The organism is Nocardia sp. NPDC055165 (assembly GCF_053606985.1).
The window spans coordinates 57672-173014 of sequence record NZ_JBSGSS010000013.1 but is presented as its reverse complement, the minus strand read 5'-3'; the positions used below and the strand labels follow the sequence as shown (position 1 = coordinate 173014).

The 115343-nt window shown below is 66.4% G+C and carries 104 protein-coding genes (2 of these 104 cut by a window edge); 51 read left to right on the top strand and 53 right to left on the bottom strand.

The window, feature by feature from the left end; all coding sequences use genetic code 11:
* The 4 genes from ACWFRF_RS25240 to ACWFRF_RS25225 form a co-directional block, all read left to right on the top strand.
* Positions 1-577, top strand: partial view of a hypothetical protein gene (locus ACWFRF_RS25240; RefSeq protein ID WP_379315513.1) — the 3' portion only. It extends 554 nt beyond the left edge of the window; only the last 577 of its 1131 coding nucleotides appear in the window; its start codon lies off the left edge, out of view; the stop codon is at positions 575-577.
* The gene (locus tag ACWFRF_RS25235) at positions 561-1199 is read left to right on the top strand and encodes a hypothetical protein (protein ID WP_379315515.1); all 639 of its coding nucleotides are present in this window, start codon (positions 561-563) and stop codon (positions 1197-1199) included. The genes ACWFRF_RS25240 and ACWFRF_RS25235 overlap by 17 nt, the downstream gene beginning before the upstream one ends.
* A complete protein-coding gene (locus ACWFRF_RS25230; protein ID WP_364582456.1) occupies positions 1196-1633 on the top strand; it encodes a hypothetical protein in 438 nt (145 codons plus the stop codon). Before ACWFRF_RS25235 ends, ACWFRF_RS25230 begins: the two co-directional genes overlap by 4 nt.
* Positions 1634-1820: 187 nt before the next feature.
* The gene (locus tag ACWFRF_RS25225; RefSeq protein WP_452452557.1) at positions 1821-2165 is read left to right on the top strand and encodes a histone-like nucleoid-structuring protein Lsr2; all 345 of its coding nucleotides are present in this window, start codon (positions 1821-1823) and stop codon (positions 2163-2165) included.
* A 276-nt stretch (positions 2166-2441) separates the two neighbouring features.
* On the opposite strand, the gene ACWFRF_RS25220 is transcribed toward ACWFRF_RS25225, so the two are convergent.
* From ACWFRF_RS25220 to ACWFRF_RS25210, 3 genes are all read right to left on the bottom strand, one after another.
* On the bottom strand, positions 2442-3332 hold the full coding sequence (locus tag ACWFRF_RS25220) for a hypothetical protein (protein WP_452452555.1): 891 nt from the start codon (positions 3330-3332) through the stop codon (positions 2442-2444).
* On the bottom strand, positions 3329-3793 hold the full coding sequence (locus ACWFRF_RS25215; RefSeq protein WP_452452553.1) for a hypothetical protein: 465 nt from the start codon (positions 3791-3793) through the stop codon (positions 3329-3331). The genes ACWFRF_RS25220 and ACWFRF_RS25215 overlap by 4 nt, the downstream gene beginning before the upstream one ends.
* Before the next feature lie 202 nt (positions 3794-3995).
* Positions 3996-4745: a GntR family transcriptional regulator gene (locus ACWFRF_RS25210; protein ID WP_452452551.1), complete on the bottom strand. Its 750-nt coding sequence runs from the start codon at positions 4743-4745 to the stop codon at positions 3996-3998.
* Between the two features lie 71 nt (positions 4746-4816).
* On the opposite strand from ACWFRF_RS25210, the gene ACWFRF_RS25205 reads away from it, so the two are divergent.
* Positions 4817-5908: a DUF1152 domain-containing protein gene (locus tag ACWFRF_RS25205; protein WP_452452549.1), complete on the top strand. Its 1092-nt coding sequence runs from the start codon at positions 4817-4819 to the stop codon at positions 5906-5908.
* Between the two features lie 181 nt (positions 5909-6089).
* Here the strand turns inward: ACWFRF_RS25205 and ACWFRF_RS25200 are convergent.
* Together ACWFRF_RS25200 and ACWFRF_RS25195 are read right to left on the bottom strand one after the other, a co-directional pair.
* Positions 6090-7267, bottom strand: a protein-coding gene (locus ACWFRF_RS25200; RefSeq protein WP_452452547.1) for an IS3 family transposase whose coding sequence is annotated in 2 segments (ribosomal slippage) — positions 6090-6980 and positions 6983-7267 — 1176 coding nt in all. Because the reading frame shifts where the segments join, the coding sequence is not laid out codon by codon here.
* Positions 7268-8575: 1308 nt separating this feature from the next.
* Positions 8576-9481, bottom strand: coding sequence for a tyrosine-type recombinase/integrase (locus tag ACWFRF_RS25195; protein WP_452452545.1), 906 nt, complete (start codon positions 9479-9481; stop codon positions 8576-8578).
* 578 nt (positions 9482-10059) lie between these two features.
* Between ACWFRF_RS25195 and ACWFRF_RS25190 the strand changes: the two genes are divergently transcribed.
* The 11 genes from ACWFRF_RS25190 to ACWFRF_RS25140 all read left to right on the top strand — a co-directional run bounded on the left by ACWFRF_RS25190 (position 10060) and on the right by ACWFRF_RS25140 (position 28958).
* Positions 10060-10500 (top strand): hypothetical protein, encoded by a 441-nt coding sequence (locus ACWFRF_RS25190; protein ID WP_452452543.1) that lies wholly within the window; start codon positions 10060-10062, stop codon positions 10498-10500.
* Positions 10501-11078: 578 nt separating this feature from the next.
* Complete coding sequence (locus ACWFRF_RS25185; protein ID WP_452452541.1) at positions 11079-11450, top strand: hypothetical protein; 372 nt, start codon at positions 11079-11081, stop codon at positions 11448-11450.
* Positions 11447-13789: a hypothetical protein gene (locus ACWFRF_RS25180; protein ID WP_452452540.1), complete on the top strand. Its 2343-nt coding sequence runs from the start codon at positions 11447-11449 to the stop codon at positions 13787-13789. The genes ACWFRF_RS25185 and ACWFRF_RS25180 overlap by 4 nt, the downstream gene beginning before the upstream one ends.
* A 152-nt stretch (positions 13790-13941) precedes the next feature.
* Complete coding sequence (locus ACWFRF_RS25175; protein WP_452452538.1) at positions 13942-14763, top strand: HNH endonuclease; 822 nt, start codon at positions 13942-13944, stop codon at positions 14761-14763.
* Between the two features lie 726 nt (positions 14764-15489).
* Complete coding sequence (locus ACWFRF_RS25170) at positions 15490-16854, top strand: DNA cytosine methyltransferase (protein WP_452452536.1); 1365 nt, start codon at positions 15490-15492, stop codon at positions 16852-16854.
* Positions 16855-16934: 80 nt separating this feature from the next.
* Positions 16935-17684: a very short patch repair endonuclease gene (locus ACWFRF_RS25165; protein WP_452452535.1), complete on the top strand. Its 750-nt coding sequence runs from the start codon at positions 16935-16937 to the stop codon at positions 17682-17684.
* Positions 17685-18042: 358 nt separating this feature from the next.
* On the top strand, positions 18043-19854 hold the full coding sequence (locus ACWFRF_RS25160; protein ID WP_452452533.1) for a hypothetical protein: 1812 nt from the start codon (positions 18043-18045) through the stop codon (positions 19852-19854).
* A gap of 47 nt (positions 19855-19901) precedes the next feature.
* Positions 19902-21299, top strand: coding sequence for a hypothetical protein (locus ACWFRF_RS25155; protein ID WP_452452532.1), 1398 nt, complete (start codon positions 19902-19904; stop codon positions 21297-21299).
* On the top strand, positions 21296-26332 hold the full coding sequence (locus tag ACWFRF_RS25150) for an FtsK/SpoIIIE domain-containing protein (RefSeq protein ID WP_452452530.1): 5037 nt from the start codon (positions 21296-21298) through the stop codon (positions 26330-26332). Before ACWFRF_RS25155 ends, ACWFRF_RS25150 begins: the two co-directional genes overlap by 4 nt.
* 1774 nt (positions 26333-28106) lie before the next feature.
* Complete coding sequence (locus tag ACWFRF_RS25145) at positions 28107-28442, top strand: hypothetical protein (protein WP_452452528.1); 336 nt, start codon at positions 28107-28109, stop codon at positions 28440-28442.
* Positions 28443-28559: 117 nt separating this feature from the next.
* Entirely contained in the window at positions 28560-28958 is a 399-nt protein-coding gene (locus ACWFRF_RS25140; RefSeq protein WP_452452526.1) for a DUF4870 domain-containing protein, read from the top strand.
* 142 nt (positions 28959-29100) lie between these two features.
* Here ACWFRF_RS25140 and ACWFRF_RS25135 read toward each other — a convergent pair whose 3' ends face one another.
* Positions 29101-29319, bottom strand: coding sequence for a hypothetical protein (locus tag ACWFRF_RS25135; protein ID WP_378993928.1), 219 nt, complete (start codon positions 29317-29319; stop codon positions 29101-29103).
* Positions 29320-29473: 154 nt separating this feature from the next.
* Positions 29474-30736 carry a PucR family transcriptional regulator gene (locus ACWFRF_RS25130; protein ID WP_452452524.1) on the bottom strand — a complete coding sequence of 421 codons (1263 nt, stop codon included), beginning with the start codon at positions 30734-30736 and terminating at the stop codon, positions 29474-29476.
* A gap of 454 nt (positions 30737-31190) precedes the next feature.
* On the opposite strand from ACWFRF_RS25130, the gene ACWFRF_RS25125 reads away from it, so the two are divergent.
* On the top strand, positions 31191-31991 hold the full coding sequence (locus ACWFRF_RS25125) for an adenylate/guanylate cyclase domain-containing protein (protein WP_452452523.1): 801 nt from the start codon (positions 31191-31193) through the stop codon (positions 31989-31991).
* 11 nt (positions 31992-32002) lie between these two features.
* Here ACWFRF_RS25125 and ACWFRF_RS25120 read toward each other — a convergent pair whose 3' ends face one another.
* Positions 32003-33256 (bottom strand): PucR family transcriptional regulator, encoded by a 1254-nt coding sequence (locus ACWFRF_RS25120; RefSeq protein WP_452452521.1) that lies wholly within the window; start codon positions 33254-33256, stop codon positions 32003-32005.
* A gap of 176 nt (positions 33257-33432) precedes the next feature.
* On the opposite strand from ACWFRF_RS25120, the gene ACWFRF_RS25115 reads away from it, so the two are divergent.
* On the top strand, positions 33433-34188 hold the full coding sequence (locus ACWFRF_RS25115) for a class I SAM-dependent methyltransferase (RefSeq protein ID WP_452452519.1): 756 nt from the start codon (positions 33433-33435) through the stop codon (positions 34186-34188).
* A 13-nt stretch (positions 34189-34201) separates the two neighbouring features.
* Here ACWFRF_RS25115 and dnaG read toward each other — a convergent pair whose 3' ends face one another.
* From dnaG to ACWFRF_RS25095, 4 genes are all read right to left on the bottom strand, one after another.
* Positions 34202-36124, bottom strand: coding sequence for a DNA primase (gene dnaG / locus ACWFRF_RS25110; protein WP_378637593.1), 1923 nt, complete (start codon positions 36122-36124; stop codon positions 34202-34204).
* A 25-nt stretch (positions 36125-36149) separates the two neighbouring features.
* Positions 36150-37403, bottom strand: coding sequence for a deoxyguanosinetriphosphate triphosphohydrolase (locus ACWFRF_RS25105; RefSeq protein ID WP_452452518.1), 1254 nt, complete (start codon positions 37401-37403; stop codon positions 36150-36152).
* A gap of 1 nt (position 37404) precedes the next feature.
* The gene (locus ACWFRF_RS25100) at positions 37405-37983 is read right to left on the bottom strand and encodes a YdcF family protein (protein WP_452452612.1); all 579 of its coding nucleotides are present in this window, start codon (positions 37981-37983) and stop codon (positions 37405-37407) included.
* Between the two features lie 119 nt (positions 37984-38102).
* A complete protein-coding gene (locus ACWFRF_RS25095; RefSeq protein ID WP_452452516.1) occupies positions 38103-39035 on the bottom strand; it encodes a LysR family transcriptional regulator in 933 nt (310 codons plus the stop codon).
* Between the two features lie 84 nt (positions 39036-39119).
* On the opposite strand from ACWFRF_RS25095, the gene ACWFRF_RS25090 reads away from it, so the two are divergent.
* Positions 39120-39536: a DoxX family protein gene (locus tag ACWFRF_RS25090; protein WP_452452515.1), complete on the top strand. Its 417-nt coding sequence runs from the start codon at positions 39120-39122 to the stop codon at positions 39534-39536.
* Between the two features lie 12 nt (positions 39537-39548).
* Here the strand turns inward: ACWFRF_RS25090 and ACWFRF_RS25085 are convergent, their stop codons facing one another.
* On the bottom strand, positions 39549-40226 hold the full coding sequence (locus ACWFRF_RS25085) for an MBL fold metallo-hydrolase (protein ID WP_452452513.1): 678 nt from the start codon (positions 40224-40226) through the stop codon (positions 39549-39551).
* Positions 40227-40295: 69 nt separating this feature from the next.
* Here ACWFRF_RS25085 and ACWFRF_RS25080 point away from each other — a divergent pair, with 69 nt between their 5' ends.
* Both ACWFRF_RS25080 and ACWFRF_RS25075 read left to right on the top strand, forming a co-directional pair.
* Positions 40296-42284, top strand: coding sequence for a TPM domain-containing protein (locus ACWFRF_RS25080; protein WP_452452512.1), 1989 nt, complete (start codon positions 40296-40298; stop codon positions 42282-42284).
* Between the two features lie 125 nt (positions 42285-42409).
* On the top strand, positions 42410-43228 hold the full coding sequence (locus ACWFRF_RS25075; RefSeq protein ID WP_452452511.1) for a MerR family transcriptional regulator: 819 nt from the start codon (positions 42410-42412) through the stop codon (positions 43226-43228).
* A gap of 135 nt (positions 43229-43363) precedes the next feature.
* On the opposite strand, the gene ACWFRF_RS25070 is transcribed toward ACWFRF_RS25075, so the two are convergent.
* Both ACWFRF_RS25070 and ACWFRF_RS25065 read right to left on the bottom strand, forming a co-directional pair.
* Positions 43364-44674: a phthiocerol/phthiodiolone dimycocerosyl transferase family protein gene (locus tag ACWFRF_RS25070; protein WP_452452510.1), complete on the bottom strand. Its 1311-nt coding sequence runs from the start codon at positions 44672-44674 to the stop codon at positions 43364-43366.
* Between the two features lie 129 nt (positions 44675-44803).
* Positions 44804-46204 (bottom strand): glycine--tRNA ligase, encoded by a 1401-nt coding sequence (locus tag ACWFRF_RS25065; RefSeq protein ID WP_378637754.1) that lies wholly within the window; start codon positions 46202-46204, stop codon positions 44804-44806.
* A gap of 189 nt (positions 46205-46393) precedes the next feature.
* Here ACWFRF_RS25065 and ACWFRF_RS25060 point away from each other — a divergent pair, with 189 nt between their 5' ends.
* The 10 genes from ACWFRF_RS25060 (at position 46394) to ACWFRF_RS25015 (ending at position 54329) form a co-directional block, all read left to right on the top strand.
* Positions 46394-46744 carry an ArsR/SmtB family transcription factor gene (locus ACWFRF_RS25060; RefSeq protein WP_067456316.1) on the top strand — a complete coding sequence of 117 codons (351 nt, stop codon included), beginning with the start codon at positions 46394-46396 and terminating at the stop codon, positions 46742-46744.
* Between the two features lie 4 nt (positions 46745-46748).
* On the top strand, positions 46749-47198 hold the full coding sequence (locus tag ACWFRF_RS25055) for a Fur family transcriptional regulator (protein ID WP_379314523.1): 450 nt from the start codon (positions 46749-46751) through the stop codon (positions 47196-47198).
* Positions 47199-47305: 107 nt separating this feature from the next.
* Positions 47306-47599, top strand: a complete 294-nt coding sequence (locus tag ACWFRF_RS25050; protein ID WP_452452508.1) for a hypothetical protein — start codon at positions 47306-47308, stop codon at positions 47597-47599.
* Positions 47599-49458 (top strand): alpha/beta hydrolase, encoded by a 1860-nt coding sequence (locus ACWFRF_RS25045; RefSeq protein WP_452452507.1) that lies wholly within the window; start codon positions 47599-47601, stop codon positions 49456-49458. Before ACWFRF_RS25050 ends, ACWFRF_RS25045 begins: the two co-directional genes overlap by 1 nt.
* Complete coding sequence (locus tag ACWFRF_RS25040; RefSeq protein ID WP_452452505.1) at positions 49455-49970, top strand: hypothetical protein; 516 nt, start codon at positions 49455-49457, stop codon at positions 49968-49970. The genes ACWFRF_RS25045 and ACWFRF_RS25040 overlap by 4 nt, the downstream gene beginning before the upstream one ends.
* 2 nt (positions 49971-49972) lie before the next feature.
* Complete coding sequence (locus ACWFRF_RS25035; RefSeq protein ID WP_452452503.1) at positions 49973-50641, top strand: DUF3558 domain-containing protein; 669 nt, start codon at positions 49973-49975, stop codon at positions 50639-50641.
* Between the two features lie 12 nt (positions 50642-50653).
* A complete protein-coding gene (locus ACWFRF_RS25030) occupies positions 50654-51034 on the top strand; it encodes a hypothetical protein (protein ID WP_378993894.1) in 381 nt (126 codons plus the stop codon).
* On the top strand, positions 51031-52365 hold the full coding sequence (locus ACWFRF_RS25025; protein ID WP_452452501.1) for a hypothetical protein: 1335 nt from the start codon (positions 51031-51033) through the stop codon (positions 52363-52365). Before ACWFRF_RS25030 ends, ACWFRF_RS25025 begins: the two co-directional genes overlap by 4 nt.
* Positions 52352-53122: an ESX secretion-associated protein EspG gene (locus ACWFRF_RS25020; RefSeq protein ID WP_452452499.1), complete on the top strand. Its 771-nt coding sequence runs from the start codon at positions 52352-52354 to the stop codon at positions 53120-53122. Before ACWFRF_RS25025 ends, ACWFRF_RS25020 begins: the two co-directional genes overlap by 14 nt.
* Before the next feature lie 76 nt (positions 53123-53198).
* Positions 53199-54329 (top strand): Fic family protein, encoded by a 1131-nt coding sequence (locus ACWFRF_RS25015; protein ID WP_452452497.1) that lies wholly within the window; start codon positions 53199-53201, stop codon positions 54327-54329.
* A 94-nt stretch (positions 54330-54423) separates the two neighbouring features.
* Here ACWFRF_RS25015 and ACWFRF_RS25010 read toward each other — a convergent pair whose 3' ends face one another.
* Complete coding sequence (locus ACWFRF_RS25010) at positions 54424-55398, bottom strand: hypothetical protein (protein WP_452452495.1); 975 nt, start codon at positions 55396-55398, stop codon at positions 54424-54426.
* Positions 55399-55501: 103 nt separating this feature from the next.
* Here ACWFRF_RS25010 and ACWFRF_RS25005 point away from each other — a divergent pair, with 103 nt between their 5' ends.
* Together ACWFRF_RS25005 and ACWFRF_RS25000 are read left to right on the top strand one after the other, a co-directional pair.
* Positions 55502-56110 (top strand): TetR/AcrR family transcriptional regulator, encoded by a 609-nt coding sequence (locus ACWFRF_RS25005; RefSeq protein ID WP_387447775.1) that lies wholly within the window; start codon positions 55502-55504, stop codon positions 56108-56110.
* 109 nt (positions 56111-56219) lie between these two features.
* Positions 56220-56972: an LGFP repeat-containing protein gene (locus ACWFRF_RS25000; RefSeq protein WP_387447773.1), complete on the top strand. Its 753-nt coding sequence runs from the start codon at positions 56220-56222 to the stop codon at positions 56970-56972.
* Between the two features lies 1 nt (position 56973).
* Here the strand turns inward: ACWFRF_RS25000 and ACWFRF_RS24995 are convergent, their stop codons facing one another.
* From ACWFRF_RS24995 to ACWFRF_RS24955, 9 genes are all read right to left on the bottom strand, one after another.
* Positions 56974-57579 (bottom strand): response regulator, encoded by a 606-nt coding sequence (locus ACWFRF_RS24995; RefSeq protein WP_378993880.1) that lies wholly within the window; start codon positions 57577-57579, stop codon positions 56974-56976.
* Positions 57576-58739 (bottom strand): sensor histidine kinase, encoded by a 1164-nt coding sequence (locus ACWFRF_RS24990; protein WP_452452493.1) that lies wholly within the window; start codon positions 58737-58739, stop codon positions 57576-57578. Before ACWFRF_RS24990 ends, ACWFRF_RS24995 begins: the two co-directional genes overlap by 4 nt.
* A gap of 92 nt (positions 58740-58831) precedes the next feature.
* Positions 58832-59617 carry an ABC transporter permease gene (locus ACWFRF_RS24985; RefSeq protein ID WP_452452492.1) on the bottom strand — a complete coding sequence of 262 codons (786 nt, stop codon included), beginning with the start codon at positions 59615-59617 and terminating at the stop codon, positions 58832-58834.
* 1 nt (position 59618) lies between these two features.
* The gene (locus ACWFRF_RS24980; protein ID WP_452452490.1) at positions 59619-60542 is read right to left on the bottom strand and encodes an ABC transporter ATP-binding protein; all 924 of its coding nucleotides are present in this window, start codon (positions 60540-60542) and stop codon (positions 59619-59621) included.
* A 75-nt stretch (positions 60543-60617) separates the two neighbouring features.
* A complete protein-coding gene (locus tag ACWFRF_RS24975) occupies positions 60618-60971 on the bottom strand; it encodes a YbjN domain-containing protein (protein WP_243655106.1) in 354 nt (117 codons plus the stop codon).
* Positions 60972-61048: 77 nt separating this feature from the next.
* Positions 61049-61864 carry an isoprenyl transferase gene (locus ACWFRF_RS24970; protein ID WP_452452488.1) on the bottom strand — a complete coding sequence of 272 codons (816 nt, stop codon included), beginning with the start codon at positions 61862-61864 and terminating at the stop codon, positions 61049-61051.
* Between the two features lie 53 nt (positions 61865-61917).
* Positions 61918-62700, bottom strand: a complete 783-nt coding sequence (recO, locus tag ACWFRF_RS24965) for a DNA repair protein RecO (protein WP_452452486.1) — start codon at positions 62698-62700, stop codon at positions 61918-61920.
* Positions 62701-62747: 47 nt separating this feature from the next.
* Positions 62748-63347 carry a TetR/AcrR family transcriptional regulator gene (locus tag ACWFRF_RS24960; RefSeq protein WP_378993872.1) on the bottom strand — a complete coding sequence of 200 codons (600 nt, stop codon included), beginning with the start codon at positions 63345-63347 and terminating at the stop codon, positions 62748-62750.
* Complete coding sequence (locus ACWFRF_RS24955; protein WP_452452484.1) at positions 63334-64200, bottom strand: alpha/beta fold hydrolase; 867 nt, start codon at positions 64198-64200, stop codon at positions 63334-63336. The genes ACWFRF_RS24960 and ACWFRF_RS24955 overlap by 14 nt, the downstream gene beginning before the upstream one ends.
* Positions 64201-64342: 142 nt before the next feature.
* Here ACWFRF_RS24955 and ACWFRF_RS24950 point away from each other — a divergent pair, with 142 nt between their 5' ends.
* Complete coding sequence (locus ACWFRF_RS24950; RefSeq protein ID WP_379315302.1) at positions 64343-65770, top strand: amidase; 1428 nt, start codon at positions 64343-64345, stop codon at positions 65768-65770.
* A 6-nt stretch (positions 65771-65776) separates the two neighbouring features.
* Here ACWFRF_RS24950 and ACWFRF_RS24945 read toward each other — a convergent pair whose 3' ends face one another.
* The 9 genes from ACWFRF_RS24945 to hrcA form a co-directional block, all read right to left on the bottom strand.
* Complete coding sequence (locus ACWFRF_RS24945; RefSeq protein WP_387447760.1) at positions 65777-68617, bottom strand: ABC transporter substrate-binding protein; 2841 nt, start codon at positions 68615-68617, stop codon at positions 65777-65779.
* Positions 68618-68707: 90 nt separating this feature from the next.
* The gene (gene era / locus ACWFRF_RS24940) at positions 68708-69619 is read right to left on the bottom strand and encodes a GTPase Era (protein ID WP_358112172.1); all 912 of its coding nucleotides are present in this window, start codon (positions 69617-69619) and stop codon (positions 68708-68710) included.
* Positions 69612-69947, bottom strand: coding sequence for a cytidine/deoxycytidylate deaminase family protein (locus tag ACWFRF_RS24935; RefSeq protein WP_378993864.1), 336 nt, complete (start codon positions 69945-69947; stop codon positions 69612-69614). The genes era and ACWFRF_RS24935 overlap by 8 nt, the downstream gene beginning before the upstream one ends.
* Positions 69940-71310: a hemolysin family protein gene (locus ACWFRF_RS24930; RefSeq protein ID WP_379313931.1), complete on the bottom strand. Its 1371-nt coding sequence runs from the start codon at positions 71308-71310 to the stop codon at positions 69940-69942. The genes ACWFRF_RS24935 and ACWFRF_RS24930 overlap by 8 nt, the downstream gene beginning before the upstream one ends.
* Positions 71307-71855 (bottom strand): rRNA maturation RNase YbeY, encoded by a 549-nt coding sequence (gene ybeY, locus ACWFRF_RS24925; RefSeq protein WP_364410399.1) that lies wholly within the window; start codon positions 71853-71855, stop codon positions 71307-71309. Before ybeY ends, ACWFRF_RS24930 begins: the two co-directional genes overlap by 4 nt.
* A 63-nt stretch (positions 71856-71918) precedes the next feature.
* On the bottom strand, positions 71919-72983 hold the full coding sequence (locus ACWFRF_RS24920; protein WP_378637749.1) for a PhoH family protein: 1065 nt from the start codon (positions 72981-72983) through the stop codon (positions 71919-71921).
* Between the two features lie 200 nt (positions 72984-73183).
* A complete protein-coding gene (locus ACWFRF_RS24915) occupies positions 73184-73924 on the bottom strand; it encodes a 16S rRNA (uracil(1498)-N(3))-methyltransferase (RefSeq protein WP_452452481.1) in 741 nt (246 codons plus the stop codon).
* A gap of 4 nt (positions 73925-73928) precedes the next feature.
* The gene (gene dnaJ / locus ACWFRF_RS24910) at positions 73929-75083 is read right to left on the bottom strand and encodes a molecular chaperone DnaJ (RefSeq protein ID WP_378993858.1); all 1155 of its coding nucleotides are present in this window, start codon (positions 75081-75083) and stop codon (positions 73929-73931) included.
* Positions 75084-75213: 130 nt separating this feature from the next.
* Positions 75214-76248 (bottom strand): heat-inducible transcriptional repressor HrcA, encoded by a 1035-nt coding sequence (hrcA, locus tag ACWFRF_RS24905; RefSeq protein ID WP_378637503.1) that lies wholly within the window; start codon positions 76246-76248, stop codon positions 75214-75216.
* Between the two features lie 356 nt (positions 76249-76604).
* On the opposite strand from hrcA, the gene ACWFRF_RS24900 reads away from it, so the two are divergent.
* Positions 76605-77018, top strand: coding sequence for a hypothetical protein (locus ACWFRF_RS24900; RefSeq protein ID WP_378993856.1), 414 nt, complete (start codon positions 76605-76607; stop codon positions 77016-77018).
* 146 nt (positions 77019-77164) lie between these two features.
* Complete coding sequence (locus ACWFRF_RS24895) at positions 77165-78463, top strand: hypothetical protein (protein WP_452452478.1); 1299 nt, start codon at positions 77165-77167, stop codon at positions 78461-78463.
* Between the two features lie 66 nt (positions 78464-78529).
* Here the strand turns inward: ACWFRF_RS24895 and ACWFRF_RS24890 are convergent, their stop codons facing one another.
* The 3 genes from ACWFRF_RS24890 to ACWFRF_RS24880 form a co-directional block, all read right to left on the bottom strand.
* Positions 78530-78772 (bottom strand): hypothetical protein, encoded by a 243-nt coding sequence (locus ACWFRF_RS24890; RefSeq protein WP_067456243.1) that lies wholly within the window; start codon positions 78770-78772, stop codon positions 78530-78532.
* Positions 78773-79049: 277 nt separating this feature from the next.
* Positions 79050-80270: a radical SAM family heme chaperone HemW gene (gene hemW / locus ACWFRF_RS24885; protein ID WP_452452477.1), complete on the bottom strand. Its 1221-nt coding sequence runs from the start codon at positions 80268-80270 to the stop codon at positions 79050-79052.
* A 51-nt stretch (positions 80271-80321) separates the two neighbouring features.
* A complete protein-coding gene (locus tag ACWFRF_RS24880; protein WP_452452475.1) occupies positions 80322-80750 on the bottom strand; it encodes an SgcJ/EcaC family oxidoreductase in 429 nt (142 codons plus the stop codon).
* A gap of 435 nt (positions 80751-81185) precedes the next feature.
* Here ACWFRF_RS24880 and ACWFRF_RS24875 point away from each other — a divergent pair, with 435 nt between their 5' ends.
* From ACWFRF_RS24875 to ACWFRF_RS24850, 6 genes are all read left to right on the top strand, one after another.
* Positions 81186-82970 carry a nitrite/sulfite reductase gene (locus ACWFRF_RS24875; protein ID WP_379311914.1) on the top strand — a complete coding sequence of 595 codons (1785 nt, stop codon included), beginning with the start codon at positions 81186-81188 and terminating at the stop codon, positions 82968-82970.
* Between the two features lie 20 nt (positions 82971-82990).
* Positions 82991-83710 (top strand): phosphoadenylyl-sulfate reductase, encoded by a 720-nt coding sequence (locus ACWFRF_RS24870; RefSeq protein WP_379311915.1) that lies wholly within the window; start codon positions 82991-82993, stop codon positions 83708-83710.
* Positions 83689-84666 carry a sulfate adenylyltransferase subunit CysD gene (gene cysD / locus ACWFRF_RS24865; RefSeq protein WP_452452471.1) on the top strand — a complete coding sequence of 326 codons (978 nt, stop codon included), beginning with the start codon at positions 83689-83691 and terminating at the stop codon, positions 84664-84666. Before ACWFRF_RS24870 ends, cysD begins: the two co-directional genes overlap by 22 nt.
* The gene (locus ACWFRF_RS24860) at positions 84666-85961 is read left to right on the top strand and encodes a sulfate adenylyltransferase subunit 1 (protein ID WP_378993844.1); all 1296 of its coding nucleotides are present in this window, start codon (positions 84666-84668) and stop codon (positions 85959-85961) included. Before cysD ends, ACWFRF_RS24860 begins: the two co-directional genes overlap by 1 nt.
* A complete protein-coding gene (locus ACWFRF_RS24855; protein ID WP_452452469.1) occupies positions 85961-86806 on the top strand; it encodes a sirohydrochlorin chelatase in 846 nt (281 codons plus the stop codon). Before ACWFRF_RS24860 ends, ACWFRF_RS24855 begins: the two co-directional genes overlap by 1 nt.
* Positions 86807-87145: 339 nt before the next feature.
* Positions 87146-88105: a hypothetical protein gene (locus ACWFRF_RS24850; protein WP_452452467.1), complete on the top strand. Its 960-nt coding sequence runs from the start codon at positions 87146-87148 to the stop codon at positions 88103-88105.
* Between the two features lie 50 nt (positions 88106-88155).
* On the opposite strand, the gene ACWFRF_RS24845 is transcribed toward ACWFRF_RS24850, so the two are convergent.
* Positions 88156-88779 carry a TetR/AcrR family transcriptional regulator gene (locus ACWFRF_RS24845; protein WP_378993838.1) on the bottom strand — a complete coding sequence of 208 codons (624 nt, stop codon included), beginning with the start codon at positions 88777-88779 and terminating at the stop codon, positions 88156-88158.
* A gap of 103 nt (positions 88780-88882) precedes the next feature.
* Here ACWFRF_RS24845 and ACWFRF_RS24840 point away from each other — a divergent pair, with 103 nt between their 5' ends.
* Positions 88883-90301, top strand: coding sequence for an MFS transporter (locus ACWFRF_RS24840; protein WP_452452465.1), 1419 nt, complete (start codon positions 88883-88885; stop codon positions 90299-90301).
* Positions 90302-90317: 16 nt separating this feature from the next.
* The gene (locus ACWFRF_RS24835) at positions 90318-91013 is read left to right on the top strand and encodes an SGNH/GDSL hydrolase family protein (protein ID WP_452452463.1); all 696 of its coding nucleotides are present in this window, start codon (positions 90318-90320) and stop codon (positions 91011-91013) included.
* 75 nt (positions 91014-91088) lie between these two features.
* Here the strand turns inward: ACWFRF_RS24835 and ACWFRF_RS24830 are convergent, their stop codons facing one another.
* Positions 91089-92027, bottom strand: a complete 939-nt coding sequence (locus ACWFRF_RS24830) for a helix-turn-helix transcriptional regulator (protein ID WP_452452462.1) — start codon at positions 92025-92027, stop codon at positions 91089-91091.
* Positions 92028-92121: 94 nt separating this feature from the next.
* Between ACWFRF_RS24830 and ACWFRF_RS24825 the strand changes: the two genes are divergently transcribed.
* The gene (locus ACWFRF_RS24825; protein WP_452452461.1) at positions 92122-92532 is read left to right on the top strand and encodes a VOC family protein; all 411 of its coding nucleotides are present in this window, start codon (positions 92122-92124) and stop codon (positions 92530-92532) included.
* 44 nt (positions 92533-92576) lie between these two features.
* On the opposite strand, the gene ACWFRF_RS24820 is transcribed toward ACWFRF_RS24825, so the two are convergent.
* From ACWFRF_RS24820 to ACWFRF_RS24810, 3 genes are all read right to left on the bottom strand, one after another.
* Positions 92577-93374, bottom strand: a complete 798-nt coding sequence (locus ACWFRF_RS24820; RefSeq protein ID WP_452452459.1) for an HAD family hydrolase — start codon at positions 93372-93374, stop codon at positions 92577-92579.
* 184 nt (positions 93375-93558) lie between these two features.
* Positions 93559-93705 (bottom strand): hypothetical protein, encoded by a 147-nt coding sequence (locus ACWFRF_RS24815; protein WP_452452458.1) that lies wholly within the window; start codon positions 93703-93705, stop codon positions 93559-93561.
* A 155-nt stretch (positions 93706-93860) separates the two neighbouring features.
* Positions 93861-96119, bottom strand: coding sequence for an Hsp70 family protein (locus ACWFRF_RS24810; RefSeq protein ID WP_452452456.1), 2259 nt, complete (start codon positions 96117-96119; stop codon positions 93861-93863).
* Between the two features lie 524 nt (positions 96120-96643).
* On the opposite strand from ACWFRF_RS24810, the gene ACWFRF_RS24805 reads away from it, so the two are divergent.
* The gene (locus ACWFRF_RS24805) at positions 96644-97405 is read left to right on the top strand and encodes a glucose 1-dehydrogenase (protein WP_452452455.1); all 762 of its coding nucleotides are present in this window, start codon (positions 96644-96646) and stop codon (positions 97403-97405) included.
* Positions 97406-97462: 57 nt separating this feature from the next.
* Here the strand turns inward: ACWFRF_RS24805 and ACWFRF_RS24800 are convergent, their stop codons facing one another.
* The 7 genes from ACWFRF_RS24800 to ACWFRF_RS24770 form a co-directional block, all read right to left on the bottom strand.
* Positions 97463-99049 carry an FAD-dependent oxidoreductase gene (locus tag ACWFRF_RS24800; protein WP_452452453.1) on the bottom strand — a complete coding sequence of 529 codons (1587 nt, stop codon included), beginning with the start codon at positions 99047-99049 and terminating at the stop codon, positions 97463-97465.
* A 12-nt stretch (positions 99050-99061) separates the two neighbouring features.
* Positions 99062-100075 carry an AurF N-oxygenase family protein gene (locus ACWFRF_RS24795; protein WP_378993818.1) on the bottom strand — a complete coding sequence of 338 codons (1014 nt, stop codon included), beginning with the start codon at positions 100073-100075 and terminating at the stop codon, positions 99062-99064.
* Between the two features lie 360 nt (positions 100076-100435).
* On the bottom strand, positions 100436-101431 hold the full coding sequence (locus ACWFRF_RS24790; protein WP_378993816.1) for a sulfate/molybdate ABC transporter ATP-binding protein: 996 nt from the start codon (positions 101429-101431) through the stop codon (positions 100436-100438).
* Positions 101428-102234, bottom strand: coding sequence for a sulfate ABC transporter permease subunit CysW (gene cysW, locus ACWFRF_RS24785; protein ID WP_378993813.1), 807 nt, complete (start codon positions 102232-102234; stop codon positions 101428-101430). Before cysW ends, ACWFRF_RS24790 begins: the two co-directional genes overlap by 4 nt.
* Positions 102231-103082: a sulfate ABC transporter permease subunit CysT gene (gene cysT / locus ACWFRF_RS24780; RefSeq protein ID WP_378637744.1), complete on the bottom strand. Its 852-nt coding sequence runs from the start codon at positions 103080-103082 to the stop codon at positions 102231-102233. The genes cysW and cysT overlap by 4 nt, the downstream gene beginning before the upstream one ends.
* Before the next feature lie 92 nt (positions 103083-103174).
* A complete protein-coding gene (locus ACWFRF_RS24775; protein WP_378993812.1) occupies positions 103175-104227 on the bottom strand; it encodes a sulfate ABC transporter substrate-binding protein in 1053 nt (350 codons plus the stop codon).
* 210 nt (positions 104228-104437) lie between these two features.
* Positions 104438-104527, bottom strand: coding sequence for an Ms4533A family Cys-rich leader peptide (locus ACWFRF_RS24770; protein ID WP_019045829.1), 90 nt, complete (start codon positions 104525-104527; stop codon positions 104438-104440).
* A gap of 74 nt (positions 104528-104601) precedes the next feature.
* Here ACWFRF_RS24770 and ACWFRF_RS24765 point away from each other — a divergent pair, with 74 nt between their 5' ends.
* A complete protein-coding gene (locus ACWFRF_RS24765; RefSeq protein WP_378993810.1) occupies positions 104602-105651 on the top strand; it encodes a M48 family metallopeptidase in 1050 nt (349 codons plus the stop codon).
* A 111-nt stretch (positions 105652-105762) separates the two neighbouring features.
* Here the strand turns inward: ACWFRF_RS24765 and ACWFRF_RS24760 are convergent, their stop codons facing one another.
* Positions 105763-105999: a hypothetical protein gene (locus tag ACWFRF_RS24760; protein ID WP_378993808.1), complete on the bottom strand. Its 237-nt coding sequence runs from the start codon at positions 105997-105999 to the stop codon at positions 105763-105765.
* Positions 106000-106139: 140 nt separating this feature from the next.
* Between ACWFRF_RS24760 and ACWFRF_RS24755 the strand changes: the two genes are divergently transcribed.
* Positions 106140-108107 (top strand): glycoside hydrolase family 15 protein, encoded by a 1968-nt coding sequence (locus ACWFRF_RS24755; protein WP_387447722.1) that lies wholly within the window; start codon positions 106140-106142, stop codon positions 108105-108107.
* A 64-nt stretch (positions 108108-108171) separates the two neighbouring features.
* Here ACWFRF_RS24755 and ACWFRF_RS24750 read toward each other — a convergent pair whose 3' ends face one another.
* Together ACWFRF_RS24750 and ACWFRF_RS24745 are read right to left on the bottom strand one after the other, a co-directional pair.
* Positions 108172-109974, bottom strand: a complete 1803-nt coding sequence (locus ACWFRF_RS24750; protein ID WP_378993804.1) for a P-loop NTPase family protein — start codon at positions 109972-109974, stop codon at positions 108172-108174.
* A gap of 44 nt (positions 109975-110018) precedes the next feature.
* Complete coding sequence (locus tag ACWFRF_RS24745) at positions 110019-112097, bottom strand: hypothetical protein (RefSeq protein ID WP_452452449.1); 2079 nt, start codon at positions 112095-112097, stop codon at positions 110019-110021.
* A 285-nt stretch (positions 112098-112382) separates the two neighbouring features.
* Here ACWFRF_RS24745 and ACWFRF_RS24740 point away from each other — a divergent pair, with 285 nt between their 5' ends.
* From ACWFRF_RS24740 to ACWFRF_RS24730, 3 genes are read left to right on the top strand one after another with little or no spacing between them, the layout of a single operon-like run.
* Positions 112383-112751 carry a hypothetical protein gene (locus ACWFRF_RS24740; RefSeq protein WP_380347195.1) on the top strand — a complete coding sequence of 123 codons (369 nt, stop codon included), beginning with the start codon at positions 112383-112385 and terminating at the stop codon, positions 112749-112751.
* 35 nt (positions 112752-112786) lie between these two features.
* Positions 112787-113479: a response regulator transcription factor gene (locus ACWFRF_RS24735; RefSeq protein WP_380347193.1), complete on the top strand. Its 693-nt coding sequence runs from the start codon at positions 112787-112789 to the stop codon at positions 113477-113479.
* On the top strand, positions 113476-114762 hold the full coding sequence (locus tag ACWFRF_RS24730) for a HAMP domain-containing sensor histidine kinase (protein WP_452452447.1): 1287 nt from the start codon (positions 113476-113478) through the stop codon (positions 114760-114762). Before ACWFRF_RS24735 ends, ACWFRF_RS24730 begins: the two co-directional genes overlap by 4 nt.
* A 21-nt stretch (positions 114763-114783) precedes the next feature.
* Here ACWFRF_RS24730 and lepA read toward each other — a convergent pair whose 3' ends face one another.
* On the bottom strand, positions 114784-115343 hold the 3' end of the coding sequence (lepA, locus tag ACWFRF_RS24725) for a translation elongation factor 4 (RefSeq protein ID WP_378993794.1). Its footprint extends 1315 nt past the window's final position; 560 of the gene's 1875 nt are visible here — the last part of the coding sequence; its start codon lies beyond the right edge, outside the window; its stop codon occupies positions 114784-114786.

The window sequence follows — 115343 nt, the reverse complement described above, 5'->3', positions numbered from 1 at the left end:
GAGCCGGATTCGACAGCTCGGCATCAACGACTTCGTGGCGTCGGAGAACCTATCGAGCGGCCTCCGGTGGCTGCAAGGCAGCTGGTCCGGAAACACTGCGGAGTCCTTCGCGACTAGCGCGAGTGCCCTCGGACAGGCCATCTCCATGCGAAGTTCCGACTTGGATGTCGTCGGACAGATCCTCACCAACGGTGGCGCTTGCCTGCAACGCTTGGTGTACAACCAGGCGATGGGCTGGAGCAGCGGGCTGTCCCAGTCGATGAGTTTCCTCGGCTTCACCCTGCCGCTCGGAGCGTGGGCCCAACTCATCGACCGACCGATGAGCGATTCCAACAAATCTCAGATCGTCTCGGCGGTCGATGCGTTGAGATCGGCGGCTGACGCGCGACGAGACGCGATCACGTCCATGATCGGAAAGTTGACCCAAGCGCTCGATTACACGCCGGGGCGCACACTTCCTACCTTCTCCGCGAATGAATACGAGGTGCCCGACAAAGTGGTCGTCGATTTTGGTGCGTCCCGGTACGGGTTCGGGAACAACGTGTGGTGGGAGAGCAGCATTGCATCGCCCGCCTGACCGCCCGCTGCCAGCCGACCGTGCCGTATTCGGCTCGAAGACCGGCGCTCTGGACAAGGCAGAAGCCGCTGCCAACAGCGTCGATGCGGCAGCGGTCCAGTCCTGGTTCGACGTTATGGGCTACGACTTCGCCGAAGACCTCATGAGCATATTTCTGGGCAACAATGATTCCGGCTTCGAAAATGAGATCAGCTCAGCGCAATTCGAGAGAACTATCGCCAGCAGCAGTGCAAGGCAGAAGATCGCCGAGGGCCTCGACGAGATCAGGGAGCAAGCCCGCCAGGACCCCCAGATCGGCGTCACCCTCGAGCTGACGTCGCAATGGCTGGGCGCGGAGGAGACAGAGGGCGACCTGTTCTACGCGCTCGGTCACTACGACGTGGCAGTCGGAAGCGACACCACCGTCACCGAGGTGGATGGCGGCCTGCAGGCAGAGATTATCTACAAGGTCTACGTCTACGACTTCTACAACTTCGACAAGCTGCAGAGAGAAGCGCTCAGCCTCAATATCGGGACCGATATCAACAACGAGATGCGCCAGCTCGAGGAGGCTGGATGGGCACGCAGCTTTCGTTCCCGAGGTGAAGCGACAAGGCTACTACGATGGATCGGAAAGCTGTGAGGCACGCCATCACCCGAGTCCTCGGGCTCTGCGTATCCGTCTGCGCCACCACGATCGCCTTGAGCGGGTGCTCACAGGAAGCAGAAGGCCTGCGCAATATGTCCGAGTGCTCAGGTGTCATCTTCCCGGAGGGATCGAACACAGTCTGGTTCGACCGCGACGGCGGCTTCAATACATGGACCTCTGTAGCGGTGGTTGACATACCCCGCAGCTCGGTCGACGAGTTCAAACAGCGCTCCGGCTTCGCCCCGTTCGCCCCGGGTGTTCCATCGTCGTGGAAGTCGTACTGGGACGCGACAGGCATGGTCGATGCGCTGGCGAACAACGCCGTCAACGAACATTCGGCGAAAGACGACAAGGAACCTCGGCGGTACGTAGTCATCCATGACAGCGGCGGCGAGACGCGAAGGCTCTTCGTCCGCGCGAACTGCTGAGCAGAATGCCAGTGCCAAGCGGTGTCGACACAAGCGCAGATCGAGGCGCTGACGGGCCCCGGGACTGCCCGGCGCACGCCGAACCTCTCGTCAAGCCGAACAGCATTACGATTGCCGACGACCGCGCTCAACCAGTTCGGGCGACGCGCACGCAATTCCTCGTACACAACGAACAGGACGTATAGCGATGGCGCGCAATGTTGTTGTCACCCTTATCGACGACTACGACGGCGCCTCCGTCGCCGAAGATACCGTCGCCTTCGAAATCGATGGTGCTGCTTACGAAATCGACCTGTCCGAGGCCAACGCAGCCAAGCTGCGTGAATCATTCGACCAGTGGCTGCCTTACGCCCGACGGATCGGTCGGGCGAAGATCTCCGGTCGCCGAACGGCCGTGACAGCGGGTCCGTCCGCTCGCCGTGACGATCTCGCCGCCATTCGCGCCTGGGCAAAAGAGAATGGACACACGGTTTCGAGCCGCGGCAGGATCTCCGCCGAGGTCGTCGCGGCCTACGACGCAGCAGCGGTGTAAGCGCAAGAGCGGTGACCAGGCCTTCCCGCCGCGATCGAGATGAGCTCGGTCTTGCGCACGATGGAAGTATCGTTTCGCGTCTACGCCAGAGCTCGCAAAATGTGGCGTTGACAGGCAAACTTCACCTGCGACCGATGTCGCTGACATGGTCATTCCCCCGCATCCGGCTTGTGTCCGATCCATGCGAGCGGGTGAACGCAGCGGTCCAATGCCCACCACGGAGACACCAAACGAGCACAGCCAGACAAGGCGCGACAGGGAAAGCCAACTCCCACATCAGCGCCTCACCAAACCAGGAATCGAGACCTCGAAACGCGTCAATGTCCCTCCACCGGAGAGAATTTGACGGTGCACTTTCACTCCCGAGGCGCGGACCGGACGTAGGGCGGCATCCAAGGTTGCGTCGCCGTGCTCGTGAGTTTCGACCACCTCGACGAGCAAGACACCCAAGTCCACAGGTCGAATCAGCCGCACCACCAACTGCTCGCCGAGCATGTCGACGTCACCACTCCACCTTTGCTCGGCCGGTCCGACGATCGCCACCATCAGCTCGTCGATCGCGTCCGCCAACCTCCCGAGCCCACATCGAGCCAGGCATTCCTCGCAGTACAAACGCGCCAGGTGCAGTGCAGCACAGAACGGACTGACCCGGAATTCACCTAGCAGTCCAGTCGGCGGCCCACTAGGAACACGTTGACCCCCCACCCACGGCTGCTCGGGGTTCCGGACCGCAGGATCCACCCAGACGATCCGTGCGTGCAAGTTCGCCGAAAGATGTTGCAGAATAGTTGTTTCTGGCACTTCGAGGCCGGCGAGGTGATGCAGCGAAGGGACCAGAACGATTCCGCCACCGGTCGCTTCGAGTGCTCTGATCAGTTGCCACAGCGCAGGAGCAGGCGTCGGATAGGTAGGCAATCGGTCGTAGTCGTAGCCGTGCTCCCGCGCAAGGTCACGCACCTGTTGGACAACGTTCGCGTCGATACGCTGATTCAGAAACTCGCCCAGCGACCACAGCAAGCGAATCGGTGACTCGAACTCGATGAATGTCCGCCCGGTGGGGTCATCGCAGCCGTAGAGCGACGCAACCTCGGCAAGCCAAGTTTCAACGGTTCGAATTCTGTTCCGCACCAACGGTCGTCGGTAATAGGCGAAGACGGGCGCGTTCACCGGCCGGCTCCGAGGATCGCTCCGAGCACCGTCAACATCGGGAGTAGGTCCCCGCTGGTGGGCGGCGATTGCCATCGTCGGTAACCAGACTGCTCGTCGCTAGGCGATGGCAAGACCACCCAGCCCGTATCGACCGCGATGTTGCAGAGCAGCAGCGTTTGGCTGAGAGGTTCGATGTCGGGATGAGGGCCGGGCTTTGTCAGGAAAGTCATTCTCGACGACCGAGGATGGACGATGACCAGACCAGCAGCCAGCTGCAGGGTTGCCGCCTTACACAGCACTGCTGGGGCGATGACCGCGCCGAGTCGACCGTCGAGGCAGTGAACGATAATTCGTTCGGTTCCAGGCACGATCACCGCCGGGAGCCCTAGCTCCTGCCTGTAGTGCAGGCAGCGGGCCTCTGTTGTTTCGATCGCCGGGATCCGCATCAATTGCGGACGTCGACGTGATGCGAGCTGCATCCTCATCACCTCTGGTGTCGTCTACTGGACGTTCCGTCGAGCCGTCCATCCGGTAGCCGGTTCGCGTCAGGCATGCGCGTTGCCACCTGACTCCTCCCACCGGCGTACGGAAGAACTACGCAACTGGACTATGCCACTAAATCATGTAGTGGCATAGTCCAGTTCGTCTACGCCGGAAAGATTCCGGCAGATTGGCCCAGAGTCAAACGGTGATCGGGTAGTCCTGGCGGAACGCCCAACGCTCTTGCGGATAGACAGCTTCATCGAACTCCACCGGTACGCCGTCGGAGTCGAAGACCACGAGCCAATAGACCAGCACGGCAGCCGGATTCGGCAGATCGAGCGCCAGCCGCTCTTCCTCATCAGCCAACCGCGCAGACACCTGGTCACGAGCAAAGGCGCCACTCAAGCCGAGCAGCTCAACGAGATAGGGAACGGTGCCACCGCGAAGCCGCTCGGCCAACAGCAATTTCGGTGCAGCGTCAGCCGTGGCGGCCGGGAACCAGCTCGTCGACAGCTCAGTTGGGCCGGACGTCTCGTTCCTGATCACGCGCTGTCGCTTCACAACAAGGTCACCTTCGGCGATGTCCAATTGAGTGGCGACGTAGGCGGGCGACTCCACGATGCCGACGAACGGGAACGCAACACGCTCGGCATCGGAGTACATCGTGCCCATCGTCGCGGCCCGCTCATACCGCTCACGCGCACGCGGCGCCGCAGGACTCACATCCCGAACGAACGTGCCAGAACCCCGGCGTGCCTCAACAAAACCCTGCTGTCGCAACGCCTGCAACGCTTTCGTCGCAGTCGGCCGAGCCACCCGCCATGCCGCCGCCAACTCACGCTCGGACGGAACTTCGGCACCGGGTGGGAGGTCGCCGCGTACGATCTGATCGCGCAGGTACCCAGCGATCTGCAGGTACTTGGGCAAGACCTCTTCGATTTCGGGCAACCCGCATCCTTCGTTGAGTACCATATGCCACTAGCCAGTGTACGGGTTACAGATAGGTCGACCACGCAACAATGACGGCAATCGCGATCGCCGCAGGCGGAGGCGGCGACGCGGTCACCGCGGCCGTGCTCGCCCAGAAGATGCCGCACCTGCAGATCGCGGCGATCATGAGTTACTCCTGGGACCGGCTGATCATCGATCCGACACCGGGTCCTCGAAACATTGCAGACTTCGACGGCCTGGTCGATCACGGCGGAGTCTACGAAGTCGTTCACACCGCAGGTCTACGCACGGGTGGGCAGTCCACGCTCCCTCGACTTACCCAACATATCGACCTGCCGATTCTGCTCATGGACATCGCCGCAGGCGCAACAGGACTCGCCCACCAAATCAGGAACGCTGCCGCCGCGTTCGATGCCGCGGAACTGATCGTTGTCGATGTCGGCGGCGATATCGTGGCGGCCGGCCACGAGCGGGGCCTACGGAGTCCGTTGGCAGACTCGGTTGCCCTGGCCGCAGCGGTGATGTCCGGCCTCCCATCCCAGGTCCTGGTCGCGGGAGTCGGACTTGACGGTGAGCTTTCCATCAGCGAGGTCTGCGCCCGACTAACACACCTCAGCGCACAAGACGTCGCGGTTCTGACGCCTACGGACGTCGTTGAGTTCGAACCCATCTGGTCCTGGCATCCTTCAGAAGCGAACGGACTGCTCACCTCAGCCGCCCACGGCTGGCGCGGCACAGTAGAAACTCAACGGAACAGCGTCGTTCAACTCGTAGACGCCGTCACACACATCTATCAGGTCAGCGCCGAAACTCTCGCGGAGAACTCGCTGGCAGCACTCGTCATGCCCGCTACCACGCTGGTGGAGGTCGAGGAGTTGCTACGAAACCACCGCGGCTACAGCGACATAGACATCGAACGCAACCGTCATACGAACCGCTTTGCCGCGCGGACGCACCGCCCAGAAGTGCTTGCCGAAATCGACCGATACGCAGTAGATGCGGCACATCGTGGCATCGATGCTCTGACTGTCCGCAGGGTCATCGAGCTCGCTGAAGCGACCGACTTACCCGCGTCCGAGTCGCTGCGCGAACTACTTTCGCGTGAGCGGCCTGACAGATTTCAGCCGCCTCTCTACACGGTCCGCCTCGATGGCGATTGAGCAATTTCGTCGTTGTCGCCCGCCGACCCCTCGGACGGTCAATACCAGGACAGTTATGGCATCAACCCGACCTACACATGCCGATCAGATCCGACCAACTGACGAAGACCGTCGACGAATTGCTGATCACCACACGGATCGATGTAGATGTCGGGACTGCTGCACGATCAGGTGACAGCGGTTAAGCAGCTCGAAGAGCTGGTGTGGTCATGATGGCTTCGTATTCGACCGGGGTCAATCTGCCGAGCCTGGCCTGACGCCGACGCCGGTGATAGGTCCGCTCGATCCAGGTCACTATCGCGATCCGCAACTCGTCGCGGGTCGCCCAAGACTGCCGGTCAAGGACGTTCTTCTGTAGCAACGCGAAAAACGATTCCATCGCCGCATTGTCACCGCAGGCGCCGACTCGTCCCATAGATCCGACCAACGCATGTAAACCCAAGGAGCGAACAAACTTTCGAGATCGAAACTGCGACCCTCGGTCGCTGTGAACTACGCAGCCGGCGACCTGATCACCGACCGCGGTTCGCCTGGCCGCGGCGGAAGCGAGGGCATCGACAGCGAGGCGGGCCTTCATCCGCGAGTCGATCGAATAGCCCACGATCCGGTTCGAGAACACGTCCTTGACCGCGCAAAGATATAGCTTGCCTTCACCGGTGTGGTGTTCGGTGATACCGGTGAGCCACAACATATTTCGTGCATCAGCTGCGAATCTCCGCTCGACGAGATCGTCATGAACCGGTGGGCCCGATCGACTGTTCTTGGTGCCGCGTTTCTTGCCGAAACTGCTCCACCATCTGTTGGTCGAGCAGATCCTCCACGCGGTCCGCGCCGCCATCAGCTGGCCCGCGTCGGCGGCCTCGTCGGCGAGGAATCGGTACCCGAATTCGGGGTCGTCGCGGTGCGCATCGAACAAGGCGTTGGCCCGATACGCCTGCTTGAGATCGGCAGCGGTGACCGGATCAGCGAGCCACCGGTAGTACGGTTGGCGCGCGATATCGAGGACCCGGCACGTCACCGCGACGGGAATCCCGTCGGCGGCCAGCTCACGAACGAGCGGGTAGATCATTTTCCCGGCAGGTTCGCCTGCGACAAATAGGCTGCGGCCCTGCGCAACACTTCGTTATCCTGCTCGAGTAACCGGATGCGTTTGCGCAGTTCAGCGTTGTCGGCGGACTGCTCGCTCGTGGTTCCGGTTTTTATGCCGTCTTCGACGTCGGCCTGCTTGAGCCAACCAGCCAGGCACGACTCGCTGATCCCGAAATCGGCGGCGATCTGCTTGAGCTTGTGACCTGGTTCTCGGTTACGAGCTACGCGGACGACGTCGTCGCGGAACTCTTTGGGGTAGGGCTTGGGCACGGCATACATCCTTCCAGCAGTGCCTGTCGGCACCACAGATCAGATGTCACCGATCCGTGCAGCAGTCCCGTGCCACCCTTCGTCTTATTCTGGACATGGTCGCCTAGCGGTCCGGTCGGCTGCGACCTCATCGAGCGGTCAGTGCGGGTATCCGACCCTGCGCTGCTGTTGGCTGGTCTTTGGAATGTGGAGCTGAGAAGATCAGTCTCTCTGTCCGGGTGGGAGGTTGGTGTGGCTACAAGTCAGACGTTGTCGCGGGTGGTAGCGCCTACGGCGGTGACAGCATTGATGTCGACAGGTCTGGCGGTGGCGATCAACTACGCGACCGGCGGGGATCATTCGGCGTGGATGTGGGTGGCAGTCGCAGGGCTGACCGTGGCTGCCTTCGCGGCATCTCTTTGGATGCAACATGGGCAGTCCGCCGCTGGCGGGGAGCCTTCGACCGGTGTCGAGCTGAGAGAAGTAAGAGCGGGAAAAGCGCTACGCGTCAAGAAGATTCGTGGAGGAGGTGTTCGCGCGCACAAGGTGCGTTCCGGGGGCGACATGTTGTTCGAGGACATCGACGCCAGGCGTGATGGGGCCTCACAACCGTGAACCGGGAGGATCACCGGTCTGTTGCGCCGGTTTACGACTTGGACCGCGTGAAAGCTGGCCGCGACCTGTCGATCTCTCACACCGAGCACCGTTACGAGCTCGGTGTGGTGTCGAGCGGTGCATTGCTGTCTGGTAAGTCGCTGTATGTTGGCCCACTGAACCCACGACGTCCAACGCTAGCTGTTCTGCGGCAAGCCACCGACCTAGTGGCCACAGTCGACGGTGCGCTACTGAACGCGCCTGGGTGACAAGCGAACCCCGCCCAATCCTGTGAGATCAGCCCCCTTCATTAGCGGACGGATCAGGCAGAGGCCCACGCCGAAAGTTGAGTCTTCTCGGCACTAGCTCTCGCATCCGACACTGCGCGGGATCGCAGCTCGCGAGTACACCGAGCGAAGCCTGATCCTCGACCTGGCGCTCGCGCTGACCGATAACCGGCGCCGCGACCTCACCCGCAAGACCGGCGACGGACTCGAAGCTGCAGCCCGTCGCGGCCGGAAGGGTTGGGCGGCCGCAGGTAGTCGACGCTGACGAGCGCCGTGCGATCCTGGCACGTCACGCGGAAGGACTGTCCTTGCGCGAGATCTCACGCGGTGTCTGCGTGAGATCGTCGGTGGTACACGGCGGGGTGAAAGCCGCCCGCAAGGAGGACCAGCCGACTGGCGCACCGGCAGCCGGCAGCTGAGGGTTTTCTCGGCTCGCACATAAAGTGCTCTACCTCCGCCAGCGGCTGACAGCTGGCCGTCGCCGAGCGGCCCGGATCTCGGTATCGGCGGCCTTTTCGGCGAGCTGGGCGAGGCCTGGGTTGCTGCGGGTGTAGGCGAGGCCGAGGCGCTGGCGCACGACCTCGATCGCGACTCCGGCGCGAACCAGTTCGGCGGCATGGGCATAGCGCAGCTGATGGAGGTGGATATCGACATCCGCTGCAGCAGCGTACTTCTGCCATCGGTGATGTGCTGCTGAATAGGTCAGGGCTCCACCCTTGCCGTTGATCGTCGCTCGAAAGAGCGGTCCCGACTGGTAGCCGGTGCGGGCAAGGTAGCGCTTCAGCAAGGCTATGAAGCCGCGGTCGTCGAGAAGTACTGATCGCGTTGCACCGTCTCTGCTGCGCAGCCGGATGTGCTCATCATTAGGGGTCAGGTCGAGATCTTCCACCTCAAGGCGGCACACTGCCTCAGTGGTGGCACCACACGCATAGATCGTCTCGAACAACACCCGGTCACGCAGCAGGCCGATCGACCAATGTTTGGCAGGCCTCCGCGAGCAGATCTCGTCGAGCACCCGCACAACGTCGCCGGCGGCCGCAGGCTGTGGTGGCCGGTTGGCGACGTTGATGGTGTCGAACTTGTCCATCGGGTTCGCTGCAAGAAGGTTGTGTCGAACCGCCCATCGGCAGAACGCGGCAACCGCTGCTCGTTTGCGCTTCCGGGTCGCTGGCGCCAGACCGGCAATCTCGGACAGGAACTCACCCACATGTTCAGGCTTGAGATCGCCCAAATCGCCGTCGACGTAGCAGGCAAAGCCCGCTAGGTCAGTGCGATAGGCCCGGACCGTATTGGCTGAACGGCCGGTAGAAGCCAGTGCCGAGAGAAAGGCCGCTACGTGCGCCTCGATGGTCACACCGGCCGTTGTGGCCCTTGTTGCCATGTCCTACTTCCATTCTCAGTTGGCTGATAACCAGAGTTATCGGGCAACCTAGTAGCCAGATTTGGGCTCAACGTTACGAAACTACCCGGCTGCCGGTGTGTGGTCGTGTAACAGCTAGGCAGAGCGACCAGGCTGCAGCGTTGTTTGCTTCAAAGCTGCTGCAACGGTAGCCTTCTCTGCATCGGGCACAGGTGTGCCTGCAAAAGGTCTCAGCCAATCGGCTGAGACCTTTTTCTGTGTCCATCAACAGGCCCCCGGCGCACGTGCGCCGGGGGCCTGTTGTCGTTTACGGAGGTTGAAGTGACCGCTGGGCTCGCAACATCGACAATGGGTGAGAGCGCCTGGACAGTGTTCTGGATACAACTGCCATTGCTGGTACTGGCATTGGCAGTTGTGATTCTCGGTAGCACTGCATTATGGCGGGCTCGGCGAGAGGATGTGCCGCAGGTGTTCGAGACGTTTGCGAGGGCCTTCGGTCGCCGGTCGCGATCGAACGGCCGCGCCATCCGGCGCAGACAAGGCAAGGATCGGTCTAGCAGGGAACTGAACTGATGGCGCGCAAACGAACCTGGAGCGACCCGATCGCCAACCATGTGGCTGACCACTCGGTCGAAGCCGAGCTCATACGGGCGACGAGTGCGACAATGAGTGCTAGCGAGCTGCGCTATGTGCTGCACCTGATCAGACACAACCCGGAGAACTACAACCTTCGGCGGTCCTACGGATTGCATCTTGCCCGGATCCGCGACGACCCGGACTTCGGGCCTTCGCTTGCGATCTACCACAGTGGCGACGCCGCTCTCCCGCCCAGGGCTGGCATCTGCAAGCAGTGTCCCAACCCTGTAAAACACCCGAGTGATCATCTCCCGCACGTCACAGGTCGACCACGAGAGTTCTGCAGCAACGCTTGTCGGCAGCAGGCCTACCGCAACCGCAAACGAGCCCAGGAGATCATCGCTCAACGCACCAAAGGTCGATCGAGCACCGTGTGAGGGAAGTCTTGTGGAGCGGAGTTGGCGGACCGACGCTTCGGTCATCGAGTCGCTGGCAGCCGCATTCCGCCTCGTCTGTCGGTTGCCCCGGTGTACGGTTCGGGCAACTGCGAAGGTCGCGGGTTCGAGTCCCGTCACCTCCACACATGGGGGTGTAGCTCAGTTGGTAGAGCATCGCTGTGACCTCAGGGCCTAGCTGCCCGGTCGGAAAGGCCCCGCCCGATCGGCGGGGCCTTTCGCGTAGCTCTCCTCATCCGCGCGAAACGGCTATGCGCCCCACCGGATGCGTCAACCCACCACCAACGACGTCTGTTGAGTCAGTTGGCGGCCGATGTTGACGACGGAGGCCAAGTTCGCGTTCAACCAGAAATCAGATGGGCCCGCAAAATGTCACCGTCAGCCCTCACGTTGTTGCAACATCCGCATGATTAGAGCGACCGCCCGGGATGTTAAAGGGTTGCGCTGCTTGGGTTTTGTAACGGACGGGCGCTGGTGGACGGCATTGGCTGTGTCGCCTGGTCTTTCGAGCATGGGACTGCGAGGATCAGTCTCACTATTTCGGGTGGGAGGTTGATGTGGTGTCAGGACAGACACTGTCGCGGGTGGTGGCGCTTACGGCGACGACCGCGTTGATGACTACCGGGCTGGCGGTAGCGGTGAACTACGCGACCGGCGGGGATCACTCGGTGTGGATGTGGGTGGCCGTCGTGGTGCTGACCATCGGCGTATTTGGGGCATCGTTGTGGGCGCAAAGTGGGCAGTCCACACCCGCGGCCGCTTCGGAGCCAGCGATCGGTGTGAATTTGCGAAATGTCAAAGCTGGGGGGGCGCTGCGGGTCAAAGGGATCCGTGCTCCGGGGGCTGGTGTCCGAGCACGCAAAGTTCGTTCCGAGGGCGACATGTCTTTCGAGAATATCGACGCCGGACATGATGGTGCCTCACAACCATGAGCGAGGAGCGTCGGCCTGCTACGCCGATCTATGACTTCGACCGGGTGAAGGCCGGCCGCGATCTGATGGTCTCTCACACCGAGCACCATTACGAGGTCGGCGTGGTGTCGAACGGGGCGCTGCTCACTGGTAGATCACTGTATGTGTCGCAAGTGCGCGAGTTCCTCGCCCCGGTCGACGGATTGCGAGGGCGAGAAACCGAACTCGATGATGTGGCCAAGTTCTGCCGCGGGGACCAGCCGTACATGTGGATCAAGGCGAAGCCGTGGGCGGGTAAGTCCGCGTTGCTGTCGTGGTTCACACTATTCCCGCCCAAAGACATGACGGTGATCGGGTTCTTCATCACCGATCGACTCGCCGATCAGAACGATCACAGCGCGTTCACCGCCGCCGTCCTGGATCAACTCGCGGTGCTGCTGCCGGATCAACGAGCCCTGATTGCGGCCGCGACGATCAACCGCGACGGGCTGCGCAACGAACTGCTCACTCTCGCGGCTCGCGGGGAAGCCAAGGCTGGGCGCCGACTGGTACTGGTGGTCGACGGCCTGGACGAGGACACCGGCAAACCGCCGATCGTGACCCTGCTGCCGTCGCGTCCGGACCCGAACCTGCGGGTCGTGGTCGCCAGCCGCCACGGCCCCACCCTACCGATCCCGCACGGCCACCGACTGGCCAAGACCAAGCCCAACCCGCTTACTTCCTCCCGGTTCGCCGCCGATGTTCAGGCCAAGGCACTCGCCGAACTCGGCGCCTTGCTGCGTGGCCCCGAAGCCCATCGTGACCTGCTGGCGCTGATCACCGCCGCCAACGGTCTGACAGCCTCCGAACTCACCGACCTCACCGGCACGGCGCCGTTCCGGATTCACGAACTGCTCCACGCGGTCGCCGGACGGAGTCTGCGCACCCGCTCGGTCCCTCATGGTCCTGACGGCGGCGGAGACCCCGTGTACGTGCTGGCCCACGAGACTCTGCAACGCACCGCCGAAGAACAACTCGGCACCATCTACATCAATACCTGCCTCAGTCAGTTGCACGCCTGGGCCGACCGTTACCGTGACCTCGGCTGGCCTGTGCAGACCCCAGACTTTCTGCTGCGCCGCCACTTCCCTGTCCTGGACAAACACGGCGACCTCTCACGGATGGCAGCACTGGCCCTCGACGCAGCCCGCCACGACCGCATCCGCGCCCGAACTGGGGGCGATACCACCGCACTCGCCGAAATCCGTACCGTGCAGCAAATTATCTGCGAGCAACCCGATCCCGACCTGCTCACCACCGCACGCCTGACCCGCTACCGCGACCGTCTCCACCAGGCCAACACTCACATCCCGATCCGGTACCTCGCAGGCCAGGCTATGCCCAGCCAACACGAGCGCGCTGATCTTTTCACCGATCCGCAGCGACAGGATGCCTATGCTCTGGTCGAGGTGGCCCATGTAGTGGCCGGGGTCGACCCGGACCAGGCCGAGAAGATTGTCGGTTTACTCTCCGACCCACGGCGGCAGATCTGCGTACTGGTCGAGATCGCCCGGGTGGCGGCTCAGCTCAATCCCGGCCGGGCGGGCGGGTTTGTTGACCGGGCCGAAGGCATCGCCTGCGCCTCCTCTGACCCGTGGCAGCAGGCGTGGATGTTGGTCGAGATCACCGGCGCGGTGGCACCATGGGATCCCAGCCGGGCGAAAGGACTCGTCGACCAGGCAGAGAAGCTTGCCCAAGCTCTTACCGACCCATGGCAGCAAGCGTGGATGTTGGTCGAGATCACCCGCGCGGTGGCACCATGGGATCCCAGCCGGGCGAAAGGACTCGTCGACCAGGCAGAGAAGCTTGCCCAAGCTCTTACCGACCCGCAGCAGCAGGCGTGGGTGATAGCCGAGTTCGCACGGGTGATGGTCCAGGTCGACCAAATGACGACCGGGGCCGAACCGAGCCGGGCCGAGGGTATCGCCTGCACCGTCCCCACCTCATGGCAACCACGCTGGGTGCAGGCAAAGGCCGATTGGGTGCTCGCCGAAGTCGACTTGGATTGGGCCAGAGGCGATGGTGACTCGGCCGAGAGTATTGCCCACGCGCTCACCGACCCACAGTCAGAGGACGAGATCGACCGGGTGATTGCCGAGGCCACCGCTGACCACGACCCGTGGCAGCAGGCTCAAGTGATGGCCGAGGTCGCCAGGACTATAGCTAAGGCCACCACCGACCGTAGGGGAATCTCTAAGGCCAAACAGCTACTCGCGTATGCCTGGTCGATCGCAGGCTGGGAGATTCCAGTCTTTGCACTGCCGGTCGTCGCTCCAGAGGTCCTAGACTCACTCGTGTCCGACATTCTAAGGACTGAATAGAGCCTGTCCGTCGATCCTGACCGTGGTTCAGTGTCCAATGTCAGCCCATGATCATAAGATCTTGCTCTGTGCGCTCGACTCCTCGGAACAGCCCGGAATGGTTCGTCCACCGCTGGCACCGAACCTTCGAAATCGCCGGACGGCTAGACCACATGGCAGAACAGGGCATCGCCATGGTTTCACGACTTCGTAACGAGGGCCGCGAGACCGAGGTCATAGCGAACTGGTCGAAAGACACCCTCGTCCACAAGTTCGCGCGATGGGCAGCCCACGGGATGTTCTACGACGAGACAGGCGGTCCTTACACGGAGATGTTTGTACCGAGCGATGAGATCGGGCAGTGGCGGCCGGTGCGCTATATGTCGGTCACGGTTGCGCTTCGGCACTATGGCATCGGAGACGACTCGTTCGAAGTCCCGCCAAGTCACGGCGAAATGATCCGAGTCGACCACAACGTGTCCGCATGGCAAGAATCGCACAGGGTTGCGGACGCGTGCTTCGAGCACTTCGCCGAAGAGCTGATGGTGAGCGGGCCGTACGAACAACTTCTCGACCAGCTAGCCGACGAAGTGTTCCACACTGTCTTCACCAACCGAGCACTCCTCTATGGACTCAACTGGATCGCGTCGTGCATCGTGTCCGAGCTCAGCGCCGAAGCGTGCGCTCAAACACCCGAGGTGGCGAGGCTGTTCCGAGTCCGTGGCGAAGGAAAGCTCAAGCGCACGAGTCCTCCTACTTGGGCGCAGAAAGCAGTCTTCTACCGTGACCGGGGGCGGTGCACCTATTGCCGGACAGACCTGAGCGGCGTATACGACTCACTCAGCACCCACAATTTCGACCACATGATCCCGCTCGCGGTCGGCGGGCTGAACGACATCACCAACCTTCAGCTGCTGTGCAGAGATTGCAACGCAGCAAAATCCGACAAATCCCTCGACACCGGCGAAACCTACTGCCGTTGGTTTCCTCAATAGCGGCATATCGCCAACGCAGCCAAAGGCACGCCCTTAACCACGTTAACTTGCAGATCGACTGCGAGCGCCTGGAGGACAAGCAAGGCTCCGCGCTGGCGCCCTGGGCGCGGCTGCAGGCTCTCCTACCTACATCGAACTAGCAGTTCTCGCGCCGTACCGAATACTGTGATGCTGGACCTGTGCCCGACGCAATCTCCCAGGTCATGGCTATCACTTAGGTGCGGACGCTATCACCAGGCCGAGAGGCTCCCACCGACGAGTACAGCTGTCGATGCGGTGTGTCCCTCATGGTTCTCAGGCTGCGTAGCGCGAAACCGACACAGACAACGTTTAGGGTGGATGTGCATCGCGATCCGGTTAGACGGTGGCAATCGCGTGTAGCGTACACGCCGCCGCGTACTCCTCAGGCGGGATCCGACCCGGCCGATGTATCGGCCGGGCGACATGTACCAATGGACCACGCCGAGGTCGCTTCCTCGACATCGGAGACCGTGACGAATCACGGCCCTGACCGGAACGGTGAGTCGAGTTCTGTTGCGTCCAATAGCCTGGCGTATGGGCCCGACCATCGGGCCAGGTCCGAGCGTGTCGTAGCCGGAAATAGGGAGGTCACCGCGTGACCCTCGAAGAGCTGCCAAAGCCGCTTGAAGGAGGAACCACCGCATAACCCGAAATCGCTCCATCGAACACACATTCGATACCACTGCTCCGCGGTATGGTTTCGCCATGCCGCAGCAGCCCAGCGAGGAAGTCCACGAGCGCACCAGCGTAGAGCTCTTCGCGGGCGGCGGCGGGTTGGCGATGGCCGTGGGCCGGGCTAATTTTCGGCCGCTCTTATTCAACGAGTTCGCGAAGCGCGCGTGTGAGACGCTTGCCAACAACGCGGCCAGACGTGTCGAAGATGGCGACACGCCGTGGATCCCCGCGGGCAAGCAGCGCCCGCCCCTCGTGGAGGGGGATGTGGCGAAGGTCGACTTCGAATATCTTCGCGACCAAGTCGACGTTCTCGCCGGCGGTCCACCGTGTCAGCCCTTCTCCCTCGGCGGTGTGGCGCGCGGCGACGAGGACGACCGTAACGGCTTCCCACACATGTTTCGCGCCATCCGCGAGATGCGCCCCAAAGCGGTGATCTGCGAGAATGTACGAGGCCTATTGCGCCCCTCGTTCAGGCCCTATTTCGACTACATCGAGCGGGAGCTGTCCCTCCCGTTCGAGCGACGGGCCGAGGGATCCGACTGGGAGGACCACGACGCGACCCTTCGCAGTCTGTCCAGCTCCTCGTCGATCCCGGACGACGAACGCTACGAGGTCGCTCACTTCCCGGTGAATGCCGCCGACTACGGCATACCACAGATCCGAAACCGGGTGATAATCATCGCCTTTCGCCGGGACCTCGGTGTCGACTTCGACAGGTACCGGCAACTCGTGCGCCCCACGCACTCCGACGCGTGTCTGTACGCGGACATGCACGACGGCACGTATTGGAGACGTCACCACATGGCGAAAATACCCGCAGCCGTGCGGAAATCGGTCATGGACCGGATCCCCCTTACACTCCAGAGTCCGCTGCTCGTGGACGAACCGCAGCTCCAGCCGTGGCGGACGCTACGCGACGCGCTACTCGGCGACGAGGCCAATGGGATCCCGCCCCTGCCGGATGTCCCTCCACACCATCTGGACCGCAAGGACCACTGGAAGGACCTTGCCAAGAAGCACTGGAGCCCCGTGACCAGGGCGGTCGTGGTCAAGGACCACATCGGTTGGCCGGACGCGCGAATCTATCCAGGCCACACACCGAACGAGCTGGACCGGCCAGCGAAGACGGTCAAGGCGGGCGTGCATGGCGTACCGGGCGGAGAGTCGGTGATGCGCCTTGACGACGGGTCCTACCGCTACATGACAGTCCGTGAGACGGCCAGGGTGATGACGTTCCCCGACGAATGGGCACTCTCCGGCCCCCGGGGGGAGAAGATGAGGCAGCTCGGGAACGCGGTGCCGGTCCGGCTCGGTGAGGTCTTCGCAACCGCCGTGGCCACGGTCCTCACCGAGGCGGAGGCCAGGCTCGCCGAAAGGGCCAAGGGCGAGAACTAGGTACAACGGTGGCTAGGTCAAACTCAAACCGGTGGCGCGACAGGATGCCACCGGACAGCGCGTGGAAGTGTCGACCCGGGTTGGACAGGGCCAAGCGGACGGCGGAGCAGGACCGATCCGCGGGCGGGAACCACAACCGGCTCGTCGGGCTCGACGACGGCCGGGTCGCCCACGCATCAGTCGTTTTGAAGGTGTTGCCGCGTACGCGCCGGATCCGCGCCTACGTTCGGTGGTACGACCGCGACAGGACGGTCACGCGCTACGTTGGGGAGGTCGACGCCAGCACGCGGAGGGGGAACCTCGAGCAGGCATGGAAGTCGGTTATCGCGATGGGCCTCCTGCCGACTCCGACCGACACGACGGGTTCCTGGGCGAGCACCCCTGCCGTCCGGGCGGTAATGCGAGGCAACCGGAGCCGCGATACCGGGCCGGAACTCGCGTTGCGCAAATACCTTTGGGCGCGAGGCCTCCGGTATCGAGTCGACGCGCGACCACTTCCGCAGCTTCGGCGACGAGCTGACGTCGTCTTCGTGGGTCCACGGGTCGCGGTCTTCGTGGACGGTTGCTTCTGGCACGGTTGCCCGGATCATCACAGGCGGTCGCGAAAGAACGCCAAGTTTTGGGAAGCCAAGATCGCGGACAATCGCGAGCGCGATGCCGAGACCGACGTTCGACTCGTCGAGTCGGGATGGACCGTCCTCCGGATCTGGGAGCACGAGGACCCTGCCGCCGCGGCCATACGCGTCGAGGACGCGGTGCTCCAGCACCGGCAAAACCCCTCCGCTAAGACGGGCGTTCACGCCACCACTTCGACTCATCGCTCGCCGTAACCGAGGCGCGGTTGCGGCCGGAGGGGACCTCGATCGTATGTCGCTCAGTCGCTCAGCAGAATTCGCTTTCTCAGCCAGTCCAGCTCGGCTGGGCGAACATGTGCCGTTCCAGCATCGATCCGGTTGACGTGGGCTTCGACCACCCCGATGTTCCAGGTTCGACCTGGTCACGGCTCCCTTTCGGAAGCTAGTCTCCGAGACCCACAATCGGGGCACGAAAGACCTGGGCGGACCACGCTACACCGTCGCGGACAACGAGGTACTCCAAACTCTCCGACAACGGATTTGAATTTCCGCCGCCAGCGCTTCCGGCTAGAATTTTGCAGCGCTTCGGGGTCGGTCGACGAGGGAAGGCAATATGTCGCTAGAGGTCAACAAACACGTCCAACGCATACGTCGATACCAGCCGTTCGACGCCGACGCCTCCGAGATGATCTACGAGCAGCAAGCAGACTCTACGCAGACGCTTTTCACTGTTGCCACGCTCGCCTATCTGCAGGCGGCTATCGAGAGGCCGACGACGAAAACCATCGTCCTGACCGGGGACGCCGGACACGGAAAGACGAGCCTGTGCGCCAGCCTTCTCGCTGAGCTGCGGTCCGATGCCGAGTCAGTCACGACCGAAGCCGCCCGAAAGGCCGTTTTCCGCGACCTCTTGGATGCCGGCGACGCGAGCCGCCCGATCGGCCAGACCTATGCAGGTCGCCCGCTGTACATCATCAGAGATCTCAGCGAGCTCAGCGTGCGGATAGGCGCCGAGACGCTCGTGAAGCTGCTCGATCCTCCGGACGAGGGTGTTGCGATCATCTGCGCCAACGAGGGCCAGCTACGCAAATGTGTCGCCGAAGACGACACCGGGCGCGCGAAGATTCTGGTGACTACCCTCGCGGCCGGCATCACGCGCGGACAGGTCAGCGACCCCGATGGCCTGGTAACGGTCATCAACCTCAACTACCAGTCCGTCGCGGCCGACAGCCGCAGCGGCGGACTGATCCAGTGGGTCCTGAAGCAATGGACAATGCAACAGCGGTGGAAGGCCTGCGAGACCTGTGATGCGCGAAACGTCTGCCCAATCCTGGCCAACCGCAACGAACTAAGCGATCCCACTCGTGGGCCACAGCGCCGGACTGCGATCCGGGACGTGTTCGCCGCGGCTGAGCGCACCGGGGCCGTTGTCACGACCCGCCAGGCGCTGTCGGTAACCAGCTACATGCTGACTGGCGGTCTGTCCTGTGCGGACGTCCATGCCAAGTACAAACGGTCGCACACGGATACGTCGTGGCAGGCTCCCCACATGTATCACCAGGCTCTCTTCGGAGACCGGCTGACCCAGCAACAACGTCATCGGGTTGCAACATTCCTGGCACTACGAAAGCTGGACCCGGGCAAGGTCTCTCGCCGCCAAGTCGACGACCGATTGGATCCAGACGCGGCCGGCGACTTCCCTCCCTCGGACGCCAGCAGCTACCTACAGAAGGTCCGTACGAATCGAGAAGTTCAGAGACAGGCCGAGCAGTTGAGGGGCTTGTACACGTTCCTTCGGCGGGCTGACTTCTTCAACTGCGACGACAACGAGGACCGGTTCGCACGTATGGGCCTGCTGGCCGGGGACGATTTCATCAGTATCGAGGATGGGAATCGGGACCCGGCAGACACTCGAGTGCGAGATGGGTTCCTCAAGGGCCTGGAGGCTGTCCAAGGTATCTACCGGGCGGGGCGCAACCCCGACTTCTTGATACTCGACCCAGCGTTCCTTACTCACCACGCCCGCGCTGCCGTGATCTCTCGGCGGGAGACGAGTAAGGACATCGAGGTCATCGACCAGGTCACCCAGTGGCAGCGGGAAAGCCAGACGAACGTGACTCCGGAGATGCAGGACGCTGTCGAATGGCTGAACCGGGCTATCTATATCCGAATCCCGGCCGTTTCCCCCGGCCATGACGCGGTCTCCGTGGAAGCAGATCTTTTGCGCTTCGAGATGCTGACACGGTGGGCCGCGGGCCTGCGGAGCGAGGTCCAGCATGAGGCGGAGATTCGGGGCCTGAGCGCATCCCTTGCGCGGCTGACCGATTCGTCGGACAACGTCAAAGAGATCCAGGTACTGGTTGGCAACGTCATGAGGAAGCTCATGATCGACATCGGCGACAAGATCAGATCGGTGCGTGCGTGATGGTGGCTGACTACTCCAGGTCGGAGGTCGTCCGTGGCCTTTTCGGGGTGAATCTCGAAGAGCACGGCCGGGGGTTCTATATACCGCTGGAGATGCTCGCTATCGCCCGCGGTGTCTACCTGGCGCATAAGGACGACCCGGATACGTTCGCAGGACTCCTGGCGGATGGAGCAGACATGGCTTATAAGCGCACCTCGCATGACTTGGCGCGGCGGATCGCCACCAAGACCGTCATCGTCGAAGGCGACGAGGAGCTCGGCAAGGCCATCGATCGGGACTCTACTGAGACGTTGGCGACGCTCCACGCCCTGTTCTCGTCCCTGTTGGTCGAGATCCCTGGGCGTCGTGTCCAACCCAGCTGGTTCGCCGCGCACTTCTATCCGTTCGTCGGTGAGCTCATCCACTATGACGCGGTCGACCGGAAGATCAGGCTGGTCGATGCCTCTAGAGGAGCAAGCGCCAAGAAGCGGGCACTGGCTAGTAGGGCCTCCGCTGGAACTACCACGAAAGCTCCGAATATCGAGCGCTACCTCTTTCGCGATGGTGGAACCTGGGCTTACAAAGTGCTGCGCACCGACCGTGACCTTGACCGCAAAAAATCGACCCGACAGGGTCTCACCGAGCTCGTTCGGGACAGTGGCACCCCCTTGGGTGATCTCGCCAAAGCCCTTAGCGCACACGACTTCGCCTCCGACGAAGCGCCCGTAAGAGGCTCGGATGCGGAGATTGAGCTGCACGAGAACCTCAGCCCGTGGCCCGATCTGCTGAGAGAAGGTACCCGCAACATCGTCACTCGGGCGAACGCTCCTCGGGCGAAACGCACGGAGAGTCTCATGCACTGGGTCCCATATTGCTTGGCACGCCATCAACTGCATTTGGCACACGCGAAGCTCGGTGCCACCGATCGCGGGTCGATCCTGTTGGACTTCGGCAACGAGGCGAGTCCACTTCGCAGAGAATCGCAGAAAAACCTAAATAACTGCCGAAATGACATCGTCAACGCGATCAATGTCCAGGCCACGGAAATGATCCGCGACGCCCAGGGTGACGATGTGAAGAAGCGCGGCTACGAGAGATTCACCAAGGCGGGCAAAGCGATCGCCTCGCCCCGATCATTCTTCAGTGAGACCCTCGCCGCTGTGGGAGCCCTCAACGCGACTAGCGGGCGCCGACACTTCACCATGAAGCCCGCGATGCTTGAGTGCCTGGTCTATGCCACCGTCCCGCAGGGCAGGGAGATGGAGTTCGATCAGTTCTGCTCATTGCTGTACGAGAGGTACGGGCTCGTGACGGGAAAGATTGCGGCCGTGGACCCCTTGGCCTACGAGGTCGACCGATCGGTCTTCGATCACAACCGGAGGGCGTTCAAGGATAAGCTGGCCGCTATCGGCCTGCTCACGCAGTATTCGGATGCGACCAGCATGGTTCGAGGAGGAGCTCAGTGACTGACAGCAGTATTCGAGCCCTCGGTTGCTTCGTCGCGGACGAAGCGCTCCGCAGGGTCACTGAGATCACCGAAGCCCGCGCCGGTCTGTGGGTCCGAGGGTTCGATCGACCAACGGTGAGCGAGGCCCTCCGTCATGTCGCACAGCGCCAGTTGCGGGCGCCGGACCGTCAGGTCGTCGTGAAAGTCGGCGCCTCTGAGCCGATCGAAGGCGTACCGACTGAGTACTTGCTGGAGCCGCAGACCCAGCTGACCAAGTGGCGAAATTCGGGACAGGGTAAGGCGGTGTTGCTCTTCGAGTGGGACGAGTCGCCGGACGCGCAGGGGTTGGCGGCCATGAACGCTCTTGATGACACAATGATCCTGGGCGATCACCACGACGCCGTCGGCCAGCGTGGGTTCGACAGGCTTATGGCAGCGGCGTGGCGGGAAGCGGGTGGCAGCGGAACCGTGCCGGGCGTGATGGCCAGTTCCCTGTCCGAGATCTGGCGCGCGACCACTGATGCGGAGGTCCGGTCTCTACACCGATGGGCGACCTTCCTGGTCGAGACCGCGCAGAAGGTTGCGGCGATTCCAGTTCGCACCCCTGACGCGGTCTATCCCGAGATCTCGGCAGCCCTGCCCACACTCGATCTTTTCCCGGACCGACAACTCTTCACAAGGCCCGCCGCACTGCCCACCCGGATCAAGAAGAATGTCTCGGTCAGTGCCTTCAAACAGCCCACCGGCAAGGAGATCACCGAAGACGACTTGAGCGACCGCATTAACGCGACCGAGTTCAGCGTAGAATCCCTGGACCACATCGGTACGGACTCCGATACTGCCAAGTTGCGCATGCGAAACCTTGTACTCAACCGTAATCAAGGTGGCTCCACCCCACAGGACCCTCATCAGCTGCGCGGCGAGCATGACCTGGCGCTGTGGCTGGAGGTCTTTGAGCAGAAATCCAAGAAGGTCGGTCTGGGCCAACAGATCCGGCAAGAGATTGAGAGGACCGCGCCAGCTCGGGTCGACGAGTTCGACGCCATGCTGATCGAAGACGCGCTCGACCGCGGAGACCAGGAGTCCGCGCAGCGATTCCTCGACGAGGCCCCGGCCAGTATGGTCGATTCGCTCGCTGACTTGTTGCCCAAGCGGTCTCGCCGCAGGGTCGAGAAGCTTGCCTTCCCGAACACTCAGTCCGTCCAGGACCCGCTCCGGGCCCTGCTGCGCGAGCTGACTTACTTCGCAGACGAAGAGGAAGGCTCTGTCGTCGTCGGGCTGGAAGGCATCCAGGCTGCCGGACAGTGGAGCCGTTGGTTGTTCGCTTTCCTTTACGCACGCACCCTGCGTGATATCCAAAACTCCACCGGACTTCGCTTGAGTCTTGATGTTCGGGACTGCTTGTTAGACCTGACTCGGCCGCCCCTGCCGGCGGAAGACGAGCCTTTCGAGTCGATCACTGAGTGGGCCCCGCTGCGCATCCTGGTCGAGATGGATGGCACTGCGCAGCGACGTTTCCGCTGGGACCCGCTGGGCATCCCAGGGCAAATCGCGCTGGCGGCCATCATCCACGGCTGGCGAAATCCACCTGGCGATGATAGCGATCTAACCTTCGACACCTTTCTCGGAAAATTCAGCGACCCCCGACAATGGCAGTCAGACGAATCTGAGCCCGTCTCCACGACACATTTCGCTAACCAGCTGGAACTACTCAAACTCAAGCACTTCAAGCGTTTCTCCACCGGACTCGATGCCGGGAAGATCACCGATTACATGGACGAGTGGGAACTCGTGATCCGTGAAGCTCGCGCTTGCTTGGTTCCCAACAACGCTCCGGACGCGGATCTGAGTGCGGTCGTCCTGACTGATGTCGTCAGACTTGCCGATCGCCGCATGATGATGCTGGCGACTCACCCGCTGAAGCTGCGCTGGTTGGCGAAGAACTACGCTGAGACCGCCCGCAACATTGGGACCGCCCTGAACAGCGAGGGAGGCCTACGCCTCAACCAGGAGAACGAGGACCTGTTCTTCGACGCCATCGACCGGATCTCACCCCACGGGACACCGGCGGTCCTCGTCGGGCCTGGCGATACTATTGCCATTCCTATGCGCGAATCGGCCGGGCACGAGGAGTACGCACCGGTCCGTTACGGTGGCAACGAGTCCAAGGACTGGCTCTCCAGCGTGGACGAGACCGCGATTGATGAGATGGTCCGTGTCATCACCGACTACCTGACGACCTACCCCCACAAACTCGACGGCCTACGCGTGCTGCTTCTGGACCGCAACGGCGACCCTGTCTTGCCGCCGCGCGTGGCGAGGCAAATGCGCGCGAAGAACCCTCGCCTAAAGGTCGATCTAGTCGTGTTGGCTCCCCAGGCCACCCATCACGAGATTATCCAGGGTTTCGACCTGCAGTTCGCGGGCGCGGAGATGTCCGAGGATAGCTTCCTGCCCGACGTCCAACTCATATTGCGAGCATGGGAGCCCGACCAGGGAGCGGACCTGTCGGGTTTGGAAGACTCCATCGACCTCGCTCTGGCTCCCGCGCTGTTCGGCGCCCAGACAAGTATCAACCAGAGCACCAAGAAGGAATCCCTGTCCGGCTCGTTCAACTCCTGGAAGCACCCGGCCTCACATAACTTGGCTCAGTCCAGCGAGAACGTCGTAAGGGCTCTATTGCCTGAGACCGCAGACGAGGCGCTCGAGTCCTGGTCGACGCTGTGCGTGCGCTACCACCGCGATTCCCCGGTCGCCAAAGAGAGCGTCGATGGCATCGACTACTTCGAGATGCAGGTGCGCTTCGACCAGCACCTGAACCTGTTCGCGAAATTGCACCATGTGGCCCACTGGGTCGTCACCCTCGACAGCTTCATCGGTCGTGAGCAGATCGATGCCCTGCGTAACCGTCCTGACGTGATCCTCGTTAAACCCAACGTCGGAAAGAATGAGTCGTACACCCTGATTGTCAGCTCCCAAACTGGTCAGCAGTTCGTCGTCCAGCGACTACGGCGCCGGCTGGAGCAGATCAATGTCGTCAGTTCGCAGGATTCCGAAAACACTGCCAGACGGATATACGAGGTCGCCCGCAATGTGGCCCCTGGCGCCGTCCTGCGTTCGCTCGGCATCGGCACTACAGTCAACGAGGTGGTCGGCTTAGTCGCCACCCGGTTTGTCATCGACCAGCAGTTCCCGGTCCCTCTCGGGGGCACGAGTCTGGTCACTTGGATCAGCTTCGACGAGCATCACCGCTGGTTCGGCCGCAGCCAAAAGACCCGCGCGGATCTAGGCCGGTTCGTCCTGACAGTTCAGGACGACGGCACGATTCAGCTGGATGTCCTGGTTGTCGAGTCCAAGTTCCGCCAGACATTCGATGTGGGCTCGGCCGAGGAGCAGCTCAATCGCACCACCGACCTGTGCGTGGATGCCTTCCGATCGGATGGTGAGGTCCACGATGACCGGCCCTTCTGGCTGGACGAGCTCGCGGCCGCGATCACTCAGACCAGTGGCAGTGTCCTACAACCCGCGGATCTTCCAGCCCGATTCATTATTGGAAGCGAAGACCCCCGCCAAGTTGAGGCGAAAGTCCTTGATGCCTTGCGCTCCGAGGACGTTCAGCTCGGTCAAGTCACCGGCGTTGCGGTGGCCATCTCCGCTGAGGACCAACGACCGGCCCCAGCGATTAGCGACTTCGGCAGGCACACCCTGGTGAGGTTGAATAAGCACGAGTTGCTGAGTTTTATCGACGCTCTGTGTGCCAAACAAGATCCCGCGAATGCCGCCCCTCTTGTCGACTTTGAGGATCGCATCACCAACGCGACTGTCTCCGCAGACGTCAGGTCCGTCTCCGCAGATATTTCCGCCGAGCTACCCGCGAAAGAAATGCCGACGGCATCTGCCGATATTTCCGGAGGGATACATTCGACAACCACGCTGCGAACCATAATGAGGCCTGATCCTGCTGCACATATAGGCGATGCTCCTCTCAATACCCAGCCCGGTGCGCTCTCCGAAGAAGAGTTGAGTGTCCGATACCACAAGGTTATCGACGTCTTCTCCCACCACAAGGTCACAGTAACGGCGCCGGATGTCAACATGTGGCAAGAAGGACCTGGCTTTTACATCTTCCGGTTTATCCCTAGTCCGGGGGTTACCGTGGACAAGTTGATCAATCGACGCGACGAAATCTTCCTGGCCCTGGAACTGCCTTCCGGATTCAGCATTCGTACCCGCACCGACCGCGGCTCCGTACTCTTCGAGATCCCCAAGACCGACGACGAGAAGTACGGTGTTGACGCCAAGGCGCTGTGGCAGCAGTGCCCGACAAATCCCGACAGCCTCATCGCCCCATTGGGCGCCGACATCGAAGGCAACCCAGTCACCGTTGACCTGTCCTCCGCGGACTCACCGCATTTGTTGGTGGCGGGCACGACCGGATCAGGAAAGTCTGTCGCCCTGGATACGATCCTGAAGGGCCTGGTTCGGTACGACACTGACACCCTGCGGCTTCGCCTCGTCGATCCCAAGGGCACCGAGCTTGTCGACTTCGAGGATGACCCTCACCTTGATGGAATGATCGGTATGGACGCCGCCGACGCCATAGAGATTCTTGAGGGAATGGTCGAAGAGATGGCTGTGCGCTACGCCGACATGAAGGCGATCCGCACGCGTAAACTAGCCGAGTACAACGCCAAGGTTGATGAAGCCGACCGAAAGCCATGGATTGTCATCGTCCTGGACGAGTACGCCGACCTCACGAGCGACCCTGACGAGAAGAAGCAAATCGAAGCGCTACTGAAGCGCCTGACACAAAAGGCCCGAGCTGCGGGCATTCATGTTATAGCTGCCACGCAGCGCCCGAGCGCCGATGTTATCTCGACGACTATCCGGTCCAACTTCCCTGCCCAACTCGCCCTGCGGGTCAAGACCGCGACTGACAGCCGCATCATTTTGGACGAGACCGGAGCCGAATCCTTGGCCGGACAGGGCGATGCATTCCTGCATACAGCCAAGGGCACCACACGACTGCAGGTTGCCTATGACGGGACCTGACCTGGCCCTATTTGTCTTAAGCCGCGAAATGTGAGTCAGTTTGATCGCGAACTCGTAGGCCAGCCTACGCATTGAGGGTTCGGTCCCTGACTTTCATCGGACGCGGATCAGCTCTTCGCTGCCGCGCGGGCCTCCGCGGCAGAAGCCCGTTATTGGGGTCCGAGTGAGGTGCACGCGCAGGTTGGTCGATCGAGTTGGCCATGCTGGTGACGCGGCGATGCTGTCGTGGAGCAGGCCGAGCCGGTCGCGGGTCGGATCGCGATGGTGAGCGGTCGAGTCGAATCGAGCGCTCGCACCTTGCCTAGGGCCGCGCCGAGGGCGGCCAGAATAGGTCGTGCCTCGTTGACCCGGGCCACGCCGACGACGGTGACAAAGCGGCTTGACGTGCGAAGGCTCAGGACATCCTTACGGGACTGCTGAACGATCCGGTGACAGCGTCACCTGTCCGTGCAGCAGTCCCGTCTGTATGGTCCACATCAGAGGAGGATGGATGATGTGTAGCGAGAGGCTAATACCGGAACGGACGATTGATTCGTTGCTTGCGGCGGAGATCGTTCGGCACGATCCGTTCGCTCTCATCTGGTCGCCGACGCAGTCCCGTGGCTCGGTTGACCATGTTGTGGGTTTCACCACGAACAATCTGGCGATATTCGAGTGCAAGGCAGTTGATTCGGCGTCCGGGGGACGTCGATGGACTGCGCCGATCGACCTTGAGCAACTACGCCAGTACGTAGCACTCGGCATCCCAGCTCTCTACGCATTCCTGGTCAAACCGCCCACGTCAAGACGGCCCGACCAACGCAACTGTGAAATTCAGCCGTGCCACCTGGTACCACTCTGCTCGGCCTGTTGCACAGACGCGCGGTCGTATGGCGGACTGAATCACCGCGTCATGTCAGCACCGGCAGTGCTTCGGCTACAACCTTGGTTCTGTCACTGGGTCTGGGTTATCCCGGCCAGTGGCCTAGAGCGGGACTTACTACCGAGTCATGCCCGCGGTCAGTTGACGACGACCATCCGGCTCGATGACAGCTGGTTCCACAAGCATTACAGCTACGGGATCAAGATGACGCGTTTGTGCCACTTCTTACACGAGGCAACATCGGGATACCTGGTCGAGACCCAGCAGCGTGAGCGACGTCGTCGGGCTGTTGGGCGAGGTATATTGGCCCACCGACCAAGGCGCCTCGACGCCACCTTTCATCGTCGGGTTTTCGGGTAGCGCTGACATGGCGGTTCGGGTGAGGACGCCCTTCGTCCAATAAGTATCAGGGTCCGACGTTCTATTGGTGCGCGCACTGGAACGTTACAGCCCGTTGGTGGTCGCGGAGGGCGTTATCCAACTCGACCCGCAACACGGAAACAACACGGATTCAACGGGAATCAACGGAACCGATCGGCATCCAGCGGAAGGCCTCGAACGTCAAATCTGCAGGTGACAGGTTGGTTTGAGAAGTATTGAAAACTGTTGGGAAACAGGGCATTTAGAACGGCGGGTTTCTGGTTCGAGTCCAGATGGGGGAGCATAAAAGGCCCTCTACCAGCGCAAGCAGGTGGAGGGATTTTCTGTTGTCCGGGCAATCCCCCGATCGACTACTTTCCGACTACAAAACGTTGGACCAGTCAGGCAGTCCCCTCATCGACACTCTGAGGCAGAACCTCCACATCAGACGGTAGCGGTCGCAGCTTGACGTCGATGTGGTTTCCGAATTTCGCTATATAGAGTCGAGAGCGGCGCCGCTCCGCCGCGAATCCCGTTGAAGGACAGCAAGAAATGCCTGACAACAACGAACCCGTTGTGCGCTACTTTGCGTTGATCGATGACGAGAGAGGCTGGCCCGACGGCTGGCGCGCCCGTCGAATCACCGGGCTTGTGCGCCGGACCGACACCCGGCCTCTACCGACCGACGAAGCGCTCGGCAGGGACTTCACCTGGGGTCCTACCGAGTACCTCCAGCACTATCGGCCGGGAGTGGACGAACCTCACGAAGAGATCTCCGCCGAGTCAGCCGAGCGATTCATCGCGAGTTGGCGCGCCTCGAGGGCGAGCAGCGAGGCCGAACGGACGCGCCCCACGTCGAACCCACCCGTCGACGACGCACAAACCTGATCGGTTCCGCGCGGCAAGCAGGTCGTCAGGTTCCGGTGCTTCGACCGGCTCGCCGACCTCTTGTTTCGTGCTGAAAGTTGGGATCGGTAGGCGGCGGGTGTGGCATGTACTTGCCGCATGACATCTTCTCAGCTTCCCTCGAACCAACCGCAGTCCGCCGGCCTGGACAAGAAGACCAGTGCGATCCTGTCCTACGCGCTGGGCTGGCTTACCGGAATCATCTTCCTCTTTGTGGGAAAGAACGATCCCGATGTGAAATTCCATGCTGCGCAATCGATCATCTTCTTCGCCGGGGTCTCGGTGCTCAATATTGTTCTGAGCATCATCGGCTCGCTCCTCGGCGCCCTGGGGATCATCTTCAGCCTCGCCGGACTCGCCCTCGGGATCTTCGCGGTCGTCGTCTGGATCATGGCCATGGTCCAGGCGAACAACAGCGGCGGCGTCCGCGCGGAGCTTCCCCTTGTCGGAAAGTTCGTTGCCCCGTTCGCCGATCAGCTGGCCGGTTCGGTCAAGTAGCGACGTACCCGAAATCCCCGCACGGCGACCACGCCCAATATTCCGAAGATCAACGGCCCAAGACTGTCTCGGGCCGTTGACGCACGCCCGGACCGTCGCGCCCCGCAGGCTTCCTAACCGATTTTGACGAATGGACTTCGGTTCACGCTGTGAACAGCGCTACTACGGGCAGTGCTGTCAGGACTACCAGCAGTGTCGCCACGATCTTGGCCAGTCGAATCCGGCTCGAGCCGGGTTCGACGACAAACGGCGCGGCGGCCGCGAGGACGGCCGCGGCGGCCAGGGCGAGCACGGTGCCGATGAGGAGTTCGTAGCCATGGGGATCTGTCAGCGGATCGGTTGACAGTCTGGAGTGGAGCACGATGTACACGCACCGTAGCCAGAAAAGTCCTGCTGTACAGGCGATGAGAAGGGCCGACGCGGCGACCGGTATGCGCCATCGGATGCCGGCCGCCTTGTTCGGTCTCACCACTGCCTCTCCACGACTTCGGTGGCAGACCTGGGGTCCGCCCCGATCAGCATGCCTGGGCGGTCTGGTCGGGGTCACCGCCGGCGGCTAACTCTTTCTCACCCGCGCCGGTCATGCGGGCTACGAGCGCGGAACGCAGGCGCCAGATACCGTCCGGCTGCGTCGGGTCGAGCCCGGTGATCTCGGCGATCTTGTTCAGTCGGTAGTCGACAGTGTTGGGGTGTACGTGCAGCACACGCGCGGTGCGCAGACGAGTGGAGTGGGTCGCGAGGTGCGCTGTCAACGTCTCCAGCAGGACTGGATGGTCCTCGAGCGGGTCCAGTAGCGCGGCCAGATGCCTTCCTGCTGTGCCCGGCCGGGACAGCTGGTACTCCAGCGACAGGTTGTCGAAGCGCTCGAGCCCGACTCGGCGCAGGCGGCGCATGATGTCGAGCACCGTGTGCGCGCGCTCGACCCCTTCGGAGATGCCGCCTGCCCCTGCCACCACGAACGCGGCGCGAACCTGCGTCTGCGCCGCACCGGCGATCTGCTCGACGAACCGTTCGGCGGCGCCGGGATCGAAATGGTCTTGCGGAATCAGCAGGGTAGCTGTGTCGGTGCCCATCTGCATCAGCGCGTTGTCATCGCAGTGGTGCAGCACCTCGGCCCTGATTCGCCGAATTGTCCGGTGCGCGAGGATATGACGATCCGGGCGCGGCTCGTCCGCTCCATGGCGTGGCACGAACCCGACCGCGAAGACGAAATAGCTCTCGGCCAACCGGACCCCGCAGGCGCGCGCCAGGGCCGGTGTCGCATTCCCGGCGATCAGCGCGGCGGCCACGGTATCCGCTGCGTCACTACCCGCCACCTGCCTTTCACGCAGGTACGCCTGTGAGATCGCGATGGCGAGCTCGCGGGAGAGGTGGCCGAACATGCGCGCTGTTTCGATCAGTGCCACGTGATCCTCGTCTACCCTCGCGCGTGCGGTGAGATGGTCGAACACCGCCTGCGTGCCTACCCGCACGGCCTTGTGCATCGTGTCGATCGTGACGCCCTCGCGTGCCCATTCCATGACGTCGGCGCGCACCTCGGCCAGCGGTTCGGCAGTGTCGCCGCCGGTCAACATTCTGGCGGTGAGCTCGAGGCACGCGTTCACCAGTGCGGCGACATCGCGACGTAGGGCCGCCATGGGCACTCGGGCGGGTAGTTCACTGCCGACGATGAACAGACTTATGATCTTGCCCGAAATCGTTGACGCTGCGGGGAGCCGGTCGAGAATCGGCCGACCTACCGTCGTCGCGGTCCGGGCCGACAGGATGCTGTCGGGCATGCGCACATTTCCTACTTTCCGCTGTTTGCGCTTTATCGTGCGGCCTCAGCACCCCGCGTTCCAATGGTGCTTCGCACCCAGATGAAACCATCGTTGTGCACTATGCACCACCGGGCATGCACCGGACGCTTCACCCGTACACCCAAACAGGTGTACGGAAGCAGGATTCGCGGCTGCGGCCGACGCGGTTCCGCCCGGCGAATGCACGGTCTCCGTGCTTGCCAAATGTCGAGTACGGACCTTCTCAGCTGTAGAAATGCTGCCCGTGCGCGCAATGACGGCGAGTGAGCCGACTCGGTGCGGAGCGCGATGGTCCCAGGATTCACCGTCGGTAGGCATCCGCTACGCCAGTCGAATTTGAGTGAACGCATGTGTACTATTTTGCCGTGAACAGCTCGGGCGCACAGCCGCTACAGGGTTCGACCAGCCACGCTACTCCGCCAGGGTTGCTCCGATGACCACAGTCGCGATCACCGTGCTCGCGATCGTCGCCGCCGGTGAAGCCGTCGGCATACTCATCCTGTCGATCTTGCTGGTCCGGAGTCGGCGCAAGCGCCGGGCACCGCGTCGGTCGACGACGGGGCAGCGGTTGGTGGTGAGCGGTCGCGAAGCGGTACGGACCGCCTGGCAGGCCGCTGATCTGGTGCGTGCCAAAGGTTTTCGTGCCGCCGTGCTCACCTCTATCGAAGACCTCGCGGGCTGGGCACGGGTCGAACGTCCCGACCTGGCCAAACTGGCGCCGGACGGCAACGTCGTCATCATGTTCTCCGACATCGAGCAATCGACCGCTCTCAACGAACAGCTGGGCGACCGTGCGTGGGTCAAGCTGCTCGACCGCCACCACCGCCTGGTGGATCGCTGCGTGCACAACCACGGCGGCCATGTGGTCAAGAACCAGGGCGACGGGTACATGATCGCCTTCGCCGCTGCCGACCGGGCGGTCCGATGCGGCCTGGCCATCCAGGCGGCACTGAGCAAGGACGCCGAAGCATCCCGGGGCGAGGCCGATTTCCGGGTCCGGATCGGTATCCACATGGGAAGTTCCGTCCGCCGGGGTGACGATTTGTTCGGACGCAATGTCGCCATGGCCGCGCGGGTCACCGCGCAGGCCGAGGGCGGTGAAGTCCTCCTCAGCGAGCCGGTGCTGGAGGCGATCGGAAGCAGTACCGATCTCACGATCGGAACCGGACGTGAAGCGACCCTCAAGGGTCTGCGGGGCACGCACCGCCTCACTCCGGTCTGCGCGCAGCGGTAATCAGAATTGGCTCAACTGGGCCGGGGAGTGTTCTGCCGCCAGTACAACGCGTCCAATGCGACCGCGACATGCACGCCGTTCTCCGCCAGAGGACGTGGCAGCAACTCGTCCGCGCGGGCGATCCTGCGCAAGATCGTGTTCCGGTGGGTGAACAGGCGCGCCGCAGCGCGCGTGGCATTGCATTGCTCGTTGATGTAGACGAGGACCGATTCGCGTAGTTCGCTGTCGGCGTGTTCCAGATCGCCGAGGGTGTACTTGATGAATCGGTCGGCCTGAGCGCCGTTTTCGGTGATCAGCGAGGTCAGTTGCACCTCGCCGAAGGTGACCAGGCGTCGGGTGCTGTACGGGCGAGCGAGGATTCGGTGCGCGGCCTGCGCGTCGAGGTGACTGGTCCGGAACCCGGCGAGGTCTCGGCCGGTGGAGCCGATAGCGATCCGCACGCCGGGGATATGGTCCAGCGCTTCGGTCAGTGCCGCGGTGTCGGGAGGGGTGGGGCCGGGCACCCACACCCACAGGGTGGCCGCGCTGGCGAGCACGCTCAACGCCGTGGCCGCCCCGGCGGCCTGTGTGAGGGCCCTGGTCACCCGATGCGGTTCGTCGAGTTCGGCACCGGGAATGTCACTCCAGGCGATGGCCGCGGTGTGGGTGGCGTCGAGCCGGTAGCCGAGGCGGGTCGACGCACGCTCGATGTTGGTCGGCTCCCCCTCGAGAATGAGCGAAATGACTTCGCGGCGTTCGGCATACGAGCCGCGGGCGAGTTCGTCGCGCTCCTGACCGATGACCTCGGTGATCGCCTCGATGGTGCCGTCCACGAATGTGGCGATCGAGGCGGCGGTGACCTCCAAGACCTCCTGCAGCTCGAACGGGTCCGGCGTGAGAATGAAGATGATGGTCATCCATCGTCGCCAGACGACATTTTGCCCGACGCGATAGGCCTGCAAAGCGGCCTCGTTCATGCCACGCCGGACCAGGTCGCGAACGGTGGCGATCTGGTCCGCACCGAGGTTGATCGGCACCGGCATTCCCGGATCGGCCACGTTGGCCGAGGCCCAGTGCAGCAGGTTGCCACGGTTGACGCGCCGGACCGCCTCGGCCAGCAGCGGATCCCCCGCGACAGCGCGCAGGCTGGTTGTCAGGAGAGTGGCGTCATAGAGTTCGTCGAGCCATTCCTCCGGCGCGTTCAGCGCGATCTCGGCACCTTGGCGGATTACTTCTCGCGCGCGGTCGGACAGGCGTCGATCGAACAGACCATCACCGGAGTGCACCGTGTCATTATGCAACCTCCGATCCGAATTCATCTGCGCCGAACTGCCCGTCGCCGACCCGCGTACTTCGTCAACGACACCCGCGACCAGGCCGCGGCGTTCGTCCGCGAACAGCTCAGCCGGTAGCCGCGAAACTGAGAGGTGTCGCCGGGCGGTCGCTGGCATAGTGATTTCGCATGGGACGGACGTTCGAGGATTTGATCGCCGAAGCGGCATCGGCGCCGGTGGAAGGATGGGACTTCTCCTGGCTCGACGGGCGGGCCAGTGAAGCGCGTCCTTCGTGGGGTTATCAGCGGCTGATGAGTGATCGGCTGAAGACCGCTTCCGCTGCTCTGGATATTCAGACCGGTGGTGGCGAGGTTCTGGCCGAGGCGCAGGTGTTCCCGCAGACCATGGTCGCCACCGAGTCGTGGCCGCCGAACATCGCCAAGGCGACCACGTTGCTGCATCCTCGCGGCGTCGTTGTCGTCGCCGCGCCCGACGAGCCGCCGTTGCCGTTCGCCGATGCGGCGTTCGATCTGGTCACCAGCCGACATCCGGCGACGATCTGGTGGGCGGAGATCTCACGCGTTCTGCGTTCGGGGGGAACGTATTTCGCACAGCACGTCGGACCGGCGAGTGTGTTCGAGCTGGTGGAGTATTTCCTCGGTCCGCAACCGGAAGCCCGTCGAGGGCGCCATCCCGACGACGAGGCCGCCGCCGCGCGGGCCGCTGGACTGACGATCACCGACCAGCGGACCGAGCGGCTACGCATCGAGTTCCACGACATCGGTGCCGTCGTGTACTTCCTGCGCAAGGTGATCTGGATGGTGCCCGGGTTCACCGTCGAGGCCTACCTCGACCAGTTGCGGCGGCTCCACGATCGAATCCGGCAGGAGGGGCCGTTCGTGGCGTACTCCAGCCGTACGCTCACCGAAGCCACCAAACCGTGACTCACGGGTGGTGTCAGGCGCCGGCCGCGTAGCCCTCGTTGCCCATCGCCTGGGCGGCGAGGCTCTTGCGGTACTGCTCCAGCGCCACCAGGTCGCCGAACAGCGTCATGTAGGTGTCGGGCTCCTCGCTGGCCGACAGCCGCTGCAGCCTCGACTTGAGCTCGGCGATCTGGCGGCCCACCCAGGCTTCCTGGACTCGCGCGAGGATGCCCGTGATGAAGCGGGGGGTGTCGTTCTGGGTGCGCACCGGGAGCTGCTCGTTGGCCAGTTCGGAGACCAGGGCGCGAATCATCAGGTCGTCGGTGTGGTCGGCGACGGCGGCAACCCATTCCGCACCGCTGAGCCCGGCAGCCGTGCCGCCGGCCTGGGCGATCATGATGCGCACGGCCACATAGGCGGGGTGGGTGAAGGCGGCGGCGTCGATGGCGTCGAAGGACACGCCCGCGATGCCCGGGTATTGCAGTGCGGCGCTGAGGGTTTGGCGCTGCGCGTACAGCACCGGGTCGTTCGGTGCGGGCCGCACCGAGGAGCTCTCCTCGACGCGAGGTGCGGGGATCGCCGCGGCGCCGGACTTCAGATCGGGCGTGGTGCCGCCCATCCGGTTCTTCTTCGCCTCTTCACCGACCCGGCGCACGACGAGCTGGATGTCGTCCCAGCCCACCCAGCCGGCCAGCTTGGTGGCATACCCCTTGCGGGTGGCGTTGTCCTTGATCTGGGCCACCACGGGCACCGTACGGCGCAGCGCCTCGACCCGACCCTCGACATCGTCGAGATTGTGTTCGGCCAGCAGTCCGCGAATCACGAACTCGTACAGCGGGGTCCGCCGCGCCACCAGATCACGCACGGCGCTGTCGCCGGAGTGCTGACGCAACTCGCACGGATCCTGCCCGTCGGGCGCCACCGCGATGTAGGTCTGTCCCGCCAGCCGCTGATCACCGCTGAACGCCTTCAGCGCCGCGGCCTGCCCGGCCGCGTCACCGTCGAAGGTGTAGATGATCTCGCCGCGCCAGAAGTTGTCGTCCATCAGCAGCCTGCGCAGTACCTGCAGGTGTTCTTCGCCGAACGCGGTGCCGCAGGACGCCACCGCGGTTTTCACCCCGGCCAGATGCATGGCCATGACGTCGGTGTAGCCCTCGACGACCACGGCCTGATGACCCTTGGAGATGTCGCGCTTGGCGTGGTCGAGACCGAACAGCACCTGAGACTTCTTGTACAGCAACGTTTCCGGCGTGTTCACGTACTTGCCGGGCATGGTGTCGTCATCGAACAGCTTGCGCGCGCCGAAACCGATCACCTCGCCGCCGAGATTGCGGATCGGCCACAGCAGGCGACGATGGAACCGGTCGATCGGACCGCGCTTGCCCTGCTTGGACAGTCCGGCAGCTTCCAGTTCCTTGAACTCGAAACCCAAGCGCTGCAGGTGCTTGGTCAGCCCGTCCCAGCCCGCGGGGGCGTAACCGCAGCCGAACTGCGCCCAGGATGCCTTGTCGAAGTTGCGGTCGGTCAGATACTTGCGCGCGGCCTCGGCTTCGGGTTCGTGCAGCAGGCCCATGTAGTACTCGTGCGCGGCGGCATTGGCGGCGACCAGGCGCGAGCGGGTGCCCCGGTCGCGCTGCACCGAGGTGCCGCCACCCTCGTAGTTGATCTGGTAGCCGATGCGATCGGCCATCTGCTCGACGGCCTCGACGAAACCGATGTGTTCCATCTGCTGCAGGAACTTGTAGACATCGCCGCCCTCACCACAGCCGAAGCAGTGGAACAGCCCGTGGTTGGGGCGCACATGGAACGACGGCGACTTCTCGTCGTGGAACGGGCACAGACCTTTGATCGAGTCGGCGCCCGCGCGCTTGAGCGCCACGTACTCACCGACTACATCTTCGATCCGGACACGTTCACGGATCGCCGCGATATCGCGATCTGGGATTCGTCCGGCCACGTTGAGGGAGTCTAGTCGGGTCCGCTCAGCGGCAGTCCAGCGAGGCGGCGACGCGTTCGAAGCGGCTCTCGGTGTAGGAGGCGATCTGGTCGATCACCACGCGCACGCGTGCGGCCTCGGTGGCGGCGGCGTTGAACCAGGGCAGCATCTGATCGTCGAGGTGGGCGGGCGCGGTGGTGAGCAGGCGGTCGGCGACGGCCTGTACGCGGTCGCGCTGGGTCTGCTGGCGGGCGAGGTGGCCGGGGTCGGAGCGCACGTACCGCAACGCCACGGTCTTGAGGACGGCGACCTCGGCGGCCACGATCGGGGGCACGATCAGATCGGCCTCGTAGCGGATGAGCGGGCCTTGGCCGTAACGCTCGTGGGTGGCCGAGATCGCGGCGGTGGCGAAGCGGCCGACCAGTTCGCTGGTGAGCCGCTTCAACGCCACCGAGGCGGCGAAGCTGCCGTCGTAGGTCGCCGCGTCGGCCACGATGTCGAGTTCGGAGAGCCGTTGGGCGGCGGCGGCGAGCGCTTCGATCGACTGGTCGGGGTGCTGCCCGTGGCCCTGTTCGGCGAGCGCGGCCTGTTCGGCCGGGTCGGCGAGGGCGCGCAGGTCGATGCGGCCGACGATCACGCCGTCCTCCACGTCGTGCACCGAGTAGGCGACGTCGTCGGACCAGTCCATGATCTGGCATTCCAGGCTTTGTTTGCGGTCGGGCGCGTCTTTGCGCACCCAGGCCAGGCGCTCGAGGTCGTCGTCGTAGGCGCCGAACTTGGTGCCGGAACCGCTTCTGCCCCACGGGTATTTGAGGGTCGCGTCCAGGGCCGCCCGAGTGAGGTTGAGCCCGAAGCTCTCTGCGTCGGCGTCGAGGACCTTGGGTTCGAGGCGGGTCAGGATGCGCAGGTTCTGCGCGTTGCCTTCGAAACCGCCGTAGCGGTCGGCGAATTCGTCGAGCGCGCGTTCACCGTTGTGACCGTAGGGCGGGTGGCCGATGTCGTGGGCCAGGCCGGCCAGGTCGACGAGGTCGGGGTCGGCGCCGACACCGTCGGCGATACTGCGCCCGATCTGGGCCACTTCGAGCGAGTGGGTCAGCCGGGTGCGCGGGGTGTCGCCCTCGCGCGGGCCCATGACCTGGGTCTTGTCGGCGAGGCGACGCAGCGCGGCGGAGTGCAGCACGCGGGCACGATCGCGGGAGAACTCACTGCGATGCCCCTTGCCCGCGGCACCGGGCCACGCGGTCTTACCGGGCTCGTGGACCATGCGTTCCTGGTCGTGCGGGGTATAGGTCCCGGTCATCTCACTGTCCCGCCTCGTAAGGAAAATCTGCCGAGAAATGAGTGAGCTGGTACCAGAGCAGCGCGCCGGTTTCGCGGGCGATGCCGTGGAATTGCGACTCCCTCGTGTAGACGGCGGGCCCGGTACGGGTGGGTGCGGTCCACGCTTCCAGTCCTGCGTCGCGAGCCATCGTCCTGGTTCGCAGTGAATGCCACGGATCGCTCACGAGTACGGCCGATGACATATCGCGCTCCCCCATCGCCGACGCCACCGCCTCGATGCTGCGCAGTGTGTCGGAACCGGTTTCGACGGCCACGATGTTCTCGCTGGGAATGCCCTTGTCCTCCAGATACCGTTTGCCCGAGGCGGCTTCGGTATACAGGTCGCCCTCCTGTTTGCCGCCGACAGTGATCACGGTGGGCGCCACCCCGGCCTCGTAGAGTCGCCACGCCTGATACAGCCGCGCCTCGAAAACCGACGACGGCGTTCCCGAATACTGGGCCGCGCCGAGCACCACGATCGCGTTCGCGGGGGTGTAGTCGTCGATCCGCGCGACCTGCCAGACCCGGACCGCTGTCCCGGCGACCAGCACCAACCCCATCAGCACCGCGCCGGCGATCAACCGGACGAACCACACCGAGACCGTCGACACCAGCCCGCGCGGATGCCTGACATCCGGGGCGGGCGTGACCGTTCGCGAGAAACCCGATTTCACCTTCGTCAGTCTGCCAGGTCGGTCCGACGCCCCGCGGGGTCAGCGGTCACCACCGGATTCCGTTCCGGTGAACGGCCGACCGCCGATCCCGCGGACTCCCAGGGGATCGTCGCGGCGATGTCGACGAACGAGCGGATCAGCGGGCTGTGTGCCGCGCTGGTCCAGGCCAGCACGAGGCTGCTCGGCGGCTTGTCGGCGAGCGGGACCACCACGAGACCCTCCGGGACCGGGTGGCCCAGCGGCGTGAGGCCGACGGTGCCGTTCCACAGGACGGTTTGCTGACATTCGTGGACGGTGCGCACCACCGGGCCGGTGTCCGGATCGGTCGGGTGCGACCAGTAGCTCCGCCAGATCGGATCGGTGTCGGCGGGCAGCTGGAACCACTGTCGATCGGCCAGTTCGCGCAGGTGCAGACTCGCGCGATCTGCCAGGGGATCGTCGACGCGAAGGACGACACCCACCGGGTCGGTGCGCAAAACCTTTGTGGTGATGCCGGTTTCGTCGAAGGGCGTGCGGGTAAGGGCGATGTCGACGCGTCCGGCGCGCAACCCGGCCGTCGGGTCGGCGAAGTCGCCTTCTCTGATGTGCACCTGGACGTCGGGATGCGCGGCCCGGTACGCCGCGGCCAGTCGGCTCCCTGCCGCTTCGGCGAAGGTGCCGATCGTGACGGCGGACGCCCCGGCGGCGACCGCGACCCTGGTGCGCACCCGATCGGCCTGGGCCAGCAGCTCGAGGGCCTCGTCGTAGAGGGCGGACCCGGCAGGCGTGAGAGTCACGCCCGTCGGTGAACGACGTAGGAGTTCGTAGCCGAGGTCGTCTTCGAGCTGTTTGATCGCCCTGCTCAGGGGCGGCTGGGTCATGTACAGCCGGGCGGCAGCGCGACCGAAGTGGAGTTCCTCGGCCACCGCCGTGAAGTATCGCAGCAGACGGAGGTCCATGAGCTGCGACGATACCCGCTCGGTATCGGGTCCGCAGAGATCGGTCTTGGACGCGACCGGCCTCGCGATGATCAGGTGGAAGTCATGAGCGTCATGGTCCTGATCGGACGAATCCTGTTCTCCGCGTTGTTCATCGGCGCGGCTATCGGCCATCTGAGCGCGGCGAAGGACACCGCGCGCTACGCCGCGAGCCGTGGGGTGCCGTCGCCGTTGTTCGCGGTGTACGCCTCGGGTGCCGCCGTGCTCGTCGCGGGAACGAGCGTGCTGCTCGGCGCCTGGGGCGACCTCGGATCGCTTGTCCTGGTGGCGTTCCTGGTGCCGACGGCCTTCCTGATGCATGCCTTCTGGACGGAGACCGACGCCGAGACCAAGCAACACGAGATGGTCCACTTCAACAAGGATCTCGCCCTGGCCGGTGCGGCACTGGTGTTCTTCGCGGTCTTCGCCTACACCGCCGACCTGGGGCTCACCCTCACCGCACCAGCCTTCACGCTGCGCTGACCGGACCGGCGATCACCAACCCCGCGCCCGCCATTCGGGCAGATTCGCGCGGTCGGCGCCGAGGGTGGTGTCGTCGCCGTGACCCGGGTAGACGACGGTGTCGTCGGGGTAGCGGTCGAAAAGTTTGGTGGTGACGTCGGTGAGGAGGGTGTCGAAGTCGGCGGGGCTGTGCGTTTTCCCCACTCCACCTGGGAATAGGGAGTCGCCGGTGAAGAGGTGGGTGTGGCCCGCGTTGTCGGTGAGGGCGAGGGCGACCGAGCCGGGGGTGTGGCCGCGCAGGTGGATGACATGGAGGACGAGATCGCCCACTTCGATGGTGTCGCCGTCTTCGAGCAGACGGTCGGGGCGGACCGGGAGGTGGTCGGCGTCGAGGGTGTGGGCGGCGGTGGGGACCTCGAAGGACTTGGTGACCTCGGTCAGGGCCTGCCAGTGATCGGGGTGGCGGTGGGTGGTGACGAGCAGTTCGATCTGGCCGGGTGTCTCGAGCGCGGTCAGTTCGATGATGCGCTCGGCATCGTTGGCGGCGTCGATCAGCACCGCGGCGCCGGTGGTGGCGCTCTGGATCAGGTAGGTGTTGTTGTCCATCGGACCGACGGACATCTTCACGATGCGGGCGCCGGGGACGTCGCGCTGCTGGGCGTCCCCGCCCGCGGTGACGTGACCTGTGTACTGGCGAGCGACTGTGACCATGCACCCGATCGTAGAAGCCACGCGCCGCGCTGTCGTGCCGGTGTCGGTGTCGACCGTTAGATTCGACACATGCCGCTGTCGAGTTCGGCCCCACGATCGGTTTCCGCACTCTGCGCGGTGTTCGCCGTGTTGAGTCTGCTGTGCGCGCCGAGTGCGGTCGGCGAACCGCCCGCGCGCATGGGTCCGCAGGTGGTCGATACCGCGAATGTGCTCAGTGCGGGCGACGAAGCACGCGTGCTCGACGCGGTCGACGCCCTCTACCGCGATCACCAGGTGAAGCTGTGGGTGAACTATGTGCGCACCTTCGGGTCGATGGCGCCCCGCGACTGGGCTGCCCGCACTTCCGACCTCTCCGGTTTCAGCGATCATGATCTGCTGCTGGCGGTGGCCGTCGACGACCGCGGCTACTGGCTCGACGGCACCCTTCCCGAGAGTGTGAGCGACTCCGAACTGGACTCGCTGCTCGCGGGCTCGGTGGAACCCGATCTGCGCGACCAGAAGTGGGCACAGGCCGCGGTCGACACCGCCGAGGGAATCGGTTCGGCGATGCGGGGCGGCGGGGTGCCGTGGGGTGTGCTGATCCTCATCGGGCTGGCCGTGATCGTGGTGGCCGGCGGTTTGATGTTGTTCGCGCGAAAGCGTCGAGGTGACCGCGATCGTGCCGAGCTGACCACCGCGCGCGAGGTGGATCCGACCGATTCCGCGGCGCTGGCGCGATTGTCGCTGCCGACCTTGCACGCGCTCTCCCGCGAGCGACTGGTCGAGATCGACGATGCCGTGCGGACCAGCGCCGAGGAATTGACCTTGGCCACCAGCGAATTCGGTGACACCGCGGTGACGCCGTTTCGCTCCGCGCTCGATGCCGCCCGCGCCGCCACCGCGAAGGCGTTCACGATTCGTCAGCAACTCGACGACGCGATTCCGGAGACGCCGGACCAGCAGCGCGCCATGCTCATCGAGCTGATCGCCACGGCGGGCACGGCCGATCGCGAACTCGACTCGCAGGTCGCCGATTTCGACGCCATGCGGGATCTGCTCATCGACGCGCCCGCTCGGCTGGACACACTCACCCGCGATATCGTCGAGCTGACCGCGCGGATGCCGGGCTCCGAAGCCGAACTCACCCGCTTGGGATCGACCTATCCACCCTCGGTCATCGCACCGATCCACGACAACGTGCGGATGGCGCAGGAGCGAATCACCTTCGCCGAGAACAACATCGACTCCGCTCGAACCGCTCTCACCCAGCCCGTCGGGCAGCAGGGTGGTGCGGTCGCGGCGATCCGAGCGGCCGAAGGCGCGATCGGGCAGGCAAGGACGCTGCTCGATGCCGTAGACCAAGCCGCGACGAATATCCAGCAAGCGCGCGACGGTCTTGCGGCCGCCCTCGACGAACTGCGCGCCGACCTGAGCTCGGCCACGACCCTCACCGAGTTCGGCGGCGCCGACCTGGCCGCCGCGGTCTCGTCCGCCACCGCGGCCCTGAATGCCCCGAATGCCGACAGCGATCCCCTCGGTACCTTCCACACCGCAGTCACCGCTGATGCCGAACTGGACCGTGCGATCGCGGCGGCCTCGGATCGCAAACTGGCCGTGGAGGATCTGCGACGCCGGCTCGATCGCACCCTCACCGACGCATCCGCCCGCATCGATGCGGCGTCGTCGTTCATCACCACCCGGCGTGGCGGCGTCGATGCGGAGGCCCGCACCCGGCTCTCCGAGGCGCAACGTCACCTCGCCGAGGCACACGGGCTCGCGGGCAGTGACCCCGAACGCGCACTCGTCAGCGCACAGACCGCCGCCGACCTCGGCGGCCGGGCCATGCAGCAGGCGCAGGCCAGCGTGCAGGCGTGGGAGACGCGTCAGCCGATGTCGGGCGGCGGCTCACAGACCGGCGCGGTGCTGGGCGGAATCCTGCTCAACGAGCTGCTGCGGGGCGCGATGAGTGGCGGTTCGCGGCGCGGAGGCGGCGGCTATGGCGGAGGCGGCGGCTACCGTCCGGGCTCGTACGGCGGCTCGTCGGGATCGCGTCGAGTCAGCCGGGGCGGCAGATTCTGATCCCGGCCAGCGCGAGGGTCGACCGCGCCGGGCGCAGTGCCGGACGCGCCTGATCGCGGCGCGGCGAGGTCGACCGGTTCGCCCTTGACTCTCTCACCGTGTGAGGCCGTACACCGGAAGGCGTCATGTTCAGTATCGGAGATTTCGCCAGGCACGGTCAGGTGTCGGTGCGCATGCTGCGCCACTACGACGCGGTGGGTTTGTTGGCGCCCGCCAGAGTCGACGCGGCCACCGGGTACCGCTTCTATGCGGCGGCGCAGCTGGCCCGGCTCAATCGGCTCATCGCCTTGAAAGAGCTCGGGTTCACGCTGGAACAGGTGGGCAGAATGCTCGAGCCGGGGCCCGACGCGGCAGAACTGCGCGGCATGCTCACCTTGCGCCGAGCCGAGTTGGAACAGCGGATCGCGGCCGACCGTTCGCGGTTGACCGAAGTCGAAGCGAGACTCCGAATCATCGAAAAGGAGGGCGTCATGCCCGATCAGGATGTGGTGATCAAGTCGGTGCCCGCAGTCAGAGTGGCCGAATCGTCCAGCTGGGCTTCGGGATTCGAACCCCAGGCGATCAGCCCGGTGATCGGGCCGCTGTTCAGCGAACTGTCCGACCGGCTGGCCGCGGCCGGGATCACGATCGCCGGTCCCGCGATCGCCTACTACGACGCGCGTGACGACGGGACGGTCGGCGTGCACGCGTGTGTGCCGGTGAATGTGGAACCCGCTGCGGCACCGGACTTCTCGATCGTCGATCTGCCCGCGCTCGAACGCGCCGCGACCACCGTCCATCGCGGGAACGTGAGCGGGATCGGCGCGGCGTGGCAGGCGCTCGGTCGCTGGGTGGAGGACAACGGGCACCGCACCGGCGCGCCCGTCCGCGAAGTCACCCTGGAGTGGACGCCCGATCCCGATGGCTGGGTCACCGAGCTGCAGGAGCCTCTCGCACCGCGCTGAGGCGCGGCCGGCCCGTGCGATCCGCAGGCGAGATCCGTGCACCCAGCCTCCAGCGGTCGTGGCCGCCGGAATTCCCATCGACTGCGCCACTTGCGGCGGGGTGCCGCTCTGCGGAGCCGGGCCGTGCCGTCGGATTCAGGCGGTCGCGGCTTCCTGATCCGCGGATGACCAGGACAATTCCGCGGCGACGGCATCCAGCAGGTGGGCGGCGAGCGGGCCGCCACCCAATCGGCCGATGGTCAGTCGACCGAGATAGGTATAGACGAGGAAGGTGACCGCCGCGGACGCCCCCGTCGACGGGCGGGGGTGTGCGGAGAGGTAGACGATCTCGTAGTCGTCGAGAATCAGCCCGGCAGGGGCGCGGAACGGGGGCACCGTCCCGGTATTGGTGAGCGCGATATGCCCTGCGGTGGAGTGGATTCGATCGGGACCGAAGAAGTCGGGGAAGTGCAGAACGGACTGTTCGATCACCCCGTCGGCCAGGTCGTTGTGCAGGCTGGTGCCGATCCGGCGAGCGAGCACGACGAGGTCCGCGGTGTCGGCGGCATCGGTGGCGAACGCGGCCAGGCCGGACAGGTTGGTGCCGGCTTCCGCGGCGACCGCAGGGTCGAGGCGCCTGCGCAGGTCGACCGGATACATACACGAGACGTGGTCCGCGCCCGAGAGATCGCCGTACGCCCGCAACACCGCGGCGGTGACCAACCCGTTGACGCTCACCGCGTGCGCGCGAGCCAGCTCGAGCACCCGTGCGGTCGCGACGGTATCCAGCTGAATCCGCGCGGGCCGGGCCAACGTGGCCGGTGCGGCCTCCGCCCGCTCGATCCCACTCACCGAATCTGTGACGACGAGCGGACGCGCTACCGTCTCGAGTCCCGACCGCCGCCCACGCCGGATCCCCCGCTGCGCCAGCAGCACCTCGAGCGACGCCGGATACTCCCGCGTCGCACCGGCCGTGGTCTCCGACTCGGCGACCACGGTTGCCGTGTCCGCGATCTTCCCGGTCTCCACATAGTCGGTGTAGAAGCCCCACAGCCGCGCGAACAGTTCGACACAATGCCCCGCGTCGGCCACGCTGTGGTGCACGAACAACGTGACCCGAGCCCGATCCTCTTCGGCGAGAACCACATCCAGATAGGCCAATTGGGCCCCAGGATCCATGGACTCGGCCGGAATCCGCACCTCGTCGGGATCGCCGAAACTCACCCACGCGCCGACGGCCTCGATATCCCCCGGACGCAACAGGATTCCGTTCTCGTCGGCATCCTCGACGATCCGGCACACCAGAATCGGAAACCGCCGCTGCAATGCCGCGAAGGCCGCGCCGAGCCCGGCCGCGTCCAGTTCCCCGAGCACCGTGACCGACCGTCCGGTGAAGGTCGCGTGCCGCACGAATCGTTGTTCCGACGGGTCGAGCGCCCGCACCACGTCTTCCGGTTCCCACAGCACAACGAAGATCGTGAGGCAAGCGCCCACCCAACGCAAACCGTCAGCTACGCAGTGTGATCAACCGCCCAGTGCGCGGACGTGAAAGAGCCCGCACCGAGCTAGCGGTGCGGGCTCCGTCGACCTGACGGATCAGGCGCCGATCAGTCGTGCTGCCAGGTAGGACTCGACCTTGTCCAGGGCGATGCGCTCCTGGGCCATCGAGTCGCGCTCGCGGATCGTCACCGCGTGGTCGTCGATGGTGTCGAAGTCGACCGTGATGCAGAACGGGGTACCGATCTCGTCCTGACGACGGTAACGACGGCCGATGGCACCCGCGTCGTCGAAGTCGACGTTCCAGTTGCGGCGCAGCTGGGCGGCGAGGTCCTTGGCCTTCGGGGTCAGGTCGGCGTTGCGCGAGAGCGGCAGCACCGCGGCCTTGACCGGCGCGAGGCGCGGATCCAGACGCAGGCTGATCCGCTCTTCGGTCGTGCCCTTCGCGGTGGGCACCTGGTCGACGGTGTAGGCGTCGACCAGGAAGGCCATCAGCGAACGGGTCAGACCGGCGGCCGGCTCGATGACGTACGGCGTGTAGCGCTCACCGCTCGCCTGATCGCGGTAGCTCAGGTCGACGTTCGAGTGCTCCGAGTGCGTCTTGAGGTCGTAGTCGGTGCGGTTGGCGATGCCCTCGAGCTCGCCCCATTCGCTGCCCTGGAATCGGAAGCGGTACTCGATGTCGGTGGTGCCGGCCGAGTAGTGCGACAGCTTTTCCTTGGGGTGCTCGAACAGGCGCAGGTTCTCCGGGTCGATGCCGAGGTCGGTGTACCAGGACAGACGGGTGTCGATCCAGTACTTGTGCCACTCCACGTCCTCGCCCGGCTTGACGAAGAACTCCATCTCCATCTGCTCGAACTCACGCGTGCGGAAGATGAAGTTGCCCGGCGTGATCTCGTTGCGGAAGCTCTTGCCGATCTGGGCGATGCCGAACGGCGGCTTCTTGCGCGCGGTCTCCTGGACGTTCTTGAAGTTGACGAAGATGCCCTGCGCCGTCTCGGGACGCAGATAGTGCATGCCCTCTTCGTCGTCGACCGGGCCGAGGAAGGTCTTGAGCAGGCCGGAGAAGTTACGCGGCTCGGTCCACTTGCCGGGCTGGCCGGTGTCGGGATCGTTGATGTCGGCCAGGCCGTTGGCGGGCGGGTGGCCGTGCTTGGCCTCGTAGGCCTCGATGAGATGGTCGGCGCGGTAACGCTTGTGCGTGTGCAGCGACTCGACCAGCGGATCGGAGAAGGTAGCCACGTGGCCCGAGGCCTCCCAGACCTGGCGCGGCAGGATCACCGAGGAGTCGAGACCGACGACATCGTCGCGGCTGGTGACCATGGTCCGCCACCACTGCCGCTTGATGTTGTCCTTCAGTTCGACGCCGAGCGGACCGTAGTCCCACGCCGACTTGGTGCCTCCGTAGATCTCACCGCACGGGTAGACCAGACCCCGGCGCTTGGCGAGGTTGGCAACGGTGTCCACCTTCGACTTGGGTGCCACGCGAGATTTCTCCATCCACTGCGAGTCGGAATTGTTCGGCATGCCGTACCGGTGTTCGATGCGGCCTACCGTACGTAAGTGGGTCCAGCGTATCGGGACGCGTCCAGTGGGTTTGCAGCAGCCGAGGTGTCCGCGCGGCGCGTCATTTGACATGCGCAATTATGCATATCAAAATGGAATCTGTTTCCATTAAGGAGTTGGTTGATGACCACCGAGGCCGCGCCCGCGCACCCGCACAACCCGTACCACTCCCCCGCCCCCGCCGCCGTGCCGTCGCGCACGGTCCTGGAGGACGCGGGCGAGCTGCTGCGGGCACTGGCCGCGCCGGTACGCATCGCCATCGTGCTCCAGTTGCGCGAGTCGCCGCGCTGCGTGCACGAGCTGGTCGACGCGCTCGGCGTCACCCAGCCGCTGGTCAGCCAGCATCTGCGCATTCTCAAATCGGCGGGCGTGGTGCACGGCGAACGCTCGGGCCGCGAGGTGCTCTACGAACTCGTCGACGACCATCTGGCGCATATCGTGGTCGATGCCGTCGCCCATGCCGAGGAAGGGTAATCCGTTGGCAGACAACACCTCCGCGAAGCAGGTCGGGGTCCGCAGCACCCGCCAGCGCAGTGCCATCTCGGCCCTGCTCGACAATATCGACGAGTTCCGCTCGGCGCAGGAATTGCACGACGAGCTGCGCAAACGCGGTGAGGGCATCGGCCTGACCACCGTCTACCGGACTCTCCAGTCCCTGGCCGACGCGGGCATGGTCGACGTGCTGCGCACCGACACCGGCGAATCCGTCTACCGCCAGTGTTCGAGCGGCCACCATCACCACCTGGTGTGCCGCCAGTGCGGGCGCACCGTCGAGGTCGAGGGCCCGACGGTCGAGGCATGGGCCGAGACCATCGCGAGCGAACACGGCTTCACCGAGGTGAGCCACACACTCGAGATCTTCGGCACCTGCCGCGAGTGCGTGCGCAGCCGAACCGATGCGGCGAGAGACGAACCCGCATCCGTGTGACTCACATCACATGATGGAACTTTCGCTTCGCGAGCCCCGTCCAACCTTCACGAAGGGACCGGCCCGCACGGGCGCGCAGTCCTCTCGGCAGCGAAGGAGGGGACATCGTGAGCGGGACCCTGGGCGTCGAGCCCGATCAGTTGACGACGATGGCGACGACCTGGCGTCGGGAGGCGGCCGAAGTCGACGCGCTGAGCTGGACGGCCGCGAGCGAGGCGACCGGCGACGGCAATGACGTGCTCGCCGCCGTACGCGGGCTGTCCGACCCGGCTTCGCAGGCCACGGACTCGATCGCGATCCGGTACACGACGCTGGCCGACCTCGTCGACAAGTTCTCCGCCGATATCCAGGCAAGAGACGCCGAGACCGCGGGCGAAATCGGAAAGCTCGGTACCCGCTGATGCGGCCGACCATCCCCCAACTCGACACCTGGAATCTCGAGGGCCTGCACCGCGCCGGGGAAGCCGCCCGCGCCAACGCCGACATCCTCTCGAACTCCGTCGACGACTGCTCGCGCGCGATCTCGGCCGCGGGTAGCTGGTACGGACAGACCAAAGACGCGGCCTCGCGGCGCATCGATGAGGAAGTCGATCACGGCTACGAGGTGCGCACCGTGCTGCTCCGTGTGGCCGACGACGCCGAAGACGCCTACCAGGGCCTGAAACACGCCAAAACCTATGTGCTGGAACAGAAGAACCTCGCCGTCGGGCAAGGTTTCGTGGTCGCGCCCGACGGCCGGGTGACCCATTCCGATCCGAAAGAGGAGGGCGCCGCAGGAGTTTTCCAGCTCAACCTGCTCAGTGGGCTGGACGAGCTCGAACGCCTCGACAACCTGTTCGGCGCCAGGCTGCGGGAATCGATGGGCGACCTCGGGGCGATGCGCGACGGGCAGCCCGACATCACCCTCGCCGACGGTTCGATGCGGGATCCGGACGCGGTCGCGATCCAGCTGGCGTCGATGTCGCCGGACGATCGGGCGACCTTCCTGGCCGGGTTGAGTCCCGAAGCGCAACGTCAGCTGGTGATCGCGGCGCCGGAGAAGCTGGGCAATCTGAACGGCGTGCCGTTCGTGATGCGGATCGAGGCCAACGAGATCAATGTCCGCAACGCGCTGACGTCGGAGAAGGCCAAGCCGAATCGAGACGAATCGCGGGTGAAGCAGCTGGAAGCGATGCTCGCGCCCATCCCGAATCCCGAAGGTGCGGGCACGCTCGACACCACCGCCGCCGCGACCGGCGAAACAGCGACACCGCAGCTGGGCATGGTCGACCGCAAGTTCGTCATGTTCAGCACCGAGGGCAACGGGCGGATGATCGAGATGGTCGGCGAGATGAAGTCGGGCGCGCCCGGTGTGGGGGTGTATGTGCCCGGCACCAGTACGAATCTCAACGGCTCCGGGTCGAATCACGTGGCCGCGTGGAATCTCGCCGATCAGACGGGCGGCCCGATTTTCCTGTACATGGAGGGCGACTTCCCGCAGAGTCTGACCAGCCTTTCCGACGGGGCGCCGAGCCCGAAATTCGCCGCGGACATGGCGCCTCGGCTTGTCGACTTCGGCCGCGAAATCGACCGGGAAGTCGGTGCGACCGCGCCGGGGACGCCGGTTTCCTATGTGGGACATTCCTACGGCGGTTCGATCGTCGGCTCGGCCGAGCAGTTGGGTCTGCGCGCTGACCGCATCCTGCACGCTTCTTCGGCGGGCACCGGCGTTTTCGACACGGGCTGGAACAACCCGAACCCGAGTGTCCAGCGGTATTCGATGACGGCACCCGGCGACCTGATCGGGGTGGTGCAGTCGTATCCCGAAGGCGGACTCAGCATTCCGGGCGCATTCACGATTCCCGGAAACCCCCACGCGTCCGCCGAATTGGGCGGTGATCCCGACGAGGTACCCGGCGTAACACGACTCGATACCGGCTTCTACAGCGACACCTCCCGAAACCACCCCACCGAGGTCGTCTTCGGTACCGACGGGCACGGGAAGTACTGGGACGACCCGAGATCGACAGCGTTTCAGAACATCGTCGGCGTTATCGAAGGATCGACCGCGACCGCGTATGTCGAACGAGGAATCGAAACACCGTACGTCGACATCGGTTTGGGAGACAACGGCGACGGAGGCAAGGAGGGGTTCGACGCAGCGAAGGCAGCTGCTGCCGCTCGCCTCGCAGCAGCCCTCGGCAATCCCGACCTCGACCCGTACGCCGATCCCCGCATCACCGACAATGCCGATCCCGGCCGAACGATCGACATCAAATGACGAGAACAACGATCGTGGCCTGCATCCTGATGATCACTGCGGGCGTCACGGGATGCAGTGGTTTCATCCACGAAGGTCCGACCAACCAGCGGATCAAAGACACCACGGGGCTGACCGTCGCCGAGGCAGGCGCGATTGTCGAGCGCAATTTCGAGCTCATCTGGCCGCAGAAGGGCCCCGTCGAGATCGCGAATCTGACCTCACCGGGCACAGGCTGCCGAACGAACCCGAACTCTCTGATGTCCGAGGGTCCGCCGTGGCGGCCCCGGTACACGATGGAGGAAGTGAACCCGCCCCAGGAGTTCATCGACCGAGCGATGGCGAATCTCGAAGCGATGACCACACGCGGCTTCACCCTCGTACCGAGCCAGCGGCCCGACAACGACCCGGTGAACCGGCTCTACCGCGACTCGACCGGCTACACCGTCGCATCGTTCCGGGATACCTCCGTTGGGCCGAGGAAAGAGGTGCGGTTCTCGATGACCGCGTCCTCACCCTGCGCGGCGGAGTAGGCGTGACCTTTCGCGATGCGCATCAGCGTGACTACGATCTTCGGAGCGGGGACGTCATGAACGAGCACCGGTTCTGTGGGAGGGACGAAGACATGGCAGTTCGAGGTGCGGCGGCGAGGGTGTTCGGCGTTGTCACGGTGGCGGGGTTGGCTGTCGTGGGCTGCGGTGATGGGGAGCAGGGAACGGCTACTCCGCAGACGAGCGGTGTGAGTGTGGCGGCGAGTCCTACTTCGGTGGATGCCGAGGCGAAGGTGTGGGATCCGTGTTCGTTGCCGGATTCGGCTGTCAGCGCGGTCGGGATGAACGTGGGAAGCAAGAAGAAAGATGTCGCGGGAGTGGACTTCACTGGATGGAAGGTCTGCAACTGGACGGACTCGGCTAAGAAGTACACCTTCTCCGTGATGTCGTCTGCGCACACGCTTGCCGAGTCCAGGCAGCGAACCAGCGAATACACCGGATGGGCCGACCTCCAGGTCGGATCCCGCAATGCGCTCGAGTTCAAACCGATCGGCTCCGCGAACGACGTCGCTTGCTATGTCAGTGTCGAAGTGCCTGCCGGATCGGTCGATTTCAAGGTGCAGAACCGCGTCAGCGCTGAAGGGGCCAGCGAACCTTGCGGCGAGGCCCGGCGACTGAGCACCGCACTGGTTCAGTACTTGCCCACAAGCTGAGGGGGACAGCTGATGGTGCTCGGCATAGATCCGACTCAATGGAGCCGACTACTCGGTCAGGCAGAGGCCGGTCAACTGTCACTGGATCCCGAGACAGGCAAAGACCTCGATCGCGTGTGCGACGACCACTTGGACCGGCTCGAGGAGGTCTACGAGATGGTCGAAAGTGTGCGACGAGTCGGCGGGTTCGGCTCCTTCGACTCGAGCAAGATCCTCGAGAACAAGTTCTCGCTCACCGCAGCCGGAGGTGATCGTGCGTTGGATACAGTGATCAGGCAGCACATCGAAACGGTCAAAACAGCCAAAGAGGTTGTGGCCAAAGCGATTGCGAACTTCGTCGCCCAAGACGAAGCGACCGGTGCCGAGATCTCCGCGACAGGAGAACACCTGTGACCTACGAGGACTACAAGAGCAAGGTGATCGCAGCTCAGGAGCAGTGGAATACCGAGCGGGCCAAGATCTACGACCGCCAGCTCGTCGGCAACTACGCCACGATCTTCGGCGGCGACATCCAACCCCCGCACATCACCACCCCTGACAACTACGACAGCATGACGCTAGAGCAGATGCAGGCGGCGGTCGCGGCGATGAAACCACAGCTGGTCGATGACGCGGTAACCGCGTGGGCGAATATCGGTGGCGCGCTGATGGGCACCTTCACCGGGTTCAACCAGCAGTTCGCCCGCACCGTCACCGGCGCGGGCGGCCACGGCGGATGGACGGGCGCGGCAGCTTCCGCCGCCGTCGCGGCCGTGAACAACTATGCGCAGCAATCGATTCCACTCTCTCAGGCCGCGACTGCGATCAGCCTCAAACTGACCGAGATGCGCACCGGGATCGAGCAGACCCAAGCGTTGATGCCCGGCCTCACCGAGCGCACCAACGTCACCGGCAAGTCGTTGCCCGCCGACGGTGTGATGAAGGTCGACGATCACAACCGCGACGAAGCCACCCAGGAGGGCAGGCGGATCTTGCGCTCCGTGTACAGCCAGGTCGCCGGCCAAACCGACAACGGCGTTCCCTTCTTGCCGACCGCGCCGACCATCGCCGACGACGGTGGACCGGGCAGCAACAGCGAGACGAATGCCGTGGACAGTCAAGGTGGTTCGACCGCAGCTGGCAACGAAACCGAAGACCCGGCAGCGGGAACGAACGGCGACAGCGCGACACCCGAGGGTGCCGCTACCGAACCGCCTTCCACCACAACCTCTTCGACAGACGCGGGCTCGACCACACCCCAGAGCGCCACCACCACACCGCAATCCACCACCCCCACCACAACAGCTCCGAACACCACCGCGCCGACCAACGCTGGTGCAACTACGCCAGGCGTCGGCACACCCGGTGTCGGCGCCCCGGGCACCGGCGCCCCTGGCTCCGGCAGACCCACCGGCAACGGGCCCGGCGGATCTGGCACCCCACGCGGCAGCGGCACCCCGACCAGCGCCACTCCCGGCCGAAGCACCCCTGGCACCCCGTCCCCCGCTGCCGCGGCAGCAACCGGAACCCGCGCGGGCACCACCTCCGCCACCGGTCGCGGCGCAGCGGGCGTGGGCGGCATGGGCGCACCGGGCACAGGTCGCGGCAACTCCGACGACGAACGAACCAAGGACATCCCCGACTACCTGATCACCCAGGAGAACGGTGACCTCCTGCTCGGCGCGGACCAGATCAGGACCGTGCCCCCGGTGATCGGCGGAGACGACGACAGTGCACCGCGCTGAATTCACCGGCATCGAATTCGAGATCCTGTGGTCCGGCTACGGCCGTGACCGCCTCCCCTATCCGCTCCAATACCGCACCGACATCGCCGAATTCGACGAGCTGAAGCAGCACCGGGAAGCCGCGGTGGACGCCCTCCTCCGCAAATACGACCCGGCGGTGGAACGCGCCCTCGCCGTTCTGCTCGACCCCGATGCCAGGGTCGAATCCAAAGGCTATGTGGGACAGGACAACGCGAACATCATCCGCTTCCACGGCGCGATCCGCGGCACGGTCGGCGCCACCCTGCAACAGGCGCCGGGCGCCGCGGAGGACACCGGCGCCGACGTCACCCTCACCTACTGCACCCCCAGCCAGGTGGCAGCCCTGACAGTCGCTGCCCTCCCCCGCACGAAGCCTGGCAAGAAGGCGCCGGTCGAGGTCCGCCGAGACCAGCTGTCCGTCGAAGAAGACCACTTCGAATACCGCGCGGGCCGCCTCAGCTCGGCCGACCAACTCAACCGCATGTTCCACCGGCCCCGCCGAGCCTTCGGCGAGATCTCGGCCCTGTCCGGCCCCGCCCTCGACTCGCGCCCCACCCCCGCCCGCACCTTCTGGTGGATGGACTACCCCGACGGCCGCTACTACGTGAAAACCGGCGACCCCATCGTCGCCGAACCCCTCCCCACCGACCGCATGATCGCCGGCATCTACCGCATGCTCACCCGAGCCCAGCGCTACCACCAAGAATTCGGCACCGACGACTACCGCACGGGGTAACCGCACCGCGCACGATGCAGCGATTACCCGCCTATTCGCTTCAAATTATGCAGCGAATAGGCGGTAATATCGCTGCATGACGAACCGTGGGTACATCTGGGAGGCGACGAACTGGCCTCGCTTCACCTACGACGCCGTTCTGCTCGCCAAACCGACGGCAGAGGTCGCGCTCGCCCAGGGGCGCCTGCACGGTCGACTCACCCACGCCGACGACGCCACACAGGAACGCGCGGGGTTGGAAGCGCTGACCACAGACGTCGTGCAGTCGAGCGCCATCGAAGGCGAGTTACTCGATGCGGCGTCGGTCCGGTCGTCCATCGCTCGCAGGCTCGGTGTCGATATCGGCGCGACAACGCCCACCGACCGCCGGGTCGACGGTGTCGTCGATATGGTCCTCGACGCCACCCGCCATCACGACCAACCGGTGACGGCGGAGCGCCTGTTCGGCTGGCACGCAGGACTCTTTCCCACGGGCTACTCCGGCATCTCACGAATCCGGGTGGGCGGCTGGCGAACCGATGAGACCGGACCGATGGAGGTGATCTCCGGACCATACGGTCGGCAGCAAGTCCACTTCGAAGCCCCACCCGCCTCCCGCCTCGACGACGACATGCACCGCTTCCTGATGTGGCTCGACGCGGAAACCCCCGAACCCGCGGTGCTGAAAGCCGGCCTGGCACACCTATGGTTCGTGACGATTCATCCCTTCGATGACGGAAACGGCAGAATCGCACGTGCGATAGGCGATCTCGCCTTGGCCCGTTCCGAACACAGCCCTCGCCGGTTCTACAGCCTGTCCGCCCAGATCCAGCGCGATCGCAAAAACTACTACGCCATCCTCGAAAGCACCCAACGCGGCGACCTCGATGTCACCGCCTGGCTGCTCTGGTTCCTCGATGCGCTACTCCAGTCCATCAACAACGCCGACCGAACCATCGACGCAGCGCTCGCGAAAGCCCGCTTCTGGCGCACGTGGCACACCACGGCGATGAACCCCCGTCAAACCGAAATGCTCAACCGAATCCTGGACGGCTTCAACGGAAACCTGACAACCCGCAAATGGGCGATCATCACCAAAACGTCCCAGGCCTCCGCCCTCCGCGACATCAACGAACTCATCGAGCTCGGCGCCTTGCGACGCTCCGACTCGAGCGGCCGAAGCACATCCTACGAACTGACGGAAATCGCCGAGCCGAACACGGAGTAGCTGCCGAATCTCCGCAGCCACAGGCTCCGCTCGACATCAGAGCCAAAACGCTCCGCACGAGAGTTGGTCGTGCGGAGCGTTTTCGCGGGGCGGGTCAGGCGGGTACTGCCACCGGTTCGGGAGATGTGGTCGGCGTGGTCAGCTGGCGGGAGCGGAGGGCGCCGAGGCCGAGGAGGGCGACTCCGCCCGCGGCCCAGGCGAGTAGGACGGTGAGGGGGGCGAGGGCGCCGGCACCGTCGAAGTAGGCGACCGAGCGGAGCAGGGCGGCGGCGGCGCCCGGGGGGAGCAACTGGCCGATGGTGCCCCAGGGCTGGGGCAGGAGTTCGGGGGCCGAGGTAGCGGCGGAGAACGGGTTGCCCACCAGCAGCATGGTGAGGGCGCCCAGGCCGATGCCGGGGCGGCCGATCGCGGCGGCCAGGCCGACGATGACGGCGGCGACGGTAAAGGAGGCCAGGCCCGCGATGGCGGCCAGTTCGAGGTAGGAGCCGGGCAGGATCGAGAGCCAGGTGTGGAAGATCAGGGTGCTCAGGAGCCCGCCCGCGATACCGAAGGCGGCCAGGCCGGCGAGCCGGGACCCGAAGGCGGGGACCAGCAGGGTGAGCAGGATGCCCGCTGCCATACCGGACATGACCAGCGGCAGGACCATCGAGCCGAAGCCCGCGCCGCGCTGGTCGTCGGGATCGACGGCGATCACGTCCTCGACCGGAGCGACGGGGATACCGCTGAGTTGTTGCGCCACGGCGGTGAGCTGCTGGGCGACGGCGGGCGAGGCGGCGGAGGCGACCAGGACCTGCGGTGCGCCGTTGCCGGTGACGACAGCGCCGTAGATCTCGTTGTCGGCCATCGCGTTTCGCGCCTGCTGCGCGTCGGCGACGGTGATGATCTCGAAGGCCTCGGGATCGCGCTGCCGCAGTTGCTGGGCGACCGGGGCGGAGCCAGGACCCGCGACGGCGATCGGCAGATCACGCGGGCCGATATTGACGGCGGGCCAGGCGAAAGCGATGAGCATCAGGGCCTGGATCGCGGTGGCCGCGAGGCCGAGAGCTACTGCTCGGCGGGTGATCGTCATGCGATTTCTCCCATTAAAGCGAATGTTCGTTCTTTTTGATGTTCCTACCGTGACACCGCCCACCTCGCTTGTCAAGAACGGACATTCGTTTTACTTTTGACCCATGCCCCGAGTCAGCGAAGAACACCTGGAACGCCGCAGGCAGCAGATCCTCGACGCCGCGCAGCTGTGCTTCGCCAGGAAGGGCTTCCACGAGACCTCGATGCAGGACGTATTCGCCGAATCGCAGATGTCGGCGGGCGCGGTCTACCGGTACTTCGCCAGCAAGAACGAGATCATCGCCGCGCTCGTGCAACGCACGATGGGGCCGCTGCGCGAGCGGCTCGCCGAGATCATCCGCACCGAGACCGCGCCTCCCCCGGCGGAGGTCATCCGACTGCTGACCACCGAGATCGTCAAACGCAGTGGGCCAGAGGGACCGCTGCGGCTCGCCCCACAGGCGTGGGCGCTCGCGCTGGTCTCGGACGAGGCGGCCGTCCCGGTACGCGCGGCCATCGCGTCGATGCGCGCGTTGTGGTTCGAGTACGCGGACCGATTGTGCGAGTCCGGCTGGCTGCCACCGGGCACCGATTCCGACGCGATCGCCAAAACGCTCATCGGGCTGCTGCCCGGCTTCATCCTGCAGCACCTCCTGCTCGCCGACGTCGACCCGGAGGATTTCGCCCGCGGTCTCGAGGTCATGCTGCCGGGACCTCCGCACCATCCCCGGTGAGCAAGGCCACTGTTGCCACCGCCGCCGAACGGGTAGGTTCGGGTGCGGCACCGGAGGGGGTCCCGAGCGCCGGACATCGTTGAATACCGATCCGACCAGGGAGTTTCCTGTGACTTTGCACCGTCGAACCCTTCGATCACGCGGCCTGACCGCGCTGGCAGCCGTGACCGTTGTGGCCGCGCTGCCCGCGGCGATGGCAGGCACCGCGCAGGCCAGGATGATCGGCGGATTCGAGGTGGGCGGCGCGATCGAGACCGAATACGACCAGGCGGGCGGCCCGGCGCTGGGCGAGCCCACCTCCCCGGAAGCCGACGCGGCAGCCGGCGGCAAGTACCAGACCTTCGCCAACAACGCGGCCATCTACTGGCATCCCGACACCAACGCCAACACCGTCTCGGGTCAGATCCGGGACAAGTTCGCCGAGACGGGCAACGAGTCGGGCAAACTCGGCTACCCCACCACCCGCGAGGAGTCCACCCCGTCGGGCGGCGGTCGCTTCAACCACTTCCAGAAGGGCTCGATCTACTGGTCCGTCGGCACCGGCGCACACCAGATCAGCGGCCCGATCCGCGACAAGTGGGCGGCGCTGGGCTGGGAATCGAGCCCGCTGGGTTTCCCGCTCACCGACGTGTCCGCGGCGGGCAAGGGCGACGGCCAGTTCACCATGTTCCCGACCGGCGCCATCTACTGGACGTCGAAGACCGGCGCGCACGCGGTGTGGGGCAGCATCCAGGCCGACTGGATCCGCGCGGGCGGCGAAAACGGCCGCTACGGCTATCCCACCAGCGACGAGTACGACTACCAGGGCGGCAAGGCTCAGGATTTCACGGGCGGCAAGATCACCTGGAAGCCCGAGCGCTGAGCTACAACCAGCCCTGACGCTGCGCCGCCAGAATCGCCTCCGCGCGGTTGCGGGTGCCGGTCTTGCCGATGGCGGCCGAAAGATGGTTGCGCACAGTCCCTTCCGAGAGGTGTAAGCGCTCGGCGATGGCCCCGGCCGCCGAACCGTCGGCGGCCGCGGCGAGCACCTGACGCTCCCTGGCCGTGAGCGGAGAGGTTCCGGCAGTGAGGGTCTCGGTCGCCAGCGCCGGGTCGACGACGCGTAGTCCCAGGTGTACCCGGCGGACCGCGTCGGCCAATTCCCGTGCGGGAGTGTCCTTCACGACGAACCCGCTCGCGCCCGCATCGATGGCGCGGCGTAGGTAGCCGGGGCGCCCGAACGTGGTGACCATGAGGATTCGCACGCGCGGGTGTTCGGCGTGCACGCGGGCGGCGACCTCGATGCCGTCCAGGCCGGGCATGTCGATGTCGAGCAGTGCCACGTCGGGGCTGGTGCGGGTCACCGCGGCCAGGACTTCGTCGCCGCGGCCGACTTCGGCGACCACTTCGAGGTCGGATTCCAGACCGAGTAGGGCGGCAAGCGCGCCGCGCACCAGTGCCTGGTCGTCGGCGAGCAGCAGCCGGATCATCGGACACTCCCTTCCGCGGGCACTGTCGCCAGCAGGCCGACGCCGCCGCCCGGTGGCGTCGACATGGTCAGCGTGCCACCGGCCGCGCGCAGTCGCTCGGCCAGCCCGCGCAAACCCGAACCGGACGGTGCGGTGACGTCGCAGCCACGGCCGTCGTCGGTGATCTCGATGCTGTTCTCGGTAACGACCACGGTGCAGTGCTGGGCCGCACTGTGGCGCACGACGTTGGTCACCGCCTCGCGCAGTACCCAGCCGAACAGCTCACTGTGCCGAGTGTCCACCATCGTCGAATCGGGCAGTACAGCAACGATCTCGGCTGCGGTCAGCGCGGTGTGCGCGGTGGCGAGTTCTCGGCGCAAGCTCACCTCACGCAGACCACCCACGGTGTCGCGCACCCCGGCGAGCGCCTCGCGGGCCAAGCGTTCCACATCGGCGAGTTCGGTCTTGGCGCGCGCCACGTCGACATCGATAAGGCGTTGCGCGAGTTCGGTTTTGATGGTGATCACCGTGAGGGAATGGCCGAGGATGTCGTGCACATCGCGGGCGACCCGATTGCGCTCGGCCTCGATCGCCAGGTCGGCACGCTGACGGCGGGTGATCGCCTGTAGTCGCCTGCCGCGCAAGCCGATCTCTCTGGCGAGCCAGATCACCGGTGGAATCACCGCGAGCACCAGCGCCGTGCCACCGAGCCACCGACCCGGCGCGAACACGGGCATCGCCACCATCGTCGCCGATACCGCCACCACCACGACCAACGAGAGCCGGGTGGGCAGCGAGAAGATCGCGACCGCGGCGACGTAGAGCACGGTCGGGAGCGCGGCCGCGCCGAGCAGCGCCATCATCACCACCGACAACGCGGCCATGCCTGCGAGCAACGGCCAGATCCGCGGATCGACAGACCGCGGATCGTCCTGCTCGTCCCAGTCGAGTCGGCGGAAGACGACGAACGCCGTCACGATCAGCCCGCCGAACGCCAGCACGGCTGCCGTCGCACCGACCGACCGCACCGTGCCGTGCTCGACCCAGCTGTCGTAGATCTGCGGTACCAGGTACAGCAACCATCCCGCCGCGAGCGCGGCACCGAACCACCCGCGGCGCATGCCGCTGGTATCGGTCGCCCCGGTGCCGAACACCCGGTCGACGAAGTCACCCGAACTCACGAGCAATCCCTTCTCACACCACTTGCGCAACCACGCGGGCCGACCCGGCGAGTACCGACGGTACCCACGAATCGGCCCGCGTGATCGTTCGTTCAACGAGCGGTGTCCCGGCGGAACAGCGCGGCCGCGCCCACCACGAACACCGCGGTCCACGCGACGACATTCACCACGGCCAGCGCGACGGTGCCCGCACCGGTGTCACCGAACGGGGTACGCACCAGGGTGGCGACCCCGTAGGTCGGCAGCACCTTCGACACGGCGGCGAACCACCCGTGGATCGGGAAGAACAGCCCGCCCGCGAACGACAGCATCGCCAGTCCGGGGCCGAGCAGTTGCATGACGTTCTCGGAGGGCAACAGGTAGCCCATGAGCAGACCGAAGGCCGCGAACACCAGCGAGCACACCCAGGCGAGCAGGAAGCAGGCCACCCAGGCCACCGGCGTCAGGCTCGCCCCGCAGAACGCGCCGACGACGAACACCGTCGTCACCGCCACCAGCCCCAGCGACATCGCGACCGCGATCTTCGTCGCCACGTAGGCCACCGGCCGCAGCGGTGTCAGCCGCAGCTGGCGGGTCCAGCCGTGGGCACGTTCGACCGCCACCATCGCGCCGCCGCTGGTAGTCGCGAGCAGGGCGCCGTAGAGCGCCATCGACACCATGATGTAGCCGGTGACGTTGCCCGAACCGAAGGACTCGTCCCGGTTTCCACCCTGGAGACCGAAGATCACGAAGAACACCGGCGGCATGATCAGGGTGAAGATCAGGGTGCGCCGGTTGCGGAGCATGCGGCGAAGTTCGAGCGAGAGAAAAGCCGGGCTGAAGCCGCCGAGGCGAGGTGTGCGCACCGGTTTCGTCGCGGTGCGGGTTGTCTCGATCATGTCAGCGCTCGCCTTCGGGTGCGGAGGTCAGCGCGAGGAACGCCGATTCCAGGTTGTGGGTGGTGATTTCGATGTCGTGGGCCGCGGTGTGGGTGAGCAGGAAACGGGCGATGTCATCGGAATCTCTGGCCTGCACCAGGATTCGATCACCGCGCAGCTCCACCTGCTCGACACCGGGCAGCGCGGACAGGTGGGCCGGGTCGGCACCGGGCAGGGTGGCCGCCACGGTCCGGCCGACGGTCAGGTTCTTGATCTGGGCGGCGCTGCCGTCAGCGACGATACGACCGGCACGCACCAGCACGATCCGGTCGGCGTAGGCATCGGCTTCGTCGAGATAGTGGGTGGCGAACAGCACGGTGCGGCCACTCACGGCGTCTTCGCGCATGGCCGCCCAGAAATCGCGTCTGCCCGACACGTCCATGCCGGTGGTGGGTTCGTCCAGCACGATCAGGTCCGGATCGGGCAGCAGTGCCAGCGCGAACCGCAGCCGCTGCTGCTGGCCACCCGAGCACCTTCCGACGAGGCGGTCGGCGATATCGGCGATGCCCGCCCGCTCGAGGACTTCCGGCGCCGGCCGCGGCCGGGCGTGCAGGGCGGCGACCAAGCGAACGGTTTCGCCGACGGTGAGGTCGGGCAGCAGCCCACCCGACTGCAGCACCGCGGCCACCCGCCCGGCCCGCACGGCATCCTCCGGCGCTTCGCCGAAGACCGCGACCGTGCCCGAATCGGGAGCGGTCAGGCCGAGGAGCAGGTCGATCGTGGTCGACTTACCCGCACCGTTGGGGCCGAGGAAGGCAACGATCTCGCCCGGCGCCACGGTCAGGTCGAGACCGTCGACGGCGCGGACCGGACCCGTGGTTCCGGGAAAGGATTTGCGCAGGTCGCGCAGCTCGATGGCCGCGCTGGATGTTCGTGGTGAAGGCATGGTTCAAGATTCGCGCGAACGAGGCCGCGAAACCTGAGCCGACTGTCACCATTCGCCCATGACAGGTGTCACGGGTTACGGCGCGAGCAACCCCTGCCGGGCTCGGCTCGCACCGGACAGCGCGAGCAGCAGCATGGTGGTGAGTGCCCCGTCGTCCAGACCTTCGGCGGGGAAGGTGTAGCGCAGAATGACGTCGCCCAGCTGACCACGAGCGATCAGCGTGACCGAACCGAACTGGATCTCGTTGTTGCGTTCGGCGACGCGCTTGTGCAGGGCCGCCTTGAGCGGACGATCCCAGGCCAGCACGCTGGTCAGCGACAGCACGGTGAGGCCGGGCGCGAGGGTGACGGCGCGGATCGAGCACAGGGCGCCGTCGTATTCGAAGCCCAGCGACCCGTCCGCGTCCACCCGCACATCGACGTCCTGCATCTGCAGGCACGCGCCGGTGCGCGCCTGCAGGTCGATTTCGGGTGAGACCGTGGTATCCATCTCGGCTCCGTCGTCACTCATTTGGCGCCACCGAAGCGGCGATCGCGCTTGGCGTATTCCAGGCACGCGTCCCACAGGTTACGCCGGTCGAAGTCGGGGAAAAGCGTGTCCTGGTACACGAATTCGGCGTAGGCCGCCTGCCAGATCAGGAAGTTCGAGCTGCGGAACTCGCCGGAGGGGCGAAGGAACAGATCGACATCGGGCATATCGGGTTCGTCGAGGTACTTCGCGACGGTGGCCTCGTCGACCTTCTCCGGGTCGATCTCACCCGCAGCCACCCGGCGCGCGATTTCCCTTGCGGCGTCGGCAATTTCGGCACGACCACCGTAGTTGACGCACATGGTCAGCGTCATCACGTCGTTGTCCTTGGTGAGCTCTTCGGCCACCTCGAGTTCCTTGATCACGCTGCGCCACAGGCGAGGCCGACGCCCGGCCCAGCGCACCCGCACTCCCATGTCGTGCATCTCGTCGCGGCGGCGACGGATCACGTCGCGGTTGAAGCCCATCAGGAAGCGCACTTCGTCGGGGCTGCGTCGCCAGTTCTCCGTGGAGAAGGCGTAGGCCGACAGCCACTTGACACCGATCTCGATACAGCCTTCGACGGAGTCCATGAGCACGGCTTCGCCGCGTTCGTGTCCGGCGGTGCGCGGCAGGCCACGCTCCTGGGCCCAGCGGCCGTTGCCGTCCATCACCAGCGCGACGTGGTTGGGAACGAGCTCGGGCGGGATCGCGGGCGGACGCGCGCCGGAGGGATGCTGGGACGGCGGGCGCACGGTGCGGGTGCCGTCCTTGCTCGCGGGAGAAGTGTCACGACGCAGGATCACGGCATCCATCCTGCCTGATCGCCGGGCACGGGCTGCACGGGCTCCAGGGTTCGAGCGTTCGCTCAGCCGACCCGGCCCACGACCGCGGCGTCGGACCGGTCCGCGGGATCGATGCGGGATCGCTCGATCAGCGGCAGCGTGCGCAGCTGGCGTTCCAAATGCCACTGCAGGTGTGCGGCGACGAGACCGCTGGCCTGGCGGCGGACGTTGTCGGGCACGCCGTCGATGTAGGCCCACTCCCCCTTCAACAGCGCGACGAGCAGATCGAGTACGCCGGTGATGGGGGTGCTCGCGCCCGGCGGACGACAGTGCACACAGACCGCGCCGCCCGCTGCCACATGGAAGGCGCGGTGCGGGCCGGGGGTCGCGCAGCGGGCGCATTCGTCGAGCGCGGGCGCCCACCCGGCGAAACCCATGGCGCGCAACAGGTACGCGTCCAGGATCAGTTCGTGGGGTCGCTGTTTGGCGGCGATCGCGCGCAGGGCACCCGCGGTGAGTACGTGCAGTTTCGGGGCGGGTGCGCGTTCTTCACCCGCGAGACGCTCGGCGGTTTCGAGGATCGCGCACGCGGTGGTGTAGCGGCCGTAGTCGTCGATGATGTCGGCGGCGAACGCCTCCACGGTGATGACCTGGGTGACGATGTCGAGCGTGCGCCCGGGGTGCAACTGCACATCGATGTAGGAGAACGGCTCGAGCCGCGCCCCGAACTTCGATTTGGTGCGCCGCACCCCCTTCGCCACCGCCCGGACGAGCCCGTGTTGCCTGGTCAGGAGCGTGACGATGCGATCGGCCTCGCCCAGCTTGTGCTGGCGAACCACTACCGCCTCATCCCGATACAACCGCACGCGCCCAGTCTTCCATGTGCGCCCGACACCGCGGTCACGGACACGGATCAGGACTGGAGCAGACCGGCGATGAGGAGCAGCAGCGATTGCTGGGTTTCGATGCGAGCACGGTCGGGGTCATCGGCGTGGGCGACGATGAGCGAGGCTTCGGTGATGGCGCTGAGCAGGAGTTGCGCGAGTACCGGAACGGGGGCGACCGGGATCAGGCCCGCGTCGGTGGCACGTTGCAGTTCGTCGGTGATGAGGCCGAGTCCGTGGCGAGCTTCGAATTCGCGGAAAGCGGGCCAGCCGAGGACGGTCGGGGCGTCCATCAACACGATGCGCAGCATTTCCGGGCGAGCGCAGATGTCGAGAAAACGCGCCAGACCCGCGGTCATGCCACCGATGATGTCGGCGCGGTCGACAGCGGCGACAGCGCTCGCGATCTCCTCGGTGGCCTCGGTCTCGACCTGTTCGAGGACCGCGAGGAACAGTCCGCGCTTGTCGCCGTAGTGGTGGTGCAGGGCGCCGCGGGTGACACCGGCGGCGGCCACCAACTGCTCGGCCGACGTACCGGCGAAGCCGCGCTCGGCGAACAGGCGACGGCCTGCCTGCTCGAGCGCGGCTCGGGTGACCCGGGAGCGATCCTCCTGACTACGGCGCTGCATGCAGCCGAGTGAACTCCACGATCAGTTCGGTGAGCAACTCCGGCCGGTCCTCGGGGATGAAAGTGTAGGAATTGTCGAGGGTGCGCAGGCTCGCCCGCGGGAGATCGGCGGCCAGCCGTTCGGCCAGCGCCATCGGGAACAGTTTGTCCTCGGTCGACCAGACCACCAGCACCGGCACATCGACCGTGCCGAAGCGTTCGGCGGCGGCCACGGTGCATCGATTGTCGACACCGGCGGCGAAGCGGCGCAGATCATCGCGGATGGCGGCGTTGCGCCGGGCAGACCCCAAATAGGACTGCGCGATCTCTTGCGGCAGTTCATGTTTGGTGACCAGCCCGAATCCGAGTGGCAGGCGCTGCATGAACCCGAAGCGCATCGGCGCCAGCAGCGGCCGGATCACGCCGGGAATCTTCGCCAGCTTCAGCAAGCCCGCGAAGGGCTGCGGCGGGAACACTTCGTAGCAGTCGACGGCGGCCAGGACGACGCGGCCGATCCGTTCCGGTCGGCGGGTCATCAGGATCTGGGTGAGCGCACCACCGGTGTCGTTGGCGACGATCGTGACATCGGTGAGGTCGAGCGCGTCGAGGAACTCGGCGATCAGGTCCGCGATGCCGGTGGGACTGAGATCGGCGTCGGGCATCGGGATGGTGTGGGATCCGAGCGGCCAGTCGGGCGTGAGGCAGCGGTGGCCTGCGGCGGCCAGACCGGGCACGACCCCGCGCCAGATATCGGCGTTGACGAGCAGTCCGTGGACGAAGACGACCGGCGATCCGGAGCCGGTGTCGTGGTAGCGGATGCGGCCGGATGACAGGGCGATCTCGCGTGCCGGGCCGAGTGCTGAGCTGATTCCCATGGGGTCCTCCCCTGGTCGAATGCTGGGCACGTCCACTGTTACATACATCCCGTATGTATGTCTATACCCACCCTAGGGGATGTGGACGGGTGACCAGGTTCGCGTTACGGTCGAGCCACGCACCTGCAGAGACGGAGCTCACATGTCCGCGCCCGACCACATCGCGCCGAATTCCTCGGCCGATCTCGGCCTCACCGAGCTGTCCTCGGCCGTGGCCGACGGCAGTATTTCCTCGGTCGTCGCCGTCGCCGACGCGCTCGACCGGATCGAGGCGTCGCAGCCGTCGCTCAACGCGTTCCGGGTCGTCCGTCGCGACGCCGCGCTGCGGGAGGCGGCCGAGGCGGACGCGAGGTTGGCGGCGGGTGTGCGGCTGCCGCTGCTGGGTGTGCCGATCGCGGTCAAGGACGACACCGACATCAGCGGCGAAGTCACCGCCTTCGGGTGTGGTGGGGAGTTCACGCCGAAATCCGCGGACGCCGAATCGGTGCGCCGGTTGCGCGCGGCGGGTGCGGTGATCGTCGGCAAGGCCAATACCTGCGAGCTGGGACAGCTGCCGTTCACCAGCGGTGACGCGTTCGGCCACACCCGCAATCCGTGGGATCGCACGCGCACGCCGGGTGGGTCATCGGGCGGGTCCGCGGCGGCGGTCGCGGCCGGATTGGTCCCCGCCGCGCTGGGTTCCGACGGCGCGGGGTCGGTGCGTATCCCGGCCTCGTGGACCAACCTGATCGGGATCAAGCCGCAGCGAGGGCGCATCTCCACCTGGCCGCTGGCGGAGGCGTTCAACGGGCTCACCGTCAACGGACCGCTCGCGCGCACTGTGCGGGACGCGGCGCTGCTGCTCGACATCGCCGCCGGACCGCACGAGGGCGACCGGCACAAGCCCGCGCCCATCGAGGCGAGCGCGGCCGTCGGGCGCGATCCCGGCAAGCTCAGAATTGCGCTCTCCCTGAGCATTCCGTACACCGCGACCACCACCGCGCTCGATCCACAGATCGCGGCCGCCGTGCACGCGCTGGCCGCCACCCTGCGCACGCTCGGCCATACCGTCACCGTGACAGACCTGCACTACGGGTTGATGATCGGCGCGTCCTTCCTGCCACGATCACTGGCGGGGATCAGCCGGGTGCACCGGGACATGCCGGGCGCGGTCGTCGACCCGAGGACCACCACCAATGCGCGCATCGGGCGCGTGCTCAGCGGACCCGCACTCACCGCCGCGCGTCTCGCGGAACCCCTGCTGCACAAGCGCATCGGCTCGTTCTTCGACGACTACGACCTGGTGCTGGCGCCGACCACCGCGACCCCTCCCCCGCAGGTGGAGGAGATCGATGGCATCGGCTTCGGTGCGACGAACAATCTGATCACCGCCGCGTGCCCGTACACCTGGCCGTGGAACGTGCTCGGCTGGCCGAGCGTGAACGTGCCCGCCGGCTTCACCGACGCCGGACTGCCGATCGGTGCGCAACTGATGGGCACCGCGGACAGCGAACCACTGCTGATCTCGCTTGCGGCCCAGCTGGAATCGGAACTGCACTGGGAACGTCACCGCCCCGCGCAGTGGTGGTGACCGTTCCTATCGGCCCGGTTCCGTCCACCCTTCGAGGTCGCTCTTGGTACCCGACGGGCAACCGTCCTGGCCGGTCTGCCGGGGAAACATCATCAGGCAGCGCTGTGGTCCCGCGCCGCCGACCGCGGTGGTGACCAGCACCGCGATCGACGAGCCGTCGGCGACACGGCTGGTCGAGAAACCGAGAGTGCCGGTGACGCCGCGATAGTCGGACTCGCGCAGCTGGACCGCGATGGCGGTTCGGTTCGGCGGGAGGTCGGCCAGCACGCCACGGCTGTTGCGCACAGCTTGAACGAACAGGCCGCTCACGTCGAAGGCCAGACCGGTACGGTCACCCGCCCAGGTGGGCCGGTAGTCGGTGAGGTCGGGATAGCCACGGAGGTCCCCGATCAACCCCGCCAGTTCGGTACACAGCTGCTCGTGTTCGAACGGCACCGGCTGGTCGCCGAGCTTGCCGATGCCGCCGACACAATCGGCGCCGCCGAGCATGACCGGCGAGGCCTTGGACACATAGCGCACGGTGAGGTTGGCGGGAAGCGCGGCGGTGGCCTTCGGATCAGTGATCAGCCTGGTCACCGCGTCGTTGCCGAGGATCGCCGGGCCCGCGCCGCTGAGGCAGCCACGACTCACCGATTTGGCGAAGGTCGGGAAGTCGTCGTTGCGGCCCGCGAAGAACAGCAGGGTGCGACGGTCGAATCCGGCGGTCTCGCACGGTGCGGGGAAACGGTAGAGCTGCTGCTGTTCGCGCCAGCTCATACTCTGTTGGGCCACACCGCGTTTGGTGAGCTCCTTCTGCAGATCTTCCACCAGGGTGGTCACGTACAGATCACCGGCGGCCTCGGGGTGATAGATCGCCACCTTGTCGTAGCGCGATGCGCCGTTGAGGTCACGGGCACCCTGCACATAGTCGGCGACCAGACGGGCCTGCACGGTATTGCTCGGTGCCGCTTGGAAATACAGCGGCGATGCCTGCTCCAGACCATCGGCGGACAAAGTCGTGGCCACCGCGGGCACCCCGAGTTCACCGAGACGCGTGATGGCCTTGCGGGTTTCGTCGTTGCTGCGATCGATTCCCACCACACCGAGCACGCTGGGATCGTCGGCCACGAGCTCGCGCAGCGGATTGTCGACCACCCACCCGGCCTGGCGCATATCGGAGCCGCCGTTGGCGATGATGATGCGCAGCAACGGTTCCGATTCATCGGAGGCCAGCAATGCGCGACGCTGCTGCACCGCCAGTCCGGCCAGCTCCTCGACCTGGGCGTGCGGGTAGCGCACATTGGTGTCGACGTAGCTGAGGCCGGCGAAGTACACCAGCGAGATCAAGGGTCTGTTCGGGTTGTTCGCGCGCGCGTCGGCCGCGGCGACATTGAGCCGGAACACTTCTCGCTGCATCGCCGACAGCTCGGGATCATCGGCGAAGGTCTGGCGGGGGTTGTCGCTGTAGCCGACGCATTCACCGTCGCGCAAACTCACCGAGACACCGTCGGTCCACGGCCAGTGCGAGCATTCGGCGCCACGCAGCGGTGGGAAGTAGACCAGGGTCGCGGCCACGGCCAGCACGATCGGGATCAGCACACACAGACCCACGAACCAGCTGCGCGCGGCGAGCGGCGGCGCCGGCGGCAGTGCGAGACCGCGAAATCGGCCATCGCTGACGCGCGGGGTCGTGTCGGGCGGCAGGATCGCGCGCAACGGGAGGAACCAGGCGTCGGCCTGACGATGGGTGCGCCGGTTGTCGATCTCGCGCACCCACTCCTGCAGTGGATCGGGCGGTTGCGGGGTCGGCGCGTCGGCGAGACTTTCCAGGGTGCGCAGCGGGCGGAGGTCGCTGATGTGCGAGAGCTCGCCGACCTCACGGCTGGGCCCTTCGTCGCGCAGCGCCACCACGACCAGCGGATCGAAAAGGCCGGTCTCGTTCCTGATTTCGTTGATCCAGGTGAGGATGCGCGCACCGTCGCTGCCCTCGGCCAGACCACCGAGCAACGCCACCGGATACGCGGTGCGCCGCCAGCTCGACGGGCGCCAGATCCGGCGTCGGTAGGCATCGCGCAGGTCCTCGAGAAACGCGTGCACGAGGAGCTTGGCAACCTGCTCCTCGTTCTCGTCGACCCGATGTGACGCGGTGAGCCGGGACGCGAAACCGAGGAAGCTGCCCGACAATTCAGGCGCCAGGTAGCGCTGGTGCAGGAACCACCGCGTCACCTTCGACATGCCGGGAATGCGCCCCGACACCCACAGCCACAACCGCAGCACCGGCCACAGCGCCAGCACACCGAAGACCACTCGCGAAATCGTGTCGCCCGCAACACCTTCGGCGGTGTCGGAACGGCTCGTCGGTGAACCGCTACGCAGCAGTTTGGGCAGTCTGCGACGCAGCTCGTCGGGTGCCTCGGATTCGTCGGAAGTCACCCGCTGGCGGGTCAGCCAGTCGGCGGTGCGGTAGCGCGGGAACTTGATCGCGCCCATCGCGGTGTCGTCGGCGGCGAAACCCGCCACCAGCTGCTGGACGATCGGCAGGCAGTGGCCGGGGATCTCCTGGTCATTGGCGTGCGGACCCGCGTCGATCGCGTTGAGGTCGGGGGTGAGCAGCGTGCGCGGCAGGTCGGGCGCGTGCAGGTCGATCTTGACGCGCGGCGTCGCCCGCCTGCCCCCGGATTCGCTGAGCCAACTGTAGATTTCGCCGACCAGCGCGGTGTGCCCGGCAACGCCGACGACTTCGATGATCGGCCGCGGCAGCGCGCGCCGCCCGTGGACCAATGTGCGCAGCACGCGCGGGCGGGCGTCGGGAATCTCGAGCGCCCGCAACAGCTCCAGCAGCTTGCCGACATCATTGGCATCGGGCACTTCCACGGCCTCCCCGGACGATCAGCGACGCACGCCGAACGAACCGGCATGTTCGCCGAACGATACCCCGAACCGCCGACAGTCAAACGGTCAAAAGCCCAGCTTCCCCAGCTGTTTCGGATCGCGCTGCCAATCCTTGGCGACCTTCACGTGCAGGTTCAGGTAGATGCGGGTGCCCAGAATGTGCTCGATCTGCTTGCGGGCATTGGTGCCGACCTCCTTGAGTCGGGCGCCGTTCTTACCGATGATGATCGCCTTCTGACTCGGCCGTTCGACGTACAGCAGGGCATGCACTTCGAGCATGTCCTCGTTCGCCTCGTACGGCTCGATGTCCTCGATCACCACGGCCAGCGAGTGCGGCAGTTCGTCGCGCACGCCTTCCAGAGCGGCCTCGCGGATCAGCTCGGCCATGAGGGTTTCCTCCGGCTCGTCGGTGATCTCCCCGTCGGGATAGAACGCCGGACCCTCTTGCATCTGCGAGGCGATCACGTCGACGAGCACCTCGACCTGTTCGCCCTTCACGGCCGAGACCGGAACGACCTCAGCTTCGGGGCCGAGCAGCTTCGACAGCGCCATCAACTGGTGGGCGATCTCGTCGCGACCCACCTTGTCGATCTTGGTGACCACGCCGAGGATCTTGGTCTTGGGCGCCATCATCCTGATCTGCTCGACGATCCAGCGGTCACCGGGGCCGATCTTCTCGTCGGCCGGGATGCACAACGCGATCAGGTCGACCTCGGAATAGGTGTCGCGGACCAGGTCGTTGAGACGCTGGCCGAGCAGGGTGCGCGGACGGTGCAGGCCGGGGGTGTCGACCAGGATCAGCTGGGCGTTCTCACGGTGCACGATGCCGCGGATGGTGTGGCGGGTGGTCTGCGGGCGCGAGGAGGTGATCGCGATCTTGGTGCCGACCAGGGCGTTGGTGAGCGTCGACTTGCCGGTGTTGGGGCGGCCGACGAAACAGACGAAGCCGGAACGGAATTCCTTGCCGGAGTCAGCCACCGTGCACCTCGCTCAGCACGGCACCGGTGCGGTCGGTGCGGATCACCGAAGCCGACGGCGAGACCTCGCGCACGGCGTCGATGCCCGCGTCCTCGGCGTCACCCCCGACGACGACCGCCGCCTCGAACCCCTCGGCGCCGCTCGAGATCGCGGCGGCCACGGCGGCCTGCAACGCGGTCAGGCGCAGCGCGGTCAGCCCGACCTCGCCCGCGGCGTAGGTGCGGCCATCGGTATCGCGCACCGCGGCGCCGCTCGCACCCCCGGTGCGGCCCAGCGCGCCACGCGCCAGTACCAGCAGTTTGTTGTCCTCTGCGTTCAGTTCACTCATGGTGTTCTCCGTTGTCGTCGGGCACGCGCACCGTGTCGGTGTCGGCGGTTGCCTCGTCGGTCGTGCCCTTGCGAGGCTTGTCGGTCTTCTTCTCCGCCTTGTCGGCCTTGTCCGCGGCCCGGCGCACCAGCACGGTGTTGACTCGCATGCGCCCGCGCGCGTCGGCGCCACCCTCGCCGCGCAGCACCAGCCCGTAGACGGTCACCTTGGAGCCGGGCAGCGGAACGCGGCCCAGCTCGTGAGCGAGCAGCCCGCCCACCGTGTCCACGTCGTCGTCCTCGATGTCGAGGCCGTACAGCTCCCCCAGGTCTTCCACCGACAGCCGCGACGAGACGCGGTAGCGCCCGTCGCCGAGGTCCTCCACGGGCGGGGTTTCGTCGGTGTCGTATTCGTCGGCGATCTCACCGACGATCTCCTCGAGCACGTCCTCGATGGTCACCAGGCCCGCGATACCGCCGTACTCGTCGACCAGCAGCGCCATGTGATTGCGGCGGCGCTGCATCTCGTCGAGCAGTTCGTCGAGCGGCTTGGAATCGGGGACGAAGTTCGCGGGCCGCATGACATCGCCCACCGACACCTTGCGGGCGCGATCGGCGTAGGGCACAAGGTCTTTCAGGTAGACCACGCCGCGGATGTCGTCGACGTTCTCGCCGATCACCGGAATCCGGGAATGGCCCGATCGCACCGCCAGTGACATCGCCTGGGCGGCGGTCTTGTCGTCCTCGATCCACACCATCTCGGTGCGCGGCACCATCACCGCGCGAGCCGGAGTGTCGCCGAGCTCGAAGACCGACTGGATCATCCGGCGTTCATCGTCGGCCACCACGCCGCGCTCGCGGGCCATGTCGACCACCTCGCGCAGCTCGATCTCGGAAGCGAAGGGGCCGTTGCGAAATCCCTTACCGGGGGTGATCGCGTTGCCAAGCAGAATCAGCAGGCGGCTGACCGGGCTGAGCACCGCGCCGATGATCTGCAGCGGCACGGCGGCGGCCAACGCGATCGAGTAGGCGTGCTGACGGCCGAGGGTACGCGGACCGACGCCGATCACGACGTAGGAGACAACAACCATCAGCGCGGCGGTGACCAGCAGCGCCGTGCTCTCGTTCCACAGGTCGAGCGTCGCCGCCGCCAGCAGCACCGTGGCAGTGATCTCGCACAGGATACGCAGCAGGACAACGAGATTCACATAGCGCGGACGGTCGTCGACGATCTTGCGCAGTCGTGCGGCGCCGGGGCGCTCCTCGCGGACCATGTCGTCGAGCCTGGCCCGTGACACCGTGTTCAGTGCCGAGTCCACGCCCGCGAACACCCCGCCGATACCGATCAACACGATTGCCAGCGGGATCAGGGTCAGTGCTGTCACGCGGGGCCTTCACCGGGTGCGGTGAAACCTGCCTTGCCGAGTAGACGGTCGTCACGCTCGGCCAGCTCGGCGCGGCGCTGCTCCTCGCGCAGGCTCACGTACCACTCCTCGAGCAGCTGAGCCTGCAGCGCGAACATCTCCTTCTCCTCTTCCGGCTCGGCATGGTCGTAGCCGAGCAGGTGGAGCACGCCGTGCACGGTGAGCAGGGCCAGCTCGTGATCGAGCGAATGGTCTGCCTTCTGCGCCTGACCCATCGCGAACTCCGGGCACAGCACGATGTCACCGAGCATGGACGGGCCGGGCTCCGGGCTGTCGGGACGACCGCCGGGCTCGAGTTCGTCCATCGGGAACGACATCACGTCGGTGGGGCCGGGCAGGTCCATCCAGCGCACGTGCAGGTCGGCCATGGTGTCGAGATCGACGAGCACCATCGACAGTTCGGCGGCAGGATGGACGTCCATCCGGCCGATCACGAAACGCGCGACGCTGACCAGGTCTTCTTCGGGAACGTCCATGCCCGATTCGTTGGCGATCTCGATGCTCACCTGTTCAGGGTACGGTGCTGGCCCGACGCCGCCGGGAGCGGCATCGGGCCAGCGTGGCGCACCTCAGCGCCGGTCGCTGCGACCCGCGGCCCTGCGCTGGGCGCGATTGCCCGGGTAGTGCGGGCCCGGCACCGCGCGGGTCTCGGATTCGAAGCGGTCGTAGGCGTCGACGATGTCGGAGACCAGTCGGTGACGGACCACGTCGGCGCTGGTGAGCTCCGAGAAGTGGATGTCGTCGATATCGGTGAGGATCTCCGCGGCCGCACGCAGGCCCGAGCGCTGACCGTTGGGCAGGTCGACCTGCGAGATGTCGCCGGTGACCACCATCCGCGAACCGAAGCCGAGGCGGGTGAGGAACATCTTCATCTGCTCGGCCGTGGTGTTCTGCGCCTCGTCGAGAATGATGAACGAATCGTTGAGGCTGCGACCACGCATGTACGCCAGCGGCGCGACCTCGATGACACCGGAGGCCATCAGCTTCGGAATGGCTTCGGGGTCCATCATGTCGTGCAGGGCGTCGTAGAGCGGGCGCAGGTACGGGTCGATCTTGTCGTTGAGGGTGCCGGGCAGGAAGCCGAGCCGTTCACCCGCCTCGACCGCGGGCCTGGTCAGGATGATGCGGGTGACCTGCTTGGACTGCAGGGCCTGCACCGCCTTGGCCATGGCCAGGTAGGTCTTACCGGTGCCCGCGGGGCCGATGCCGAACACGATCGTGTTGTCATCGATCGCGTCGACATAGCGCTTCTGGTTCAGCGTCTTGGGGCGGATGATCTTGCCACGCCGCGACAGGATATCCAGGCTCAGCACCTCGGCGGGCGATTCGGACACGCCCTCGTCGGTGAGCATCGAGATGGTGTGGCGAACCGCCTCGGGCGTGATCACCCGGTTGCGGCCGGTCAGCGCCACGAGCTGCTCGATGACCCGCTCGGCCAGCGCCACATCGCCTGCCTTACCGGTGATGGTGACGGTGTTGCCGCGGACATGGATGTCGGCCGGGAGGAGTTTCTCCAGCTGCCGCAGGTTCTGGTCGGCCGAGCCGAGGAAACCGAAAACCGACTCCGGAGCGAGCTCGATGCTGGAACGCACGGTCCGCGCGGCGGGACCAGCATTGTTACCGCCTGCGCCGATGTCTGATACGGGGTTGGTGGGGTTGCCGATCTCGCCTGAGTTCTTCAAAAGTGGCTACAGCCTGCTTCCGGTTTCGACCTGGTGTTCGATGAGATCAGTTTACCGCCGAGCACTGACACCGCACAGTGGATAAAAATGCGCCCGTGCTATGCCGTTCGCGTCCCCGTGAAATACCCGGTTCCGGACGGTCCACTCCTGCCTCACCAGCGCGAGGTCAACGCCCCCAGCGCGCCGAGCGCGACGGCCGCCGCGGTGGAGGTGCGCAGCACGGTCGGGCCGAGGAGCACGATGTCGGCTCCCACCTCCGCGAGCGCGGCCAGCTCGGCGTCGTCGAGGCCGCCTTCGGGGCCGACGATCAGCACCACTTCGCTCGCCGCGGCCAGCGGCAGTTCGGTGAATCTACCCGCGCCGGATTCGTGCAGGGCCGCGACGATCGCGCCGTCCGCCTTGGCTTTTCGCACCAGTTCCACCAGGTCGCGGGTGCGGTGCAGGGCGGCGATCTCGGGAATGTAGGCGCGACGGGATTGGCGGGCCGCGGACTTCGCCGCCGCACGCCACTTCTCGATGCCCTTGGCGGCCTTGGCTTCCCAGTTCGCGACGCAGCGCGCAGCCTGCCACGGGACGATCAGGTCCGCGCCGGCCTCGGTCATCAATTCCACGGCCAGCTCGGAGCGATCCGACTTGGGCAGCGCCTGCACCACGGTCACCGCCGGGGTGGGCGGCGCGGCGATCCGACGGTCACGGACTGCCAGTTCGAGCCGGTCCTTCTGGGCCGCAACGACTTCCGAGTCGGCCAGCACACCGTGCCCATCGGACAGGGTGATCGGTTCGCCGACCTTGATCCGGCGCACGGTCGCGGCATGGCGGCCTTCGGGGCCGTCCAGCACTGCGACAGCGCCCGGCTCGGGGACCTCGTCGAGGTAGAAGACCGTCGCGGCCACGGGCTCAGCGCCCGCTGAACGACGCGCGCAGCCGGGCGAACAGGCCGCTGTTGTGCTCGGACTGGGTCGACATCACCTCGGCGCGATCCTTGTCCCGCATGCCCTTGAACTTGCGCAACAGATCGGTCTGCCTGCCGTCGAGCTTGTTCGGCACGACGATGTCGAGGTGGGCGAGCAGGTCGCCGCGCGCACCCGAACGCAGGCGCGGCATGCCGTGCGCCCGCAGCTGGATGACCTCGCCGGGCTGGGTGCCCGCCGCGATGGTGAGTTCGGTGGGGCCGTCGAGGATGGTGTCGACGACCACGGTGGTCCCGAGGATCGCGTCGACCATCGGCACCCGGACGGTGCAGTGCAGGTCGTCGCCGTCGCGCACGAAGGTGTCGTGCGGCTGCTCGACCACCTCGACGTAGAGGTCACCGGCATGGCCGCCGCCGGGGCCCACCTCGCCCTGCGCCGCGAGGCGAACCCGCATGCCGCTGGCGACACCGGCCGGGATGGGCGCCGCGATCTCGCGACGGGCGCGCACACGACCGTCGCCACCGCACTTGTTGCAGGGGTCGGGGATGGTCTCGCCCGCGCCACGACAGGTGGGGCAGGGCCGCGAGGTGAGCACCTGGCCGAGGAACGAGCGCTGCACCGACTGCACCTCGCCCGCACCGTCGCAGGTCTCACAGCGCACCGGCTTGGAGTTGCCGTTGGTGCCCGAGCCCACGCAGACATCGCAGAGGATCGCGGTGTCGACGGTCAGATGCTTGGTGACGCCGACCGCGCATTCGGCCAGGCTCAGCCGAGTGCGGATCAGCGAGTCGGCGCCGGGCTGGACGCGGCCGCGCGGCTTGCGCTGACCACCGCCCTGGCCGCTCATCCCGCCGAAGAACGCCTCGAAGACGTCGCCGAGGCCGCCGAAGCCCGCACCGTTGAATCCTGCTCCGCCGCCGCCGTTTTCGAGCGGGTCACCGCCGAGGTCGACGATCCGGCGCTTCTCGGGGTCGGTCAGCACCTCGTAGGCGGTGGAGACGTCCTTGAAGCGGGCCTGCGCGCCCTCGTCCGGGTTCACATCGGGGTGCAGTTCGCGGGCCAGCTTGCGGTAAGCGCGCTTGAGCTCCTGGTCGGTGGCGTTCTTGCCGACGCCGAGCAGTCCGTAGTAATCCCGTGCCACGTGAGTTCTCTAGTCCTTGGTCGGTGTGGGCCGGCCGAGCGCCGGGCGCATCCTTTAGTCGAATCCACTCAACTTTACCGGCCGAAGTATCGACCTTAACAGTCCGGTTGTCGTGGATCCCGAGCTGGCTTCACCTTTCGGCGAGCACCTCGCCGATGTAGCGGGCGACCGTCGCGACGGATGCCATGGTGCCGGGGTAGTCCATGCGGGTCGGGCCGAGCACACCCATACCGCCGAGCACAGCGCCCGCCGCACCGTAACCGGTGGAGACGACGGAGGTGCCGCGCATCTGCTCGACCTGGGTCTCCTCGCCGATCTGCACCATCACCTGGCCCGGCTGCTGGGCGGCGGCGAGCAATTTGAGCACGATGACCTGTTCTTCCAGGGCTTCCAGCACGGTGCGCAGGGAGCCGGGGAAGCCGAAATCGGCGACATTGCGGGTGAGATTGGCCGTGCCGCCGAGGACCAGGCGTTCTTCGGGGTGCTCGACCAGCGTCTCCACCAGGACGGTCGAGACCCGGACCAGCACGTCGCGGATCTTTGCCGGTGCGCGTTCGGGCACACCGGCCACCGACGCACTCGCCACCGACAGCAGCTTGCCGTCCATAGCCCCGCCGAGCAGGCCGCGCACGGCGGCCAGGTCCTCGTCGGAGATCACCGCGCCCAGGTCGACGATGCGCTGGTCGACGCGGCCGGTGTCGGTGATCACCACGAGTAACAGCCGGGCCGGATTGAGCGCGACGACCTCGATGTGGCGCACGATCGAGGCCGAGACGGTGGGGTACTGCACCACAGCGACCTGGCGGGTGAGCTGGGCCAGCAGGCGCACGCCGCGGCGCAGAACGTCGTCGAGGTCGACCCCGGATTCGAGGAATTCCATGATCGCCCGGCGTTCGGCGCCCGAGAGGGGTTTCACCTCGGCGATCCGGTCGACGAACTCGCGATAGCCCTTGTCGGTGGGGATGCGGCCCGAGCTCGTGTGCGGCTGCGTGATGTAGCCCTCGGCCTCCAGCACCGCCATGTCGTTGCGGATGGTGGCGCTGGAAACGCCGAGGTGATGCCGTTCCACGAGGGACTTGGAGCCGATCGGTTCCTTGGTGGCGACGTAGTCCGCGACGATCGCTCGCAGGACCTCGAAACGTCGATCCTCGGTACTCGACGCCATCGACCCCACCTTCCTCGCTCGTGCCTGGTACGTCACGCCTACCCGTGCTGCGTTCGCACAGGGTCGCACGCCGACGCTCGCAGCGTCTTGTTGTCCAGTCTAATTGTCTTGTTGCCGATGCCTGGATCGCACGGCTGTCCGGCATCGAACCGTCATGCGGGGATATCCGGCGTCGGGGGCGGTGTTCGGCTTGTCGGCTCGGTCGAGCCCCACGCCAGGGTTATCCACAGACCCGAGTTATCCACAGTTGTGGTTTCGCGGGTTGCCGGGCTCGGGCAGCGGGCGTAGATTTCGGACTGAATCAGGGGGCCTACCAGCTGTTTTCAGCTGACTACAGAGTGCACGGGGAGGGAACTGTGGTGTATCCGGGTGGGGTCGGCGAAGCGGGGCAAGTCGGTTCGAGCGCGGTCGCGGTGCGGCCGGCGGAGTTCGCCCGGATCGACGGTGCGTGTGTGGAATTTCTCCGCGCGATCGCGCGGATACGGGCACTTGCCGTGGAAATCGGCGATCAGGAGCGCTGGGGGCTCGGCGAGGGAGAAGCGCGGTTGGTATCCGGTCGCACATTGGTCGCGCGATTGCGTTCCCTCGCGGCGGCGAACGAGAACAGCGTCACTGCCGTATTGGACGCGCATTCACAGATCGTGGCCGATATTCGGCAATCTTTCCGGGCTGCGCGCGATCTGATGGTGGTTGCTGACGAAGCGTGGGCTGATCGACTTCGGATGCCGGAACCCTCTGCGGGACAACATATTTCTTCGGTGTCAGCGTGACAGGCCCCGAGCCGAGCGGTATTCGCGGCGAGAACACATATCCGGACTATTCGAGCGACGTCACGAAATCGGGTGTTCCCGGCGGCGGGGAGAACACGCATTGTTGGCGACATCGAGAGATCGTCGCGGCATTCGGGGCGCTCGAGGTGACCGACGCATGGGCGCAAGCGGACAGGTTCGAGCAGATCGCGCGGTGGTGGGACGAGGGTCTACGCGCATTCCGGCACGCAGTGGATGGGTCGCTGGCGTCGGCTTGGTCGGGCGTGGGTGCCGCCGCAGCCGGATCCGCGGTCGACGACTATGTCGCCCGAGCGCACGATCTGACTGTCGCGCTGGAGGGTTTGCCGGACGTGGTTCGAGCGGCTGCCGAGGCGATCGTGGCGACCAAGTACGCGGTCGGGTCACCCGTTGCCGAGGAGATCGGCGCCGCGGCATGGTCGGCGAGTGGGGCGGTACACGCCATGGGCTCAGCATCGGCGCACGGTGCGGCTTCGGCCGCGGAGGAGGATGCGCGGGCGGCGATGCGGCAGCGATACGTGTTGCCGATCGCGGAGTTGGTCGCTCGCATTCCGGTGCTGCCCATGCCACTTCGGTCGTTCGACTCCGGCGAGCTGAGCGATCGGCAATTACTGATCGGCACCGTGGGGCAATCGCGAGGCGAGCTGCGCAAGCTGTCGCCGGTCGAGGTTTCCGCAGTTGGCGGGCAGAACTTGTCCGCCGCGTCCGGGGAGAGTTCGGCCCAGCAGGTGGCGATCGGCGACTCGGAGAAGGTGAGGAGTGATGGTCGCGGCACAGGAGTGCCGATCGACGGTCACGAACTGGTCGACGGCAGATCGGTGGAATCCGATGACCGATCGGCACGCCCAGGCAACGCTACGACGGTGACCTCGGCGTCGTCGGGTGTCACTGGCGCGGCACCGCCGAGCGGTGCGGCTGCGTTGACGGCACCTGTCGGCGCGGGGTTACTCACAGCGCCCGCGGGGACTTCCGCGGCGGCTGTCGACCCCGGGGTGGTTTCGGCGGGCCGTGTTCCCGCTGCAGGCTCAGCGGCTGAGCGTATGGGTCCGAGCGTCAGCACGAGCGGAGGCGATGACCGGACATGGGGTAGGGCACCGCGGTATCGACCGCCCGGCCAGCACGATGTGTCGAGGCCGGGTATCGGGCACAGCGTTCCCGGATCGACAGGCCCGGCTATCGGCGTCAACCCGCCGTCGGGGCACGCCACAACCAGGTCGGTCGATCGCTACTTCCATTGCGGAGGAGGACCGCCGACGGCGCCCGCGCCGGGCGTCGACGCCGTGCGCGGACTGCCGGAGTACTTGATCACGCTCGCGAACACCGCGGAACTACTCGGTGCGCCACGACCGGCGATAGCCGGTGGGGTGATCGGTGGTGGCGATGACTTCTCGCCGGTCGAGCAACGCTCAACGGCGACTCGGGGCTGACGGCGATGTCAGCGCGTCGGCGAAGGCGTCGGCAGTGGCCGCCCGATTCGGGCGGCCGGTGCCGGATCAGACTCGGGCAGCAGCGCCGCAGCGAGCGGCGGAGTCGGGGGCGCCGACCTGCTTGCCCGCGAGGGCGTCGAGACCCAACATCGCCAGCAGCGACGTGCAATCTTCGGCGTCGTTCGAGTGCGAAGCGACCGTCCGCGCGGCGACCGCGCATTGACGAGCGTTCTCCGCCTTCTCCGCGGAGCGCGCTTCAGCGAATTCGCTCTGCTCGTGGACGAGGGTGATGTGCCGTTCGGTGGACATATAACTCCCTAGGATCGAGCCGAAGCCTACGCCCCTAATCGTTATCTTCCACCCCGAACCCACCGAACATACCCTTAGAGCACCCCGCTGTTCGAGGCCTCTCGCCAGGTGTGCATTGGTGGATTACACCAGGATGACCGGGCAATCTTTGGATGCGATCCCAAGCCTGAGAAATCTCGAAATTCAGATCACGATGACATCACCACTCGCGCGATTCTTCGACTGGTTCAGCAGCCCGTCGATCAGCCGAGAACGGCTCCCGCGCCCCCTCGCGCGGTCAGGTGAGGAGGTCGCGGACGATGCCGTCGGCGAGGAGGCGGCCACGGTCGGTGAGGACCAGATTGTCGCCGGTGACGCGGGCCAGGCCGTCGGCCAGAATGCGGTCGAGAGCCGAGCTTGCCGAGGGGGCTAGATCCGCGAGAGGCAGGCCGGTCCGGAGGCGGACGGTGAGCATGAGGTGTTCGGTGTAGCGCTCGTCGTCGGTGAGGGCCTCCCAGCCCGCGGCGGGGAGACCGCCCAGGGCGACACGGTCGGCGTAGCGGGCGGGGTGCTTGACGTTCCACCAGCGAACGCCGCCGACATGGCTGTGCGCGCCGGGGCCGGCGCCGAGCCAGTCGCCACCGTCCCAGTAGCCCAGGTTGTGCTGACAGCGGGCGGCATCGCTCGCGGCCCAATTGGAGACCTCGTACCACGTCAGACCGGCGTCGGCGAGGCGAGCATCGATGCGTTCGTAGCGGGCGGCGAGGACATCGTCGTCGGGTGCGGGCAGTTCACCACGGCGGACCTTGCGTGCCAGCGCGGTTCCGTCCTCGACGATCAGGGAGTAGGCGGAGACATGATCGACACCGGCGGCCAGCACCGCGTCCAGACTCAGGTCCAGATCGGCATCGGTCTCGCCCGGGGTGCCGTAGATCAGATCGAGGTTCACGTGGTCGAACCCGGCCGCGCGCGCCTCTTTCGCCGCGGCGACCGCGCGGCCCGGTGTATGTGTGCGATCGAGCACCTTCAGCACGTGCTGTGCGGCGGACTGCATGCCGAGCGAGATCCGGGTGTAGCCCGCCACGCGGAGCCGCTCGAAGAACTCGGGCGAGGTGGATTCCGGGTTGGATTCGGTGGTCACCTCGGCGTCGGCGGCCAGGGTGAAGTTCGCCCGCACGGCATCGAGAACCGACGCCAGCCCGTCACCACCGAGCAGCGACGGTGTCCCGCCGCCGACGAAGATCGTCGACACCGCGGGCGTCGCGCTCGGCAGGGCACCGAACTCGGCCGCGGCGGTCGCGAGCTCGCCGCGCAACGCCTCCAGCCACGACTGCGGCGACGCCGAAGTACCCAGCTCCCCCGCCGTATAGGTGTTGAAGTCGCAGTACCCGCAGCGCGTGGCGCAGAAGGGCACGTGCACGTACACCCCGAACGCGCCGCTCCCGAAATCGCGCAGCACCGGCCGATCGGCATCGGCCGGTGTCACGCCGGGAACCCCGGAAGCAGCGCTGGTAGTCACCCCTCCAGTCTGCCGGGCCCTGGTAGCGCGCCCCGCCCGGCCCCTCGCACGTCAGTCCGTCACGACGGGCGTGTTCTGGTTGGCGGTGAGCACCCAGGCGCCGTCTTCCTTGGTCATCACGTACATCGGCGTGCCCTGCCCGGACAACTCGCCGTCGAGGGTGAAGTAACTCTGGCGGATCTTGACGGCGGCGACATCGGGCCGCAGGAACAGCACGTGCTCGACCTCGTAGGTCGCGGTGCCGTGCGTCGTGGCCCCTGGCAGCACCTGCGCCGTGAACTCGGCGATGGCCGGGCGCCCGAACAGCCGCTTGCCGTGACCGGTGGTCCAGATCGCGTCTTCCCGGAAGACGGCGACGAACTCCTCGGCCAGTTCGTTGGCCTGGGCGTGCGCGATGGTGTCGACGACGGCGCGAATGGCCGCGAGTTCGGTGTCGAGATCGGCGGGGGTCTGACCGGCGGCAGTGGCGTCATTGCTCATGGCACTACTGTGCAACCTCGAGTGCGATCCAGGTCAACCGCGCTGTGCGGCACCGCACACATGCCCGCGCGGGGTATCACAGCCCGGTTCCGGGCGGCGGCCTATGACCCCCGTCACAGAACAGGACGGCCGTCCAGGGAATTTCCCCCAAAAGTGCGGGAAATATCTCCTTGCGGTCGGAACGACCAGGCTGACGTGGCACAATAGCCACATGCACGCAACTGGAGTACGACTCGTGGCCCGTCGCCACGTCGACTTCCAGCGTGTCTGCAGCGCCTGTTGTCGGCCCGGTTTCCACCGGTAGCGCAGCGGCGTCCACGCCCGGGTATCCCCCCGGTGCCTTCGACTTTCATCGGCCCGCTGACCGCCTGACGCGAGCCAGCCCCTCGCGCCTTCAGCACGGATGTCCCAACACCCCCGCAGGAGCGACCACCCATGACGTCGAGCACCGACGCCGGTTCGACCGAACAGTCGACGGCGCAGGCCCGCACTGAGCGTTCAGCTGCCCAGCGCCCGGCCCGCCCGAGCACCGATGCCCCGGTCGCACCGCGCGCCCGCACCGGCAAGCCGGTCCGCCGCCGGTCCGAAGGCCAGTGGGCCCTCGGCTACCGCGAGCCGCTGAACCCGAACGAGCAGTCCAAGAAGGACGATAATCCGCTCAACGTGCGTTCGCGCATCGAGAACATCTACGCCAAGGGCGGCTTCGACTCGATCGACAAAGCCGACCTGCGTGGCCGTTTCCGCTGGTGGGGTCTCTACACCCAGCGTGAAGAGGGCTACGACGGCACCTTCACCGACGACGACAATATCGACCTGCTCGAAGCCAAGTACTTCATGATGCGGGTGCGGTGCGACGGCGGTGCGCTTTCCGCCGCCCAGCTGCGCACGGTCGGCCAGATCTCCACCGAGTTCGGCCGCGACACCGCCGACCTGTCCGACCGCGAGAACGTCCAGTACCACTGGATCGAGGTCGAGAACGTCCCGGAGATCTGGCGCCGGCTCGAGTCGGTCGGTCTGCACACCACCGAGGCGTGCGGCGACTGCCCGCGCGTGGTCCTCGGTTCGCCGCTCGCGGGCGAGTCGCTCGACGAGATCATCGACCCCACCTGGGCGATCGACGAGATCGTCAAGCGCTACATCGGGAAGAAGGAGTACTCGAACCTTCCCCGCAAGTTCAAGACCGCGATCTCGGGCCAGCAGGACGTGGTGCACGAGATCAACGACATCGCCTTCGTCGGCGTGAACCACCCCGAGCACGGCCCCGGCCTCGATCTCTGGGTCGGCGGCGGTCTGTCCACCAACCCGATGCTGGCGCAGCGCGTCGGCGCTTTCGTGCCCCTCGAAGAGGTCCCCGACGTGTGGGAAGCGGTCGTCTCGCTCTACCGCGACTACGGCTACCGGCGCCTGCGTACCAAGGCCCGCCTGAAGTTCCTGATCAAGGACTGGGGCATCGAGAAGTTCCGTCAGGTACTCGAGGACGAGTACCTGAAGCGCAAGCTCATCGACGGCCCCGCACCCGTGCAGCCGGCCAAGCCCATCGACCACGTCGGTGTCCAGAAGCTGCGCAACGGCCTGAACTCCGTCGGCTTCTCCCCCATCGCCGGTCGCGTCTCGGGCACCATCCTGAGCAAGGTCGCCGACGCCGCCGAGAAGTACGGCTCGGATCGCATCCGCTTCACCCCGTACCAGAAGCTGATCGTCCTCGACATCCCCGACGACCAGGTCGACGCGCTGATCGACGAACTCGAACCGCTCGGCCTGCAGGCCCGCCCCTCGGTCTGGCGTCGAAACCTCCTCGCCTGCAGCGGCATCGAGTTCTGCAAGCTGTCCTTCGTCGAGACCCGCAAGCGTTCGCAGGTGCTCGCACCCGAACTCGAGCAGCGCCTGGCCGACATCAACGCCGAACTCGACGTGCCGATCACCATCAACATCAACGGGTGCCCGAACTCGTGCGGCCGGTCCCAGATCGCCGACATCGGCTTCAAGGGCCAGCTCGTCGACGACGGCACCGGGAATCAGGTGGAGGGTTTCCAGGTTCATCTCGGTGGCAGCCTCGGTCTGGACAGCGCGTTCGGCCGGAAGTTGCGTCAGCACAAGGTGACCAGCGTCGAGCTCGGTGACTACATCGATCGCGTCGTCCGCAACTTCGTCAAGAACCGGGAATCCGGGGAACGCTTCGCGGTGTGGGCTGTGCGCGCCGACGAGGCCGACCTCCGATAGTCGATGAGGAGATCCCCACTGTGACAACGAATCTCGCGGCCAAACTGTCCGAAGCCGAATTGCGCGCGCTCGCCGAGCAGGGTGCGGCGGAGCTGGGCCCCGACGCCTCGCCCGCCGACCTGATCGCCTGGACCGACCGCAACTTCGGGAACGGCTACATCGTCGCCTCGAACATGCAGGACGGTGTGCTGGTCCACCTGGCCGCGCAGACCCGCCCCGGTGTGGACGTGCTGTTCCTCGACACCGGCTACCACTTCGCCGAGACCATCGGCACCCGCGACGCGGTCGAGGCCGTGTACGGGGTGAATGTGGTGAACGTGCGCCCCGAGGCGAGCGTCACCGAGCAGGACGAACTGCTCGGCAAGGATCTGTTCGCCCGCGACGCCGCCGAATGCTGCCGGCTGCGCAAGGTGGTCCCGCTGAAGAAGTCGCTGAGCGGCTACAACGCGTGGATCACCGGCATCCGCCGCGTCGAGGCGCCCACCCGCGCCAACGCGCCACTGATCTCGTTCGACGAAGCCTTCGGCCTGGTGAAGATCAACCCGATCGCACCGTGGTCCGACGACGAGATGCAGGCCTACATCGAGGCCAACGGCATTCTCGTCAATCCCCTGGTGGAGGAGGGTTACCCGTCCATCGGCTGCGCGCCGTGCACGCGCAAGCCCGAGCCGGGGTCCGATCCGCGCAGCGGCCGCTGGGCCGGTATCGCCAAGACCGAATGCGGATTGCACCAATCATGACCATCACCACCACTGGGAGTGAGCCTGTGAGTACCAACACCACCGAACGCGAACTCGGCCTGTCCGAGTTCGACACCCTCGCGGCGCTGGAATCCGAGGCGATCCACATCTTACGTGAGGTCGCGGGCGAATTCGAGCGTCCCGTGATCCTGTTCTCCGGCGGCAAGGACTCCACCGTCCTGCTGCACCTGGCGCTCAAGGCCTTCTGGCCCGCGCCGCTGCCGTTCACGCTGCTGCACGTGGACACCGGCCACAACCTCGACGAGGTGCTCGAGTTCCGCGACAAAGTGGTCGAGCGCTACGGCCTTCGCCTGCACGTGGCCTCGGTCGAGGAGTACCTGGCCGACGGCCGCCTGACCGAGCGTCCCGACGGTATCCGCAACCCGTTGCAGACCGTGCCGCTGCTCGACGCCATCACCGAGCACCGCTTCGACGCGGTCTTCGGCGGCGGTCGTCGCGACGAGGAGCGCTCGCGCGCCAAGGAGCGGATCTTCTCGCTGCGCAACGCCTTCGGGCAGTGGGATCCGAAGCGTCAGCGCCCCGAGCTGTGGAACCTCTACAACGGCAAGCACGCGCCGGGTGAGCACGTGCGTGTGTTCCCGCTGAGCAACTGGACCGAGCTCGATATCTGGCGCTACATCGCCCGCGAGGACATCGACCTGGCGTCGATCTACTACGCGCACGAGCGTCCGGTGTACTCCCGTGACGGCATGTGGATGACGCCCGGCGTGTGGGGCGGCCCGAACGAGAACGAGGTCCTCGAGACCCGTTCGGTGCGCTACCGCACCGTCGGCGACGGCTCCACCACCGGCGCCATCATCTCCGACGCCGCCGACAACCAGGCCATCCTGGCCGAGGTCGCGGCGTCACGACTGACCGAACGTGGCGCTACGCGCGGCGACGACCGTGTGTCCGAAGCCGCCATGGAAGACCGCAAGCGAGAGGGTTATTTCTGATGTCCGACCTATTGAGGCTGGCCACCGCCGGTTCTGTCGACGATGGCAAGTCCACGCTGGTCGGACGGCTGCTCTACGACACGAAGTCCGTGCTGGCCGATCAGATCGACGCGGTCACCCGCGCCTCGGTCGACCGTGGACTGTCCACGCCGGACCTGTCGCTGCTCGTCGACGGCCTGCGCGCCGAGCGTGAGCAGGGCATCACCATCGACGTGGCGTACCGCTACTTCGCCACGCCCAAGCGGTCTTTCGTGCTGGCCGATACGCCGGGGCACGTGCAGTACACCCGCAACACGGTGTCGGGCGCGTCCACGGCGCAGCTGGTGATCCTGCTGACCGACGCACGCAAGGGCGTCATCGAGCAGACCCGTCGCCATGCGGCCGTGCTGGCACTGCTCGGTGTGCCGCGTCTGGTGCTCGCGGTGAACAAGATCGACCTCGTCGACAACCCGGCCGAGGTGTTCGCCGAGATCTCCGCCGAGTTCAACGAGCTCACCTCGAAGCTGGGCTGGGCCACCGAGGACGTCATCGAGATCCCGGTCTCGGCGCTGCACGGCGACAACATCGCCAGCCGCTCCGAGAACACCCCGTACTACAACGGCCCGTCGCTGATCGAGCACCTGGAGTCCGTTCCGGTGGACGCTGATTCGACTGGTACGCACGCGCTGGGTCTGCGTTTCCCGGTGCAGTACGTGATCCGTCCGCGCACGGCCGAATACCCCGACTACCGGGGTTACGCGGGTCAGATCGCGGCCGGTTCGGTGTCACCCGGCGACGAGATCGTGGTACTGCCCTCGGGTAAGAAGACCACCGTCGAGCGCATCGACACCCCGGACGGCGAACTGGCCGTGGCGCAGGTCGGGCGCAGCGTGACGCTGATCCTGGCCGACGAGGTCGACATCTCACGCGGCGACATCATCGCCTCGGTGCACGACGCGCCGGAATCGATCGACACCTTCGACGCGACCGTGTGCTGGCTCGGCGACAAGGGTCTGCGTCCCGGCGCCCGGCTGCTGCTCAAGCACGGCGCCAAGACCACCCAGGCCATCGTCGGCGCGCTCGTGGAGCGGTTCGACGAGCAGACGCTCACCGCACAGGCCGGCCCGGAGTCGTTGGAGCTCAACGACATCGGTCGCGTCTCGCTGCGCTTGGCCGAGCCGATCCCGGCCGACGACTACCGCACCAACCGGCACACCGGGTCGTTCCTGCTGATCGACCCCGCCGGTGGCAACACGCTCGCGGCCGGCCTGGTCGGCGACGTGCTGACCTCGGTCGAGGTCGGTACCGCGGTCTGATGTATCGCCTGCCCGCTCCGCCGCGTGGTGCCGTTGCGGTGCCGCGCGGCGCGGGCGGGCCCGCGTTGATCGCGGTTGCCCATGGCAGCCGCGATCCGCGTTCGGCGGCGACCATGGCGGCCGTGGTCGCCGACGTTGCCGCTGCCCGGCCCGACATCCCGGTCCGGCTGGCTTTTCTGGATCTCAGCACGCCCTCGGTGGACGAGGTGGTCGACGACCTCGCCACCCAGGGGCACACCGACGTGATCGTCGTTCCGCTCCTGCTGGGCAACGCTTTTCACGCGCGGGTCGACCTTCCGGCTCTACTGGCCGAGGCAGGCCGCCGTCATCCCCGGCTGCAACTCACCCAGGCGGCGGTACTCGGCCCCGATCCGCTGCTCATCGCCGCGGTGGCCGACCGAGTCGCACTCTCGTGCCACCTCCCCCTGCTCCCCACCCTGGTCCCAGCCTTTCCGGGTGCGCTCGCTGCCACAACAGATCCGTTGAGTGATGCTCCGGTCGGAATCGCCGTCGCCGCGGTCGGTTCGCGCGACGCCGCGGCCAATCGGCGGACCGCGGTGGTATCTCGACGACTGGCGGCGGTGACCGGCTGCCCTACTGAAATGTGCTTCGCGACAGTCGAACCCAGTGTCGATCTGGCGGTGGATCAGCTGCGCGCCCGCGGAGCCGAACGCATCGTCGTCGCGCCGTGGTTTCTGGCGCCGGGGCTGCTCACCGACCGGCTGGTCGCGGCCGCGCCCGAGGTCGTGCATGCCGACGTGATCGGAGCACACTCCGCGCTGGTCGACGTGATCTGGGCTCGATACCACACTTCCGTCGCCGCCGAGCTCGTACTCTCGGCCTGATCCCAGCAGATCCGGGCCGCTTGGTCCCGCCCCGAATGGGGTAACCCCTCGCGCTGCCCTCGATTCGGCCGAGCCCACTCCGACCGGTTCGGGACGCGAGCGCGAGGTTCGCGCGGCCCACATCCGCACCCGCGACGATCCGCGCCTTCACTTCGGATCGACGTCGCCATCACCTCTACGGCCAGAAGTTCGCCTGTATCGCGTTTACTGGTGCGTCTCTCGGCACAACCGGATTCGGCATCCACGGTGGCGCAGCTCACACGCATTCCACTCTTTACAGCATACCCCCCAGGGGTATATGTTCGTATCAACGCACAGCGAACTGAGAGAGGCGAAACGATGACCACCAACGCCCACGCCGGACACACCGCACACGTCAACGCCGCAGCCCAGCCCGGTCACGTCGAACAGAGCACCGCACACGGCGGACACGCCGAACACGGCGGCGGTGCGCACGCCCGGCACAACGGTCACGCGCCGCAGGGTGGCGCCCATGAAGGACACGAGGCCCACTCCGAGCACGACGGTGGCACACACGCCGGACACGGCACACACGCAGGCGGGCACGATGCGGGTCTGCCCGGGGGCCTGCGGATTACGCAGGACGGGTACGCCCTCGACCTCGACACCACGATCGCCGAGCCCGGCAAGATCGACTTCCGATTCCGGATTCTCGGCCCGGACGGGTCGGCAGTGACCGAGTTCGACGCGATTCACGATCGCGAACTGCACCTGATCGTGGCGCGTCGCGAGCTGACCGGGTTCTGGCATGTACACCCGCGACGGGAAGCGGACGGCACCTGGGTGATCCAGCTGGACCTCCCCGAAGCCGGGGCTTATCGGGTGTTCACCGATATCGCACCGCGCGCACTCGGCCGCACCATCACCCTCGGCGCCGATCTGGCGATCGCGGGACACTATGCGCCACAGCAGGTTCCGGTGGTGAACCGCACCACCGAGGTCGACGGCTATCAGGTGGCAGTGGCCGGTGAGTTGCGCGCCGAGGGCGATCTACTGACGCTCACCGTGCGCAAAGACGGCGAGCCGGTGACAGATCTGCAGCCGTACCTGGCGGCTTTCGGCCACCTCGTCATCCTGCGCGCGGGCGACCTCGCGTACGTCCACGTCCACCCCAACGGCGAACCCGGCGACGGAATCACGCCTTCGGGTCCCGAAGTCACCTTCCACACGGCGGTTCCGGGCCCCGGGACCTACCGCCTGTTCCTGGACTTCCAGCACAACGATGTCGTCCGGACAGCCGCATTCACCCTCACCACTCTGGAGATCACGACTCCCTGACACGGCGACTGTTGCCGTGTCAGCCAGAGCACATCCGCGGACTCGGTCGGCTACGTTCGACTCGGTGCGTCCGACAACAAGCGGGTCGCGATGGTGCGGGCCGCTTCCACACGAGCCGAATCACCGGTCTGGCGAGCGACATTGGCGGCGCTCACGATCGCGTCCAGTTCGAAGACCAGCAGATCGGGGTCGACGTCGACGAGTTCGCCCATGGCCTGAGCCTTCCGGACCTCGCCGGCCAGGAAGGACAGCCAGTAGTCGTGGTCGGCGACGACGGCGTCGCGCACGGGACCGGGCTTGCTGCTGAATTCGGTGAGGGTGGCCACCCGGAAGCAGCCGCCGGGGAAGGGCGGATTCTCGATGTGCGCGAACCAGCCGTCGATCAGCGCGCGAACCCGGGTTCCACCGCGTGGCGCGCGCAGGCCGGGGGCGATGACTCGTTCGATGAAGATGTCACGGCCCGCCTGGACGGCGGCGAGTTGGAGCGCCTCTTTGGTACCGAAGAGGGTGGCGATGCCGCTCTTGCTGATGCCGAGGTCGGTGGCGAGCCGGCCGATGCTGAGACCGTCGAGACCCTCGACAGAGGCGAGTTCGGCGGCGCGCCGGGCGATGGTGGCGCGCGCACGGGCGCCCTTGGCCAACCGCTGATCGCTCGGTTCCGACAACTGGGTCATGTGCATCATTGTTCCACTGCGGGGTTGCGAAGGCGAACGATCGGTCGTACTTTTATTTACGAACGATCGTACGTTCTTATTTCTCCCCCTCGAAGGACTCCGCATGACCGACGTGACAGCTCGGCCCGAAGATCCGCTCAGCACAGCTACTCCCGACAGCAGCGCCGCGGGCCGCACCCTCGCCGTCGCCTCGGGCGCGGCATTCATCGCCTTCCTCGACCTCTCGGTCGTCAACATCGCGTTCCCGACGATCGCCCTGAGCTATCCCGGCACCCCCACCGGGACGCTGACCTGGATCGTCAGCGGCTACGCGATCGCGTTCGCGGCGCTGCTCACCCCGGCCGGGCGCATCGCCGACGCACTGGGTCGCCGTCGCCTGTTCGCGCTGGCACTGGCCGGATTCGCCATCACCTCGCTGCTGTGCGGCCTGGCGCCCGGCGCGGGCTGGCTCATCGCCGGACGGGTCCTGCAGGGCATCGCGGCGGCGTTCATGGTGCCCGCGGCACTCGGGCTGGTCCTGGAGGCCACGCCACGAGCGAAGATCGGCGCCGCCATCGGCGCCTGGTCGGCCGCCGGTGGTTTCGCGGCGGTGGTCGGCCCGGCGCTGGGTGGCGCGTTGGTCGAGGGGTTCGGCTGGCGCGCGGTGTTCCTGATCAATGTGCCGATCGCGTTGGCGCTGATCGTGCCGGGGCTGCGGCTGCCCGGCGGCGACCAGGGCTCCCGCGAGACGACGCTGCCCGATCCGCTCGGCACGCTCGCCGTCGCGATCGGGCTCGGTGCGATCGTCGCGGCCGTCACCGAAGGCCAGTCGTGGGGGTGGACCGCACCCGGCACGCTCTTCGCCTTGCTCGGCGGTCTCGCGCTGACCACGTTCGCGCTGCTTCGCTCCCGTCGGCACACCAATCCCGCTGTCGCCGTGGCACTGTGGCGTGATCGGCAATTCGCCGTGGCGAATGCGGGTTCGTTCCTGTTCGGCGCCTCGATGTTCGCCTGGCTGCTGGCCGGTCCGCTGTTCCTCGATGCCATCTGGGACTACTCCGTTCTAGAATCGGCGGCGGCGCTGACCGTCGGCGCGGTGGCCTCGATGGTGACCGCCGTTGTCACCGGGCGGATTACGGCACCGGCAGGCCAGCGGTGGGTAGGTGTGCTCGGTGCGCTGATGTCGACAGCCGCGCTGGTCTGGATGAGCACCGACGCCTTCGGGCCCGAACCCGCGCTGTGGACAGCGTGGATTCCGGCGGGCGTGCTCGGCGGCGGCGGGATCGGCATCGTCGTCACGGTGTTCGGCACCGCGGCAGCGAGTTCTGTTCCACCGCAGCAGTTCGCGGCGGGTATCGGAATGAACGTCACCGCCCGGCAGGTGGGCGGAGCACTCGGCATCGCCGTCCTGGCGGCCATCTTCTCGGCGACCTCCGACGACCCCCTTCGCGGCTTCCATCTGCTGTTCGCCGTGTGCGCGGCCATCAACCTCGCCGTCGCCCTGCTGCTCGCCGCGCCATCGCCGGCTCGTTCGACCGACTGAACCAGAGGAGATCGACATGTCTTCCAGCACACCGCTATCCGTGCAGTTCTCCGCCGAAGCCGACGATCCGCTGGTACTGGCGCCGGAGCAGGCCGCCGCACTGCTCGCGGGGGCACCGTGGCAGCGTTTCGCGGTGCTCGGCGATTCGATCGCCGCGGGGACGGGTGACCCCAGTCCCGGATACGCTCCCACCGGCTGGTCCGATCGGGTCGCGGCACACCTCACGTCGGTGAATCCCACACTGGCCTATCGCAATACGGGCCGGATCGGCGCGACCAGCGGTCAGGTCATCGACCGCCAGCTCGCCGAAATCCTGGAGTTCGCACCGGATCTCGTGCACCTCAGCTGCGGCGGCAACGACTTGTTCACCGCGGGCGGTAACGTCGATCAACTGCGCACGAATCTGTCGACGATCCTCACCGCGCTGGCCCCCACCGGGGCACAGCTGTCGATTTTCACCGTGGCCGACGTGTGGTCGGTCGAGCGGATGGCCCCGATGCGAGCCATGCGGCCGCAGATGATCGCGTTCAACGAGGTGGTGCGGGCGGTGGCCGCCGAATTCGATGCGGTGCTCACCGAATTCTGGAACCATCCGCTGCGGTCGAGACCCGAGTTGATGAGCGCGGACCTCATCCACTTCACCACGAGTGGGCACGCGGTGGTGGCCGGTGAGGTGGTCAGGTCGCTGGCCTCGCTCATCGACAGGTCGTAGTGGAGGCGGGGCGGTCGCAGCAGGATCGCCCCGCACAGACCTCAGCCGGCAACGGCTTGTGCGCCGATGCGTCGCTCACCTGTTGTCGTGCACCAATCGAGTACCGAGTGCGACCAGTTCGGATCTCACCTCGGCAGGACCGACCACCTCCACGTCGCCGCCCCAGCCCGCCAGCTGCCGAGCGACCATGTTCGCGGTATCGGCGGAGATCTGTGCTCGCACCCGACCGTCGGGTGCCGGGCCGAGCAGAGTGCAGTTGCGGCCCTGCTGATCGGCCAGGATCGGGGCGAGCTCGGTGGAGACGAGAACCGTCGCGGAAACGGCGGCGCGCCGCCCCTCCATCTGCTCGACGATCTGCGCCCATTCCGCGGGGAGATCGAAATCCGCTGGTCGGTCGGCTGTTTCGTCGAGCGTGATGGCGTCGGCGATCCGGTCGAGGCGGAAGGTTCGCTGCCCGCGGTCGGTGCCCGCGATGAGATACCAGACCGTCTCCTTCTCGACCAGGCCCCACGGATCGATCGTGCGGACCGTGCGTTCCCCCTTGCGCAGGTATTCGATGCGCACGCGGCGGCGATCCACCACCGAGCGGCGCAGCGTATCGAGCACCGCGGGTGCTCGAGGATCGGGGCGACCCCACCGCGCCGGATCGACCACAACCGCGTCGGCTGCGGCGGCCGCATCGGCGCGGAAAGTGTGCGGCAGGGCGCGGACCAGTTTGCGAAGGGCCGACTTCAGTTCGGGGGCGGCCTGGGCCGCCGGACCCGCGAGCAGGAACAGCGCCCTGGTCTCCCCCGCCGTCAGCCCGGACAGGTCTGTGCGGGCGCCGCCGATCAGCGACCAACCGCCCCCGCGACCTGATTGCGGATAGACCGGGATGCCCGCGGCCGACAAAGCCTCCAAGTCACGGCGGGCCGTCGCCACCGAGACTTCGAGCTCGGCCGCGACCTCCGCGGCCGTCACCCGCCCGCGTGCCTGCATCAACAACAGGGTGGCTACCAATCTGTCCGCTCGCATACTCGGCAATTCTGCCGAACAAAGTGCTCATTCGGTGAGCACTTTGGCTGGCAAGGTCGTTGTCACACCGAAGCGACAACCGAATGGAGCAGACATGCTGCGCGGAATGGCCACCACCACCTACTACGCCGACGACCTCACCGCCGCCAAGGACTGGTACAGCGAATTCCTCGGCATCGCGCCGTATTACGAGGTACCCGGCGGGTACTACGAGTTTCGGCTCGGGCCGTTGCAAGCCGAGCTGGGCATCATCAACCGCGCGTATGCCCCGGCAGGCGCACGCAATGCACCGGGTGGGGGCGGAGTCGTGTTCTGGCAGGTCGACGACCTCGCGGCCACCTTCGCCCGGTTGCTCGAGCTCGGCGCCACCGAGTACGAGCCGATCACCGAACGCGGCGAAGGAGCCGGGTTCGCGACCGCGGCGGTGCTGGATCCGTTCGGCAATGTGCTCGGGATCATGGCGAACCCCCACTATGTGGCGATGACCGCGTCGGTGCCGACCTAGGTCCCGCGTTCAGGCTGTGGCACCGGTGGCGACAACCGCGGTGCTCAGGCGAACCAGCGCTCGAGGACGGTGGCCACTCCGTCCTCGCTGACGTCTCCGGTCACCTCGTCGGCGAGGGCGAGCACCGCGTCGGGCGAGCCTGCCATCGCTACCGAATGTGCCGCCCAGCGCAACATCTCGCGGTCGTTGAAGCCGTCGCCGATGGCCAGGGTCGCATCGGCCTCTACGCCGAGGAGGAGCCGAAGTCGTTCCAGTGCCCAGCCTTTGGACACGCCGCGCCGGGAGACCGTGAGCCATGGACCGTACTCGCCGTGCACCCAGGAGGCATCGGGCACATCGAATTCTTGTAGGAGGCGCAGCATTTCGTCGGGGCTGCCGTCGGGCCACCAGCCGTTGAGGCGCGGGGTCGGCACACTGCTCAGTGTGCGGTGGTCGACCAATCGGAAGTCGCCGATCGAGAACTCCCCCGGCCCGTGCCCCGTCGCCCAGGTACCCACGCCCACCTGTTCCGCGGCGAAGATCATCGCTGGGAACAGTGCGCGCAGCGCGAGTACGGCAGGTCCCGGATCGAACGACTGGACCGCGACCGGCTCGCCACGCGCCACATCGATGTGCACAGCACCGTTGGAACACAACGCATGCCCCTCGGCGAGCCCGAGCTCGCTCAGCACCGGACGTGTGGTGAGCACCGTTCGCCCGGTGGTCACCACCACATGCGCGCCGGCCGATACCGCCGCTCGCACCACCGCCCCCACCCGCGCGCTGATATCGACCCCCGTCGCCAGCAGGGTCCCATCCACATCGAGCGCAATCAGCTTCGGCGCTCCCCCAGCTAAACCCACCGCCCTATTGTGCCCGCACCCACCGACAACCCACCCCGGTTTCACTACCAGCGCTCCAACGACCGGCCGCGCGAACGCATCGCCGTGGCTGCGGACCGCGAGATCGACTCTCGTGGTACACCGTCCACGTCGCAGCCAACCCCGCGACATGGACGTGATACCGAGGCCTGGCTACGCAGGCGCGTCAGCCGGTCAGCAGCGAAAGCCGGAGCCGTCGGAGGAAGAGCTCGTCGGCGATGGCGCGCTCGTGCACTGCGTGTTCGAGGACACTCAGCACTCCCGGGCGTTCTCCAGCGACGATGACGTCGAACTCTTCACGTGCGGAGTGCATTCGTCGGATGTCGCCTACAACGAAGCCCTAGAGTTCCCGTTCTCGCGCCCGACCTCGTTCGCCGATCGGATGTTCATCCCACCGGCGAGGCAAGGCCGACCTGTCAGTAGCAAGAACATTGATGCCGCGGCGGCCGCAACGGGCGTGACCAATGGTCAGCGGCGTGAGCCGCCACCGCCACCGCCGCCACCGCCGCCACCGGTGGAGCCACCTGCCGATGCGCCACCTTTGGAGCCTCCCGAGGAAGCGCCGCCGGAGGACGCGCCCCCTGATGACGCACCACCTGATGACGCACCACCGGAGGACACACCGCTGTCGGATCCGCCGCCGGAGGACGCACCACCTGACACGCCACCGCCTGACGCACCACCACTGGACGCACCACCGCCTGACGCGCCGCCACCGGACGCACCACCACCTGACGCGCCGCCACCGGACGCACCACCACCGGACGCACCACCGTCGGATCCACCACCACTGGACGCACCACCACCGGACGCACCACCACCGGACGCACCACCGCCTGACGCGCCGCCGCCTGAGGCACCGCCACCGGACGCACCACCGTCGGATCCACCGACAGATGCACCACCACCGCCGGTGCTGCCGCCGTTCGATGCACCGCCATCAGACGTCCCGCCGCCGGTCGAGCCGCCGGAAGTTCCTGTGCCGCTCGATGTTCCGCCACCGGTCGAGCCGCCTGTGGTGTCCCCGTCGGTCGTACCGCCGGTCGGCGTTCCGCCCGAGGTGGCGCCACCGGTCCCGCCGGTCGAGGTGCCGGGGCTGGAAGGTGTTGTGCCGGTGCTGGTTCCACCGGTCGGGGTCGATCCCCCGACATCGATCGTCACGCCGCCCGTACTCGGCGTGGATGTGCCACCGGTCGGTGTGGACGTGCCGTCCGTCGGTGCCGTACCCGGCGACGGCGCGGTACCTACGGCGGGAACAGTGCCGGGCGAGGTCGGAGTGCCCGGCACCGCAGGAGTGCCAGGGCTCGAGACCGGGCCGCTGTGGGGAAGTTCGGGGGTGCCGGGGTTGGTCGGCGTGTTCTGGGGCTGGGCAGCCTGTTGGCCGAACGGTAAGGGGTTGATGAAGCGGGCCGGGTCGCCGTAGGTGGTACGGGCGAGGACCGGCGACTTGCAGTCGTTGCTGGCGTCCGGGCGGCCGGGGGCGCCGCGGTCGGCGCTGCCGCCGGGGCGTGATGTGCCGCCGGGCGCGGTCGCAGGGGCGATGAAGTTCTCGTAGGCGCTGCGGGCCGCGGCTATGCCCGCCACCCGGATGCGGCCGTTGAGCGGGTCGACATCGCTGACCAGACCTGCGGTTCGGGCGGCGAGGAGGTCGGCACTCATGTCGTAGAGCAACGCGTCGGCGGGAGGGCCCAGCACCGGGAACCGGTCGAGAACCGGCATCAGGCCGGGGTCGAAGGGGCTGCCGAACACGGTCATCGCCGACATGGCGAGCGCGGAAACGACTGCCGCGCTAGAGAACACCGCGACGTGCGGCACCGGGCCACCGGTTTGCTGCTCCGGCGCGAAGGTTCGAGCCGCCAAACCCGCCGCGCCCGAAGCGATCACCTGGCCGGGGTCGGCGACGGTGACGAGCGGGACGCCGAGTTCGGCGAGGGTGCGGGCAACTTCGGGCGGACGCGAGGCACCGCCGACAACGAGAATGCGCGACAGGTCCGCGAGCCGCAGCCCCGCCGCGGACACGCTCTTGCTGACCAGCGGGAAGGTGTCGCGGATGTGCTCGGCGCGCAGCGCGTCGATGTTCACCATGGAGGTAAGGGTCTGGGTCGCGCGGCCCGGACCCGGGTCGCCCGCGTAGCGAGCGACCATCTCGCCGAGCGGCTTGCCACCGAAATCGGTGGACCGCGTGGGAGTCCCGACCATCGGGTGGTGCGGCCAGTCGGGACCGACACGCAGGACGGTGAGGTCGAGGCTGGTGGCGCCCAGGTCGTAGACGAGCACGAAGCCCGGCTCCAGTGGGCCGCGATCGACCTCGAGCCATTCCGCGGCGGCGACCGGTTCCGGCACCAACAGGACCTCACCGGCGCCCGCAAGATGCAGCGCCTGGCCGAGTAACGAGACCTGTTTGTCGGTATAGACCGCCGGATAGGTCAACACGATCCCGGCGGGCGGTTCGGCCAGCTCGATCAGACCGGTGACCACCGCGGCGATCAGGTTGGTCGCCGAGTAGAACCGTCCACCCATCACCATCGGCTCGGGCTCGCGCGTGAGATCCGCGAAATCCGTGATCGCCGAGGCGAATTCGTTGATCGCGCCGATACGGGGCCTGCCCGCGTCGTCGAATGTCAGTGCGGTGCGTCGTGTTCGCACCGCCGGTTTGGCCGGATCGTCGGCGACTACCGCCGAAATCGCATTGACCGCACCGATACTCAAGCCCAGACCTCTGGTCATGTTTTTGCTATCCCGTCAACGCACCGTGACCACGTCCAGCACGCGAGCGCACCATGTGGCCGCGGTCGTCTTCCAAACAGCTCGCCTAGATTAACTGGCACGTCCGCGAATTGCTGCCGGATTGATACGGAAACCGCAACCATGCGCCACCACAAGGCGATTCATGCAGGTGAGATCGTTGAAGCCAACATATCCACCCCCCTGAACACCCTCCCCGCGATTCACAGACTCCGAGAAGCAGCTACCTGCGAGTAATCGGACAGAGCGCCCATTGAATACATTCTTCAAGTTTGTTATCCCGCACATTCAGCACACTTACCGACCGGTAACCAATTCATTTACTACCAACGCGATTTCACTGGCGGCGAATTACATTCCCCCATTTCGAAGTCGGCCCACTTTCAGTGACACGTCAATGCAGCGACCGAATCCCGCCAGCACGACCCTGCGCGCGCCGGTTGACTGAAAGGACGGAGAGACACCGACCCGATGTTCGAAAATCCAAGGGAAAGAAGGCACTACGCATGTCCACTCGATTCGCCGACCAGGTCGTACTCATCACCGGCGCCGGCTCCGGCATCGGCAAGGCGGTCGCACTGCGAGTCGCCTCCGAGGGAGCCGCCGTGGTTCTCGGCTCCCGCGGCAAGGACCAGGGCGAGCAGGTCGCCGAGCAGATCAGGGCGACGGGCGGCCGCGCGCTGTTCGTCGCGACCGATGTCACCGTCGATGCCGAGGTCGAACGACTCACCCAGGCCGCGCTCACCGAGTACGGCCGCCTCGACGCGGCGTTCAACAACGCGGGCGCGGTGAACGCCTTCGGGCCGATCGCCGAGATCGATACCACGTCCTGGCGCGCCGACCTGGATCTGAACCTCGACGGCGTCTTCTACGGTCTGCGCCACCAGGTTCCGGCCATCACCGCCTCCGGCGGCGGCGCGATCCTGAACAACGCCTCCAACCTCGGAGTGGTCGGCATGGCGCACGTGGCGCCGTATGTGGCCGCCAAGCACGCCGTCGTCGGACTCACCCGGTCGGTGGCGCTCGAGACCGCGGCGACGGGTGTGCGGGTCAACGCACTGATCTCCGGCGCGGTCGACACCCCGGCGTTCCGCGCCTCGATGGGCGCGACTCCCGAGGCAGAGGCGGCCATCGCGGCGCTGCACCCGATGGGCCGGATCTCCCAGCCCGACGAGGTCGCCGCGGTGTGCGCCTTCCTGCTCAGCCGCGAGGCATCGTTCGTCACCGGTGCGGCCATCGCTGCGGACGGTGGCTTCACCGCGCAGTAGGCGCACACGAAAGGCCCGCAACGTCTCCCAGTGACGTTGCGGGCCTTCGCTTTTCGATCAGCTGCGAGCGAACAGCCGCTTCACCGAACGTTCCCGCTGCACCGCGGCGCCGCGGGCGACCGCCTGCGGGCGACGGGCGCGAACGAGTCGGTCGAACTCGGCCGCCTCACGGGTGGGCTCGCGCAACTTGCCGCCGTTGAAATCGTCGGCGAGCTGCTGCACGGTCTCCTGCGCGCACGACTTGTTGGTTCCGATGAAACCAGTCGGGCCGCGCTTGATCCAGCCGGTCACATACGTGCCGGGGAAGACCTCGCCAGCGGGTGCGGTGAGCACCCGGCCCGCGTCGTTCGGGATCACCGCGCGAGCGTCGTCGAACGGCAGATCCACAGTCGGCACCCCTCGGTAGCCGACCGAGGTGAGCACGACACCGGCCTCGAGCAGTGTCGTATCACCGGTCGGCGTGGCGGCCACGCGACCTTCTGCATCGGCGACGAGCTCGTTGCGCTCCACCCGTACCCCGGTCACCGTGTCGGTGCCGACGATCTCCACCGGCGAGGACAGGTAGCGGAACACGATGCGCTTGCGCTCACCGAACGGGCGATTCGCGACGCTGTGCAGCAGGCGCAGCTTCTGCTCGACCTTGTAGGGCAGATCCGGCGTGATCGCGGGCAGCTCGCCGTCGATCGCGATGTCGATATCGGCGGCCAGCAGGCCGACGAACTCGGGCACCGTGAACGCCGACTCGGCCGGACCACGACGGCCCAGGATCACGACCTCTTCGATCTTGCTCTCGCGCAATGCCTTCAGCGCGTACGGCGCGATATCGGTGTCGGCGAGCAGCGCCGGATTCACGGTCAGGATGCGGGCGACGTCGAGCGCGACGTTGCCGTTGCCGACGATCACGACCCGTTTCTGGTTCAGGTCGAACCGGTCCTCGGCGTGGTCGGGATGGCCGTTGTACCAGGCGACGAAGTCGGTGGCCGACACATTGCCCGCCAAGCCTTCGCCAGGAATGTCCAGCTTGCGATCCGAGGACGCGCCCACGGCGTAGATCACGCCGTGGAAGTGCTCGAGCAGCTCGGCATGACTGATGTGCTTGCCGATCTCGACATCGAGGTAGGTACCGAAGTCGTCCTGCTTCGACATGATGTCGAACAGGTCGGCGACCTTACGGGTGTGCTTGTGATCGGGCGCGACGCCCAGGCGCGCCAGCCCGTAGGCCTGCGGCAGGCGGTCGAACATCGTGACCGCGACACCGGGCTGGGTGAGCAGCTCGTCGGCGGCGTACATCGCCGAGGGACCCGATCCCACGATGGCGACGCGCAGCGGGGAGCGCTGCGTGTCGATCGCGGGCGGCATCACCGGCGCGGCCAACGTCGGCCGATCCCGCTGCACGCGGTAGAAGTCGGCGTTGATCTCGATGAACGGCTTCTGCTCGTCAGTCAGCTTCTTCGACGAGGTGATGGCATCGACGGGGCATGCGGTGGCACAGGCACCACAGTCCACGCAGGCCGCCGGATCGACGTAGAGCATCTCTGCGGTACGGAAATCCGGCTCATCCGGGGTGGGATGAATACAGTTGACCGGGCATGCGTAGACGCACGAGGCGTCACTACAGCATGACTGGGTAACGACATATGGCATATTGCTATCGTCTCAGGCGGCGTGCTTAGCGGAGCGCTTGGGCTCCGAGCGGTACCGGCTGGACGGGCCGTCGATGCCGAACATCTTCCACACCTTGCGGGCGACCGGGTTCATCAGACCGATCTCCTCGGCGAGCGCGCGCACGTCGATGAAGTAATCGGCGAAGACCTGCTTGGCCTCCTTGGAGCCGTAGAACAGCTCCTTGCGCACGTCGGCGGGCATGTCGAACTGTTTGAAGAAGGTCTTCGGCGGAGTCGCGATGGCCCGGCCGAGGATGAACATGATGGTCGGCATGGCCAGCGACAGCACGAACTTGTTGAACGAGCGCTGCGCGGGCACGTTCTTCTTCAGGAACTCGTGCGCGAAGGAGATGTGGCGAGCTTCCTCGGCCACGTGGATCGCCATCACGCCGCGCATGATCGGGTGAATGTCGTCACCCGAGCGCAGGATGTCCTTCTGGATGTGGTCGATCGGCTCTTCGCCGGCGAGTACGGCCATGAAGAACAGGTTCGGCATCAGCGCGCCGACCGGGGAGACCAGGTGGCGCAGCTGACGCACGAGCGGGTTCATGCCCGGCACGTCGGCGACGCGGTTCACCATCTCCTGGAACATCAGGGTGTGGTTGTGCTCTTCGATCATCTCGTGCGAGCAGTACCGGAATTCCGGGTCGTTGTTCTTCAGGTTGAAGATGTGCTGCATCATGCCGACGATCAGGATCGCCTCGAACTGCAGGCCGACCTTGGCCACGTTGGCCTGACGGACCTTGCCGATCTCGATCTTGGTGTCCAGGGGCAGCGCCTGGTACCAGGGGTGGCGACCGATGGGGTCGGCCGAGGTGACCAGGACCCAGCGCTCGGGCTTGCAGTTCGGATCGAAGTCGGGGGCGTCCCAGTCGATGTCCTCGAACGGGTCGAAGTGGCGATCGACCGATGCCTCGGACAGCATCAGCAACTTCTCGGCGTACGCCTGAGCCTCCGCGACTACAGGATCGACGTCAGGGGTGGTGGGCGCAGACATCGTCGTCACTGCCTCTCCTCTAGGGACGTTTACTGTTTCCAATGGTTACACCTACACCGAGTCACGTCAACTCCATGCCATGCCGAATTTCTCGTGTTCGGCGTGGCGAAAGCCCTGTTGAGGAAGCTACTCACCAGTAAAAATGCCTCTACCTGTGACACTGCGTCATGCACAGTCTTCGAGGGTCTGCGGTGAGACACGAAAAAAAGTTGTCCGGCGAGCGCGTCGTACCGGCTGACGAACCGCCGGTACCGGTTAACCTGCGCCGATCCCCATCAGTCGGACCGCGCACGGACCGCCGGCGAACCCTTCGACAACGCACCAGGGCCCCGCGACAGGTGTCGCGGGGCCCCGGTCGTTGCTGGAGGATCAGGCCAGGGGAAGGTCCGGGATCCGGGTGGCACGGGCGTACACCGTCTCGCCCTCGGTCAGGTGCAGCGCCGCGGCATCACCGCGGGTGACCTGGGCGGCGAACTGGTCACCGGTCGCGGCATTGCGCAGTTCCAGGCGCACCTCGAAACCGAGGCGCACGATCCGCTCCACCGTGGCCCTGGTGACGCCCGCCGATTCGGCGGTGCCCTCGTGTTCGGCCATCGCCATGCTCGGATCGCGCCCGACGCGGATGTCGTGCGGGCGGACCAGGTGGCCGTTGAGCCGGGCGACCGCGCCGAGGAACGACATCACGAACTCGTTGGCGGGCCGGTCGTAGACCTCCTCGGGCGAACCGACCTGCTCGATGCGGCCCTTGTTCATCACCGCGATTCGGTCGGCCACATCGAGGGCCTCCTCCTGGTCGTGGGTGACCAGGACGGTGGTCACGTGGACCTCGTCGTGCAGCCTGCGCAGCCACTGCCGCAGATCGGTGCGCACCTTCGCGTCGAGCGCGCCGAACGGCTCGTCCAGGAGCAGCACCTGCGGGTCGACGGCCAGTGCGCGGGCCAGTGCCATGCGCTGACGCTGACCGCCGGAGAGCTGCGCGGGATAGCGGTGCTGGAAACCGTCGAGTCCGACGATGCCGAGCAGCTCGTCGACGCGCTTGTCGATCTCCTTCTTCGGCCGCTTGCGGATGGTCAGGCCGAAGGCGACGTTGTCGCGCACGGTCATGTGCTTGAACGCGGCGTAGTGCTGGAACACGAAGCCGATATCGCGCTTCTGCGGCGCCACGTGGGTGACGTCGTTGCCCGCGATCACCACCACGCCCGAGTCGAGGGACTCGAGGCCGGCGATCGAGCGCAGCAGCGTCGACTTGCCCGAGCCCGACGGGCCGAGCAGGGCGGTGAGCTGGCCTGCGGGAATATCGATGCTGACATCGTCGAGGGCGGCGAAGGAACCGTAGTTCTTGCGCGCGTTGGTCACGGTGATCATTCGGTGCCCCGCTTGCGTTCGAGGAGAGTCATCAGGAGAAGGACGATCAGCGCCATACCCATGAGCAGGGTGGCCGCGCTGTAGGCGCCGAAGGTGTTGTGGTCGTTGATATAACGGCCGTGCACCAGCAGGGTGAGCGTCTGGGACTTGCCGGGAAGCGCCGTGGAGACCATGATCACCGCGCCGAACTCGCCCAGCGCGCGGGCCACGGTGAGCACGACGCCGTAGGTCAGGCCCCAGCGGATGGCGGGCAGGGTGATGCGCCAGAACGTCTGCCAGCGCGAGGCGCCGAGGGTGGCCGCGGCCTGCTCCTGATCGTCACCGATCTCGTGCAGCACCGGCTCCACCTCACGCACCACGAACGGCAGCGTGACGAAGATGGTCGCGATCACCATGCCGGGCAGGCTGAAGATCACCTTGAATCCGAGTGATTCCAGCCCGCCGAACCAGCCGCCCGCGCCCCACAGCAGGATCAGTGACACACCGACGACCACCGGCGACACCGCGAACGGCAGGTCGACGATGCCCTGCATCAGACTGCGGCCCGGGAACTTGCTCCGGACCAGCGCCAGCGCCGTGACCACACCGAACACCACGTTCAGCGGCACCACGATGACCACGATGATCATCGACAGCTGGAACGCCGAGATGGCCGCGGGCGTGGTGATCGACTCGATGAACGCGCCGATCCCCCGCTCGAACGTGCGCAGCAAAATGATCACCAACGGCAGCACCAGCAGGATCAGCAGGTAGCCCAGCGCGACCGTGCGCAGCGAGATCCTGGTGAACGCGGACAGTTTCATCGGGCCGCCTCTTCTTTGCGCGAGGTGCGTTCGGCCAGGATCCGCAGCACGAGCAGGCTGACGAACGAGATCACCAGCAGCGCCACCGACACCGCGGCCGCGTTGACCGGCCGGTCGACCTCGATCTGCTGCTGGATGTACTGCGAGGTCATCTGCGTCTCGCGCGGGATATTGCCGCCGATCAGCACCACCGACCCGTACTCACCGATCGCCCTGGCGAAGGCGAGGCCGCCGCCGGAGATGATCGCCGGCGCCAGGGTGGGTAGCACGATGCGCCGGAAGGTGATCCAGTTGCTCGCGCCCAGCGACAGCGACGCCTGCTCCACTTCCTTGTCGACCTCGATCAGCACCGGCTGCACCGAGCGCACCACGAACGGCAGCGTGACGAAGGCCAGCGCCACCACCAGACCGGGCTGGGTGGCGTTGAGGTGGATGTCGACCGGGCTGTTCGGGCCGTAGAGCGAGAGCAACACGATCGAGGCGACGATCGTGGGCAGCGCGAACGGAAGGTCGATCAGCGCGTTGACGATGCCCTTGCCCGGGAACTCGTCACGAACCAGCACCCAGGCGATCAGCGTGCCCATCACGACATTGATCACGGCGACGATCACCGAGACGCCGATCGTCACCTTCAGCGAGTCGAGCGCCGAGGGCGCGGTGACCGCGTCCCAGAAGCCGGACCAGCCGTCTTCGAAGGAGCTGACGGTGAGCGCCGCCAGCGGCAGCAGCACGATGAGGCTGAGCCACAGCACGGCGACACCGATGCCGAACGGGCCCACCGACCCGGTGACGCGCAGCCAGGCCCAGCGAGGTCCGCGCGAGGTCGGCGGCTTTTTGTCCAGTTTCACGGCGCCGCCGGGATCGGAGGTATCCCCGGTCCCGGCGGGCCCACTGCTGTCAGTCACAGTTGTCCAGTATCGCGTGTGAGCCGGGTCACGGCCTACTTGGTGGCCTTGTCGTAGATGACGGCGACCTTGCCGGTGCCCTGCGCGAACAGATCCTTGTCGACGGCCTTCCAGCCACCGAGGTCATCGATGGTCCACAGCTTGGCCGGGGTCGGGAAGTCCTTGGCGAACTCGGCCGCGACCTTCGGGTCGACCGGACGGAAGCCGGCCTTCGCCCACGCCTTCTGGCCCTCGGCGGTGAACAGGAAGTCGCGGAACGCGGTGGCCTTGGCCAGGTTCTTCGAGTTCTTCAGCACCGCGACCGGGTTCTCGATCTTGAAGGTGGTGGGCGGGTTGATGTGCTCGATCGGGTCGCCGTTGCGCTCGGAGAAGATGGCCTCGTTCTCGTAGCTCAACAGCACGTCGCCGGTGCCCTGCAGGAAGGTCTCGGTGGCTTCACGGCCCGACTTGGGCTGCACCTTCACGTGCTCGGGCGAGACCAGCTGCGACAGGTAGTCCAGACCGGCCTGCTGGTTCTTGCCGCCGTCGCTCTTGGCGGCGTAGGGCGCGAGCAGGTTCCACTTGGCCGAGCCCGAGCTGAACGGGTTCGGGGTGACGACCTCGACACCCGGCTTCAGCAGGTCGTCCCAGTCCTTGATGCCCTTGGGGTTGCCCTTGCGCACCACCAGGGTGACGACCGAACCGAAGGGGATGCCCTTGGTGGCGTCGGCGTTCCAGGTGGACTCGACCAGACCGGCGTCGACCAGGCGGGTGATGTCGGGTTCGACTGAGAAGTTCACGACGTCGGCCTCTGCGCCGTCCTTGACCTTGCGCGACTGGTCGCCCGAGGCGCCGTACGAGGCCTGGACCTGCACACCCTTACCCGCGTCGGTCTTGTTGAACTCGGGCACGACCTTGTCGAAGCCCGGCTTCGGGACCGCGTAGGCGTAGAGATTGAGGGTGCCCCCGCTGCCGTCGGCCACGGTAGCGCCGCCGTCGGTCGAGTCGCTGGCGCCACCGCCGCAGGCGGTCAGGGCGACCGCGGCGACAGCAGTGAGAGCGATGGCGGCGGCGCGGCGGCGCGAGCCGATCCAGGTGTTGCGAGACATCGGGGTGTACCTTTCGGGAAAGGACCTGCGGCGCAACGATTTTCGTGGCGGCAGGGAAGATCGTGTCGATCGGTAGACCTGTCGTACGTGGATATACGACAGTTGGCGCGACTCGGGCCCAACGGCCCCCGGAGTGACGGACTACGACTGCGAAAGGAAAGCGCGCGCCAGTCTACTGGGCAAGAACGCGCAGCCGGGTCCGGTGGCCGATCATCGACAGAGAATGTCTGCGACCGCGAGGTTGCCGACAGCGATCAACGCCAACTCATGGCGGATCTGCGGGGCGACACTCGACGACACAGGCAGACTGTAGCAGATTGCGCCATGATGATCGCAATCGACGAGAGTTCTCTAACCAGGGGGGATTTCATCCTATGACCATGGCTCCAGACCGGGTTCGCACGAGTTTTCCGGAGATCAGCACGCGCACTTGGGAACACCCGGCCGACCGCACCGCGCTCGTGGCGCTGCGCTCGCTGAGCGGCTTCGACACGGTGCTGCGGGCACTGTCGGGATTGTTGCGGGAGCGCCAGCACCGGTTGATGTACCTGGCGACCGCCGTGCGGGTCGACGATCGGCAGTTCCGCACTCTGCACCAGTTGCGCGCGGACTGCGTCGGCGTGCTCGACGCGCAATCCACACCGGAGATGTTCGTGCTCCAGGACCCCTCGGTGAACGCGTTCACCATCGGGATGGACAAGCCGTTCATCGTGCTCACCACCGGCCTGCTCGAACTGATGGACACCGAGGAACTGCGGTTCGTGGTCGGCCACGAACTCGGCCACGCACTGTCCGGGCACGCGGTGTATCGCACCATGCTCATGCACCTGATGCGGCTGTCGGCCTCGGTCGGCTGGATGCCGGTGGGCGGCTGGGCGTTGCGCGCGATCGTGGCAGCGCTGATGGAGTGGAGCCGCAAGTCGGAGCTGTCCGGCGACCGGGCGGGGCTGCTGTGCTGCCAGGACGTAGAGGCTTCGGTGCGCGTGCACATGAAGACCGCGGGCGGCGCCTGGCTGCACGAGATGAACCACGGCGCGTTCCTCGACCAGGCCGATGACTACCTGCGCTCGGGCGACCTGCGCGACGGCGTGCTCAAGCTGCTCAACCTGGAACTGCAGTCGCATCCGTTCTCGGTGCTGCGCGCGGCCGAGCTGCGCCGCTGGATCCAGTCCGGCGAGTACGAGCGGGTGCTCGGCGGCAGCTATCCGCGTCGCGAGCAGGACAAGAACGCGCGGATCAGCGAGGAGGTCAAGGAGGCGACCCGGCACTACCGCGAGTCGTTCGACCAGTCCGAGGACCTGCTGGTCCGCACAGTGCGCGACCTCGGCCGCGACGTGGGCTCTGCGGTGAACACGGTGGGTCAGGAAGTCGGCCGCACGGTATCCGACCTGGGCAAACGTTTCGACGACTGGCGCAAGAACTAGCCGCAGTGTCGGCGCGGGCTGGTGCTCGCGCCGACTAGCGCGTGAAGAACCACGCGATGACGACCAGGACCAGTAGGGCGATGAGCGCGAGCTGGACGCGAGAACGTGGCATCAGCGGGCACCGCTACCGACGGTCGGGCGTTCGGCGAGGGCGACCGGCATCGGCGGTTCGGTGCGATCGTCGCGGCGCAGCAGGCGGAAGGCCATACGCAGGCTTCGGTCGAGCAGGAAGGCGATGGCGAAGCTGATCGGGACCATGCCGACCAGCACCACGAGAAACTGCGGAATGAAGGGCAGCCCGGCTACCCAGAGTTCGAACCCGTCCCACCAACCTGCGATGCGTTGCACGCCGTCCAGCCTAGTCGGTCGCCGTGAACGCCCTCGCCGTCCGCATGGCCGCGGGCGAATTCCCGGCCGCGACCGGCCGATACGCCGAGATCGCCGCCCCCAGCGGTGGACGCGCGCCCACACCGCCGTGATGATGGGGTATGGAGTCTTCCAGCGCTGACAGCCTGCCGATTCTGAGTCCGGTGTCCTCCAGCGGCCGTCGCGGCGCGTTTCCCCCGATCGACGACTATGCCTTCCTGTCCGACTGTGAAACCAGCTGCCTGATCGCCAGCAGCGGTTCGGTGGAGTGGATGTGCGTGCCACGCCCGGACTCCCCCAGCATTTTCGGCGCGATCCTCGACCGCAGCGCCGGGCATTTCCGGATCGGCCCCTACGGAACGAACGTGCCCGCGGCGCGGCGCTACCTGCCGGGCGGGATGATCCTGGAAACCACCTGGCAGACCGAAACCGGCTGGCTGATCGTGCGCGACACCCTGGTACTCGGCCCGTGGCACAACAACAACGCCCGGTCCAAGACCCACCGGCGCACCCCGATGGACTGGGACGCCGAACACATCCTGCTGCGCACGGTCAAGTGTGTGAGCGGCACCGTCGAACTCGAAATGAGCTGCCAGCCCTCGTTCGACTATCACCAGCGCGGAGCCAAGTGGGAGTACACCGGCAAGGTCTACGAGCAGGCGACCGCGCGGGCGTCGAGCGATCCCGACAGTGGGCCGTCGCTGATTCTCACCACCGATCTGCGCCTCGGTCTGGAGGGGAGGGAGGCACGCGCCCGCACCAGGATGGCCGAGGGCGACCAGGTGTTCGTCGCGCTCACCTGGTCGGAGCTACCCGCGCCCGCCACCTACGACGAGGCCGCGCAGAAGATGTGGGCGACCACCGAGTGCTGGCGGCGCTGGATCACCCAGGGTGATTTCCCCGACCATCCGTGGCGCAGCTACCTGCAGCGCAGCGCACTCACGCTCAAGGGGCTCACCTACGCGCCGACGGGCGCACTCCTCGCCGCCGCCACCACCTCACTTCCGGAAACCCCTGGCGGAGAACGTAACTGGGACTACCGCTACACCTGGGTGCGCGACGCGAGTTTCGCGCTGTGGGGCCTGTACACCCTCGGACTCGACCGCGAGGCCAACGACTTCTTCGCCTTCCTCGACGATGTCACCACCGGCGAGAACGGGGACGCGGTCCCCCTGCAGGTGCTCTACGGAATCGGCGGCGAACGGCAGATCACCGAATACGAGCTGCCGAATCTGTCCGGCTACGACGGCGCGCGCCCGGTCCGCGTCGGCAACGCCGCCTACGACCAGGACCAGCACGATATCTGGGGCACCATGCTCGACGCGGTGTACCTGCATGTGAAATCGCGCGGGCAGGTGCCGGAATCGCTGTGGCCGCTGCTCGAACGCACCGTGCACGCGGCGATCGCGAACTGGCGCAAACCCGATCGCGGGATCTGGGAGGTCCGCGGCGAACCGCAGGACTTCACCTCGTCGAAGGTGATGTGCTGGGTGGCACTGGATCGCGGCGCCCGGCTGGCGGAGTTGCACGGCCAGCACGAGCGCGCGGCCGAGTGGTTCGAGATCGCCGAGGAGATCCGCGACGACGTCCTCGAATTCGGTGTCAGCCCGGAGGGCATCTTCACCCAGACCTATGGTGGCAACACGCTCGACGCCTCGCTGCTGCTGGTGGTGCTGACCCGGTTCCTGCCGCCCGACGATCCGCGCATCCGCGCGACGGTGCTCGCCGTCGCCGACCGCCTCACCGTCAACGGACTGGTGCTGCGCTACCGCACCGAGACCACCGACGACGGTCTGGAAGGCGAGGAGGGCACCTTCACGATCTGTTCGTTCTGGCTGGTCTCGGCGCTGGTGGAGATCGGCGAACTCGAACGGGCCACCAATCTGTGTGAGCGGCTGCTCGGACTGGCCAGCCCGCTGCGCCTCTACGCCGAGGAGATCGACTCACGCACCGGGCGGCACCTGGGCAACTTCCCGCAGGCCTTCACCCACTTGGCGCTGATCAACGCCGTGACCCACGTGATCCGGGCCGAGGACCAGCGCAACGCGGGTCAGTTCCAGCCCGCGCACTCACCTTCGCACCGCTCATGAGACCGGGGCGGCCGACGCCTTCGCCCGGTGCCGGACACAGTGTTTCGCCCCACCGGGCGCCCGCTCAGTAGGCGAGGCGTTCGGCGCGGGCGCGTAGCCCCGCCACCGTGCGCAGGCCCGCGTCGATCTCGGTGATACGCAGTTCCCGATGGTCGCCGTAGCGCAGGCCTGTCTCCTCGGCGGCGCGCAGGGCCTCGTCGGCGGTACGGCCCACTTCGGCGGCGATCTCGGTGTAGTGGTCGCGCAGCACACGTTGCAGGGAGCGAAGGCGGTTGCGCGATTCCTTGCCCACCTGGAAGATCACGTCGTCGGCCAGCCGGGCGACGGCCACTTTGGCCTCTGCCTGCCTGCGATGCTTGCGGTTCTTGCGGTCGTCCCACAGCGCGTTCACACCGAGCAGCACACCCGCGCCGGCGGAATACCAGTTCACCAGCGACATCCCGAGCAGGCTGGTGGCCAGACCGACCATCAGGATGCCGCCGTAGGAGCCACGCAGCGCGGTGAGCAGCTGCTGTCCCACTCCGGCTTTGGCACTTTCGAGGGGTTCCAGCGGCTGCACCGGCTCGAGAACCTCGCCGGGGTTGGTCAGCCGCAGTTCGGGCAGCGGCGGGGTTCGGTTGTCGGGCGGGAACTTCGAGGCCACCTGCTCGGTGAGCTCGACGGCACGGTAGTGCGCCATCACGAAGTTCTCCTCGACCGCCTCACAGATCCGCGCGTCCAGCTCGGAGGCGAAATCGGACCACTTGCGGGCAGGGTCGGTGCGGGTGATCTCGGCCTCGGCCTCGCGGACCAGCGTGCGCAACCGGTGCCGCAGATCGTGTTCGATGTCGGCGCTGAGCTCGGAGCTGCCGTCGACGAGGGTGACCTGCCAGGTGGCGGTGCGCTGTCGCAGCTGATCGGCGGTGGTGCGCGCGGCGGCGAGGCGCTGGGTGATCTCGGCGCGCCTGCGCGGGTCGCGCAGTGTGTCCGACTCGGCCCGCAGGGTGACGGTGAGCTGATCGGTGATCAGCGCGATATCGCGCACCGCGGCCGCCACGGCCACCGAATCGGCCTGGGCGACAACATATTCCCGCAGGTGATCGATGAGCTGGGGCACGCCCGACTCGGCATCACGCTGCTGGTCGCCGCGCTCGGCGGCCTCTCGGTGCAGCAGACCCGAGACGGGAGCCACCGCGAAGTTCAGCCCGGCACCGTCGAGCAGCGCGCGATTGCGTCGCTGGGTGAGCGACCAGTGCGGGTTGCGGTCGATCTTGGTGAGTACGCAGACCACCGACGGGCACACCTGCTCGACCCGGCGCAGGTAGTCCAGCTGCGCCTCGGTGAGCTCGGCGGCGGAGTCGGCGGCGTAGAGCACGACATCGGCGGCGGCGATCATCGACCAGGCGGCCGCCTCGTGCGCGGTCGAGCCGGGCGCGTCCATCACGACGAGCCCGTCGGCCAGCAGCCCACTCGGCTCGGCGAACTCGGCGCGCAACACACCGAGCGAGGTCAGGGCGGGAAGCGGATTCAGCGGATCGACGGGCACCCGTTCGACCCGGCCACCCGGCGCCGACTTCACCAGCGTCGCCTTCGGCGCCTGGCCGTATTCGACGATCACCGGAACGCTCGGCTTGCCCTCGGTGGCACTGACCGGCGACCCGACCATGCTGTTGACCAGCGTGCTCATCCCCGCCTGCGGTTCGCCGACGACGACGATCCGGACCCGCGGATCGCTGAGCCTGGCCCGCACCATGCCCAGCCGGGCATCGAGGTCGTTGCGGCCGCCCGAGCGGACCAGTTCCCGCAGTTCGTCGACCAGCGCGACAACGGGAGCCATCACATCCGGATGCTTCACCGTCGCGGTCTGCAGTCCGGCTGCGGCAGACACCTGTTCCTCACTCTCGTCGCATCGACACGGCCGAAATCGTCGTGTCAGACCACGAAGTCATACCCGTGGTGCTCGATGGGAAACGCGGCTGCGTGCAAATCACCGCCACCCAAGCCCGTATCGAACAATCCGGCCGAGACGCCATGGTAACCGCTGTCGTGCTGGTCGAACTCGGCGGCGATCGGCTTGGTCTCGATGACCGGGGGTTTTACCGGCGCGACGGTCGGCTGCACGGTGACCGGCGGCGGGGTGACCACCGTCGGCGGGTCGATGTCGACGGTGGGCTGCTTGGTCGGCGGATCGATGGTCGGCTGCTTGGTCGGCGCCGTCGGCTGCTGGGTGGGCACCGTCGCACTCGTGTGCGGGGTGGTCTGGCTGGGCACATCGACGGTCGGCGTACTCCCACCGGTCGAGGGAGTCGTCACGCCGCCGGTGCTGGTCCCCGGCTTGGTGGTGAGGTCGTCGTCGGGAGTGGTCGGCATGGTCGGAACGGTCGAGCCGGTGTGGCCGGTCGGCGGCACGGTGATCGGCACCTTGGTGACGTCGGGCGCGGTCGGCGCCGTGACCGTGGGCACCTTCACCGTCGTCGGGGTGTCGAGGTCGACCGTCGGGACCTTGGAGGGAACCGTCACCGGCACGGTCGTCGGGGTGTGGCCGCCACCGGAGACTTCAGGCAGCACAACGGGTTTCGTCGGGGTGGGTGGGGTGAACAGCGCGGGCACCGAGGCCGCGGGCGCGGTCAGCGGCGACACGGCTTGGTGACCGAACACATTCGCGATCGGGGTGGAGGCCGCGTCGGGCTGGATGGTGGTCTGCAACGGCGTGCTGACCACGGGGTTGACCGCCACCGGCGCGGGCGCTACGGGGGCGACAGGCACGGGCGCGGGAGCGATCGGGGCCGGCGCGTGCGCGGGAGCCGCGGCGAACGGTGTCGCCGGGGCGGGTGCGGGAGCCGCGATGGCCGGCGCGGGTGCCGCGAGCGCCGGGGCGGGCGCGGCGGGTGCCGTCGTGCCGGGCAGGCCGATGCCCGACGAGGACGAACCGGGCAGGCCGGGAGCGCCCGACGACGAGTTGCCCAGACCGGTTCCGCCGGACGCGGAAGTGCCGAGGCCGGATCCAGCCGGCGTGGTGCCTGCCGTGTCGCCGGGGACCTTCAGGCCGTCACCGAGCCACTGGCCGTAGTCGTCGAGCTGATCGCCGACCTGGCCGACCTGCACGTCGACCTTCATCTGCGACGTGGCCCACACGCCGTCGAGCCCGACGTGGACGTCGACCTGCCAGTCGGTGGTCACCATCGCGCCGACACCGTCGAACATGCCACCGATACCGTCGAATGCGCCGTCGAGGTTGCCGATCCCGTCGAACATGCCGCCGGGCGCGTTGGCACCGGCCGAACCGCCACCGGGCAACCCGACGCTGTCGTAGCCGGGGAGGCCGAACCCGTTGCCGGGCAGACCGTCGTAGCCCGGAATGCCGATACCGCCGCCGGGCAGACCGTCGAAACCGGGCAGACCGTGGCCGGTGCCGGGTAGCTCGAAACCGGGAAGGTTGCCGTGGCCCGGAAGACCTTCGAAACCGGGCAGATCGAAGCCGGGGTCCGGGGTGGTGCCGGGCAGCGGGTTCGGGGTGTCGTGGTACCCCGGTCCGGCGGGCGTGTGCCCGTAGCCCGGTATGCCGATACCGCTGGACGGCTCGTCGCCGCCGGGGATCCGGAATTCACGATCACCGTCGGAGCCGGGAACCTCTGGGCGCCGGGGGGATTCGTCCGTCGCCGCGACCATCGACACGTCGGGCTTGGGCGGCGCGGCGAATGCCGTGTGCGGAATCACCGGGGCAGGCGGGGGCTCGACGGCCAGGTCGGGGAAGGTCACGATCGGACTCGGTGCGTCCGGGCTCGGATCGGTGGAAACGGTCTGCTGCGACCAGCCCGCGTACCTGCTGTCGGCATTGCTGGTGCCCGGCTCGCGCGTGGTCCCGTTGGCCGCGACCAACGCGCCACCGGTGACATAGGCGCCGGCCCTGGCCACCCGGGCTACGCCGTTGGCGATCCGGTAGGCCGTGTCCGACCCCTCCGACCCCTCTGCGCGCGCGGCACCGTCATCGAAAGGCAGATCACGCGTCATCAAAGCTCCAACACTCGCATCGCTGTGGTTCCCCACCACAAACAGCGGCGAAGTGAGGCCCATCCAACACTATTTCCCGGACATCGGCCTGTCATTTCGTGCAGGCCGGTTGGTACCCCGCTCACCTTATGGCGAGCAACATCTTTCGGCGAGCCCGGGGAATCAGGGGCGCGCACGATCCCAAGAGAACTCTAACGAATGCTCAACGGAGCGTGAAGATCGGAACCCTAGCGTCGGTGCGGTCCACCGAGAAGGTCGGTGAAACGCACAGTCAGGAGCCCGATCATGACCGCACTCTCCACCCGTCACCGCGTCAAGGCCGCCGCACTACTCGGCGGTGCCGCCGTGATCACCGCCACTGCGGCGGGCGTCGCGTCCGCCGATCCGGGCGAGCGCCCCGACGACGGCCGGGCAACCACGATCATCTGCACCGCGCCGGGCGGCGGGGACGCCCCCGGTCTCCCCCCGCTGCCCGCCGAGCCCGGAGTCCGTTTCGAACACATCGTTCCCGGTGTGCCCGGCCAGGAACCCGGCCGGATCCACATCGAGCGCGCGGCCCCGGGCACCCCCGCACCGTCGATGGACGGTCCCGTGGAATGTCAGCGGATCCACCCCGATGGTGAGCGCACCATCGTCCCCGCGCGACCGTTCTGACCAGCATAAACAACGGAAAACACTAGGGTGAGTGCATGACGGGACAGCAGATCTTGGTCGTCGACGACGAGGTCCGCGTGCTCGCGTCGCTGCGGCGCGGCCTCGAGCTCTCGGGCTTCGAGGTGATCACCGCGCCCGACGGCGCTCGCGCACTCTCCCTGGTGGGGACCGCTGCTCCCGACGCCATGGTGCTCGACGTGAATATGCCCGAACTCGACGGCGTCGGGGTGGTCACCGCCCTGCGTGCGATGGGCAACGACATCCCCATCTGTGTGCTCAGCGCGCGCAGCGCGGTGACCGACCGGATCGCCGCGCTCGAGCGTGGTGCCGACGACTATCTGACCAAGCCGTTCGATCTGGGCGAGCTGGTCGCGCGGCTGCGCGCGCTGTTGCGACGCAGACCGGTCACCGCCGCCTCGCCGGCCGACACGATCCAGGTCGGCGAGGTGATGATCGATCTGACCGGGCATCGGGTGCACGCGGGGCCGGCCCTGGTCGACCTCACCAAACGGGAGTTCGAGCTGCTCGCGATGCTGGCGCGCAATACCGGGATCGTGCTCGGGCGCGAGCAGATCCTGTCGACCGTCTGGGGGTACGACTTCAGCACCGATACCAATGTGGTCGATGTGTTCGTCTCGTATCTGCGGCGCAAACTGGAGGCCGAGGGTGTCGCGCGGGTGGTGCACACCGTGCGCGGGGTCGGGTTCGTGCTGCGGGATCAGCCGTGAGGGCCTCGTGGTCGTTGCGGGTCCGGGTCGCGTTGGTGTCGGCGGCGGTGGCCGCGCTGGTCGCGGTCACGCTCGGACTGACCTATGCCGCGCTGCTGAAGGTGACGGGCACGAGCCAGCTCGATCAGACCGTCTCCAGCATGCGGGTACAGATCGCGCAGCGCTACGACGGCGTGCCCGGGGAACCACCCGAACTTCAGGTTCCCTCGGCCCCGGTTCCGTTGCCCACCAACGGGATAGCGCGTGAGCGCACCATCGTGGTCCCCGGCACCCCACCCGATGAGGCGCTCGCCCAGGTCCAGGGCGCCCCGGGGTTGCTGGTGCGGCTCGATCCCGATCGCGAACTCGTCGACGCCGCCATCACCCGCAGCCAGCTGATCGGTCTCGGCATCGGGGTGGCCGGGGTGATCGTCGCCGCCGTATTGGGTTGGGTGCTGGCCGGATTCGCCGCACGCCCGCTACGCAGACTCGCCACCGCCACCCACGAGATCGACACACTCGACGAGTTGCCACCACTGTCGGGGCGCGGCGCCAAAGAGGCCGAGGAACTGTCCGACGCGATCAACCGGATGCTGGCACGCCTAGAGACCGCACACGGCGAGACCCGCCAGGCACTGGCCAGTGCCCGCGACTTCGCTGCCGTCTGCGCCCACGAGCTCCGCACTCCGCTCACCGCCATGCGCACCGACCTGCAGGTACTGTCCGGCACCGAACTACCCGCCGACCAGCGCGGCGCCGTCCTCGCCGATGTGCTGGCCGCCGAGGGTCAGATCGAGCGCACCCTCACCGATCTGGAACGCCTCGCCGTCGGCGATCTCACCGATCACGGTGCGTTCGAACCGTTCGAACTGTGCGAGACCCTCGACCGCGCGGTGCAGAACGCTCGCCGGGCGAATCCCGGCGTCGACATCTCGCTCACCGCCTGCGATCCGGTCCCGGTACACGGACTGCCCGGCGGGATCATGCTGATCGTGACCAACGCGGTCGCCAACGCGGTCCTGCACGGCCGGGCCACCGAGGTCGCCGTCGCCGCACGGTCCACCGGCAACGGCGCCGAGATCACCATCGACGACAACGGCACGGGCATACCGGAACACCTGTCCCCCACCGCTTTCGACCGCTTCGCCAAACGCCCCGGCTCTCCCGGCTCCGGTCTCGGCCTCGCACTGGTCCGCCAACAGGCCGAGTTGCATTCCGGTACCGCCGAACTCGCCCACAGCCCCCTCGGCGGCGTGCGCCTGCGGGTGGAAATAGCTCAGGCGCCGGTGAGCACCGGCGCCTGAGCGGTCGTTCTGAGAGCTTGCCTACTTCTTGGGCTTGTCCGAATCCGAGGACAGCGCCGCCACGAACGCTTCCTGAGGGACCTCCACGCGACCGATGGTCTTCATGCGTTTCTTGCCCTCCTTCTGCTTCTCGAGCAGCTTGCGCTTGCGGCTGATGTCGCCGCCGTAGCACTTGGCGAGGACGTCCTTGCGGATCGCCCGAATGTTCTCGCGGGCAATGATCTTCGCGCCGATCGCGGCCTGGATCGGCACCTCGAACTGCTGACGCGGGATCAGTTCGCGCAGCTTGGTCGTCATCTTGTGCCCGTAGCCCTGCGCGGCATCGCGGTGCACGATCGCACTGAACGCGTCGACGGCCTCACCCTGGAGCAGGATGTCGACCTTCACCAGATCGGCTTCCTGCTCGCCCGCCTCTTCGTAGTCGAGGCTGGCGTAGCCGCGAGTGCGCGACTTCAGCAGGTCGAAGAAGTCGAAGATGATCTCGGCCATCGGCATGGTGTAGCGCAGCTCGACGCGGGTCTCGGACAGGTAGTCCATGCCGCCCAGTTCGCCGCGACGCTGCTGGCACAGCTCCATGATCG

What these genes read in the sequence shown, in the direction of transcription:
- ACWFRF_RS25225 (WP_452452557.1), top strand. Translation starts at nt 1,821, where the DNA reads ATGGCGCGCAATGTTGTTGTCACCCTTATCGACGACTACGACGGCGCC.
- ACWFRF_RS25215 (WP_452452553.1), bottom strand. Translation starts at nt 3,793, where the DNA reads ATGCAGCTCGCATCACGTCGACGTCCGCAATTGATGCGGATCCCGGCG.
- ACWFRF_RS25205 (WP_452452549.1), top strand. Translation starts at nt 4,817, where the DNA reads ATGACGGCAATCGCGATCGCCGCAGGCGGAGGCGGCGACGCGGTCACC.
- ACWFRF_RS25190 (WP_452452543.1), top strand. Translation starts at nt 10,060, where the DNA reads ATGGCGCGCAAACGAACCTGGAGCGACCCGATCGCCAACCATGTGGCT.
- ACWFRF_RS25180 (WP_452452540.1), top strand. Translation starts at nt 11,447, where the DNA reads ATGAGCGAGGAGCGTCGGCCTGCTACGCCGATCTATGACTTCGACCGG.
- ACWFRF_RS25175 (WP_452452538.1), top strand. Translation starts at nt 13,942, where the DNA reads ATGGCAGAACAGGGCATCGCCATGGTTTCACGACTTCGTAACGAGGGC.
- ACWFRF_RS25170 (WP_452452536.1), top strand. Translation starts at nt 15,490, where the DNA reads ATGCCGCAGCAGCCCAGCGAGGAAGTCCACGAGCGCACCAGCGTAGAG.
- ACWFRF_RS25160 (WP_452452533.1), top strand. Translation starts at nt 18,043, where the DNA reads ATGTCGCTAGAGGTCAACAAACACGTCCAACGCATACGTCGATACCAG.
- ACWFRF_RS25145 (WP_452452528.1), top strand. Translation starts at nt 28,107, where the DNA reads ATGCCTGACAACAACGAACCCGTTGTGCGCTACTTTGCGTTGATCGAT.
- ACWFRF_RS25140 (WP_452452526.1), top strand. Translation starts at nt 28,560, where the DNA reads ATGACATCTTCTCAGCTTCCCTCGAACCAACCGCAGTCCGCCGGCCTG.
- ACWFRF_RS25130 (WP_452452524.1), bottom strand. Translation starts at nt 30,736, where the DNA reads ATGCCCGACAGCATCCTGTCGGCCCGGACCGCGACGACGGTAGGTCGG.
- ACWFRF_RS25125 (WP_452452523.1), top strand. Translation starts at nt 31,191, where the DNA reads ATGACCACAGTCGCGATCACCGTGCTCGCGATCGTCGCCGCCGGTGAA.
- ACWFRF_RS25115 (WP_452452519.1), top strand. Translation starts at nt 33,433, where the DNA reads ATGGGACGGACGTTCGAGGATTTGATCGCCGAAGCGGCATCGGCGCCG.
- ACWFRF_RS25105 (WP_452452518.1), bottom strand. Translation starts at nt 37,403, where the DNA reads ATGACCGGGACCTATACCCCGCACGACCAGGAACGCATGGTCCACGAG.
- ACWFRF_RS25100 (WP_452452612.1), bottom strand. Translation starts at nt 37,983, where the DNA reads ATGGGGTTGGTGCTGGTCGCCGGGACAGCGGTCCGGGTCTGGCAGGTC.
- ACWFRF_RS25095 (WP_452452516.1), bottom strand. Translation starts at nt 39,035, where the DNA reads ATGGACCTCCGTCTGCTGCGATACTTCACGGCGGTGGCCGAGGAACTC.
- ACWFRF_RS25090 (WP_452452515.1), top strand. Translation starts at nt 39,120, where the DNA reads ATGAGCGTCATGGTCCTGATCGGACGAATCCTGTTCTCCGCGTTGTTC.
- ACWFRF_RS25085 (WP_452452513.1), bottom strand. Translation starts at nt 40,226, where the DNA reads ATGGTCACAGTCGCTCGCCAGTACACAGGTCACGTCACCGCGGGCGGG.
- ACWFRF_RS25080 (WP_452452512.1), top strand. Translation starts at nt 40,296, where the DNA reads ATGCCGCTGTCGAGTTCGGCCCCACGATCGGTTTCCGCACTCTGCGCG.
- ACWFRF_RS25075 (WP_452452511.1), top strand. Translation starts at nt 42,410, where the DNA reads ATGTTCAGTATCGGAGATTTCGCCAGGCACGGTCAGGTGTCGGTGCGC.
- ACWFRF_RS25065 (WP_378637754.1), bottom strand. Translation starts at nt 46,204, where the DNA reads ATGGAGAAATCTCGCGTGGCACCCAAGTCGAAGGTGGACACCGTTGCC.
- ACWFRF_RS25060 (WP_067456316.1), top strand. Translation starts at nt 46,394, where the DNA reads ATGACCACCGAGGCCGCGCCCGCGCACCCGCACAACCCGTACCACTCC.
- ACWFRF_RS25045 (WP_452452507.1), top strand. Translation starts at nt 47,599, where the DNA reads ATGCGGCCGACCATCCCCCAACTCGACACCTGGAATCTCGAGGGCCTG.
- ACWFRF_RS25040 (WP_452452505.1), top strand. Translation starts at nt 49,455, where the DNA reads ATGACGAGAACAACGATCGTGGCCTGCATCCTGATGATCACTGCGGGC.
- ACWFRF_RS25030 (WP_378993894.1), top strand. Translation starts at nt 50,654, where the DNA reads ATGGTGCTCGGCATAGATCCGACTCAATGGAGCCGACTACTCGGTCAG.
- ACWFRF_RS25015 (WP_452452497.1), top strand. Translation starts at nt 53,199, where the DNA reads ATGACGAACCGTGGGTACATCTGGGAGGCGACGAACTGGCCTCGCTTC.
- ACWFRF_RS25010 (WP_452452495.1), bottom strand. Translation starts at nt 55,398, where the DNA reads ATGACGATCACCCGCCGAGCAGTAGCTCTCGGCCTCGCGGCCACCGCG.
- ACWFRF_RS25005 (WP_387447775.1), top strand. Translation starts at nt 55,502, where the DNA reads ATGCCCCGAGTCAGCGAAGAACACCTGGAACGCCGCAGGCAGCAGATC.
- ACWFRF_RS24995 (WP_378993880.1), bottom strand. Translation starts at nt 57,579, where the DNA reads ATGATCCGGCTGCTGCTCGCCGACGACCAGGCACTGGTGCGCGGCGCG.
- ACWFRF_RS24985 (WP_452452492.1), bottom strand. Translation starts at nt 59,617, where the DNA reads ATGATCGAGACAACCCGCACCGCGACGAAACCGGTGCGCACACCTCGC.
- ACWFRF_RS24980 (WP_452452490.1), bottom strand. Translation starts at nt 60,542, where the DNA reads ATGCCTTCACCACGAACATCCAGCGCGGCCATCGAGCTGCGCGACCTG.
- ACWFRF_RS24975 (WP_243655106.1), bottom strand. Translation starts at nt 60,971, where the DNA reads ATGCAGGACGTCGATGTGCGGGTGGACGCGGACGGGTCGCTGGGCTTC.
- ACWFRF_RS24970 (WP_452452488.1), bottom strand. Translation starts at nt 61,864, where the DNA reads ATGGATGCCGTGATCCTGCGTCGTGACACTTCTCCCGCGAGCAAGGAC.
- ACWFRF_RS24960 (WP_378993872.1), bottom strand. Translation starts at nt 63,347, where the DNA reads ATGCAGCGCCGTAGTCAGGAGGATCGCTCCCGGGTCACCCGAGCCGCG.
- ACWFRF_RS24955 (WP_452452484.1), bottom strand. Translation starts at nt 64,200, where the DNA reads ATGGGAATCAGCTCAGCACTCGGCCCGGCACGCGAGATCGCCCTGTCA.
- ACWFRF_RS24950 (WP_379315302.1), top strand. Translation starts at nt 64,343, where the DNA reads ATGTCCGCGCCCGACCACATCGCGCCGAATTCCTCGGCCGATCTCGGC.
- ACWFRF_RS24935 (WP_378993864.1), bottom strand. Translation starts at nt 69,947, where the DNA reads ATGAGTGAACTGAACGCAGAGGACAACAAACTGCTGGTACTGGCGCGT.
- hrcA (WP_378637503.1), bottom strand. Translation starts at nt 76,248, where the DNA reads ATGGCGTCGAGTACCGAGGATCGACGTTTCGAGGTCCTGCGAGCGATC.
- ACWFRF_RS24890 (WP_067456243.1), bottom strand. Translation starts at nt 78,772, where the DNA reads ATGTCCACCGAACGGCACATCACCCTCGTCCACGAGCAGAGCGAATTC.
- ACWFRF_RS24880 (WP_452452475.1), bottom strand. Translation starts at nt 80,750, where the DNA reads ATGAGCAATGACGCCACTGCCGCCGGTCAGACCCCCGCCGATCTCGAC.
- ACWFRF_RS24875 (WP_379311914.1), top strand. Translation starts at nt 81,186, where the DNA reads ATGACGTCGAGCACCGACGCCGGTTCGACCGAACAGTCGACGGCGCAG.
- cysD (WP_452452471.1), top strand. Translation starts at nt 83,689, where the DNA reads ATGCGGATTGCACCAATCATGACCATCACCACCACTGGGAGTGAGCCT.
- ACWFRF_RS24860 (WP_378993844.1), top strand. Translation starts at nt 84,666, where the DNA reads ATGTCCGACCTATTGAGGCTGGCCACCGCCGGTTCTGTCGACGATGGC.
- ACWFRF_RS24855 (WP_452452469.1), top strand. Translation starts at nt 85,961, where the DNA reads ATGTATCGCCTGCCCGCTCCGCCGCGTGGTGCCGTTGCGGTGCCGCGC.
- ACWFRF_RS24850 (WP_452452467.1), top strand. Translation starts at nt 87,146, where the DNA reads ATGACCACCAACGCCCACGCCGGACACACCGCACACGTCAACGCCGCA.
- ACWFRF_RS24845 (WP_378993838.1), bottom strand. Translation starts at nt 88,779, where the DNA reads ATGACCCAGTTGTCGGAACCGAGCGATCAGCGGTTGGCCAAGGGCGCC.
- ACWFRF_RS24840 (WP_452452465.1), top strand. Translation starts at nt 88,883, where the DNA reads ATGACCGACGTGACAGCTCGGCCCGAAGATCCGCTCAGCACAGCTACT.
- ACWFRF_RS24835 (WP_452452463.1), top strand. Translation starts at nt 90,318, where the DNA reads ATGTCTTCCAGCACACCGCTATCCGTGCAGTTCTCCGCCGAAGCCGAC.
- ACWFRF_RS24830 (WP_452452462.1), bottom strand. Translation starts at nt 92,027, where the DNA reads ATGCGAGCGGACAGATTGGTAGCCACCCTGTTGTTGATGCAGGCACGC.
- ACWFRF_RS24825 (WP_452452461.1), top strand. Translation starts at nt 92,122, where the DNA reads ATGCTGCGCGGAATGGCCACCACCACCTACTACGCCGACGACCTCACC.
- ACWFRF_RS24815 (WP_452452458.1), bottom strand. Translation starts at nt 93,705, where the DNA reads ATGCACTCCGCACGTGAAGAGTTCGACGTCATCGTCGCTGGAGAACGC.
- ACWFRF_RS24810 (WP_452452456.1), bottom strand. Translation starts at nt 96,119, where the DNA reads ATGACCAGAGGTCTGGGCTTGAGTATCGGTGCGGTCAATGCGATTTCG.
- ACWFRF_RS24805 (WP_452452455.1), top strand. Translation starts at nt 96,644, where the DNA reads ATGTCCACTCGATTCGCCGACCAGGTCGTACTCATCACCGGCGCCGGC.
- ACWFRF_RS24800 (WP_452452453.1), bottom strand. Translation starts at nt 99,049, where the DNA reads ATGCCATATGTCGTTACCCAGTCATGCTGTAGTGACGCCTCGTGCGTC.
- ACWFRF_RS24790 (WP_378993816.1), bottom strand. Translation starts at nt 101,431, where the DNA reads ATGATCACCGTGACCAACGCGCGCAAGAACTACGGTTCCTTCGCCGCC.
- cysW (WP_378993813.1), bottom strand. Translation starts at nt 102,234, where the DNA reads ATGAAACTGTCCGCGTTCACCAGGATCTCGCTGCGCACGGTCGCGCTG.
- ACWFRF_RS24775 (WP_378993812.1), bottom strand. Translation starts at nt 104,227, where the DNA reads ATGTCTCGCAACACCTGGATCGGCTCGCGCCGCCGCGCCGCCGCCATC.
- ACWFRF_RS24765 (WP_378993810.1), top strand. Translation starts at nt 104,602, where the DNA reads ATGACCATGGCTCCAGACCGGGTTCGCACGAGTTTTCCGGAGATCAGC.
- ACWFRF_RS24755 (WP_387447722.1), top strand. Translation starts at nt 106,140, where the DNA reads ATGGAGTCTTCCAGCGCTGACAGCCTGCCGATTCTGAGTCCGGTGTCC.
- ACWFRF_RS24745 (WP_452452449.1), bottom strand. Translation starts at nt 112,097, where the DNA reads ATGACGCGTGATCTGCCTTTCGATGACGGTGCCGCGCGCGCAGAGGGG.
- ACWFRF_RS24740 (WP_380347195.1), top strand. Translation starts at nt 112,383, where the DNA reads ATGACCGCACTCTCCACCCGTCACCGCGTCAAGGCCGCCGCACTACTC.
- ACWFRF_RS24735 (WP_380347193.1), top strand. Translation starts at nt 112,787, where the DNA reads ATGACGGGACAGCAGATCTTGGTCGTCGACGACGAGGTCCGCGTGCTC.